Below are 113,704 nucleotides of genomic sequence, written 5' to 3'. Positions count from 1 at the left end.
ATCGGTCATAATAGTGAAATGCACCCTCTTCACATGCAGTGTCTGTGACGGCCTAGCCCCCGCCACGGTCCTTGAAAAGCACCGGCTCGCTTGCCAAGGCCTGTGCCATGACGTCCATACGCTTCGTCCTTCGCATCGTTCTCGCCATATCGCTGGCCCTGCAGGCAGGCCCGACGATTGCCGCTTCTGCCCTCTTTCCGAGTTCCGAAGCAACCAACGAAGAAGCTGTGGAGGCCGATCCGTTCGGCCGCGAAACGCCGCGTTCAACGGTCACGGGTTTACTGCGAGCGCTTGCCAGCGACGAACTGGCCGCCGCCGACCCGTATCTCGCACCTCCCGAAGGCTCCGACGTTCCAGCCGAAATGTTGGCCGCGCGGTTGCGCGGGGCGCTTGATAGCGGAGGTACGCTGCAGACTTTTCAGGAATTATCCAACGAGGCGGAAGGCGATCTCGATGACGGGCTTCCGCCGACAGTTGAACGGGTAGGTTTTCTGGCTGACGGGGAAACGCCGATCCTCCTGACGCGGAGCGAAGGCGAAGACGGACAGCCCATATGGCAGGTAGCCGGCGAGACGTTGGCGGCCCTGCCGGACGAGGTCGGCAACACGCCGGCCCGCAGCGACCTCGAGATTGCGGGCGCACCCCTATGGGACTGGGTGAAACTGTTCGCCCTCCTCCTTCTCGCCTTCGTGATCGCACGTGGGATCGCCGCGCTGATACTGCTCGGCCTGCGGCAGGTCCTATCGAGCAAGGGCGGCTTGTACCGGCTAATCGATGCGGCCCTGCCACCTCTCGCGCTGTTCGTCGCGATCGTTACCTTCCGCATCTGGTCCGACGGAACGGCCATATCCATCGTCGCCCGGCAGACCGTCCTGCGCTATCTGGGGATCGCGGGTTGGATTGCGGCGCTCTGGTTCACCTTGCGACTGGTCGATGCCTTCGCCCGCTGGCTGTCGGGCCGCATGGAGCGGCGCGAACGCCACCAAACGGCATCCGTCATTACCTTTGCCCGCCGCGTCGCCAAGGTCGCGCTGCTGGTGATCGCGACGCTCGGTATTCTCGATACGCTCGGCTTCGACGTGACGACGGGGGTCGCGGCGCTCGGCATCGGCGGTCTCGTGCTCGCGCTCGGCGCTCAAAAGACGGTCGAGAACCTCGTCGGAACGATCTCCGTCCTGGCAGACCGGCCGATCCAGGTCGGCGATGTCTGCAAGGTCGGTGACGTCATCGGTACGGTGGAGGATATCGGAATGCGCTCGACCCGCATTCGCACTTTGGAGCGGACGCTGGTCACTATTCCCAACGGCGATTTCTCGTCCCGCCAGATCGAGAATTACACCAAGCGAGAACGGTTCTTGTTCAACGAGACCATCGGTCTTGAATACGCGTTGAGTTCCGCGAAGCTGAGGCAGGCCATCGATCTGATTGAAGCCGCGTTGATAGAGAACCCGCGGATTGCGGACGATCCAAGGCGCGCGAAGCTGAGATATTTCGGAGCAGATTCACTATCGGTCGAAACTTTCGCCTACATAGAAACGAGCGACTTCAACGAGAGCCTTACGATCCGCAACGATCTTCTCCTCCATATTTACGAGCGACTGGAGGCCGCCGACATCGCGATCGCGTTCCCGACGCGAACCGTCTATCTCCGGCGAGAGGACGAGGAAACCGGGCCAAGCTGATAAGAAGCGTAATCGAACCGCTGCTGCGCGTCAGTTGCGCGTGAGGGCTTCGGCGTAATAGCGACGCAGGGTCCGGCCGAGCTCCTGCCGTTCGAATTCCGCTGCGACCTTCTTGCGTCCTGCCTTCGCCAGCCGTTCACGCAGCACAGGATCCCGGCACAGACTTTCGATATTTTCGGCAAGTCCTTCTGCGTCATGTTCCTCGCATAGCAGGCCCGAACGACCATGCTCGATCAGTTCCGGTATCCCCGTATGGCGCGTCGATACGACCGGGATGCCCTTGGCCATAGCTTCCATCAGAGCGACGGGAATGCCTTCCTGATCGCCATTGGTCGCCGTAACGGAGGGAAGCAGGAACAGGTCGGCGCGGTCGAGCGTGCGCAGGGCGATCTCGTGCTGGACCGAGCCCAACAGCGTTACCTTCTCTTCGAGGCCGCGCGCGCGTACTTCCTTTTTCACCGTTTCGAGCAACGGTCCGCCGCCGACGATCGTACAGTGAAAATCGACGGTATCCTCAATGCGCTCGAACGCGTCCAAGGCGAACAGATGCCCCTTTTTCTCGACCAAACGGCCCGTCATCACGATCTGCGCGGTTCCACCCCGCTTTGCGCCCTCGTCCTCCGACTTGGCCCGCGCCGACGGAAGGAGGACACCCATGTGGTGCACTTTCGTACGGGAAGGGTCTGCACCGGACGATACGAGCAGCTTTCGCCAATGGTCGCTGATCGGCAGCAGCGTCGCATCGCTTTCGAAAACCGGACGGTAGAACGAGGCAAGCGGCAGATACCACTGCTTGAGCAGATCATGTGCATGGAACGTGATGAACAGAGGGGGCCGCGACCCGGCTAGTTTGCGCAGTCCCAGACCGACCCGTCCGATATAGCCGTAGTGACAATGGATGATGTCGAACCGACTCTTTACAAGCCTTTCGACAAGCGCGGCCTGCGCCATTTCGCGGATCGACAGACCCGACCCGCGCAAGCGAAGGAATGCCTTCGGATTGGCCAGGAGCGCGCGTGCAATCAGCCTGAACTTGTCTGCCGCCGTTTCTGCATTGCCTTCGAGAAAGACCAAATCGGTTCTTCCGAACAACGGCGACTGCTCGAACGGATAGTCGCCATGCTCCTGCCCTTTCAGACTTGCGACAACGACGTCGAGTCCGGCTTCGACATGACCGGCAATTTCGTCGATTATGAAGGTTTCGGAAAAGACCGGAAACCGTTCGACGAGATAAAGTACTTTCACGTTTTAGCCTCGATTGTCTTGGCTTTTGGCAGCGTCCGACGAGACCTAGGTGCTCGTTCTGGCAAGGCGGACCGGAATGCCCTTGCTGGCCGGTGTCTTCGACAGTTCCTCGTGATACTGCAATGGCACCAGCGGATTGAGTTCGGGAAAATAGCCCGCCAGAGTTCCCTTGGGCAGGTCGTAAGGCACGACCCGGAAACCGGAAACGCGGCGCGTTTGACCGTCATTCGCGGCATGATCGTCGGGCAGGTCGGTCGTAACGTCGACGAGATCGTCTTCCGCAAATCCCTCCGCGACCATGTCCTCGGGTCGCATCATCACGATGCGGCGGTCCCCCGACAAGCCGCGTAACCTGTCGGAATGGCCGTATATCGTCGTATTGAACTGATCGTTCGAACGCAGGGTCGCCAGGTGATAACGCCCCTCCGCGTCTCCGATCCCGCAAGCGTTAAGCACGGTGGGATCGGTGAACTCGGCCTTGCCGCTCGCCGTCTTCCACACCCGCTCGCGCGCTGCATTGCCGCGATAAAACCCGCCGGGTTCGTTCATCCTCGCATTCATGTCGTGGAACTGATCGGGATAGGTAGCGGCGATGCAGTCGCGGATGCGCGCGTAATCTTCCGTCCAGGTGTCCCACGCCAGTTTGGGAAAGGCATCCCCCAGCGTAGCCTTGGCGAGGCCGCAGACGATTGCCGTTTCGCTTTTCAGGTGCTCGCTCGCCGGCTCGCGATCGGAACGGCTGCCGTAGATATGGCTAAAACTGTCTTCCATGCTGACCCATTGACTGCCGCTCGCCTGGTTGTCCCGCTCTGCACGAACGAGACAGGGCAGGATCCAGCTTTCACGGCCGGGAATGCAGTGAGTAGTGTTGAGCTTCGTCGCGACATGAACCGTCAGTTCCATTTCGCTCCAGGCACGGTGGACGCGTTCGTGGTCTGGCACCGCATTTGCAAGATTGCCGCCAAGACCGACATAACCCTTGTTCTCCCCCGAAAGAAGCGCTTCAAGGAATTCCACCGTGGTATGGCCGTCCTCCTGCGGGGTCTCGAGGTCGAATAGTTCGCGATATTTCTCGACCGGGGCGAGTTCGACCTTCTCGGTGATCCCGACGGTTCGTTGACCCTGAACGTTTGAATGGCCGCGAATGGGCGAGCATCCGGCGCCTTTCCGCCCGATATTGCCTCTTAACAGCAGCAGATTGACGAGCATGCCGATCGTCTGCGAGCCGTGGACATGCTGGGTGACACCCATGCCGTAAATGCCCATCACATTGCCGGCTTTCACATAGACTTCGCCAGCCCGTTCCATCTCCCCGCGTGTGAGCCCGCTCGCTTGTTCGAGTTCAGGCCAGTCTGTCTGTTCGACCTTCGCGACAAGCGCTTCGAGACCCGTTGTGTGCTGTTCGATGAAACCGGTATCGAGGATGCGCGAACACTCCGCTTCCTGCGCCAGCCGGTCCTGCTCGATCACGTATTTGCAGACGCCCATCAGCGCCGCGAGATCGCCCCCCGGTCGCACCTGACAATACATGTGATCGATCCTGGTCGGCTTGCCGATCGTCATCTGCACTGGATTTTGAGGATTGACGAATTCGCGCAGCCCCTTCTCCTTTAGCGGATTGAAGACGATGATCTTGCAACCGCGCTTTACCGCGTTCTGCAACGTGTGAAGGATACGCGGACTGTTGGTCCCGGGGTTCTGCCCGAGATAGAAGATTGCATCGACGTGCTCGAAATCGTCCATCTGGCAAGTGCCGACCGGGGACCCGATGACTTTCTTCAGTCCCACCGAAGTCGTCTCGTGACACATGTTGGAACTGTCGGGCAGGTTGTTGTGCCCGTAAGCGCGCGCGAAAAGGGCATAGAGGTAGGACGGTTCGAGCGCCGCCTTCCCGCTTGCATAGAAGGTGACCGACTTGGGCTCCATCGTCCTTAGTTTCGCGCCGATCGCCTGGAACGCTTCGGTCCAGCTGGCCCGTTCGTACTTGTCGGTTGCCCGGTTATAACGCAGCGGCTCGGTCAGCCGCCCTAACTTCTCGAGGCGATAATCGCCCCATTTGCGAAGTTCGCTCTCGGTATGCTGCTCGAAAAATTCCGGCGTGCAACGGTCCGAGGTCAAATCCCACAAGGTCGCCTTCGCCCCATTCTCGCAGAATTCGAAGGCGTGCGGATCTTCGGGCTTCGTCCAGGCGCATGACGAACACATATAGCCGCCCGGCTTGTTCTGGATCTTGAGCGTAAGGGCCGCGCTCGGCGATGCCTTTGCCGACAATTCGATGCGGCTGATCCCTTCGAGCGATCCCCAGCCGCCGGTTGCACCATCATATCGCTTGGGTTCGGGAAGATCGTCGGCCATGTCAGCTTCTCTCCGGTCGGTCAGTGTGTCTCTCGTTCGAACGCATGAGCGCGCTGCAAGTCATCGACAGTATTGATATTAAATATGGGACGGTCGAGCGAAACCGTCCTCGCCCCGCATGCCTCGGCAAAGGCTCGGACGGATTTGCTTCGATCGCTCAGCATCAATTCTTCGAGCGGCGCGAGCGTTTCGACGGGCCAGCATCCTGCGACCGGCAGTTCGCTCAAAAAGGATGGCCCCGGTTGCAGGGTTGATGAGAGGTCATCGGGAAGCATCGGTGCGTCCACCGGAATGGAGAGGACCGCATCAAACCTTCGGCTACACGCTTCGCGCAAGGCAGCGGCTATTCCGCCGAGGGGCCCAAAACCCGGTGCCGGCCAATCGGCCAGCGAGGCTACGGGCGCATCTTCGCGTCCCGCAACCCGGACTTCATCTACCTGAGGCGCCAGAAACGTCACGGCGTTGTCGAGCAAGCTTCCGCCGTGCCACGAAGCCTCGGCCTTGTCGCTGCCGAAGCGGCTCGAACGGCCCCCTGCCAGCACGACGCCTAGGATCTTCACGCGAAGACACGATGCGGGTCGTGCAGGATGACGGCATCATCTGTCCGCACGGAAGCCGCCATGGTCAAACCGGCTTCCACGCCGCGACAGACGGCCAGATCGCTCGGGGCGGATATGGTCGCCAGCATGGGACAGCCGAAGCGAACCATCTTCTCGACCAGTTCATAACTGCATCGCGACGAGAGAAGTACGAAGCCGGAGGTCGGTTCGATCTCCGTTCGGCTTGCGTGACCGATCAGCTTGTCGAGGGCATTGTGCCTGCCAATGTCCTCGCGCGCGGCCCTAATCCGCCCGTCAAATGCGCAAAACGCCGCGATGTGCATCGCCCCCGTCTGCCGACCGAGCGATTGCCACTCCGGCAGTTCGGCATAGGCGCGCGACAAGGCGTTCGGCTCGATGCGCGGAGCTTGTGCCAACCTCGTCAGCGGTCGCAGGATCTCGTCAAGCGTTTCGATGCCGCATAATCCGCAGCTTCCCTCGACAAGGCGCATTCGGACGCGCTCGCGCAATAATGCAGCGCTGCGTTGAGGTAGCGATGCTCTAACGATGACGCCGCGCTCGACTTCGCTGACCGTCAATTCGGCAAGCTCCTCGGTCGAGGCAATGAGACCCTCCGACAGGGCGAAACCAGTAGCGAAATCTTCGATGTCCTGCGGGGTTGCCATCATCACGGCATAAGCGAAGCCGTCGAACTCGAATGCGACCGGCCATTCCCCTGCGAGTGGGCGACGTTTTCTTTTTCGTTTCCCGAGTGCCGAGATGGTTTCATTCACTGTCGGGGTTACGGCTTCATCCATCTTCGCATTGCGATAGCGGATCGACCCCGCCGCGACAATTGCCGGATCAATCGTCTTGCGCTTCGAGAACTGCAGCCATCGGCGTCGTGCGCGGCAGGCTTTGGAACGTCTGCTGTTCCTCTGCCGGGACCGGAGGAGCCCAGGCCATGCGCCATAGCCCGAACAAGCCGCCCGCCAATGCCTGGACACCAATGACGATGAACAGGCCCGCCGGGCCCATTGCTGCCATTCCGGACGATGCGAGGATCGGCCCGATCATCGCGCCGACCGAATAGGTCAAGACGAGACCGCTGCTTGCGCCGACGCGCTGATCTTCGTCGAGATGATCGTTCGAATGGGCGATGCACATCGGATAGAGCGCGAAAGAAAAGCCGCCGAACAGCGCGGCCATGACGACGAGGCCACCCATCGTCAGATCGAGCATCACGAAGCCAGCACAGATCGCTGCGATCAGAAACAGGCAAGCGACGATAATCGAGCGCCGATCGAACCGATCGGACAGCATGCCCAGGGGATATTGCAGGGCGACGCCGCCCGCTATCACGCTCGAGGTGAACAGCGCGACTTCGCTGACGCCTAACCCGAGGCGCTGGATATAGACCGCCCCCAAGGCGTAGAAGCCGCCCAGCATCGCCCCGGTCGATAGCGTGCCGATGATGCCGAGGGGTGAGGCCGCGTAAAGCTTGCGGACCGAAAATGGTGCTACTTTCTCCAGCGTAGGCTGCTCCATGCGGGTCAGCAGAACGGGCAGCAACGCGATCGACAAAAGTATTGCCGATACCATGAAGGGCAGATCGGGCGACATGTGACTGAGGTTCAGCAGATATTGGCCCGCAGCCTGTCCAGAATAGAGCGCAACCATATATGCGGCGAGGATCGAACTGCGATTGACGGGCGTCGCCTGCCGATTGAGCCAGCTTTCCAGACAGATGAAGACCCCGGCCATGACAAAGCCATCGACGAACCGGAGGACCATCCAGACGGCAGCATTCTCGAAGATGGCATAGGTCAGGCTCGTGGCCGAATAGAGGCTGACGAAAACCGCGAAGGAACGGATGTGGCCGATCTCGGAAAGCAGCCGGGTCACCCGGATCGATCCGATCGTCAGGCCGGCGAAGTAGCTCGTTGCGACGAGACCGATCGTCACGGCGGTCACGCCCGCTGCTTCCAGTCGGATCGCGATCAAAGTCGACAGAAACCCGCTGCCCGCCATCAGAATGAAGATCGCGAGCAGCAAGGCGCGGGTATTCATGAGTGCGGACATCATTGCGCTGCCGCCTATACTCTTAGCGTAAGGAACAGGCTACCGGTGAAGGCGAACCCTCACCGGCACGCGCCTGCTCTCACCCCGAATATGCGTCGGATTGCCGATCAGGCAGGAAGTCCGCTGATCGCCTTCACTTCCATGAAATCCTTGATCCCGTGCAGCCCGCCTTCGCGGCCATTGCCCGACTGCTTGTAGCCGCCGAACGGGGCGCCTGGCGAAGGGCCCCAATTGTTGATCACGACCATCCCGGCACGCAGACGCGGTGCGACCTTGGCCGCTTCTGCCGGATCGCCGGAAATGACCGAGGAAAGGCCATAAGCCGTGTCGTTTGCGATCCGGATGCCTTCCTCGAGGTCATCGTATTTCGTGATCGTGACAACCGGGCCGAAAGTCTCTTCCTTCGAGATGCGCATGTCGGGCGTAACGCCGCTGAATACCGTCGGCTTGATATAGAAACCGCGATTGACGTTCGCCGGCAGGTCGGGACCGCCGGTTTCGAGTTTTGCGCCTTCGTCCATGGCGGATTGGATGAGATCGCGGATCTTGTCGTGCTGCGTCTTGTTGACCACGGGACCGATATGCATCCCTTCGCTCAACGGATCTCCAACTTCGACAGCTTCGAAGATTCCTCTGACCGCGGCAATCGCTTCGCTTTCCTGGTCCTTGTGAACCAGCACCCGCGTCGGCGCGATGCAGCTTTGGCCGGAATTCGCGATGACGCCCGTAATGGTCGGCGGCAGAACCTTGGAGAGGTCCGCCCCCGGCAATACGAGGTTGGGGGACTTGCCGCCCAGTTCCTGATGCACGCGCTTGACCGTATCGGCTGCGGCCTTCGCCACCATGATGCCTGCGCGGGTGGAACCGGTGAAGCTCACCATGTCGATATCGGGGTGCGAGGAAATCGCTTCGCCCACGGTCGGCCCGTCGCCCTGCACCAGATTGAAGACACCGGCCGGAACGCCGGCGGCATCCATCACTTCGGCGAGGATGGCGGCATTTCCCGGACATTCCTCGGACGGCTTTAGCACCATCGTATTTCCGCCGGCCAGCGCCGGTGCCACCTTCAGGGCGATCTGGTTAAGGGGCCAGTTCCACGGGGTAATCATGCCGACCACACCGATCGGTTCGTAAACGACTTTCGCGCCGCTATCGGTTGTCTCGAACTCGAAGTTCTTGAGCGCCTGCATGGTCTTGGCAAAACCGCCCAAACCGGCAGGCGCCTGCGCGGCGTTCGCGAAACTGATGGGCGCGCCCATTTCCTTCGCGATGGACTGCGCCATGTCGGGGATGCGCTTCTTGTATTCTTCGATGATGCGGCCGAGCAACTCGAGGCGCTCCTCGCGAGAGGTCTGACTGAAACTCTCGAAGGCGCGACGGGCAGCCTCGACCGCCTTATCGACGTCGGCCTTCGTACTCAGCACAACTTTGGTCGTCGGCTCTTCGGTTGCCGGGTTGATGACTTCGTGCGGCGTCCCGCCGATGGAATCCACCCATTTACCGTCGATATAATTTTGGGCGTAGTTGTCCATGAGCGAAATCCTCCGTTGAGATCGGGAAGGGCCAGTATGGATGACCCGGTTCGGAGGCAGCGTCTAACACACTCGATTGCGTTATTGCGAGCCGATTTTGTCAGTTCGCGCCCGGCTTCGGCTCACCTGTCTCACTGGCGGAAGAAGCCTCTTCGTTGGCGAGGGGCGCTTCGATCAGATTCAGCGGCTCGACCCGCAAGACCGTTCCCTCGACCGCAACGATACGGACGCGTTCGCCGACATCCATGTCGGGACCGCGCGCATTCCAATCGCTGTCCCCCTGCCGAACACGACCCTCGCCGCTCAGGAAAGGCGTGGAAACGATGGCGCTCTGCCCGATCAGCCTCCCGCCACGATTGTTGAGGAGCGGGTCCGAGCTGACGATCGGCGAATCCTTGAGGAAGCGCTTCACGCTGAAGACGAGGATGAGAGAGATGAAGCTGAAATTGATCACCTGCATCGGCAGGCTGAGATCGAAACCGTAGGTCAGCAGGCCCGTAATGATTGCCGCGATCGCCAGCCACAGCAAATAGACGCCCGGAACGAGCATCTCGGCAGTTGCGAGCACCAAGCCAATGGCGATCCAGATCCAGTGCGGATCGAACGTACCGAGATCATCCACGCGCTGGTCGCCTTACTGATTGCCGGTCCGCGGGACGCTGGCGCGAGCACGCGGTTCGCTCATCTGCGTTCCCCGATCAGGGCTTTTGACGACGCCCGCTTCATCGCCGAACGTACCCTTGACGAGTTCGCCGATCCCGCCAAGCGAACCGATGAGCTGCGTAGCCTCGACCGGGAACAGGATTGTCTTCGCATTGGGGCTGTCGGCGAACTTGCCGACGGCTTTCGTATATTCCTGCGCAATGAAGTAGTTGATAGCCTGATTGCCCGAACCGGCAATCGCGTCGGAGACGAGCTGGGTCGCCTTCGCCTCCGCTTCGGCTTCGCGTTCGCGCGCTTCGGCGTTGCGGAAAGCCGATTCCTTCTGTCCTTCGGCCGTAAGGATAGCGGACTGCTTTTCCCCTTCTGCACGCAGGATGCGGCTTTGCCGATCGCCCTCGGCCTCGAGGATTTCCGCACGCTTCAGCCGCTCGGCCTTCATCTGCCGCGCCATCGCCTCAGAAATGTCGAGCGGGGGCCGAATGTCCTTGATCTCGACCCGAGTGATCTTGATGCCCCACGGGGACGTCGCGTGATCGACCACGGACAGCAGGCGCGCATTGATCTCGTCGCGCTTCGACAAGGTCTCGTCGAGATCCATCGATCCCATCACGGTGCGCAGGTTGGTCGTCGTCAGCGCCATGATGGCGTTGTGCAGACCCGAGACTTCGTAGGCGGCCTTGCCCGCTTCGAGAACCTGGAAGAAGACGACGGCATCCACGCCGACCATCGCGTTGTCGGCGGTAATGATTTCCTGCCCGGGAATATCGAGCACCTGCTCCATCATGTTGATCTTGTGACCGACGCGATCGATGAACGGCACGATCAGATGGAACCCCGGCTCGGCGGCCAGCGTGAACTTGCCCAGTCGTTCGATCGTGTAGACGTAGCCTTGCCTGACGACCCGCACGCCCATCATGATGAAGACGAGCAGCAGGAACAAGATCAGTCCGAGCAGCACATATCCCATAGAATTCTTCCCCTCTTGGTCGCAGCGACACTACCTTACCTGCTGCACGAAGGGCAAGACCATCCCGCCGGGAAAGAAACCGGCGGCTATCGTCGGACCAGTGCATCCTCGCATTGTTCGACGAGCGTCGCGATAATCTGTGCTGCCGGTTCTTCCTCGCGCACCATGCCGACCGACTGGCCCGCCATCAGGCTGCCATTCTCGACGTCACCGTCGATGACCGCCCGGCGCAGCGCACCCGCCCAGTAATGTTCGATCTGCAACTGCGCTTCGGCCATCGCGATTTCCTCGCGATCGAGCGAACCTGCAACCTCCCTCTGCTTTCCGGTAAAGGCCTCGGTTCCCTTGTTCTTCAAGGCGCGTACGGGAATGACCGGAAGCCGGGCATCTACCTGCACGCTTGCTACGGCATCGCGAGCATTCGCGCGGAAGAACGCCTTCTTGAAGTTGGGATGCGCAATGCTTTCGGTAGCGCAGGCAAAGCGCGTGCCGAGCTGGACCCCCACCGCGCCCATTTCGAGGTATCCTGCGATCGCCTCTCCCCGCCCGATCCCGCCGGCCACGAACACGAGGTGATCCGCCGCGAGGTCGGGAAGAAATTCCTGCGCCAGCACGCTCGTCGAGACCGGCCCGATATGGCCGCCCGCTTCCATCCCTTCGATGACCAGCGCGTCTCCGCCAGAGCGCAGCAACTTCTTCGCCAGTGCGAGGGTCGGCGCAAATACGATGACCTTCGCGCCGAACGCCTTGATCGCTTCGACGCTTCCTTTCGGCGGAATGCCCCCGGCGAGGACGACGTGCGAGACACCATGCTTTTCGCAAATCCCGATGAGGTCGAAAAGATCGGGATGCATGGTGATTAGATTGACGCCGAAGGGCCGGTCCGTCAGCTTCATGGTCTCCGCGACTTCGGTGTCGAGCAGTTCGGGCGTCATCGCCCCGCAGGCTATCACGCCAAAGCCGCCGCCATTGGAGATTGCGGCGACAAGGTTGCGCTCGGAGACCCAGCTCATCGCGCCGCACAAAATGGCATATTCGCTGCCGAGGAATTCGATGCCGCGCCGCATCAGGGCGCGCGTCTTGCTGTTGTCGTTCATCGTGTAGCCCTTAGAAGCCGCAAATCCTTGCAGCAAGTCCGCTGCACGCCATGACGAACACGAAAAAGGGGCGATGGCTGATTGCCATCGCCCCCATTCTTCTTTGTTTGAAAAAGCGCGTAATTATTTCGACTTCGAGTTCGCGTCGTCGAACATTTCTTCCGTGTAATCTTCAGGAGCAGGCACTTTCTCGCCGGTCATGCCGCTGTCGATTTCGGCCTGCGTGAGGAAGCGCACGGCGAAGCCCAGCGCATTCGTCTTTCCCCAGCTAAATGCGGTCATGTGGCTGTCGCCATAGGTTGCATTGACGACCGCATCGGCGTCCAGCTTCTCGCCGCGCTCCCACAATTCCTTGTAGATCTTTTCCTGCGAGGGTTCCTTGCTGAAGATCGTCGCCTTGCGCACCCCGGCCTTGACCGGTCCGACGATGACGTAAGGGCGATCGGTAATGTCATAGGGGAAAACGGGCACTCCCATTTCCTCATTTACGACGACATACTCGTCCTTCTTTCCCGCCATAGCGCCCGATACGGGCAACAGAAGTGAGGCGGCAGCAAACGCGACCGCGAATTGTTTGAATTTCATGTGATCCCCCGTCGTAATTGACAGGGCGGCATATCGCCGTGCCAAGTAAACAGTCAATGAATATTGACTGGTATTTGTCGCTGGCGCTTACCCGCCGTTAATTCTAACGAGAATAGGGATTAAAACACGTACTGGGGGGAAGACTCGCTATGATTTTCGCATGGGGAATAGTTCTGGCAGCGCAGGCCGCTGGAGCGGACACGCCGATCGTCGTTCCCATTCCCTCCGATAGCGTCCCGCCAATCGAACATATTGCCCCCGAACAGGTCGTCGTTCCACGTGATACGCCCGTCCATCTGATGGTCCTGAACGAAGTTTCGACGAAAGATCACGCCGCCGGACACAAATTCCGATTGCGCGTGGACCGTCCGATTGTGGTCGATGGACGCGAAGTCGTCCCAGTCGGCGCGACCGCCTGGGGCGAGGTGACCGATGCCAGCCGCAGCGGCAACGTTGGCAAGTCGGGCGAGCTGGCAGCCGTTCTGACGCATATCGAGTTTGGCGGGACGCACATTCCGCTCGAAGGGCAGACCACGGCCGACGGCAAGAGCGGCAAGGGAGAAACCCTGCTCGGAGTGCTGGCAATGGGTCCGCTCGGGCTGTTCGCGAAGGGTAATAATGCGAAGATCAAGGCGGGTGAAAAGATGGTCGCCTTCGTCGCACAGGATACGTTGCTGTCCGATGCTTCGTAAGTCCGCCCCGCTCGCTGTCCTTCTCACTCTGCTTCCGGCAGGAATTTGGGCGCAGGAGGAAACAGCAGCAGCGCCCGCCTCCGACAGCCCACTCATCGCGCTGCCCGACCTTTCAGACAAGGCGGCAGAACATCACGCAATCCTGCCCGCTGGCTCGATCGTGCCGCTGCTTACGCGCGATGTCCTGTCGAGCAAGACTCATCGCAAGGGCGACATCGTAACGCTCGAAGTAGCGCAGGACGTTCTTGCCGAAAATCGCGTCGTCATCGCGCAGGGCTCGCCGGTCGTCGCGCAGATCAGCGAAGCGGAGGAAAAGGGGTTGATGGGCCGCCCCGGTAAACTCTCCGCCCGCGTCCTTTACCTCGACCTGCCCGATGGCCCGGTTCGCCTTTCGGGTGAACTCGCGACGCAGGGGAAGAGCAATACCGGAACAGCCACCGCCGCGACGGCGCTGGTCAGCGGCTTCGCCTTCATCATAAGCGGCAAGAGCGCAGTCATCCCCGCGGGAACGGAACTCGTGGCGGTGCTGGACCGCGACGTTCGCCTGAACCCCTAGGCAGTTCTGCCCGTCAGGCCGCTTCGTCCGCAGCATCGAGGCCGTAGGCCGTGTGCAACACTCGCACGGCAAGTTCGGTCTCGTCCTCGTCGATCATCACCGACACCTTGATCTCGCTGGTCGTGATGGCCTGAATATTGATCCCGCGGTCGGCCAGCGACTTGAACATGGTGCTGGCGACGCCTGCATGGCTCTTCATGCCCACCCCGACGACGGAGATCTTCGCGATCTTGCTGTCGGTGATGATGCGGTTGAAGCCGATCTCATCTCTTTTATCCTCGAGCAGAGCCTGCGCGCGCGCAAGATCGGTCTGCGGCACCGTGAAAGTGACATCGGTCTCCCCCTTGTCACGTCCGACGTTCTGGATGATCATGTCGACATTGATGCTCGCCTTGGCGAGCGGTTCGAAGATATGCGCGACCGAACCGGGCTCGTCCGGGACGCGCGTCAGGATGATCTTCGCCTCGTTCTTGTCATGCGCGATACCGGTTACGTGCTGGCGTTCCATGTCGCCCTCCTGATAAATTCGTTCCATTTCTTCATCCGATACGATAAGCGTACCGGGCAGATCGTCGGCAGGCGTCGCATTGTCGTCGATGAAGCTCGACAGGACCTGCACCCGCACACCTTCCTTCATCGCCAGACCGACGCTGCGCGTCTGGAGGACCTTCGCACCGACGGATGCTAGTTCAAGCATCTCCTCGTATGTCACCGCTTTCAATTTGCGCGCCTTGGCGACGATCCGCGGGTCGGTCGTATAGACGCCGTCGACATCGGTATAGATGTCGCAGCGGTCGGCATCGAGCGCAGCAGCGATGGCTACGGCAGAAGTGTCAGACCCACCGCGACCAAGAGTTGTGACGCGGCCATCTCCGGAAATGCCCTGGAAGCCCGGTATCACAGCGATCTCCCCGCGCTCGAGCGAAGCGATGAGGTCGGGCGCGTCGATAGTGTCGACGCGGGCCTTCGCATGCGCTTCGATCGTCTTGATCGGCAATTGCCAGCCGAGCCAGCTGCGCGCCTTCGCACCGAGACTTTGCAGGGTCAGGGCGAGAAGACCGCTCGTCACCTGCTCTCCGCTGGCGACGACGACGTCATATTCGGCCGGGTCGTAGAGCGCGTTGGCCTCGCGGCAGAAATTGACCAGACGATCGGTCTCCCCGGCCATTGCCGAAACGACCACGGCCACCTCGTCACCGCCCGCCTGTTGCTTGCGCACGATATTGGCGACCCGCCGGATGCGCTCGGTCCCGGCCATCGACGTGCCGCCGAATTTCATCACTATGCGTGCCAAGCCCGTTTGCCTCTCTGCTGGTGCGTGCGACGACGCGGTGTTAAGGGCGAGGCATGGCCGATGCAAGAAAAGCAAAACTTACCATTCGTGAAGACGAGGCCGCACATTTCGGCGCTCTGGCAGCGGAATGGTGGGACCCCGCCGGTTCCTCCGCCATGTTGCACCGCCTCAACCCCGTCCGCCTTGCCTTCCTGCGCGAGGCCATCGACCTTCATTGGGGAACGAGTATCGAGGGCCGCCGCCCGCTCGCCGGGAAACTTTCGCTCGATGTCGGCTGCGGAGCCGGCCTCCTGTGCGAGCCGCTGGCGCGCATGGGCGCCGAAGTCACCGGGATCGATGCAGCGCCGGAAAACACCGCCGCCGCCGCCGCCCATGCCGAAGGCGCGAAGCTCGACATCCGCTACATGGCGGGCGAACTTGCCGAACAGGACATCGGCACCTTCGACCTCGTCACTGCGATGGAAGTGATCGAGCACGTCGCCGACAAGCCGGCCTTCGTCGCGCAACTCGTCCGCCATCTTGCCGAGGACGGGCTGCTCGTCCTTTCCACCCCCAATCGCACCGCGCAATCCCGCCTGCTGCTGGTCGGAGCGGCAGAGGCCGTCGGCGCCATACCGCGGGGCACTCACCATTGGAGCGATTTCGTCACTCCTGAAGAACTTGCCGACCTGCTGGGTGCCGAAGGCCTCAAGATGAGCGAACCGAGAGGGATCGCTTTCTCTCCCTTCAAGGGGCTGCACCTGTCCGATGATACAAGCCTCAACTACATCGTGACTGCGCGGCGCACCGCGCCACCTTCCACCTAGTCGTTCGCCTGCTCCTCTTCCGGTACATCGTCCCACGGCCGGAAATAGAGGCCCGCGCATTCCTCTGCCAGCATGCCGCCCGCCAGTTCCAGATCGTCCTTATAGGCATCGGTGATGTAATCGAGCGTCGAGAGGTGACGATCTTCGAAATACATCTCGTGGACGTTATCGCGTCCCGCCCCGTAAACGATGCGGCTGACCCCGGCCCAGATGCTCGCGAAGGTGCACATTCCGCAGGGCTGCAAGGTCGAATAGAGGGTCGCGCCCTCGACCCGTATGGCCCCGGAAGCCGCTCCCGCCGCCCGCAAGGCGACGATTTCGGCATGAGCAGTCGCGTCGCAGTCTTCCGCGGTCCGGTTCACTCCGCGCGCCACTTCCTTGCCATCGAGCACGACGATCGCCGCGATCGGCGTATTCGCCGGATCGGTCCCCTTGCTTGCGATCGCGTGCTCCCGCGCAAGTCGCATCCAGTCCTCGTCGCTCGAAGGCATCAGCGAACCTCTGCTCAGTTGCCGCCGGCAGGTTGCGAGCCGCGCTGCACGGCCGCCGCGAGCCGGGGATCGTCGGTGAAGACGCCGTCCATGCCGGTGGCCGCCAAGGCGTTCCAGATCGCTTCGAAGTCGCCCGTCGCCGCTTCGCCGCCGCCGCTCTTGAAGGGTGGCGGGAGGAACACGTTCTCCTTGCGCAGCGTCCAGCCGTGAACCGCGAGGCCGGTCGCCTTCGCGTCCTCGATCACGGCGCCGTCGATCCCGTCCTCGCGCATGATGTAGCGCAGGTCGATCCCGATCGCATCGGCATAGTCCGCGATGGCAGCAAAGCCCGTCGGTGTCGCCATGTCGGCATAGGTCAGCGCAGGCTCGTCCGCCGGGCCGCCGATGAAGTGGACAAGTTGGACGAGCGGCACATCGGTCAGGCGGTCGAGCCGCTTAAGCGGTCCGATCTCGAAGCATTGCACGAAGATGGGATCGCTGGCCGACGTGTAGCCCGCCTCCTGAAGTGCCAGCACCAGCAGATCGACCGTGTCGATCCCCGCCTCCTGCAAGAGGAAGCCGGGATGCTTCAGTTCGGGGTAGATCCCGATCCGCCGTCCGGTTTCCGCTTCCTTGGCGCGCACCAGCGCAACGATCTCGGCAAAGGTGGGCACCTGATAGAGGCCGTCGAAGCGTGCATTGGCCGCGCGGATCAGCGGCAGGCGCTCCTTCGCGCGCAGGCTCCGCAGTTCAGCGAGCGTGAAGTCCTCCACGAACCATCCGGTGACGAGCTGACCGTCGATCTCCTTGGTTCGTCTGCGGTCCTCGAATTCGGGGCGCGTCGACACGTCCGTCGTATCGGAGATGTCGTTCTCGTGCCGGGCGACCAGAACGCCGTCGCTGGTCGCGACAAGGTCGGGCTCGACATAGTCGGCGCCCTGATCGATCGCCCGTTCGTACGAGGCTAGCGTATGTTCGGGTCGTTCTCCACTGGCCCCGCGATGCGCGATGATCAGCATTCGCTCTCCCTCTCCCTGCGCTGCGACCGGTGCGGAAGAGAACGCCGCGACGGCCGCGAGCGCCATTGCCGCAAGACCCTTACGCAAGCGCGTTCTCCCATTCGCTCTCGGTGAAGCCGACAAGAACCCGGTCGCCCTTCTGCTTTTCGACGACGGGCCGTTTGATGAGGCTCGGATGTTCCTGCATCAGGTCGATGGCCTTGTCCCGATCGACATCGCCTTTTTCCTCGTCGGAGAGCTTTCGCCAGGTCGTGCCGCGCCGGTTCAGCAGGATCTCCCAGCCGACCCGATCGGCCCAGCGTTCGAGCGAGGCCCGATCGATGCCCGCTTTCTTGAAGTCGTGAAACGTGTGCTCGACGTCGTTCTTATCGAGCCATTTGCGCGCTTTCCGAACCGTGTCGCAGTTCGGGATGCCGTAGATATCGATCACGAATACACTCCGTTCGTCTCAGGTGAAGCACGCTTGGAACACATGGAACACGGTCCTGACGATGAAAACTCCGCAATGCGCACAAGTCGGACAACGCCCGCTGAATGGCGGCTTATGCAGGGATCGGGCGACGGTTTCATGACGAGGCGAATAGCGTCTCGCAGGCAGGTAGGATAGCACGCTTCACGCTCCCGGCGGTGCCGTCAGGCCGATAGCCTGCATCGCGGCGGCCTGTGCCAGCATGACGATGAGCCAGTGCCCCACCACGGAGGAGATCGTGCGATAGGACGTTTGCGTCGCGCGCAAGGTGACGACGAAAGCCGGCAGCACGAAGCCGACCCAGACAATGAGAGCGCTGCCGAGCGCCATCTGCCAGGGTCCTGCCTGTGCCGGGGCGAGGATGAGCGCGCCCGCCAGAATGGCGGCGAGCCAGAACTCGGCGACTGCCGCGACCGCAATACCGCCGGCAGACGGCACCTTCCGTCCCGACAGCTTGAGCCATGCCAGCCCGATCGCCAGTCCGACGAGCATGGCGATACCGATGGGCACGATGTTCTGAACGATGTAGATCAATTCTCGCGCCTTTCGTCAGCGGCCCGTATGGGCATCTGCGATGGCGACCGCGAGTGCATCCGCTGCGTCTGCTCCGGCCAGCGTGACGCCCGGCAAAAACACTTTCACCATGGCCTGTATCTGGCTCTTCTCCGCTCCGCCTGAACCGACGACCGCCTTTTTCACCGCGCGGGCCGCGTGCTCGCGCACCTCCAGCGAAGCCATGCCGCACGTCGCGAGCACCGCTCCGCGCGCCTGTGCCAGTTTCAGGGTGGATTGCGGGTTCTTGTTGACGAAGACTTCTTCCGCCGCCGCCCGGTCGGGACGATGGGTCCGAATGACTTCGCGCAGCCCCGTCTGCAACGCGGCGAGACGCATGGGCATCGGCTCGTCGGATCGGGTCGCGATCTGGCCGTTCGCGATATGCGTCAGCCTGCTGCCGTCGCTCCGGATGACGCCCCAGCCGGTGCAGCTTAGTGACGGGTCGAGGCCGAGGATGATTGTCATGCGCCCCGCCCCCTAGAACCGGACGCCGAGGCGTGGTCCGAACTGGACCATCGCGAGGTAGAGACCGACCGTCACCGCGCAGCCGATTCCGAGAGACAGCCAGAAAGGCAGACCGGCGCGCAGCATGACGGGGATGAGGAGGAACATCGGCAGGCTGGGCAGGACGAACCAGAACGTCGCCTCGCTATGGCGCGCCATGTTTTCCGCATCGGGACGCGCTTGCCAGAGGAATATCATGCCGAGGATGGATACGAGCGGAAGGCTCGCGATAAGTGCCGCCATCGCCGGAAGACGCTTGCCGATCTCGGCAATGGCCGCGATCATCGCCCCGGCCAGCAACGCCTTGCCGAGAAGGCTCCACATCACCCCTCGACCTTCTCCATCACTTCGTCGGAAATGTCGTAATTGCCCCATACGGTCTGCACGTCGTCATCGTCGTCGAGCGCGTCGATCAGTTTCAGAAGCGTCGCGGCGTTTTTCTCGTCCATGTCGACGGTGAGGTTGGGCTTCCATGCGAGCTTCACCGTCTCCGCCTCGCCCAGCGCCTTTTCCAGATCGCTCGCGACCTGGTGCAGGTCTTCTGCTGCGGTCCAGATTTCGTGGCCGTCCTCGGTAGAGGTGATGTCCTCCGCGCCCGCTTCCATCGCAGCTTCGAGAACCTTGTTCTCGCTGCCCGCTTCGGCGGGATAGAGGATGAAGCCCAGTCGCTCGAACCCGTGGGCGACGCTGCCTTCGGTGCCGAGATTGCCGCCGTTCTTCGAGAATGCCGTGCGGACGGCGGTCGCGGTGCGATTGCGATTGTCGGTCAGCGCCTCGACGATGATCGCGCTGCCGCCGGGTCCGTAGCCTTCGTAGCGCACTTCCTCGTAATTCTCGTCATCGCCGCCGCTCGCCTTGTCGATCGCCCGCTGGATGTTGTCCTTGGGCATGGATTGCGCCTTGGCGTTGTTGACCGCCAGTCGCAGGCGCGGATTCATCTCGGGGTCGGGCGTGCCCATCTTGGCCGCGACGGTGATCTCGCGGGAAAGTTTGGAAAAGAGGTTCGATCGCTTCTTGTCCTGCGCACCCTTGCGGTGCATGATGTTCTTGAATTTGGAATGGCCTGCCATGGTCGTTTCGCTACCGGAAAATTAGGTTGGATTTAACTGGGGCCATCGCATAGCGCCTTGAATGCGGTTTCCTCAACCCTCAGCACTCATGAAAAGCGACGTTTCCAGCCTTCATCCCGATCCACGCCATGTCGTGGCCGACACGACGGTCGGGGAATGGCGGCATTTCGGCTCTTTCGTGAAACGTCCGCGCCTGCCTGCGGGGGCGGCGAGCATCGGCTGGCCCAGTCTCGTGGCGATCGGCCGGATGTGGGTGCTCGACGTCCTGCTGATGAGCGCGCTGATCGCGCTTGCGATGCTGGTCGTAGCCTTCGGGCTGGACCTTCCGGAAAGCGCCTTGGGCAAACTCGAATGGAACGCGCAGACGATCGCGCTGATCGTGGTGTTCGCGCCGGTTTCCGAGGAGTTGCTGTTTCGCAGTTGGCTGTCTGGGCGGATCGGACACTGGATCGCCCTTGGCGTACTGGGCCTCGGCCTCGTCGCCGTAACCTCCCTGTCCGAAGCCAGCATCTCGGGCGCCGCCCTATGGGGGTTCGCCTTGCTCGTGCTGACGATCGGAGCGGCCGGTTTCATCGGCTTTCGCGTCGGAAAGCGCGAACCCGTAGGCTGGTTCGCGAAGCTGTTCCCGGTCTTCTTCTGGCTGGCGACGCTTGCCTTTGCGCTCGTCCACCTCGTCAATTACGACGAGGGATCGCTCGCCTATCTGCTACCCTTCGTCATACCCCAGTTCATCGGCGGCGCGATCTTCGGCTATGTCCGGGTGCATTACGGATTGTGGGCGAGCATGCTCATCCACGCGCTGCACAACGCGACCGCGCTTTCTGTCGCAATGCTGGCCGGGGAACTGGCGGGCGGCTAAATTTCGCGGAGGTGTTGCCGCGTCAGGTGACGACGGCGGTGCCGGACACGCTTACCATCAGCATCGAGCCGTTCTGGCCCAGGACCTCGTAGTCGATATCGACGCCGATCACCGCATTGCCGCCGAGCGACAGCGCCTCCTGCTTCATTTCCGAGATTGCTTCCTGACGCGCCCGCGACAGGACTTCCTCGTATTTGCCCGATCGGCCGCCGACGAGGTCGGTGATCGATGCGAAGATGTCGCGGAAGAGGTTCGCCCCGACGATGACCTCTCCCGTCACGACGCCCAGATATTTCTTCACCGGGCGGCCTTCGAGCGTGGTCGTCGTCGAGACGATCATCCCGCCCTTCTCGTTGCTCCAGGGACTAGCCATTGACGATCATTCCTCCGTTGGGATGCAAGACCTGTCCCGACATATAGGATGAGTCTTCGCTGGCCAAGAACAGGAAGGCTGGCGCCACTTCGTTCGGCTGTCCCGGCCGGCCCATCGGCGTGCTTTCGCCGAAGCTGTCCATCTTCTCTTCCGGCTGCCCGCCAAAGGGGTTGAGCGGCGTCCAGATCGGTCCCGGCGCGACCGCATTCACCCGGATACCGTCATCGACGAGATTGCCGGACAGCGAGCGAGTGAAGGCGGTGATAGCGCCCTTGGTCGAACTGTAATCGAGCAGGATCGGCGCACCCTTGTACATCGTCACGCTGGTGCAATTCACGATGGTCGCACCCTTCTTCAGATGCGGACGCGCGGCCTGCACCATATAGAACATCGAGAAGATGTTCGACTGGAACGTGCGCTGCAACTGCTCGGCGGTGATGTCCTCGACTTCGTAATCGGGGTGCTGCTCTCCTGCGATCTGGATGAGCGCATCGAGCTTGCCAAAGTTCTCGATCGTTTGCGAGACGAGCTTGTCGGCCTCTTCCTTCTTGCCGAGATCGCCGGCGAGCGTGAAGGCTTCGGCGCCTTCCGCTTCGCACAGTTCCTTGGTCTTCGCGGCATCGTCATGTTCGCAGAGATAGGAGATCGCGATCTTCGCACCTTCGCGCGCGAACAGGACGGCGGTTGCGCGCCCGATGCCGCTGTCGGCGCCGGTGACGATCGCCACCTTGTCCTTCATTCGGCCGGAGCCGGGATAGCGCGGCTCCCAGTCGGGCTTGTTCTCCATCTCGCTTTCATGACCCGGCATCCGCGGTTCTTCGGAAATCGGTTCGATGAAATCGGCATTTTCGTGCTTGTCGAGCGTGTCGTTCTCGTGGCTCATGGGCTGGTTCCTTCGTGTTCGGGGTTCACCCGATCAACGAAAGCCGGACGCCACGCGTTCCGCGAACGGACGCGTCACGACGCCCGCTCGCCTCATTGCTTTCCGTGATACGAGGAAAGGTTCAGCCGAGGCCGAGCGCCGCCTTGTAGGTATCGAGGATGGTTTCCATCTCGCTGCGATCGTCGGGCTTCATCTTCCTGAGACGCACGACCTGCCGCATGATCTTGGGATCGTATCCGACCGCCTTCGCTTCGGCATAGACGTCGCGAATGTCGTCGGCGATGCCCTTCTTCTCTTCTTCGAGGCGCTCGATCCGCTCGATCAGAAGGCGCAGGCGGTCGTCGGTGGCTTCGGCCATGATGGGGTAACTCCGGTCAAATTTCGAGAATCGGTTGGCGCCTCGATAGCCAGCCCGACAGTTCGCGTGAACCGGACAGCACAATTATCCTCAAGCGTTTTTCGCGACGCTCGCTTCCATCCGGTCGAGCTGCTCCTGCGTGGCCGGTTTCTGCCGGGTCGCCTTCCATTCGTCCTGCCCCATCCCGTGGATGAGTTCCCGCGCCCCGGCCTTGTCGCCTTCATAGCCTGCATCCCTGATCCAGTCGGCCAGGCAATTGCGGCAGAAGCCCGACAATCCCATGAGGTCGATGTTCTGCGCATCGTGGCGATGCCGCAAATGTCGCACCAGGCGGCGGAAAGCGGCGGCGGCGACTGCATCGTCGAGTTCGTCGAGCGGATCGGTTGCAGCTTGCGTGTTCGGTTGCTCGGTCATGGGTTCATCCTGCTTAATTCTTGTGTTGCGAGGCGGCTGTGCCATAGGGTCGCGCCGATGGACAACAGCGAAACTTCTCTCGAATATGACGAGAACGCGGCCTACGGCCCGCGCAGCCGCAAGATCAAGATACTCGCAACGGTGGGTCCGGCAAGCCGTTCGCCGGCCATGCTGGAGCGGCTGTTCAAGGCGGGCGTCGACGCTTTCCGCGTGAATATGAGCCATGGCGACCACGCCACCCATGCCGAAACAATCGCGAATATCCGCGCGCTCGAGAAGAAGGTCGGCCACCCCATCGCGATCCTGTGCGACCTGCAAGGTCCGAAATTGCGCGTCGGTACGTTCAAGGACGGCAAGGCGGTCATTCGCCATTCGGGCCATTTCACGCTCGACCGGCGCGACGAACCGGGCGACGAGACGCGCGTGCAATTGCCGCATCCCGAACTGTTCGGCCTTCTCGAAAAGGGGCAGCGCCTTCTTATCAACGACGGCAAGATCCGCTTGAAGGTCATCAAGGCCGACGATGACGAGATCCTCTGTTCGGCGGAAGTCGGCGGCGTCATCTCCGATCGCAAGGGCGTGAACGTCCCCGACGCCGAAGTTCCCATTCCCGCGCTAACCGAGAAGGATCGCCGCGACCTCGCCTTCGCGGTGCAGAACGATGCCGACTGGATCGGCCTCAGTTTCGTCCAGCGCCCCGAAGACCTTGCCGAAGCGCGCAAGCTGATGGGCGGATATGGCGCTCTATGCGCGAAGATCGAGAAGCCGATGGCCGTGCGACGGCTCGACGAGATCATCGAACTGTCGGACGGTATTATGGTCGCCCGCGGGGACCTCGGCGTCGAACTCAATCCGGAAGAAGTGCCACCGCTGCAGAAGAAGATCGTCGGCGCGACCCGCAATGCCGGCAAGCCGGTCATCGTCGCCACACAGATGCTCGAAAGCATGATCGAAAGCCCTGCCCCGACGCGCGCCGAAGTCTCTGACGTCGCGAACGCAGTCTATGACGGAGCCGACTGCGTGATGCTGTCGGCGGAAACGGCGGCAGGCGAATGGCCCGAGGAGGCCGTGACGATCATGGACCGGATCGCGGCGCAGGTCGAACGCGACGATGCCTATCTGGAGCGGGTGCGCCTGCTCGATACGCCGCCCGACAAGACGACCGCCGACGCGCTCGCCCATTCCTGCATGACGATTTCCGATACGGTTGCCATCAGCGCGATCACGGTGTTCACCGGTTCCGGCTCGACTGCGCGGCGGGTGGCGCGCGAGCGGCCCTCGGTTCCGATGCTGGTGCTGACGCCCTCGAAACGCACGGCGCGGCGCGTCGCCTTGCTATGGGGCGCCCACCCCGTCGCCACGAAGGATATCGGCAGTTTCGAAGAGATGATCGCCAAGGGCAAGCGCATGGCGTTGCGTCACCGTTTCGGACATGGCGGATCGAAGCTGATCGCCTTGGCCGGCGTTCCGTTCGGCACGCCGGGCGCAACCAATCTCCTCCACGTGGTGACGCTGAGCGGCGACGAACTCGACCGCTACGAAGGCTGACGCGTCTTTTGAATTACGACGGCGAAATTTCGTCTTCGTCCGAGTTGCCGATCAACGAGACCGTGCAGCCGGGACCCTCCAGATCGATGCGGTATTCGGCGTCCGCCTGATTGGCGAATGCCTGGAACAGGCGGGTTCCGAGCCCTGATGACGGTAAGGCTTCGGACGCGGCGGCTGGTTTCCGTGTGCCGTTATCCGCGATCTGCAACAGCCATGAGTCGCCGCTTTCCTTCAGCGAAACGTGGATCGTGCCGCGCTCTCCTTCGGCGAATGCGTATTTGGCGCAGTTGGTCAGTGCCTCGTTTGTGAACAGACCGATCGCGACCGCGGTGGCGCGCGGCAGTTCATCGACATCGACATGCGTTTCGACGGCCACGTTTTCGTCAAGCGCTGCTTCGCGGAAGCGGTTCACCACGTCTTCGAGATAAGGACGCATCTCGACCGAAGCGCCCTCGCCCTGGTTCTCGTTAAGATTGGAATAGGCGCTGGCAAAGGAATGAAGCCGCCCGATTGCCTGGGTCAGGGCGTCGGACGCTTCCTCGCTCTCGACCCGGCGCCGCTGCGTTTCGAGGAGGCTGACCGACAGGGCGAAATTGTTCTTCGTGCGATGGTCGAGTTCTTCGAGAAGCAGCTGCCGCCGGGCAATTTCCGCGTCGCGCTCCTCCGCATATTCGGCGCCCGCATGGCGGAACGTCTCGGCAAACAGCAGGACGATGAGGGCGGCGAAGGCGTTGATCGCGACGCGCGCCGGATCGGTTGGCACCTCGAAATGGAACGAGCCGACCGCCGGCAGGACGTAGAACCATGCCCAGAAGAAGCAGATGAAATAGGCGACGATGCCCGCCAGCCACCTGCCGTAAAGCGTCGCGAGCAGGACCGTGGGATAGACGAGTGCGAACGGACCGGCGGTCGGGACGATGACGTCGAGCGCGCTGCGAATCGCGATCATCGCGATCGCGCACAACGAACCGAAGCCGATCTGAACGCCTACGCGCGCCGGCCCTTCCGCGAAATGGCCGGCCACATCGAAATGCGGCAACCGCTTCACAATCGCGGATGTCCTTCCCCTCTTCATCATCGCCGTAATTACGCCCAAATATTCGAAAAGACGAATGAATTAGTGCGTCTGCAGGATCATGCGACGTTCCGGCGAGACCGGTCGGTCGTTTGGTCGAGGTTACGCCTTGCTTGCCGCCTCGAGACGCGCGCGCGCCTCCTCCTCGCCGATGAGAAGCAGCAATTCGCCCATGTCCGGTCCATGATCGCGCCCCGTCAGCGCCTGGCGCAGCGGCAGGAACAAGGCGCGCCCCTTGCGCCCGGTCCTGTCCTTCAGCGCGCCCGTCAATTTTTGCCATGGGTTCTCGTCCCATTCCAGCAGGCTCGCAGCTTCCGCCAGATAGGACCTGTCCTCGGCGGAGAATTCCGGCTGCGTTATCGGGCCCGTCACGGTCTGCCACCACTCGACGACCTCGCTTTTCTTTTCGAGGTTCGGCCGGATGGCATGCCATGCTTCGGGCGTGAATCCCTCTGGCACGAAACCGCTGACTGCTTCGAAAGGAAGCTGGTGAACGATCTGGGCGTTGATGCGCGCCAGTTCCGCTTCGTCGAATTTGGCGGGGGCGCGGCCGAAACTCGAAAGGTCGAAGGTCTCGATCAACTCCGCCATGCTCGCGATCGGCTCGACCGGCTTCGACGTGCCGAGCCGCGCCAGCAGCGCGTTGATCGCCATCGGCTCATAGTCCTGTTCGCGAAACGCATCGCAGCCGAGCGAACCAAGCCGCTTCGACAGCTTGCCCTCCCGGCCGACCAGCAGCGCGGTGTGCGCGAAGGCCGGCGGGCTGGCGCCGAGTGCTTCGAACATCTGTATCTGGACCGCGGTATTGGACACGTGGTCCTCCCCGCGCAGGACCTGGGTGATTGCCATGTCGATGTCGTCGATCGCGCTCGGCAGCATGTAAAGCCAGGAGTTGTCGGCGCGGCGGATGACGGGGTCGGACATTTGCGCCGCGTCGAATTTTTGCGGACCGCGCACGGCGTCGTCCCAGATAATCGGGCTCTCGTGATCGAGCTTGAACCGCCAGTGCGGCACGATCCCTTGAGCTTCCTTCTCGCTTCGCTCTGCGTCCGTCAGTGCAAGCGCCGCCCGGTCGTAGATCGGCGGTTTGCCACGCCCCAGCAGAATTTTGCGCTTCAGTTCGAGTTCCTGCGCCGTTTCATAGGCGCGATAGACCCTGCCATCCTCGACCAGCCGTTCGAACGCCCTTTCGTAGAGTTCGAGCCGTTCGGACTGCCGCTCCTCGCCATCGGGGGTCATGCCCAGCCATGCCAGGTCTTCGCGAATGGCCTCGACATATTCCTCGCGGCTGCGTTCCGCATCCGTATCGTCGATCCGCAGGAGGAACCGCCCGCCGGCCTGCCGTGCGGCGAGGAAGTTGTGCAGGGCGGTGCGGATGTTGCCGACGTGAAGGCGACCGGTCGGTGAAGGCGCGAAACGCGTCGTCGGCGTGCTGGGGGCGGGATTTGCGGACATGGCCGCAGCCGGTAGCGAAGCGAAGCCGATTTGGCGAGGCGGAAACGCGGTCGCACGCTCGCTTGAGGATCGAGCCTAAAGCGGGGAAGCGCGCTCGCTCGTCGGGGCGGAGTGATTCGTGTGCCCGGATGCGTCGGGTCGGCTTTGCGCAGCAGCAAGCGGCTCGCTCGCAGGCTTGCCGATGAGGTAGCCCTGCGCCTCGCTGCACCCGATCCGCCGCAGCATTTCGAGCTGTTCGGCCTCTTCCACCCCTTCTGCGACGGTCGCCATTCCGAGCGCATCCGCCAAGCGGCAGATCGTCTTCACGATAGCCTGGCTCTCGCGGCTCGATACGATGCCCGTTACGAAATCGCGGTCGATCTTTATCCGGTCGAAGGGGAAGTTGCGCAGATAGTTGAGCGAGGAATAGCCCGTGCCGAAATCGTCGAGGGAAATCGAGGCACCAAGTTCGCGCAGCTTGTAGAGCGTCGAGCGATTGGCCTCGCTCCCTTCGAGGACGACATGCTCGGTAATCTCGAAATCCACGCGTCCGGGCGCAATCCCGCTGATTGCCAAAGATTCGGCGATCGTCTTGACGAGGCGGGGGCTGCCGACCTGTGTCGGGGAGAGGTTGATGCCGATCCGCAGATGCTCGGGCCAGCTTGCCGATTCGACGAGCGCCTGGTGAATGATCCATTCGCCAAGCGGAACGATGAGTCCGCTTGCTTCGGCAATGGCGACGAACTCACTGGGATAAAGCAGGCCGCGTTCGGGATGCTGCCAGCGGACAAGTGCTTCGTAACCGGTGATCGTGTCGGTGCCGAGCGCGAGGATGGGCTGGTAATGCAGCAGGAGCTGGCCGCGCTCCATCGCCTCGCGCAGCTGCAATTCGGTCTCGCGTCGCTGCCGCGCCGCCGTGTCGAGCGTCGGTTCGAACAGGGCGAAGCTGTCGCGCCCCTTGGCCTTCGCCGCGTAAAGCGCAAGGTCCGCGCGGCGCAGCAATTCGAGCGCCTCGTCGTCCGGACCGGTGCCCCGCGCGACGCCGATACTGGCGGATACGCGGAAAACGTGCTCGCCGATGACATAGGGTTCGCGCAAGACGGTGAGAAACCGGTGCGCACGTTCGATCAGGGCCGCCGTCCCTGCCCCTGCTTCCAAGAGGATGGCAAACTCGTCCCCGCCCAGCCTGGCGACGAGATCGCTGCCGCGTACCTCTGCCTCGAGGCGACGTCCGACCTCGCACAGCAACTGGTCCCCGATCAGGTGGCCCTGCGTGTCATTGACGCTCTTGAAGTCGTCGAGATCGACATAGAACAAGGCGACCTGACTGCGGGCCGCGGTCGGCAAGTCAAGTGCATTCCGCAACCGTTCGTTGAAGAGATAGCGATTGGCGAGGTTCGTCAGCCCGTCATAATGCGCCATGTTCCTGACGCGATCTTCCGCCAGCTTGGTATGCGTGACGTCGCAAGCAACCCCGCTGATCCGCCCATCCTCGCGCGGGCGCGCAGACAGTTTCCAGTAACGCCGTGCGCCATGCGCGTTCAACGCAACGACGTGATCGCGGATCGGCTCGCCATGGTCGATCGCATAGGCCAGCCGGTCGCGTTCGCTGCCTTCCTCGAACAAGGACACGATCGGCAATCCCTCGAGCTCGCCAAGGTCGCGTCCGGCCGCTTCACCAAAGCGCGCCGATACGTTGCGCAACAGGCCATCGCTCGACGTCGTCCATAGCCAGTCGGACGAATGGGCCTCGTAATCGTTGAGCAGCATCCGCACCGTCGACTCGCTTTCCCGACGTTCGACCGCGTGCACGATGCTGGAGACGAAATTCTTTTCCTGAAGGTTGAACGTCCTCAACAGGGTGAACCCGTAAACGAGGATCAGCAGGTTGAAGACGAGCGACGAGGGTCCGGCGAGAAACCATGCGGTCACGATGAACGAAGCGCAGAGCAGGACGATATGCAGCTTCGCCGCTCGCGGAATGGCGCGATACATCAGCAAGGCCGAGATGAAGACGCCGGTTCCGACCGCTGCGACGAGCGGCAGTTCGAGCCCTTCCGCCACGATCGCCGCATAGGGAAGGCTCAAGGCCCAGCCGACGCTGCTGGCATACATCGTGCGAACCGAGCGCCGCCATGTGCGAGAAAGATAAGTGAGTTCGGCGGTCTCCGGCTCGATAGCTGTAATTTGCCATGCCCGGTAAAGAACGAACAGCACTGCTCCCGTCGCCCACGACCAGAGGATTACGGGGCTGGTCGAATGGCGCAGCGTGATCGCCAGCACCAAGACCGATACCAGCGACACGAGGAGGCCGAACGGGGCGGATGCGATGAGCGAGCGGACCCGACGGCGCAGAAGCTCCGCCTCGATCGTCTCGGTCGTCGACATCGCCAAGCTCATCGTACCCCTGTTCGCCACGGCCCATCCCAGTCTTTCGCGGGTTGCCGATCCCTAAACTTCTATCGTTAATAATCTCTAACGGGGGCGCTGGCAAAGACCGAAGTCCGCTCCTTCTTCGCGCCTGAAACGGCCATGCAACAGTACAACATACGAAAAACCCCGCCGGGGCATCGTGCCTCGGCGGGGTCTGTTCGCTTGGACGATGAGCAGGCAGTTACCTGCCGTCCCGTTGTCGCCTTATTCGGCGTCGTCCGTCGTTTCGGCCGGAGCGTTGCCCGCCATTGCAGCGCGCATTGCATCCTCGTCCGGAACGGCATCCGCCGGCTCTTCGACGTCAGCAGCTGCTGCAGCCTCGGCCTTTTCTTCCTGTGCGGCAGCCAGCTTTTCCTGCTGCTTCTTCCACTGTGCGCGCAGGGCAGCGTCGCGGCTGGAGGCTGTGACCCGCATCCGGTTCATGCCCGCGCCCGTTCCGGCGGGGATGAGACGGCCCACGATCACGTTCTCCTTGAGACCAATCAGCGTGTCCTTCTTCCCTTCGACCGCGGCCTGCGTCAGCACGCGCGTGGTTTCCTGGAAGGAAGCGGCAGAGATGAAGCTGCGCGTCTGTAGCGAAGCCTTCGTGATGCCGAGCAGGATCGGCGTGCCTTCCGCCGGCTTCTTGCCCTTGCCGAGCTTTGCGTTGACGGTCTGCATCTCTTCCAGATCGACCTGCTCACCCGGCAGCAGCGTCGTATCGCCGCCATCGGTGATCTCGACCTTCTGCAGCATCTGGCGAACGATCACCTCGATGTGCTTGTCGTTGATCTTCACGCCCTGCAAGCGATAGACTTCCTGGATCTCGTTGACGAGATATTCGGCAAGCGGCTCGATGCCGAGCACTTCCAGAATGTCGTGCGGATCGGGCGAACCAGAAATCAGCGTGTCGCCCTTCTTGACGAAGTCGCCTTCCTGAACGTCGATGATCTTCGTCTTCGGGATCAGGTATTCGACGCGATCGCCCTCTTCCGGAACGATGGCGATCTTGCGCTTCGCCTTGTATTCGCGGACGAATTCGATCTTGCCCGAAATCTTGGCGATGATCGCGTTGTCCTTCGGCTTGCGCGCCTCGAACAGTTCGGCAACCCGCGGCAGACCACCGGTGATGTCGCGCGTCTTGGCAGCTTCGCGGCTGGCACGGGCGAGGATGTCGCCCGCTTCGACCGACTGGCCGTCATCGACCGACAGGGTCGTACCCGGAGCGAGCATGTAACGTTGCGCCTCGGTTTCGTCGCTGTCGCTCTGCCCTTCGCCGAGCAGGGTCATGCGCGGACGCAGATCGTCCTTCTTTGCCCGGCCCGTCGCACGGTTCTCGGTGACGACACGCTGGGCGATGCCGGTGGCTTCATCCACCCGCTCTTCCAGCGTCTTGCCCTCGACGAGGTCCTGATACTTCACGACACCCGCCGTCTCGGTGATGATGGGCAGGGAGAACGGGTCCCACTCGGCAAGGCGATCGCCTTCCTTCACCTTGGCACCATCCTTGTGCATCAGGACGGTTCCGTAAGGCACCTTGTGGATTTCGCGCTCCCGTCCCTCGGCATCGATCACGGCGAGTTCGCCGTTACGTGCGAGTGACAGGATCCGGCCCTTCTTGTCGGTGATGGTCGGCATGTCGCGATAGACGACCTTGCCGTCCGACACCGCTTCGAGATGGCTCGTTTCGTTGAGCTGCGCCGCACCGCCGATGTGGAAGGTCCGCATGGTCAGCTGCGTGCCCGGCTCGCCGATCGACTGCGCCGCGATGACGCCGACGGCTTCGCCGATATTTACCGGCGTACCGCGGGCAAGGTCACGGCCATAGCACTTGCCGCAGACGCCCTGATCGGCCTCGCAAACGAGCGGAGAGCGAATCTTGGCGACCTGCACCTCGGCTTCCTCGATTTCCTTGACCATCGGTTCGTCGACGAGCGTGCCCGCCTTCACGATGACTTCGTCGGTCGCCGCATTGACGATATCCTCAGCCAGCGTCCGGCCCAGGATACGCTCGCCCAGCGAAGCGATCACGCTGCCGCCCTGAACGATCGCACGCATTTCCAGCGCGTTGTCGGTCTTGCAGTCTTCCTCGACGATGACGCAGTCCTGCGAAACGTCGACGAGACGCCGGGTAAGATAGCCCGAGTTCGCCGTCTTCAACGCCGTGTCCGCGAGACCCTTGCGGGCGCCGTGGGTGGAGTTGAAGTATTCGAGGACGGTCAGACCTTCCTTGAAGTTCGAGATGATCGGCGTCTCGATGATCTCGCCAGACGGCTTGGCCATCAGGCCGCGCATACCGGCGAGCTGCTTCATCTGCGCGGGGCTACCACGCGCACCGGAGTGGCTCATCATGTAGATCGAGTTGATCTCGGCTTCCTTGCCGTCCTTGTCGACGGGCTGCGCCTTGATCCGGTCCATCATGGCATCGGCCACCTGGTCGCCGCAACGGCTCCAGGCGTCGATCACCTTGTTGTACTTTTCCTGCTGCGTGATGAGGCCGTCCTGATACTGCTGCTCGTAGTCGGCGACCAGCTTCTTCGTGTCCTCGACCATGCCGTCCTTGGAATCCGGAATGATCATGTCGTCCTTACCGAAGGAGATGCCGGCCTTGAACGCGTTACGGAAGCCGAGCACCATGATGGCATCGGCGAACAGCACCGTGTCCTTCTGACCCGTGTGGCGATAGACCTCGTCGATCACGTCGCCGATGTCCTTCTTCGTCAGCAGACGGTTGACGATGTTGAACGGCACCTTGTGGTTCTTGGGCAGGCACTCGCCAATCAGCATCCGGCCCGGCGTCGTGACGAACCGCTTCATGGTAATGTCGCCATTCTCGTCGGCCTGCGGGACGCGGGCGAGGATCTTGGAGTGCAGCGACACCGCCTTCGTTTCGAGGGCTTGGTGAACTTCGGCCATATCCGCGAAGATCGGCAGTTTCTCTACCTTCTCGCCCTTGTCGTTCTCGACGAATTCGGGGGTCTTTTCCTGCCGCTCCATCGAGAGGTAGTACAGGCCAAGGACCATGTCCTGCGACGGCACGATGATCGGCTTGCCGTTGGCGGGCGAGAGGATGTTGTTCGTGGACATCATCAGAACGCGCGCTTCCAGCTGCGCTTCGAGCGACAGCGGAACGTGCACGGCCATCTGGTCACCGTCGAAGTCGGCATTGAAGGCCGAGCAGACGAGCGGGTGCAGCTGAATAGCCTTGCCTTCGATGAGGACGGGTTCGAACGCCTGGATGCCGAGACGGTGAAGCGTCGGCGCACGGTTCAGGAGAACCGGGTGCTCGCGGATCACCTCGTCGAGGATGTCCCAGACTTCCTTGCGCTCCTTCTCGACCCACTTCTTCGCCTGCTTGAGGGTCATGGAAAGACCCTTCGCATCGAGCCGCGCGTAGATGAACGGCTTGAACAGCTCCAAAGCCATTTTCTTCGGCAAGCCGCACTGATGCAGCTTGAGTTCGGGTCCGGTCACGATGACCGAACGGCCCGAATAGTCGACGCGCTTGCCGAGCAGGTTCTGGCGGAAGCGGCCCTGCTTGCCCTTGAGCATGTCGGACAGCGACTTCAGCGGACGCTTGCTGGCGCCGGTGATGACGCGGCCACGACGGCCGTTGTCGAACAGTGCATCGACCGATTCCTGCAACATCCGCTTCTCGTTGCGGACGATGATGTCGGGCGCGCGCAGTTCGATGAGGCGCTTCAGACGGTTGTTCCGGTTGATGACCCGGCGATAGAGATCGTTAAGGTCCGACGTCGCGAACCGGCCACCATCCAGCGGGACGAGCGGGCGCAGTTCGGGCGGAATGACCGGCACGACTTCGAGGATCATCCATTCGGGACGGTTGCCCGATTCGATGAAGCTCTCGACGACCTTCAGACGCTTGATAATCTTCTTGGGCTTGAGCGCCGACTTGGTCGTCGCCAGTTCCTCGAGGAGGTCTTCCTTCTCCTGTTCGAGGTCCAGATCCATCAGCATGGTCTTGACCGCGGACGCACCGATATCGGCAGAGAAGGCGTCTTCGCCATACTCGTCCTGCGCTTCGAGAAGTTCGTCTTCCGTCAGCAGCTGGTTCTTTTCGAGCGCGGTCAGGCCGGGCTCGGTCACGATGTAGCTTTCGAAGTAGAGCACGCGCTCCAGCTGCTTTAGCTGCATGTCGAGCAGCAGGCCGATGCGGCTCGGCAGCGACTTCAGGAACCAGATATGCGCGACCGGTGCAGCCAGTTCGATGTGGCCCATGCGCTCGCGGCGGACCTTGGTCACGGTGACTTCGACGCCGCACTTTTCGCAGACGACGCCCTTGTACTTCATGCGCTTGTACTTGCCGCACAGGCACTCGTAGTCCTTCACCGGACCGAAGATGCGCGCACAGAACAGGCCGTCACGCTCGGGCTTGAACGTGCGGTAGTTGATCGTTTCCGGCTTCTTGATCTCGCCGAAGGACCAGGAACGGATGCGCTCGGGGGAAGCGATGCCGATCTGGATCTGGTCGAAGGTTTCCGGCTTTGCGAGCTGGTTGGTGAATTTGGTCAGTTCGTTCATTCGTCAATTCCCTTGAGATGGGAGAAAATCAATCAATCGGCGGTCTGGTGAGCGCGATAGGCCTTCGCAAAGAAGGTGGCAGAGCCAGCTAGAAGTAATGTTCCCATTACAATCCTATAAATGCCCGCGTCCGGCCAGCTTAGCGCCGAAGCACCCATGATCAGCATGGCTACGCCCATTACAGTGTTCGCTGCTACCGGCCTATCTCGCATCGATTACTCCGCCGCGATCTGCAGGCCGTCGTCGTCCTCATCCTCATCGGCGAGGTTCTTGAGTTCGACGTTGAGGCCTAGGCTGCGCATTTCCTTCACCAGCACGTTGAAGCTTTCCGGAATACCGGCCTCGAAGGTGTCGTCGCCCTTGACGATCGCTTCATAAACCTTGGTCCGGCCGACGACGTCGTCGGACTTCACGGTGAGGATTTCCTGCAACGTGTAGGCAGCACCGTAGGCCTGCAATGCCCAGACCTCCATCTCGCCGAAACGCTGGCCACCGAACTGCGCCTTACCGCCCAGCGGCTGCTGGGTGACGAGGCTGTAGGGGCCGATCGAGCGGGCGTGGATCTTGTCGTCCACGAGGTGATGCAGCTTGAGCATGTAGATATAGCCCACCGTCACCTTGCGGTCGAACGCATCGCCCGTACGTCCGTCATAGAGCGTTACCTGACCCGAGCCCGGCAAGCCGGCCTGTTCGAGCATCGTCGTAACGTCGCCCTCGCGCGCACCGTCGAACACCGGCGTACCCATCGGGACACCATGCGCGAGGTTGCCTGCAAGTTCGACGATCTCTTCGGCCGAGCGGCTCTCGATATCGTCGTGATAGTCCTCGCCATAGACGTCCTTCAACCGCTCCTTCACCGCGTCGGGCGGGCTTGCCGCTTCGGGATCGGGATTGGCGCTGCGCCATTCCTCGAGCGCCTGCGTGACCTGCTGGCCGAGACCGCGCGCGGCCATCCCAAGGTGGGTCTCGAAGATCTGTCCGACATTCATGCGGCTGGGAACGCCCAGCGGGTTGAGCACGATGTCGACCGGCGTTCCGTCCTCGAGGAACGGCATGTCCTCGGCCGGCAGGATGCGCGAAATGACACCCTTGTTGCCGTGCCGTCCGGCCATCTTGTCGCCCGGCTGCAGCTTGCGCTTCACCGCGACGAAGACCTTGACCATCTTCAGGACGCCCGGAGCCAGTTCGTCGCCGCGCTCCAGCTTTTCCTTCCGGTCCTCGAACTTCTCGTCGATCGCCTTGACGCTCTCGTCATATTGCGACTTCACCGCCTCGATCTGAGCCTGGCGATTGTCGTCGGCAACGGCGAACTTGAACCACTCGTGGCGGTCCACGCCTTCAAGCACGTCCTCGGTAATCTCCGTCCCCTTCTTCACGCCGGACGGAGCAGCCGAAGCCGTCTGGCCGACCAGCATGTCCTTGAGCCGGTTGTAAGTCGCCCGGTTGAGGATGGCGCGCTCGTCCTGGCTGTCCTTGCGGAGGCGTTCGATTTCCTCGTTCTGGATGGCACGAGTCCGGTCGTCGATCTCGATGCCGTGACGGTTGAAGACGCGGACCTCGACCACCGTTCCCGACACGCCGGGCGGCAGGCGAAGCGAGGTATCGCGCACGTCGGACGCCTTCTCGCCGAAGATCGCGCGCAGCAGCTTTTCTTCCGGCGTCATCGGGCTTTCGCCCTTCGGCGTGATCTTGCCGACGAGGATGTCGCCCGGATGCACTTCGGCACCGATATAGACGATGCCCGCCTCGTCGAGATTGCGAAGTGTTTCCTCGCCAACATTGGGGATGTCGCGCGTAATGTCTTCCGGACCCAGCTTCGTATCGCGGGCCATGACCTCGAATTCGTCGATATGGATCGAGGTGAAGACATCGTCCTTCACGATGCGTTCGGAAATGAGGATCGAGTCTTCGTAGTTGTATCCGTTCCACGGCATGAACGCGACGAGGCTGTTCTTGCCGAGCGCCAGTTCGCCGAGATCGGTCGAGGGACCATCGGCAATGACGTCTCCCTCTTCGACCACGTCACCGACCTTCACCAGCGGGCGCTGGTTGATGCAGGTGTTCTGGTTCGAGCGCTGGAACTTCTGCAGCGTATAAATATCGACGCCCGACTGACCGGCCTCGACATCGCCCTGTGCGCGGATGACGATCCGGGTGGCGTCAACCTGGTCGACGATCCCGCCGCGATTGGCGGTAATCGCTGCGCCTGAATCGCGGGCCACGGTCTCCTCCATGCCGGTGCCGACGAACGGCGCCTCGGCCTTGACGAGCGGCACGGCCTGACGTTGCATGTTCGAGCCCATGAGGGCGCGGTTAGCGTCATCGTTCTCCAGGAACGGGATGAGCGAGGCGGCGACCGATACGAGCTGCTTGGGCGATACGTCCATCAGCGTGATCTGCTCGCGCGGTGCCATGAAGTAGTCGCCGTTCTGACGCGCCGAGACGAGTTCCTCGACGAAGCTGCCATCGTCGTTGAGCGCGGCCGAAGCCTGCGCGACGGTGTGCTTTTGTTCCTCCATCGCGGACAGGTAAACGACTTCCTGGGATACCTTGCCATCCTTGATGAGGCGGTAGGGCGTCTCGATGAAGCCGTACTTGTTCACGCTGCTGAACGAGGCGAGCGAGTTGATGAGGCCGATGTTCGGGCCTTCCGGTGTCTCGATCGGGCAAATCCGGCCATAATGGGTCGGGTGAACGTCGCGCACTTCGAAGCCGGCGCGCTCACGGGTGAGACCGCCCGGGCCGAGTGCCGAGACACGCCGCTTGTGCGTGACTTCGGAAAGCGGGTTCGTCTGGTCCATGAACTGCGAAAGCTGGCTGGATCCGAAGAACTCGCGCACGGCGGCAACCGCGGGTTTCGCGTTGATGAGGTCGTTCGGCATGACGGTCGAGACGTCGACGCTCGACATGCGCTCCTTGACCGCGCGTTCCATGCGCAGAAGGCCGATGCGGTACTGGTTTTCCAGCAATTCGCCGACCGAACGGACCCGGCGGTTGCCGAGATTGTCGATGTCGTCGACTTCGCCCTTGCCGTCCTTCAGACGCACGAGTTCCTTGACGACCGCAAGGATGTCTTCCTTGCGCAACGTGGTGACCGTGTCCTCCGCATCGAGATCGAGGCGCATGTTCAGCTTGACGCGGCCAACGGCGGAAAGGTCGTAGCGCTCGCTGTCGAAGAACAGTCCTTCGAACAAGGCTTCGGCGGTTTCCTTGGTCGGCGGCTCGCCCGGACGCATCACCTTGTAGATCGCCTCGAGGCCTTCCTCCCGGTTCTCGGCCTTGTCGGCGGCGAGCGTGTTACGGATCCACGGACCGGTGTTGATCTCGTCGATATCGAGGAGTTCGAGCTTGTCGACGCCGGCATTGTCGAGCGCCTCGAGGTGGTCGGGCGTCACTTCCTCGCCCGCCTCGATGTAGATGCGGCCCGTCTTCTCGTCGATCATGTCGCGCGCGGCATAACGGGCGAACACTTCCTCGGTCGGGATGAGCAGCGTTTCGAGACCATCCTTCGCGGCCTTGTTGGCGGCGCGCGGCGAAATCTTCTGATTGGCGGGAAAGACCTCTTCGCCGGTCTTTGCATCGACCAGCGGGAAGGCAGGCTTCACGCCGCGCCATGCTTCGGAGTTGAACGGCAGCTTCCAGCCGCCGGCATCACCACCCTTGCCGCCGGCACGTTCCCACGTAACGGTGTCGTAGAAGTGGTGGAGGATCTCCTCGCTGTCGAGGCCGAGCGCATAGAGCAGGGAAGTGACCGGCTGCTTGCGCTTGCGGTCGATGCGGACATTGACGATGTCCTTCGCGTCGAACTCGAAGTCCAGCCACGAACCGCGATAGGGGATGACGCGCGCTGCGAACAGCAGCTTGCCCGAGGAATGGGTCTTGCCGCGGTCATGGTCGAACAGCACGCCAGGCGAACGGTGCATCTGCGAGACGATGACGCGCTCGGTTCCGTTGATAATGAAGGTGCCGTTATCCGTCATGAGCGGCATGTCGCCCATGTAAACGTCCTGCTCCTTGATATCGAGAACGGAACGGGTTTCGGTTTCCTGGTCGACCTCGAACACGATGAGGCGCAGCGTGACCTTCATCGGAGCGGCATAGGTGATACCGCGCTGGCGGCATTCGGTCGTGTCGTATTTCGGCGCTTCGAGTTCGTAATGGACAAAATCGAGTTCGGCGGTTCCGGCGAAATCGCGGATCGGGAAGACACTGCGCAGCGTCTTTTCGAGGCCCGAGACGTAATCGATGGACGGATCGGAGCGCAGGAACTGCTCGTAGCTTTCGCGCTGAACCTCGATGAGGTTCGGCATGCGGACGACTTCGTGAATGTCGCCGAAAATCTTGCGAATACGTCGCTTCGCCGTACCTGAAACGTTGCGTGCTGGAGCCTTAGCTTTGGTCGCCATGGAGGAAATTCGCCTCTTTGTCTGGCTGCCCCGACGCTCTCGGCGTCCGGGTCAGCATGAATTCTACTACCGATTCGCCGGGAGATACATTCGCTGCGACACACGAAAGGCTGCAATCCGGGCGAGCCGGTCGGCCCGCTGGTGCAGCTTGTTTGCGTCGCGATAGAGAATGCCGCTGCTTCCATCCATTGACCGATCCCCGCGCTTGGACCGGACCTGCTCGAAACATGCGGTTGGCGCTCATGTAGGAAACCCGCCCCGCCATGTCAAACAGCAGGTGAACGCAAAAAGCCCGAAAAACTCCCGCTTATCGATTATCACGCATCACATTATCGTTTTTCGATATTATCGATTGACAATAAAGGCGACTCGACATATTGATTATCGATATTGAACATCAAGGAGATCGATAATGTCCAATTTCGCAAACAAGCTCACTGCCGGTTTCGCCGCCGTCATCCTGACCCTCGTCACCATGAACGCCATCGTCGTGATCCCGGGCACCAGCAGCATGGTTGTAGCGGGCGCGCCGCTTCTCGCCTGATCATTAAGGCGTGACCATTTCAGATACAGGGAGAGAGACCATGTCCGTCACACCCAGAGATCCGCTTCTTGCCATCGCCAGGCTCGTCATCGTCATCGCGCAGGCATTCATAGGCATCGCAGGCGTCGCGCTGGTCATCGGCATGCCGATCCTGTTCTTCGGGCAGGACAAGATAACGGTCGAAGCGAGGTCGGAACTGGCAAACCCGGACTTCATCTTCCCGTTGGCACAAGTGCTGGGGTTGATGGCGGTCACGCTCACGATCATCGTCTGCGCGTTCTTCTTCCTTCGCTACATGCGAAGGATCGTGGACACGGTGGGCGACGGCGATCCGTTCGTCCCCGAAAATGCCGACCGGTTGACATCGATGGCGTGGATCATGCTCGCAATCCAAATTCTGACAATCCCGCTGGTCTGGCTCGTCTATTCGCTGCAGGTTGCCTTCGAGGAGACCGACGCGTCTTTCGAAGCGGGCCTCGACTTGAGCGGCATCGTCCTCGTCATCACCTTATTCATACTCGCCCGCGTGTTCCGCAAGGGAACTGAAATGCGCGAAGATCTCGAAGGAATGGTGTGATGGGCGCAGACAACGAAGGAACCAGAATCATGGTGCGGCTCGACGACCTTCTCTACGAACGACGCATGACGCTGACCGAACTGGCCGACCGGGTCGGGCTGACTTTAGCCAACCTGTCGATCCTCAAAACCGGGAAGGCCAAGGCGATCCGCTTCTCGACGCTGGAGGCGATCTGCCGGGAACTCGACTGTCAGCCGGGCGATCTGCTGAGCTATCGCTCCGACGGCTGAGGATCGAGACATCTGCCGGACAACGGGAAAAAAGGCGACGACACGCAAATATGTCTTTTCCTCGGCAAGAATGTGGCTATTTTAAGACCACGCCAATCATGGCGCTACAGGAATACAGATCATGAAAAAGATTGCTTTGGTTGCAGCTCTTCCCGTCTTCTTCGCCCTCGCAGCTTGCGGCGAAACGGCGACCGACGAAACCGCCGCGACCGATCCCGCGCTGACCGAACCGATGGAAGCTCCGGCAGTCGATCCGATGGCGACCGACGACACGATGGCAACCGATCCGGCGATGACCGACGAAACCATGACCGACGAAACGGCTGTCGACCCGGCAATGGAAGCCGACGCTACGACCGACGAAATGGCTCCGGCGGAATAATTTCCTGCCTGTTGCGCATTGATGCAGCAAGTGAAGGCCTGCCCCTCGGGGCGGGCCTATTTCTTTACCCCCGCCATCGCGCCTTAGATTGGTCGTTCGCTCACCGCTCAACACAGTTCCTGCTTGACTTCCCCTCCCACCGCTCTAGTGGCCTGCCGCGACCGGATGCCATGCACGGCGACCGGTCATCCGTCCGAGACAGTTGGCGAAGACATATCGGTCTTCTTAATTTCCAGCCTAGGCGGGGATCAGAGATTTACGGGTTGTCCGGCCTGACGGTCGCAACAATCCGGCGCCACTTCCGATGGAATGACGGCGCACCCTCCTTCCCTTGTCAACGGACTACTGCCCGGCGCCCCTGCGGCGGCGGGTAACTGTGAGCCGGTCTTTCCGAGGCTTCGCGCCGAAGGGGACCACAATGTAAGGAGTAAGGCATGGATCGTTCGCAAAAAGCCGATGCGGTCGCTGCCCTGAACGCAACTTTCGCAGAGAGCGGCGTGGTGGTTGTCACCCGCAATCTCGGCCTTTCGGTGGCTCAGTCCACCGAACTGCGCACGAAAATGCGTGAAGCGGGAGCATCGTACAAGGTTTCGAAAAACCGTCTTGCCAAGCTTGCCCTGAAAGACACGGACTACGAAGGCCTCGGCGAATTGCTGACCGGCCCGACTGCCCTTGCGACGTCGACCGATCCGGTCGCCGCTGCCAAGGCCGCCGTGGATTTCGCGAAAACCACCGACAAACTAGAAATCGTGGGTGGATCGATGGGCGGGCAGATGCTCGACGAAGCCGGGGTGAAGGCGCTTGCCTCCATGCCGAGCCTCGACGAGCTGCGCGGCACCCTTGTCGGCCTCGTCAACGCACCGGCGACGAAAATCGCCCGTGTCGTCAACGAGCCTGCAAGCAAGCTCGCTCGCGTCTTCGGTGCCTATGGCGCCAAGGAAGCAGCGTAAGACTGTTCGACGATTTAACGCATACAACCGGGATCGACGGGCACGACGCCCCGCCCGGCCACGTCTATCTATTGGAGTAAAACATCATGGCCGATATCGCCAAACTTGTTGAAGAACTGAGCAAGCTGACCGTTCTGGAAGCTGCCGAACTCGCCAAGGCGCTCGAGGAAGAGTGGGGCGTTTCCGCTGCCGCTGCAGTCGCAGTTGCCGGTGGCGGCGCCGCTGCTGGTGGCGATGCCCCCGCAGCCGAAGAAAAGGACGAATTCGACGTCATCCTGACCGGCGACGGCGGCAAGAAGATCCAGGTGATCAAGGAAGTCCGCGGCATCACGGGCCTCGGCCTCGGCGAAGCCAAGGCGCTTGTCGAAGGCGCTCCCAAGGCGCTGAAGGAAGGCGTGAACAAGGCGGAAGCCGAAGAAATCAAGAGCAAGATCGAAGCAGCCGGCGGTACCGTCGAACTGAAGTAAGAGGTGCTCGTCCTCGCGAAGTCGCGGGGAACAGCACTTGCTCGATTTCGAGACAAGGAAGGGCGGTGCCGTGCGGCGCCGCCCTTTCGTTTGGGCGGGTCGGGCGTTCTGCTAAAGTATGATATAAATCTGCGAGCGACCTTGGCAGCAGGACGAATTTCCACCAGCTAGACTGCGGACTATTCTTTCAAGGGACATTACCGCGATCATGCTGGCCAAGACCAATTTCCTTACCTCGGCAGGAATTGCCGCGCTTCTCGCTGCCTCGCCGGCATTCGCGCAGGACGCCCCCATCGTGCAGCCCGGCGCACCGGGAACCGAAACCCGGAGCCTCAGCGCACAGGAAGCGACCCGGCTCGCCGCGATGAGCTACACCCCCGCCGATACGGCCTTCATGCGCAACATGATTGTGCATCACCAGCAGGCCGTCGCGATGGCGGACCTCGTCAGCGAACGCACGAACAATCCGGATATCGTCGCACTCGCCGGCCGGATCGATGCCAGCCAGAAGGACGAGATGTCCTTCATGACCACTTGGCTCGAAGAGCGCAACGAAGAGGTCGCGATGGCCGGGATGGGCCACGCCCACCATGCGATGACCGGGATGGCCACTCCTGCACAAATGGCGGAGCTGGCCGCGGCACGCGGAACGGCTTTCGACCGGATGTTCCTCGAACTGATGATCCCGCATCATGCGGGCGCTGTCGAAATGGTCAACGTGCTCCACCGCCAGCCGGGCACGGCCTACGAACCGGTGACCTTCGAATTTACGAACGAGGTCGTCAGCGACCAGAACGCTGAAATCGAGCGGATGAACAAGCTGCTCGCGACTTTGTCCACCGACCCGCGAGCGAGCCTTGCCGCCGGTTTCCGCGATGCCGGCGAATCCATCAGCAACCTTCGCCTCGTCGCAGCGATGCCCAAGCCCGCCGGGTTTTTCGATCCGGCCAATCCGGCAGAGCTGCAACCGGAGATCAAGCCGGAAGGCAAGGGGACCGAGAACACAGCCTCCGCTGAAGCGGAAACGTCGGACCCGGCAGAACCCGACGCGGCAACGAAAACAGCCGATGCAGGCGAAGAAGAAGCCGAAGAACCGGCGCCCCAGTTCGGCAAGCGCGGCGCTCCGCTCGTCTTCGCCAATACCGACATGGCGTTTTCGGGCGACCTGCTCGTCGCCGGGAACTATCACGGCTTTAATGCCTATCGCCTCGGCGAGAACGGCGTTCCGGCTCTCGTCAGTTCGGTCGTTTGCCCGGGCGGGCAAGGCGACGTGTCGATCGTCGGCGACCTCCTCATCATGAGCGTGCAGGACAGCCGTGCGCGGGTCGATTGCGGTCTTCAGGGGGTTTCGGACCGCGTCAGCGAAGAGCGCTTTCGCGGTATTCGCATCTTCGACATTTCGGACATCACGCGTCCGCAGCAGGTCGGCCTCGTCCAGACCTGCCGGGGTAGCCATACCCATTCGATCGTTTCGGCCGACGACGCGCGTATTGTGATCTATAATTCGGGCACGTCCTATGTTCGCGACGGCGCGGAACTCGCTGGATGCAGCGATCTCGCAGGCGACGACACCGCCCTCTTCAGCATCGACGTGATCGAGATCCCGGTAGCCAATCCCGCAGCCGCTCGGATCGTCGATCGTCCCCGCGTGTTCGCCGCCGATGGCCAGATCGCAGGCCTGTGGCGGGGCGGCGACCATGGCGAGGGAACGCAGGAAACGAACCGGACGGACCAATGCCACGACATCACGGTCTTTCCTTCGAAGAACCTCGCTGCCGGAGCCTGTTCGGGCAATGGCATCATCCTCGACATCTCCAACCCGCTCAAGCCGAAGCGGATCGACGACGTCTCCGACGAAGGGTTTGCCTACTGGCACTCGGCCACCTTCAATAATGACGGTACGAAGGTCCTGTTCACCGACGAATGGGGCGGCGGTGCGCGGCCCCGTTGTCAGGCGGGCGATCCGATGAACTGGGGTGCGGATGCGATCTATGAAATCGTGGATGGCGAACTCGCCTTCCGCAGCCTGTTCAAGATGCCTGCGCCGCAAACCGACAAGGAGAATTGCGTCGCGCATAACGGTTCGATCATTCCGGTGCCCGGACGCGACATCTTCGTGCAGGCCTGGTATCAGGGCGGCATCTCGGTGATCGATTTCACGGACGCCGAAAATCCCTTCGAAATCGCGCATTTCGATCGCGGGCCGATTGACGAGGACCAGCTGGTCACCGGCGGCTACTGGTCGGCCTATTGGTACAATGGCCGGATCTACGCGACCGAGATAAGCCGCGGGCTGGACATCTTCGCGCTCGAACCCAGCGAGTTCCTGACTGCCGAAGAAATTGCCGCCGCCTCCGCTGCGCAATATGAAGGCAACGTCTTCAACCCGCAGACGCAGGCGCCCGTCACCTGGCCTGCCGACGTAGTTGCCCGCGCCGAAGCCAGCCGGAAGGGCGGCTGACTCACTGAGCTGTCCCGGCAGGCTCGCTTGAAGCGGGTCAGCCGGGCAGCATCACTGTCTTCAAATTCATGAACTCGTGCAGGCCGAATTGCGCGAGTTCCCGCCCGTGTCCCGATCGCTTGACCCCGCCGAAGGGCGCTTCGGGAGCGGAAGCGAGAACCTGGTTGATCGCGGTCATACCGGCCTCGATGTCGCGAATGAACCGCTCTTTCTCAGCCTCGTCTTCGGTCCATACCGAAGAACCGAGCCCGAACGGGATCGCATTGGCCAATTCGATCGCATGGTCGAGGTCGTCAGCCCGGAACAGCATTGCGACCGGCCCGAAAATCTCCTCTTCCATGAGATCGCTATCTGGATCGATGTCAGTGAGGATGCTGGCGGAGATGTAGGCGCCCTCCCCCTCCAGCGCCTCTCCGCCAAACAGCAGCGTCGCCCCTGACTTCTTCGCCATTTCGATCTGATCGAGCACGGTATCGCGCTGCTCGAAACTCGATAGCGGACCCATATCCGTGTCCTCGTCCATCGGATCGCCTGCCTTGACCTGTTTCATCGCGGTGGAGAATTTATCGGTAAAGCTGTCATAGATATCCGCGTGGACGATCATACGCTTGCCGCAGATGCATGACTGGCCGGTGTTCTGGATCCGCGCCTTGACGGCATTTTCGACCGCAGCGTCGAGATCGGCGCTCGGCATCACGATGAAGGGGTCGGATCCGCCGAGTTCGAGGACGACTTTCTTGATGAGCCGGCCCGCCTGTTCTGCGACCGCACTGCCCGCGCCTTCACTCCCGGTCACGGTCGCAGCGACGACGCGTTCGTCTGCCAGAACCGCTTCGATGGCATCGGACTTGATGCACAGGTTCTGGAAGAGTCCGTCGGGCGCATCGGCATCTTTCATCATTTCATCGATCAGCGCGGCACATCCCTGCACGTTGCTCGCATGTTTGAGGAGGCCGACATTCCCGGCCATGATCGTCGGTGCGAGAAAGCGCGCGACCTGCCAATAGGGAAAGTTCCAGGGCATCACCGCCAGCACCGCCCCTTGCGGCAGCCACACGCCTTTGGCGGTTCCGCCATCGTCGAGTTCCCATTCGAGCGGTTCGAGCATGGCAGGACCTGCCTTCGCCATATGCCGGAACAGCGTGGCGCATTTGCGAACCTCGGCCTTTGCGGACGCAAGCGTTTTGCCCATCTCGCGGGTGCACATCGTCGCCAGCCGGTCGACGTTCGCCTCGTACACATCGGCCAGCCGCGCCAGCAAGGCGGAGCGTTCCGCTACCTCGCTGCGCCGCCATTTCTCGAAGCCAGTAGCCGCAGCGGCGAGCTTTTCCTCGATTTCGTCCTTCGTCAGGGTTTCGTATTTTTCGAGTTCTTCCCCGGTGGCGGGGTTGACGGTCGTTATCATGCGTAGCGTTCCTGCATCGAATTTTTCGGTCTCGCCCGATCAATCGTTCAGCACCTCTTTCGTTGCATTTCCGCCGCGGGCCCGTTTGCCAAAGACGTCGTTCGAGGCGCACCGGCATGGCCGCCGAAGGAAGGACGCGAGGAAAAGAAGCAACACTCGAAGGCGGTCGGGAGCGGTGGCGGAGGACAGCGCTTTCGCAGGGCGTCGTGCTCATCTAACCGGGACGGCTTTATGCGACAGACGACCCTCCCTTCCGGCGCGACGCCGTGGCGCAGCGAATTCGCTGCCACGCTGCGGCTGTCCTGGCCGCTGGCGGCAGCAAACCTGTTGCAGATGCTCACCTATGCCATCGACGTCATCTTCATCGCGCGACTGGGCGACGAGGCGCTTGCCGCGTCCGCTCTGGCGATTGCGCTCTTCGGCCTCATCGCCTGGTCGCTGTCCGGCATTACGGGCGCTGTCGCTCCGGTCATAGCTGCCGAACTCGGGGCCGGGACGAAAGCGCTGCGCCCTATTCGTCGCGCGACGCGCATGGCGATGTGGCTGGCGGTCATGACAGGTGTGGTGGGAATGATTGCCTGCCTGTCGATTGGCCTCGTCTCGCACGCCACCGGGCAGGCACCGCAGATTGCGGGAATGGCGAGCGAATATATGGCCGTCCTCATCTGGTCGCTGATTCCGCTCATCGTTGCGAACGTCCTGCGAACCTATGTCTCGACGCTGGGCAGGCCGATCTTCGCAACGCTGATCACCGCCGGGGGCATCGGGGTGAACGCGGTGGCAAACTACGCTTTCATCTTCGGCAATCTGGGTGCGCCGGAACTCGGGCTGACGGGAGCGGGCGTGGCGACGATCATCACCGCACTGCTGACCGTCCTTGCCTATATCGTCGCCATCCGCCTCGACCCTGCGCTCCACCGCTATCGTATCTTCGTGCGTTTCTGGCGACCGGACTGGAAGAGATTGCGCGAGATCGTGCGCATAGGCACGCCGATCGGGCTCACCATCCTTGCCGAAGCCGGCATCTTCGGTGCGGCGGCGTTCATGATGGGCCGCTTCGGTCCGGCGGCCCTTGCCGGTCATACTGTGGCCTTGCAGATAGCCGCCCTCGCCTTCCAGGTTCCCTTCGGCATTGGCCAGGCGGCGACCATTCGCGTCGGCTATTTCTACGGAGCGCGCGATAGCGCAGGCATGGGCCGCGCCGGCTGGGTCGCGCTCGCGATCGGGACGAGTTTCATGGCCGCGACTGCGCTTGCCATGCTGCTGGTGCCCTATTGGCTGATAGCGATCTATGTCGATCCCCATGCCGAGCGAAATGCCGAACTCGTCGCGTTCGCCCTGCAATTCCTGCTCGTTGCTGCCGCCTTCCAGCTGGTCGATGGCATCCAGGCCGTTGCGGCAGGCGCCCTTCGCGGATTGCAGGACACTCGCATACCCATGTGGATTGCCGTCTTCGCCTATTGGGTACCCGGCATCGGAACAGCGCTCGCGCTGGCTTTCGGAACAGGGCTCGACGGATTGGGCGTCTGGATCGGGCTCGCCACCGGTCTTGCGGTCGCCGCGATGCTGCTTACGTGGCGTTGGACGAGGCGTGAAAAACTGAACCTCACACGCCGCGACGCGCTGGTTTCGGAAGCTATTCCAACAGAAGCGCCGCCGACGCAAAATTTTTTCTGAACGCCAGTTGACTCGTATCGGGCCTGTCCCCACTTCGCGCCTGCTGGCACTCTCCCCATGAGAGTGCCAACGAGAGATTCAATTCTAACGAAACGAGGCATACACATGGCATTTCGTCCTCTGCACGACCGCGTTCTGGTTCGTCGCATCGAAGCCGACCAGAAGACCGCGGGCGGCATCATCATTCCCGACAGCGCCCAGGAAAAGCCCAGCGAAGGTGAAATCGTCGCCGTGGGTTCGGGTTCGAAGGCCGAAGACGGAACGGTAACACCGCTCGACGTCAAGGCAGGCGACCGCGTCCTGTTCGGCAAGTGGTCCGGCACCGAGGTGAAGCTCGACGGCGAAGACCTGCTCATCATGAAGGAAAGCGACATCATGGGGATCATCGGCTGATCGCCGACCCGTCGCCTTCAACCTCTATCGAATAAAGCAAATTTCCAGGAGAAACCAACATGGCAGCCAAGGACGTAAAGTTCTCGCGTGAAGCACGCGAAGGCATTCTGAAGGGCGTCGATACGCTCGCAAACGCCGTCAAGGTGACGCTCGGCCCGAAAGGCCGCAACGTCGTCATCGACAAGAGCTTCGGCGCACCGCGCATCACCAAGGACGGCGTCACCGTCGCCAAGGAAATCGAACTGAAGGACAAGTTCGAGAACATGGGCGCGCAGATGCTCAAGGAAGTCGCATCGAAGACCAACGATCTTGCCGGTGACGGCACCACGACCGCAACGGTTCTGGGTCAGGCCATCGTTCGCGAAGGCATGAAGTCCGTCGCCGCCGGCATGAACCCGATGGACCTGAAGCGCGGCATCGATCTCGCCGTCTCGAAGGTCGTCGAAAACCTGCAGAGCCGTTCCAAGGACGTCTCCGGCTCCTCCGAAATCTCTCAGGTCGGCGTCATTTCCGCCAATGGCGACAAGGAAGTCGGCGAGAAGATCGCCGAAGCCATGGAAAAGGTCGGCAAGGAAGGCGTCATCACCGTCGAGGAAGCCAAGGGCCTCGAATTCGAACTCGACGTCGTCGAGGGGATGCAGTTCGACCGCGGCTACCTCTCGCCCTACTTCATCACCAATCCCGACAAGATGGTCGTGGAACTGGATAACCCGTACATCCTGATCCACGAAAAGAAGCTGTCGAGCCTCAAGGACATGCTGCCGGTTCTCGAAGCCGCGATGCAGTCGGGCCGCCCGCTTCTTATCATCGCGGAAGACATCGAAGGCGAAGCCCTCGCGACGCTCGTGGTCAACAAGCTGCGCGGTGGCCTGAAGGTCGCAGCTGTCAAGGCTCCGGGCTTCGGCGATCGGCGCAAGGCAATGCTGCAGGACATCGCGATCCTGACGCAGGGCGAGATGATTTCCGAAGACCTCGGCATCAAGCTCGAAAACGTGACGCTCAACATGCTTGGCGAAGCCAAGCGCGTGACCATCGACAAGGACAACACCACAATCGTCGACGGTGCAGGTCCGGCCGAGGACATCAAGGCGCGCGTCGGTGAAATCCGTACGCAGATCGACAATACGACCAGCGACTACGACCGCGAGAAGCTTCAGGAACGCCTGGCGAAGCTTGCCGGCGGCGTCGCAGTCATCAAGGTCGGCGGTGCTTCCGAAGTCGAAGTGAAGGAGCGCAAGGATCGCGTCGACGACGCTCTCCACGCAACCCGCGCTGCGGTCGAGGAAGGTATCGTCCCCGGCGGCGGTACGGCGCTGCTCTACGCCTCCAAGGTCCTCGACGGCCTGAAGGGCGAGAATGACGACCAGACCCGCGGTATCGACATCGTGCGCAAGGCCATCCTCGCACCGGTTCGTCAGATCGCCGAGAATGCCGGCCATGACGGCGCGGTCATCTCGGGCAATTTGCTTCGCGAAAACGACGAGACGATGGGCTTCAATGCTGCGACCGACACTTACGAGAACCTCGTAAATGCTGGCGTCATTGACCCGACCAAGGTCGTTCGCACCGCGCTGCAGGATGCTGCCTCGGTCGCCGGTCTGCTGATTACCACGGAAGCGGCAATCAGCGACAAGCCGGAAGACAAGGACTCCGGCGGCGGCATGCCCGACATGGGCGGCATGGGCGGAATGGGTGGAGGCATGGGCTTCTAAGCCCGCGCATTACCCGGACCTCCGGTTCCGAAACGAAGAAGCCCGGTGGGAGCGATCCTGCCGGGCTTTTTCTTTGCTTCGATCAGCGAGAGGCGGCGGCGTCCGCCGGCTCGACCGGCGTATCGAAACGCGGCGTGTTGTCGAATTCCGGTCCGGCGCAAACGGTGGCGGCCAGCGGCAGGTGATCGGAGCCCACGTCCTCGAGCAGGCTGAAGGATTCCACCTTCACGCCGTTCTTCACGAAGATCTGATCGAGCGGCCATCCGGCGAAGGCATAGGAAGCGGGGAATGTCGCGAAGGAGCCCCGCCCGGCGCGAGGGTCGCGGTACCCTCCTTCCGAGACGAATTGCGACGTCGTGCGCGACCACGGCACGTCGTTGAAGTCGCCGATCGCCAGGACATTATCGAGACGATCGGGCGTGCGCGCACCGGCGCGAGCGATATTGGCATCACGCATTTTCGTGCTTTCGCCCGGCAGTGGCGGCCGGGGGTGAAGACCGATGACCTCGAACCGGGCTCCGTCTTCGGTCGTGACGGTGGCATAGAGCGTCGGCGTATTCGAACTCGTATTGGCGATCATCTGGGCGCGCTCGACATTGAGCTTCGTCGCGAAGACCATTCCGTATTTGTTGTCGAGCGGTTCTGCCAGGATGAAGGGATAGGACGACAGCTGCGGCTCGAGCGCTTCCATCCATGTCTCGTTCGTCTCCATCAGCAGGAGAAGTCCGGGGTCTTCTCGCTCGATCAGCGCGGCCACCTCATCATATTGGTCGTTCGATTGCAGGACGTTGAGCGACAGGACGCGCACGCATGACATTCCGTCGACCTCGTCCGGCAGAGGAAGCTGCGCCGGTGCGATGAAGGTGTAGGGCCAGATGCGCCACAGATTGATGCCCGCGCTCACTGCCAGCACGAGCAGCGTCGGCCATGACCGCTTCTTGTTCACGATGAGAGCCAGCACACCGAGCAGGGCGGACAGATAGATCGACGGCTCGCGCACGAAATCGAGGATGCGAACAATTCCGCGATTGGTATCGAGCAACGATACGATCGTCGCCGCGCATTGCAGGACGGCGAGCAACAGGAGTATTTTTCCCGCGACTTTGCGAAACTTCATTATTGCCCCCTGTTGGTCGATCGAGCTTCATGCCCTGCACCTTGGATCGCCTTAGCGAAGAACGAACGAAAAGCGCAAACCCTTGGAAAGATTGCCTGCCCGGCGCGTTCGAAAGAGACAAAGGAGATCTTATGAAACTTCCCCACAATGCCCATGTCGCCGTCGTCGACGGAGAAAATTTCATCGTGTTGCGCAACCAGGGCAAGGGTTTCGACATCCAGCTAGCCAATGCCGAGCGCCCCGACCTCGACGCAACGAATTTTAGCGCCGGTATCAAGCATCAGGACGATGTCGGACAACGTACCGGAGCGACCGATCTCAACGAACTGGCACATGGCGCGGCGGCAGCAGAATGGTTGAACGCCAAGTCGATTTCGGGCGAGATCGAGAATCTGCTCGTCATTGCCGACCCGAAGACGCTCGGCGAGATGCGGCGCCATTTTCACAGCGAACTCGAAAAGCGGCTGGTCGGCGACATCGCGAAAACGATGACGAAGGAGCCGATCGAGCGGATAGAGAAGGCGGTCGAGGCCGCCTGACGGCCCACAGGCGCTCTTGCCGAAACGAACCTCGGAAATGTTAATTCGTATTGGCCACCGCATTTCTACCACATTCGGGCGCAATCATGTAACAACGGCCGGGTCGATCCGGTCATTAAGAGTGTGCTAACCATGTGTTTGATATTCAGGTGCCATGCGGACTAAACTGATCGGAGCCGTTCTAGCGGCAGCAAGCCTTCTCGTCACAACCCCTGCGAGCGCGCAGCCCGTCGATTTCGAAGCACGCTTCGATTCGGTGCTGGGGACCGAGGTGCGGTTGCCGCAAAGTTTCGAGGCGCGCTACGAGACCGCCTTCGAGAAGCGGATTGCCGAACTGGCCGACGGATCGCGGGGCCGGATCGGCATTTCCGCTGTCGACCTCAGCACGGGCTATCACCTCGATATTCTGGGCGATCAACGCTTCCCCATGGCGAGCACCAGCAAGATCGCGATAGCCGCGACATTCCTAGAAGGGGTTGAAAAAGGCCGCTGGTCTCTGACGAGCGAATTCCCGCTGCTCGTTCCGCAGCGCTCGGCAAAGTTTTCCAGCACGGTCGCACCGGTTTCCACCGGGAAGCACCTTCCCGCGATCCAGCTCATCGAACTGATGATCACTCGCTCGAGCAATCCGGCGACCGATGCTTTGCTGCGCGTGGTTGGCGGCCCGGTAGCGGTCAACAACTGGGCTGCGAGAAACGGTATTCGTGAGTTCAGTCTCGATCGCGATATTGCGACACTCGTTCGCGATGACGGCGAGTTCGATCCGGCGACCTATATCGATCGCCGCGACAGCGCGACGCCAACCGCGATGACCGATCTGCTGACCGCCCTTTATCGCGGTACGACATTGTCCGATTCGAGCCGAAGCGTCATTCTCGGCGCCATGAGCCGAACGGTGACGGGGAAACGGCGGATCAAGGCGCTGATCCCCTCTGAAGCCAGCGTCTCCAACAAGACCGGGTCGCTCAACAACACGTCGAGCGACATCGGCTATATCGAAACGCCGGACGGGCGCACGATCGCCCTTGCGATTTACGTGACCGGCCAGGGGTCGCGTGCTCAGCGCGAAGCGAAGATCGCGCAGCTTGCCCGCGCCCTTTACGATGGGTTCAATGCCCGTGACGAAGCGCGCGAATGGGCAAAGGCGAATTACGCCGGAGCACGGTCGGGCGGACTGTAAGGGCTGAGGCCCGCAACTCTCCGTTGCCGTGGCTTCAGCCAACGAAAAAGGGCGGCACCGAAGCACCGCCCTTTCCTTAACTCTATCGAGAAGAGCTAGCCTTAGTCGACAGCAGCTTCGTCAACCGGCTCGTTTTCGAGTTCGGCTTCAGCAGCAGTCGCAGCAGCGTCTGCATCTTCCATAGCGCCGTCGATTTCGGCACCAGCTTCGTCAACAGCGCCGTCAATTTCTTCGCCGGCTGCTTCGAGGTTGGCTTCGGTGTCGGCCATTGCGTCTTCAGCAGTTGCTTCAGCGCCTTCCTGCGTGCTCTCGGAGCAAGCAGCGAGCGAGAGAGCGGCACCAGCAGCGGCAGCGGCAAAAATGAATTTACGCATGTTAATCAAATCCTTGATCTACGTTCAAAAAGGCGCGCGGCGACCCGAAGAGCCACTTTTGCGCGAAACCCCGAAACCGGGCTTCCGCACTGTAAATAATGGCGAGAATGTGGCGGCGCAAGCGATATCGTCACAATTCGCCATTTTTTTGCCTCAATTTCGCCATGATTGCCGCAATCGAGCCAATTATGAGGCGTAATCAGCCAGCACCGGCAGGAGCATTTGACCTCGAATTTTGTCGAATCGCCGTATCTCTCGTCCGGCGGCGCTGCTAACAGCCGCAATCATGGCGGAAAACGAAAAAGCGAACGACACGAAGCAGCATCTCTACCTCGTCGATGGCTCGGCATATATCTTCAGGGCCTATCACCGCCTGCCGCCGCTCACCAATCCGGAAGGCACGCCGGTCGGTGCCGTCTACGGCTATACGACCATGTTGTGGAAACTGGCCGACGATCTCGATCAGGCGGACGGCCCCACTCACCTTGCCGTCATCTTCGACAAGTCGAGTCATTCGTTTCGGAACGACATCTATCCCGATTACAAGGCGCATCGCCCGCCACCGCCCGAAGATCTTGAACCGCAATTTCCGTTGATCCGCGATGCCACCCGGGCATTCTCGCTTCCGTGCATCGAGGAAGAGGGGCTGGAGGCCGACGATCTTATCGCTTCCTACGCCCGCGCGGCGCAAAACCAGGGGTGGGACGTCACCATCGTCTCGTCCGACAAGGATCTCATGCAGATCGTCGGAACCCATGACGAAAACGGCGCGAGCATCGACATGCTCGACACGATGAAATCCGCGCGGATCGGCCCCGCCGAAGTCGAGGAGAAGTTCGGCGTTCCGCCCCACCTCGTCGGAGATGTCCTCGCCCTGATGGGCGACAGCGTGGACAACATTCCGGGCATATACGGTATCGGTCCGAAAACCGCGAGCAAGCTGATCGCGGAGAACGGCTCGCTGACCGCAGCGCTCGATCAAGCGCCGGATATGAAGAAATCGAAGCTGAAGGAACGGCTGATAGAGGGTCGCGGTGACGCGGAGCTCAGCCGCGTCCTCGTAACGCTGAAGGAAGATTGCGACCTTCCCCAGCCGCTGGAGGAGTTCAAGCTTGATACGATCCCGGTCGAACCGCTGAAGGCGTTTCTCGAACAGCATGGCTTCACCAGCCTTTTGCGCCGGCTGAGCGATGGTCGCGGCAGTCCGGACCGTCCGACGCAGCTCGATCCGGCAAAGAAGCAGAACGCTTCTGCGAAGGCGAACGAAGGTGCGCCGTCCCTTCCCGATATGCCGAAGGTGGATCGAAAGACCTATGAATGCGTCCAGACGCTCGACCGCCTCGAACACTGGATTGCGAAATGCCGCAAGGCGCGAGAAATCGCCGTCGATACCGAAACGAGCGCATTGGATGCACTTCAATCGGACCTCGTCGGGATCAGCCTTGCAACCGGACCTAACGACGCGTGCTACATTCCCTTCGGTCATGGCGGCAACGACCTGCTGTCTGACAAGCCGGAGCAGATCGACCGGACCGAAGCGCTGCACCTGTTGAAACCGCTGCTCGAAGACGAGGCGGTCCTGAAGATCGGGCAGAACATCAAGTACGATCTCAACGTCCTCGCGCGATACGACATTCACGTCGCGCCGATCGACGATACGATGATCTTGAGCTTCGCGCTGGACGCTGGCCGCGGCGAGCAGGGCATCGGCGGCGGGCATGGCATGGACGAGCTCGCCCTCAAGCATTTCGATCACGCCTGCCTCACGTTCAAGGAAGTTTGCGGGGCCGGACGAAAAGCTATCGCGTTCGGCGAAGTCCCGCTCGACAAGGCGACCGAATACGCGGCTGAGGATGCCGACGTGACATGGCGCCTTCACCGCTATCTGAAGCCGCGCTTGCCGATCGAGGGCGGAACGCGCGTCTACGAAAGGGTGGACCGTCCGCTCATCCCGGTCGTCGCACAGATGGAAAGACACGGGATCAAGGTCGACCGGGAACAGCTGGCGAAACTCTCGGAAGAGTTCGCTGCCCAGACAGAACTGCTCGAGAAGGAAATCTTCGAACTCGCAGGTCAGGAATTCACCGTCGGCAGCCCCAAGCAGCTCGGCGAGATTCTGTTCGACAAGCTGGGTTACCAGGGCGGAAAGAAAGGAAAGAGCGGTCAGTACGCAACCGGCCTCGCGGTGTTGGAGCGCCTGTCGGACGAAGGCGCGCCGATTGCGAACAAGGTGCTGGAATGGCGGCAGCTGACGAAACTGAAATCGACCTATACCGACGCGCTTCAGGCAGCCATCAATCCCGAAACGGGGCGGGTGCATACGTCATACAGCCTTGTCGGAGCACAGACGGGACGCCTTTCCTCCACCGATCCCAATCTGCAGAACATCCCCATCCGCACGGCCATCGGACGGCAGATCAGAGAGGCCTTCGTCCCGGAAGAAGGCAATGTCTTGCTCGCGGCGGACTATAGCCAGATCGAACTGCGTCTCGCTGCGCATATGGCCGATGTCGACACCCTTAAGCAGGCCTTCGCCAACGGTGAGGACATCCATGCGCGCACCGCGCAGGAAATGTTCGGCGAGGTCAATCGCGATACGCGTGGACAGGCAAAAACGATAAACTTTGCAATACTTTACGGTATTTCTCGCTGGGGTCTCGCGGGGCGGCTGGGCACCGACGCGGACACCGCCCAGGACATGATCGAGACCTATTTCAAGCGGTTTCCCGGTATCCAGAAATACATCATGGATACGACCGAGTTCGTCCGGGAAAACGGCTATTCCGAGACGCTTTTCGGGCGCAAGACATGGTTTCCCAGGATCAAATCGAAGAACCCGAACGAGCGGCAGGGCAGCGAACGCGCTGCGATCAACGCGCCCATCCAGGGAACGAGCGCGGACATCATCAAGCGAGCGATGGTTCGCATGATGCCTGCTCTCGATGCGGCAGGCCTCAGCCATGTACGAATGCTGTTGCAGGTGCATGACGAACTGGTTTTCGAATTGCCCGAAGGCGACGTTGCGCAGGCGAGCGAAGTGATCGCGCAAACGATGTCGAACGCCGCCGCGCCCGCGGTCAGGATCGACGTGCCGCTTGCGGTCGATATCGGTTCCGGAAAGAGCTGGGGCGCTGCGCACTGATCGCGTCCTCGGCAGCTTCCTTGCAAAAGCCGCTGGTCGCTCTTAGGGCGCCGGTCATATGTTCGAGCGATACGATCCCGCCAATTACGAGATAGCCTGGGAGCGCCTGCTCCATATGACCATCGTGATCCTTGTCGCGATCGCCATTGCCTGGATCGTTCACAAGATCCTGTTCGCCTTGCTCCATCGGCTGTCACGGCTGTCGGATACGCATCTCGACGAAATGGTGTTCGACAAGCTCGAACGGCCCCTGCGCTGGTCGATGATCGCAATCGGCATCTCGCTTGCTTCTCAGTTCGATGCCCTGCTCGGCGAATTCTGGGAAGTTGCCGGGAAGTTCATCGTTCCCGCGCTGCTCGGCTGGGTAGCCTATGTGCTCGTCAAGGCGTTCACTTATGCGCTCGAATACAAGGCGGAGATTTCCGACGATCCGGTGGCAGCGCGCAGTCGCAAGACGCGAATTGCCATTCTCTCGCGGACAATTACCTTCGCCATCGTGTTCGTGACGGTCGGGTTGATGCTGGTCGGTATTCCGGTGGTTCGAGAGATTGGTGTCACGCTCGTCGCTTCTGCCGGGCTTGCCGCCCTTGCAGTCGGTGCAGCCGCTCAGCCCGCCTTGAAGTCGCTCATCGCCGGCCTGCAAATGGCAATTACGGAGCCGCTGCGACTGGGCGACCTCGTCGTGGTGGACGGCCATACCGGTCGCGTCGAGGAAATCCGGATGAGTTTCGTGGTGGTTCGCATCTGGGACGAACGCGCCGTCATCGTGCCGACGAGCCAGTTTCTCGATCAGAGCTTCGAGAACTGGTCGCGTCAGAACGAAAAGCTGACCGGACCGGTCTTCCTGCATCTCGACCCGGCGACGGACGTCGAACCCATTCGCGAGGAATTTCTGCGGTTCGTAGCAACGCAGGAGCTATGGGATCAGCGCACCGCCGCTGCCCTGATGACGGAGGCGCATCCCGAGAGCATCGAATTGCGCCTTGCCGTCAGTGCCCTCACGATCGGCGACCTGTTCACGCTGCGCTGTGTGGTGCGCGAGCACATGATCGGCTGGCTGCGCAAGAACATGCCCGACGCCCTCATCCGTCATCGGCTGGAGGTCGAAGCGGCCAACGCCCGCGTCGCGGGAAATTGACCGCCTGAACGAAGCCCGATTCAAGCGGGCGCCGCCCTATTCGTGCTTGTTCTCGCGGGTAGGTTGCACCATGCCCTCATGCAGAAAGCCGATCGGCTGAACCGCAGCAGCGCGCTTTTTCAGTTCGCCCTGCATCTTCTTGTATTCCTCTTCCATCTTGCGCGTGACGGTCGCACGCGAATCCTTCAACGCTTCCTTGAAATCGGCAGTCGTGACTTCCCGGACGTCGCTGCCTGCGCGGCGCAACGCGACGAGACCGGCCCGCCGCACCACGTCTTCGAGATCGGCCCCGGTGAAGCGCTCGGTTTCCTGCGCTACGTCCGCAAGCGAAACATCTTCAGCCAACGGCATCGAACGGGTGTGAATCTTGAGGATATGCTCGCGCCCCGCAACGTCTGGTGTGCCGACGAAAACCAGTTCGTCGAACCGTCCCGGCCTCAGCAGCGCAGGATCGACTAGCGTCGGACGATTGGTCGCACCGACGACGACGACGCTTTGCAGTTCTTCGAGGCCGTCCATTTCGGCAAGGATCGTATTGACCACGCGTCCAGTCACCTGCGGTTCGCCCGCACCGCTTCCGCGAGCGGGGACGAGGCTATCGATCTCGTCGATAAAGACGACGCACGGCGCCACGGCGCGGGCGCGCCGGAACAGCTTGGCGATTTGCTGCTCGCTTTCGCCGTACCATTTCGACAGCAGATCGCTGCTCTTGAGGGAAATGAAATTCGCTTCGGCTTCCTTGGCGACAGCCTTGGCAAGCAAGGTCTTGCCGGTACCGGGCGGGCCATAGAGCAGGAACCCCTTCGCAGGGCGTATACCCAGTCGTTCGAAGGCTTCGGGGTTCTTGAGCGGCAGTTCGATGCCTTCTTTGAGGCTGTCGATCGCATCCTTCACCCCGCCGAGGTCGTCCCACCCGACATTGGGGACCTGAACCATCACTTCGCGCATGGCCGAGGGCTGAACGCGCTTCAGCGCGGACAGGAAATCCTCCCGCGTCACGCAGAGATTTTCCAGAACCTCGGGGGGAACGGTCCGCTCGTCGAGATTGAGCTTCGGCATGATCCGCCGGACCGCCTCGATGGCGGCCTCGCGCGTGAGGGCGGCAATGTCCGCACCGACGAAGCCATGTGTGACCTTGGCGAGTTCGGCCATATCGACCTTGTCGCCCAGCGGCATGCCGCGCATGTGAATTCCGAGTATCTCGCGTCGCGCTCGCTCGTCGGGAACGCCGATGACGATCTCGCGATCGAACCGGCCCGGACGACGCAGCGCCTCGTCGATGGCATCGGGACGGTTCGTCGCGGCGATGACAACGAGATTTGCCCGCGCTTCGAGTCCGTCCATCAAGGTCAGCAGCTGGGCGACCAGCCGCTTTTCCGCTTCACCCGGCACGCGATCGCGCTTCGGCGCAATCGAATCGATCTCGTCGATGAAGACGATGGCCGGAGCCGCTTTCGCAGCCTGTTCGAAAACGTCGCGCAGAGCCTTTTCACTGTCGCCATAGCCCGATCCCATGATCTCGGGACCGTTGATCGTAAAAAATTCGGCATCCGCTTCGTTCGCAACGGCCTGCGCCAGCCGTGTCTTGCCGGTTCCGGGCGGGCCATGGAGAAGGACGCCCTTGGGCGGATCGACGCCAAGGCGCGTGAACAGTTCGGGATAGCGAAGCGGCAGTTCGACCATTTCGCGCAACTGCTGGATCGTATCGCCCATGCCGCCGACATCGTCGTAATTTACGACTGCACGACCGTCGCGCGGCTCGGCGAACTCGGCCCGCAGTTCGACTTCAGTGTTTTCGTCGATGTGAACGATGCCCTTGGGCGTCGTCGAAACGACGGTCAGACGTATCTGGGTGAGTGCGTAGGCAGGCGTATTGAACATGCGTTGCACTTGAGGCGGCACGTTGCTGACGGGCTGCTGGCCGGTGGTGGCAACGAGATCGCCCGCGACGATCGGTTTCTTGAAGAAGTTGCGCTTCAATGCCTGCGTCGGGCCCTGCAGCCGGATTTCACGCTGCGCCGGGGCAAATACGACTCGCGTCGCCGGTCGCGACTGCGCGGCTGCCAGGGTGACGTGTTCGCCCGAGCCGGTTTCGGCATTGCCGCGCTGTAGGCCGTCGAGCCGCACGACGTCGAGTGCCTGATCCTCGTCGTAAGCAGCCATTGCGATCGCAGCGGTACTGCGTTTGCCGGTCACCTCGACGACATCGCCCTCGGTAATGCCGAGGGCCTGGAACGCGCTGCGCGGCATACGCGCAATTCCCTGCCCGCTTTCTTCCTGTCGGGCAGCCGCCACCTGTAGGCGGACGGTCCTCTCGTCAATGTCGGTATTCGTCGCGCCTTCGGCCATGAAAGATCGTCTCCCGTAGTGCAATTGCGGTCTTCTGGAGGCGCCGGGCCGGCGATCCGCCAAACATTCGTCGAGCCTAGCTAGGAAGCACGGCTCTTCGTTTCAAACGCGAAACGATGCCGTTCGTTCACGCTTGTAGGGCGGGAAAGAAAAAAGCCCGGTCGAAACGACCGGGCTATATAAGTTTGGGAGAGGATGCCTAAAAGGCAGTTATGGATATGCTCCGATGCCGGGCATTTCGCAAGTGCGAAAAAATCATTCTCGATTGCAAAATACGCAACTATCCCGCAAACAACTGATAGAGCGTGCTTTTTTACTCGTTTTCTCAATCCGCATCCGCTCTTGCATACCTATGTAGCGCAAATTTGTGCGACGCAGCGAAGCGAGAGCCGCCATTCCATTCCCACCTTTTTGCTATCCATGCAAAAGGTGACAACGACCGCGCCTGCTTTTAAGGACATCGCCAAGATATTGGAGCGAAACGATGAAACTCTTCCCCGACGCCAAATCCGCGCTCGATGGAGTGCTGCGGGACGACATGCTGATCGCCAGTGGCGGCTTTGGCCTGTGCGGCATTCCCGAACGCCTGCTCGACGCGATCCGCGACAGCGGCGTCACAGGCCTTACCTTCGCCAGCAACAATGCAGGCATCGACAATGAAGGCATCGGAAAGCTTCTTCGCACCAAGCAGGTGAAGAAGATGATCTCGTCCTATGTCGGCGAGAACAAGGAATTCGAACGGCAGTTTCTTGCCGGTGAACTCGAAGTCGAGTTCTGCCCGCAGGGTACGCTGGCTGAACGCATGCGGGCGGGCGGCGCCGGTATCCCGGGCTTCTATACGAAGACCGGCGTCGGCACCCAGGTCGCCGAAGGAAAGGAAGTCAAAAACTTCGGCGGCGAAGATTACATCCTCGAACACGGCATCTTCGCCGATCTGGCCATCGTGAAGGCTTGGAAGGCGGACGAGACCGGCAATCTCGTGTTTCGCAAGACTGCGCGCAATTTCAACCAGCCCGCCGCCACGTGCGGCAAGGTCTGCATCGTCGAAGTCGAGGAAGTGGTGCCGACTGGTTCGCTCGATCCCGACTGCATCCATTTGCCGGGCGTATTCGTGCAGCGCATGATCGTCGGCGCACCCTATGACAAGAAGATCGAGTTCGAGACCACGCGCGAGCGGGAAGCGGCATGAAAGCGCCCGCAGCCATCGCTGGCTCGCTCCTGGCGCTGCAGCTAGCAGGCTGCGCGACCGTGCCGGACGATGAGGCTAGAATGCAGGCCGCGGCACGTGACGCGGCGGCAGCGATGCAAAGTGTCGGTGAAACCATGCAGGCAGTGAGCGCGGAACCGGCCGATCCGCTCGAGGCAGATGCTCCCGATACGATGCGCTGGCTTTACGGTTCGGGCGAAGCGGCGGGCGCGTCCATCCAGACCTATCGCGCGCTCATCGACTTCGCTGTTGCCAAGGCGCGTCAGCGAAGCATTCCGCAATCGGTCGTCATGGGACTGCCGGAAAGTGATAACGGCCTCTCACAGGCTTCCTGCATGGATGGCTCCCGCCTGAAGCCGCTGGCGGTTATATTCGACGTGGACGAGACCGTGCTCCTCAATCTCGGTGCGGAATACGATCAAGCCGTTCGCGGTGCCGGGTTCGATCCCGACCGCTGGGACGCATGGGAGCGCAGCGGCGGGGTCGCCATCGCACCGGTGCCGGGTGCCGTGACGGCACTGCGGGAACTGCGCGATGCCGGAATTACCCCGATATTCAACACAAACCGCAATGCTCGCAACGCTGTCGACACCGAGCAGGCTCTGAATGCTGCAGGTCTCGGACCAGCCAGGCATGGCGAAACCCTGTTCCTTAAAGGGGACGATGCGAGTGGAAGCGCGAAGGACTTGCGACGCGCGGCGATCGCGAAGAACTATTGCGTAATCGCCCTTGCCGGAGACAATCTGGGCGACTTCGCCGACCGCTTCAATGACCCCGAACTCAGCGTGCAGGACCGGCGCAGGCTGGCAGGACGCGGCGAATACGCCGCTCTTTGGGGCAATGGCTGGTTCCTCCTTCCCAACCCTGTTTACGGTGCATCCATCAAGGGCACTATCGGGGAAGTTTTCCCGCCCGATGCGCGCTGGCAACCCGACACGACAAGCGAAAGCGACTGACATGAGCGACATTGCACAAAAGACCGGCTGGGACCGTGACGACATGGCCGCGAGAGCCGCGAAGGAACTGGAAGACGGGTTTTACGTCAATCTGGGGATCGGCATCCCGACACTCGTCGCGAACCACATTCCCGAAGGGATGCACGTCACCTTGCAGAGCGAGAACGGCATGCTTGGCATCGGGCCGTTTCCCTATCCGGACGAGGTGGACGCCGACCTCATCAATGCGGGTAAGCAGACCATCAGCGAACTGCCGCATTCGGCTTACTTCGACAGCGCCACGAGTTTTGCGATGATCCGCGGCGGGCATATCGACCTGACCGTGCTGGGCGCGATGGAGGTTGCCGAGAATGGCGACATCGCCAACTGGATGATCCCCGGCAAGATGATCAAGGGCATGGGCGGCGCGATGGACCTCGTCGCAGGCGTGAAGAAGATCATCGTCGTCATGGATCACAATGCCAAGGATGGCAGCCCGAAATTCATTCCCGAATGCACCCTGCCGCTTACGGGCACGAACGTCGTGGACATGATCATCACCAATCTCGGGGTCTTCCATCGACCCGATCACGACAGCCCGTTCCGCCTCATCGAACTCGCGCCGGGCGTCACGGCAGACGAGATCGCAGAGAAGACAACCGCGAAATACGAGGTCGCACTGGGCTGATCTGTTCCATGGCCGACTGGCTGGACACACCGCGCAATCCGAACGCTCCGCTGGCGGGGGTGCGGGTACTCGAACTGGCGCGTGTCCTGGCCGGCCCGTTCTGCGGCCAGATCCTTGCCGATCTCGGGGCTGACGTCATCAAAGTGGAAAGCCCCGACGGGGACGGAACACGCCAATGGGGTCCGCCATTCATCGAGCATGAGGGCGAGCGCACGGCTGCTTACTACCATGCCTGCAACCGCGGAAAGCGAAGCATTGTCGCGGACTTCAATGACGATGCCATGCTCGCCTCAGTCAAACAGCTATCCCGCGGCGCCGACGTCGTTCTCGAGAACTTCAAACCGGGTGCTCTGAGCAAGTTCGGGCTCGACTACGCGAACCTGTCCGTCGCCGACCCCGCCATCGTCTACTGCTCCATCAGCGGCTTCGGCCAGACCGGCCCGAGACGCGACGAACCAGGCTACGATTTCGTCGTGCAGGCCATGAGCGGCATGATGTCGCTGACCGGCGAACCCGATGGGGAGCCGATGAAGCACGGCCTATCGATCAGCGACCTTTCCTGCGGCCTGTGGTCCGCCAATGCAATTCAGGCGGCTTTGCTCATGCGGGATCGCACCGGCAAGGGTCAGTGGATCGACATGAGCCTGTTCGACTGCTCGGTCGGAATGCTCGCCAATCAGGCGATGACCTATTTCGCGAGCGATGCGAACCCGCCACGAATGGGCAATGCCCATGCGCAGGTCAGCGCCTATGGCGTTTTCCCGACGAAGGACGGCCCGGTCGTTCTGGCACCGGCCAATGACGGCCTCTTCCGCAAATTGCTGAAAGTGCTTGAGCGCGCGGACCTGCTCGATGATGAGCGGTTCGGCACAAATGCCGGGCGGATCGCGCATCGCCAACTCATCGACAGCATTATCGCTGAGGAAACGGAAAAGTGGTCTCGTGAGGACTTGCTACGCAAATGCGCGACGGCGGGCATACCTGCCGGACCGATCAACGAGCTGGACGAAGTTTTCGCCGATCCTCAGACACGGGCCCGAAACATGGTGGTCGAACTTGATGGCGTGCGGGGCATAAGAAGCCCTTTTCGCTTTTCCGATGCAGAACTTGCGCTCGACCGACCCTCACCTGCCCTAGGCGCCGACGACGATCGAACCTGACCGCCGCCAGCGCAGAAGCCTTAGCCTATAGCGTTCTTCAATTCGTCGACCAGATCAGTCCGCTCCCATGGGAACGCGTCGCCCTCAGCCTTCCGTCCGAAGTGACCATAAGCGGCGCTCTGGCGATAGATCGGCTTGTTCAAACCAAGGTGCATCCGAATTCCGCGCGGGGTCAGGCCACCCAGCGACTTGATTGACCGGATCGCTTCCTCGATCGTCTCATCCGCAACCGTTCCCGTGCCATGCGTATCGACGTAGATCGACAGTGGTTCGCTGACGCCGATGGCGTAGGCAAGCTGGATTGTGCAGCGCGTCGCGTAACCTGCGGCGACGATGTTCTTGGCGAGATAGCGCGTAATGTAGGCCGCCGAGCGGTCGACCTTGGTCGGATCCTTGCCCGAAAACGCACCGCCACCATGCGGGCTGGCGCCGCCGTAAGTGTCGACGATGATCTTGCGGCCGGTAAGACCTGCATCGCCGTCCGGCCCGCCAATCTCGAAAGCCCCCGTGGGGTTGATATGCCATGCGGTGTCGTCTGAAAGGTAGCCGTCCGGCAGGACCTCTCCCACGACCTTGCGGACATAGTCCTTCAGTTCGGCTTCCTTGTCGCCCTTGTCGTATCCCTTGGCGTGCTGGGTCGAGACGACGACCGCCGTGCACGCCACCGGCTTTCCGTTTTCGTAGCGCAGCGTAACCTGGCTCTTCGCGTCAGGCTCGAGGAAGGGGGCGGTGCCGTCCTTCCGGTCGCTTGCGAGGCGTTCCAAGATCTTGTGACTGTAATCGAGCGTCGCGGGCATCAGGTCGGGCGTCTCGTCGCACGCAAAGCCGAACATTATACCCTGGTCGCCGGCGCCCTCGTCCTTGTTGCCACTGGCATCGACGCCTTGCGCGATCTCGGCGGATTGGCCGTGGAGATGGTTTTCGAAGGTCAGGGTGCGCCAGTGAAAGCCGTCCTGTTCATAGCCGATTTCGCGAACCGTATCGCGGACCACCCGCTCGATCTCGTCACGCGCGCCCGGCGCCCAAAAGCCGTTCAGTTCCCACTCGTCGCGGCTTTCGTCATAGACTTCGCGGCAGCGTATCTCGCCCGACAGCACAACCCGCTGCGTCGTCGTCATCGTTTCGCAGGCGACGCGCGATTCGGGGTCCTTCGACAGGAACAGATCGACGATGGCATCGGAAATCTGATCGGAAACCTTGTCGGGATGACCTTCCGAAACGCTTTCGGAAGTGAACAGAAAATTGTCGCGCATGAAACCTCGATATAAAGAATGCTTTATGTCTTTATCTGGTGCCTAGCTGCCGCGCCGACGCATGGCAACCGACGATATGACGAGCAGAACGGCGGCCCATCCCAGAGTGAGCCAGTGGCCCAGACGCGCAAAAAGGGTCGGCGGAGCAGCCGGAGGAACGACGGTGTCGATCCTGTCGGCCCGATGCATGGGAATATGTTCGCGCACGATGCCGCGAGCGTCGATAATTGCGCTGATGCCCGTCGTCGTCGCACGCAGGACGGGAAGCCCTTCCTCGATCGCGCGCATTCTCGCCTGTCCGAGATGCTGCGGCGGGCCAAAACTACCGAACCAGCCGTCATTCGAGGGATTGAAAATGTAATCGGGCCGGTTGCCATCCTCGACTACCTGACCTGAGAAGATGATCTCGTAGCAGATCTGCACCCCGGCCTTCCCGTAAGCGCCGAGGTCGAGCGTTTCCGGACCCGGACCCGGAATGAAATCGATCGTTCCGGCGACGAGGCGCGTTGCGCCCAGCGGCTCCAGCAGCCAGCGCAGTGCGAGATATTCGCCATAGGGCACTAGATGAGCCTTGGCGTAGCTCGCTTCGAGGTTCCCGTTCTCGTCGATCACGGTCACTGCATTGTATGCGCCGACCGCTTTCTCGAACCCTGCAGGTCCGCCGATTTCGAGGTCGACGGCACCGGTCATGAGAAGACTGTTCTCCCCGATCGCCTGCCCGATCCGCCATCGCGCGAAACGCGGGTCGCCCGCCGCCGTCATCTGGTCGTAATAGCGTTGCGGATAGCCGTCGCGCAGATAGTCGGGAACGCCCGATTCGGGCCACAGGACAAGACGTCTCTCGCTAGGACGCTGCGCAAGCGAAAGCGCCCTGATCTTCGCGAAATGGTTCTCGTAAAGAGAGGGGTTGTCGAGGTCGTCCTGCCTGATATCCGGCTGGACCAGCGTAACGGGCAAGCTGCCCTGTTCTGCGCCTCGCGCAGGCCAGTACATTCCGCCTGCGAGCAGGACCCCCGTCACTGCCGCCACGATCCAGCGCCGCTCGACGATGGAAGCGACCCAGAGCGTTGCCACCATGACGGCAATGCCGGAAAGCGCGTAAGTGCCCGTAAGCGGCAGCAGAGCGGCGAGACCCGACCGGTCAAAGGGACCGACCAGCGCCAGCGAGAACGGCCCCCAGGAGTAACCGGTGAAAACCCAGCTTCTCAACCATTCCGCCACGATCCAGCATCCGCCGAACAGGACGGCGAAAACGCTCGTTCCCGCTTTGACGGAAAGCCATCTTGCGGCGGCTGCGGCGAGTGCGGGATAGATGGCGAGGTAGATGCTTAGGAGGGGCACCGCCACCCAGCCGAGGATGGCCGGCATCTCCGCCTGATAGGTGAAGGCCGTCGCGATCCAGTTGTCGACCACGGTGAAATGCGAGAAGCCGAACAGCCAGCCGAGCAAGAAGGCTCGCTTGACTGTCTCGGCCTGCATCAGGCCGAGAACGAACGCTCCCATTGCGAGAAGTGCGAGGGGCCACAGCGAAAGCGGCTGAAAACCAAGCGCGGCAAAAGCGCCTAAAACAAGCGCCGACAACCGCGGATAGGCCAGCAGCGGCCCAATACCGAAATATCGGCGAATTGCGGGCGCCGAATGTGTTGCCTCTTCAGCGAAGGAGGCCGCCATGCGCGTACCTCTATTCCAGCGTCAGACTGCTGCGCTTGCGTCGCCGTCGTCGCTTACCGCCTTGCGGCGGCGAACGGGCGCCTTTCTCTGCGGGGCGGCACCGTCGTCGGCACTGATCGCAGGCGGAAGAACCGACGCATCGATCTCGCTGCCCTCGCCAGCCGTATCGGCCTTGCGTGGCCGACCACGGCCCCGTTTCGGCGTCTCCGAGCCATTGGCCCGCTCGTTCTGAGCGCCGTCCGGAGTATCGTTCTGAGCCCGCCGGGCGCGCGGCTTGCGAGCGGGCGCTTCGTTGCGCACCTCCTCGCTATCGTTATCGTCATCATCGTCGTGCGAATGACCGTTCGCCTGAGCCTTGCGCCCGCGACGGTTGCCCTGGAAATCTTCATCGCCATCGTTCTGGCGATTGTCGTTCCGTCCCCGACCGCGCCGATTGCCACGGCGGTTGTCCGTTTCGTCGTCGCCGTCATCGTCCGCATTGCGATTGTCGCGGTCGTCGTCACGCTTCGAACGCGCCTCGTCCTGCCGGGCCTTGTTGTCGGCGATGACGCGAAAATAGTGATCGGCAAATTGCAGGTAGTATTCGGTCTGCACCCGGTCGCCGTGATGCTGCGCGTCCTGCGCGAGTTTCTTATACTTGTCGAGCATCTGCGGCGCGTTACCCCGCGCCCGGCTGTCGATCCGGTTGGACTGATTGCCGCCTTGCTGCTGACGATTTCCGCGCCCGCGGCGACGGTTATTCCGATTGTTGTTCAAAGGAAACTCTTCCTCGTGTCGTGGCTGTCAAATGCTCTAGTCACGCATTGCCGCGACCAAGCCGGTCGCATCATCCCGCTCCTACGCCGCCCCGGTTCATCCGGTCGAGCGGCAGCATCCTTACCCTGCATGGTCCGGCAGCCGCGCTGCCTTCTAGGAACCTCGCAAAATATCGGAGCCGGTCGTCGAAATCGGCAGCCCCGTGCCGCAGATCGCGATAACCGTCCTTACGGTTAGCCCGACCTCGCTCTTTTGCCAAGCCCTTATCGCCCGACAAAGGTTAACGGTGCGCTTTCGCCCGATCCCCGCTTCTTTTCAGCAACACTGCTCGCGGTCGGCCTCCGAGATCGCGATGGATGCTCGCTTGAAAGCCGAACTGTCGCGCAAGGTCGCTCACTGCGTCGGATTGCGTACTCCCGATCTCGAAGATGGCGATGCCGTCGGGCAAAAGCAAGTCCGCGACCGCGGGTATCAGGATACGATAGTCGTCCAGACCATCCGCCCCTGCGAACAGGGCGCTGCTCGGTTCGTAATCCGCTACGCCGGGTTCGAGGTCTGCGTCCGCCTCGACATAGGGCGGGTTGCACAGGAGCAGATCGAACCTTCCGAGATCCCGCTGCCAACCCGTTTTCCGCCAGTCGCGGCGGTAGAGCGTGACCCGATCGGCAAAGTCAAACGCACAGGCATTGCGCTTCGCGATGCGAATAGCCCCATAGCTACGCTCGACGCCCACACCCGCAGCTTGTCGCCAGACGGACAGCGCGGCGAGAAGGAGCGCACCCGAACCGGTGCCCAGATCGCAGATGCGCACGGGCGGGTTACCGTCGGTGAAATGAGAACGCGCTGCTTCGATCAAGGTCTCGCTATCCCCGCGAGGGATCAGAACGTCCCGCGTCACCGACAATTCGAGGCCATAAAATTCCTGCTGGCCGGTCAGATAGGCGACGGGTTCGTGTGCCGCACGGCGCTCGACCAGCGCCGCGAAATCTTCCGGGGCTTCGGCAGTCATATGGCGAAGCAGCATATCGGAACGCGAGACGCCAAGCGCATGAGCCATCAGCAATTCGGCATCGAGACGAGCGGTATCGGACGTTTCGGCGAGCTTCTCTGCCGCGCTACGCAGCGCTTCTCCTACTGCGGTCACGTATCCATCGCGGCGAGCCGCTTCGCCTCGTCCTCCGCGATCAGGGCATCGACCATTTCGGCAAGACCCGTGCCCTCGAGAATTTCGGGCAGCTTGTGCAAGGTCAATCCGATGCGGTGATCGGTCACGCGTCCCTGCGGGAAATTATAGGTGCGAATACGTTCCGAACGATCGCCGCTTCCGACCATCGCCCTGCGCGCTTCGGCTTCCGCGCCCTGCGCCTCGGCACGTTTCAAGTCGTATAACCGGGTGCGGAGCACCTGCATTGCCTTGGCGCGGTTCTTATGCTGGCTGCGCTCGTCCTGCTGGATGACCACGAGCCCGGTCGGGATGTGGGTCAAGCGTACGGCGGAGTCGGTCGTGTTGACGTGCTGCCCCCCGGCACCGCTTGCGCGGTAGATGTCGATCTTGAGGTCGCCATCGTCGATCGCGACATCGACTTCCTCGGGCTCAGGCAACACCGCCACGGTCGCGGCGGAGGTGTGAATGCGTCCGCCGCTTTCGGTCACCGGCACACGTTGCACGCGATGAACGCCGCTTTCGAACTTCAGCTTTGCGAACACGCCTTGCCCGGTCACGTTGGCGACGATTTCCTTGAAGCCGCCCACTTCGGCGGCGTTCATAATGACCGGCTCGACCCGCCAGCCCTGCTCTGCAGCGAATTTCTCGTACATGCGGTAGAGATCGCCGGCGAACAGCGCAGCCTCGTCGCCGCCCGTTCCGGCCCGGATTTCCAGCATGGCGGGCCGCGCATCGGCACTGTCGCGCGGCAGCATTGCAAGGGCAAGAGCGCGTTCCTTCTTCGGCAGTTCGTCACGGATGCGCGAAAGGTCTTCCTCCGCCAGCGCCTTCATTTCGGGATCGGACAGCATCGCGCCCAGTTCTTCGCGTTCGGCGCGCATGGACCGCACTTCGCCCGCGAGTTTCGCCACCGGCTCGAGTTCGGCGTAATCGCGGCTGGCCTGCACGAATTCCTCGCCTTCGAGCGTGCCCGAAGCGAGCCGGGCTTCGATCTCGGCGAAGCGATTAGCAATCTGGTCGAGCCGTTCCGCGGGGATATTCACTCGAAATCCCTGTGCCGGTCTTCTGGGTTGGCGAAGAAGTCATCCGGCAAATCGTCAGGCCACGCATCCATGTCGGGAATGTCGATCCCCTGTTCGCGCCAGCTGCGCATGTAGTAAGCATTCTGTGCCTTCGCGACGATGTCGCCGACATCGGAGGGTGCCGTACGAACCTGCTCGCCTTCGTGCAAATCCTTGACCGTGACCTCGCCGGAGGAAAGTTCGTCCTCGCCGATCAGCACCGCGACCAGCGCGCCGGCCTCGTCGGCCCTTGCCATCCGCCTCTTAATCTTCCCCGTTCCAAAGATTTCGACCGTCTGCCATTGCCCGCGGAGATCGCGCGCAAGATCGAGAGCGGCCGCCAAGGCCGCATCGGTCATCGGGATGATGGCTGCATCGAGATGATTATCGCTGACTTTTCCCGATGCGGTTACCAGCATCGCCAGCCGTTCGATCCCCGCGGCCCAGCCGACCGACGGTGTATGCGCCCCGCCGAGCGTCTCCATCAACCCGTCATAGCGTCCGCCGCCTAGGACGGTGCTCTGGCTGCCGAGAGCGTCAGCCGCCGTGCTGCCCTCGTCAGGAATGAATTCGAAAGCAGTGTGCCGGTAATAGTCGAAGCCGCGGACGAGGCGCGGCGCTCGCCGCCAGGATACTCCTGCTGCATCGAGCCCGCTCGTCACGCTGTCGAAGAAGCTGCTCGCCTCATCCGTCAGATAGTCGTCGATCGTCGGTGCATCCTTGACCAGCGCCATGTCGCCGCGGTCCTTGCTGTCGAGGATGCGCAGGGGGTTTTGTTCGAGCCGCGTCACGCTGTCTTCGCTAAGGTCGCCGCGATGCGCTTCGAAATACTCGACCAACGCCGCGCGCCACGCTTCGCGGCTTTCGGGATCGCCCAGCGTATTGAGATTAAGCGTCACCCCCTCGATGCCGAGCTCTCGCAGGACCTGATCCGCCATGGCCAGCAACTCGACATCCGCTTGCGGGTCGGCGGCGCCCAGGATCTCGGCATTGATCTGGTGGAACTGGCGAAAGCGACCCTTTTGCGGGCGTTCGTAGCGGAACAGCGGGCCGTGGGTCGCTACCTTCAGAGGCGCATGCTGCTGCCACCCGTTGGTAAGATAGGCGCGGGCGATCCCGGCGGTAAATTCAGGGCGTAGTGTCAGCGATTCGCCGCCGCGATCCTCGAAGGAATACATCTCCTTCGACACGACGTCCGTCGTTTCGCCCAGCGGGCGCGAAAACACTTCTGTGCGTTCGAACACCGGCATTTCGATCCGGCGGAAGCGATAAAGCTTCCGGACCCGTTCGAACGTATCGACGACGAAGGAGAACGCTTCTGCCTCTTCGAAGATATCCTGGGTGCCGCGAATGGCCTGTGGTGTGTTCTTCGCCATGCCAGCGCGCTTAGTCGCAGGCGCGCTTCGCCGCAATGCTCGCGCCGCAACGGAACGCCGTTTTACCGCATCGCAACATTTTTGTGGTTGGCGCATTCGCAAGGGGCGGTTATCCGCTCCGCTCCAACAGACAACGCCGAATGGCAGGAAAGAAGAACACACCCATGCGCATCGACATGATCCCAACCGGAGAAAACGTGCCGGACGATCTCAACGTCATCGTCGAGGTGCCGACCGGCGGCGAACCGGTGAAATATGAATTCGACAAGGCTTCGGGTGCGCTGTTCGTCGACCGGATTTTGCATACCCCCATGCGCTATCCGGCCAATTACGGCTTCGTCCCACATACACTGTCCCCGGACGGCGACCCGCTCGATGCGCTGGTTATCGCACGCAGCCCGTTCATGGCCGGCTGCGTCGTGCGCGCCCGCCCGATTGGCGTCCTTAATCTCGAAGACGAGCATGGCGGCGACGAAAAGCTTATCTGCGTGCCGGTCGACACGACCTTCCCGTATTACTCGGATGTCGGGGAAACGAAGGACCTGCCCTCGATCATCTTCCAGCAGATCGAGCACTTCTTTACGCACTATAAGGATCTGGAAAACGAGAAGTGGGTGCGGATCGGCAAGTGGGGCGATCGCGCCGAAGCACGGCAGATCGTGCTGGAAGCTGTCGAACGCGCGAAGCAGGCTGCCGCAAAGGGCGCTGACTGAGCTATTCTATCGGGCGTCCCGAATCGAGAAGATCCTTCTCGTTCGGTGCGGCCGCGCGTTCCTCGTCCACCATGCGAGCGACTTCGTTCTCTGGCCGTACATCGTGGTCTTCTTCGCTTGGGCGAGGTTGACGCGGACGTGAGGCCGGGGCCTCTTCTGTGCCACCGATCTCTTTGCCCGCAGCCTTGTCTCGGCCCGACACAGCCTCGAACGTCTCGAGCGGAAGCTTGGCGGAGCGCGGGTCGAAGCGAAGGCGATAGATCGGCTCGGGCAATCCAAAACCGGCATCTTCGAGGACGGTCTTGACCGCCGGAATCATCCGGCTCTTCGCCTTGAACAGGTCCGTCTCGCGCTGGTCGATCCAGCCGAGGACGCGGATGACCACGTTCGAGTCGCCGACTTCGACGATGCGCGCTTCCGGCGGCGGATCATCGAGCACATAGGGCAGGTCGGCAATCGTGTCGCGGGCAAGTCGGCGGGCGGCGGTGATGTCATCATCTGCATCGACGCCCAGATCGAACTCGATCCTGCGTGCCGGGTTGCGGGTAAAGTTCGTGATTACCGCCTTGAAGACCTGCCCGTTCGGAATGCGGACGTGATTGCCGTCCAACGTCATCAGGATCGTCGCGCGGCTTGTCAGGCGAATGATCCGCCCCTCGAACCCCTCGATCAGCACGTGATCGTTTGCACGGAACGGCTGGCGCAGGGATAGCATCAGCGAGGCGATGTAATTCTCCACCGTCTCACGCAAGGCGAAGCCCAATGCAATACCGATGATGCCTGCCCCGCCCAAAATCGCACCAAGCAAAGCGCCCGCCCCGATCATGTCGAGCGCGACGACGATGCCGCCGATAACGAAGGCGAACCGGATGGCGCTGGCGATGAGTTCGGCGAGGAAGGCGTTGGGCGCTATCCTGTTCCACAGGCTGGACAAGCCTGCGAGGAGATAACCAACGAAGCCGATCGCGGCAGCCACTCCGATGGCAAGGGCGATCAGGGGAAGCAGCTTCACGAAATCGCGGAAAGCATCGTTCAATTGCTGGACGAACGAAATTCCCGACCCGAGCGAGACATCGCGTTCGATGGAGTTCTCTACGGTTGCCACCCCGCGGACCTGCGCGGCGAGCGCCTCGGCGCGCTCGATATCCTCTTCTTTGGGAACGGTCCCGGACAGTTGCACCACGCCTTCGCTGACCGATACGCCGACGTTTTCGAATGAGGGTATTTGGCGGAAAATCTGCCCGATACGGTTTTCGATCCGTTCGTCTTCCCCCGCATCCTGCTGCGCTTCGATCGGCAATGCAGGCGCCGCAGGCTGTTCCTCGGGAGCCGCTTGCTCTTCCGCTGGCGCGAGGATCGCCGTTGCTGCCGCATTGACAGTCGAGGGTAACGAAAGCGCGAGCAAAAGCAGCATCGCCGCGCGCAGAAATAACGAGATCATGTTTCGATTACGCGCGAATCGCGCGATAGTGCCGCCGGGCCGTTGGCGGTCAGGACGTCATGGCAATTTTCACGATACCGGTCATGGCAAGCGGCACGCCGATCGCCAGCAGCCAGATGGTCAGCCGGTCCCGTCTGAAACGTCCCGCGAGCGCAGGGTCGTGTGCCGCGTTCTCGGAAAGGCTCGTCCAGCGCTTCTCGAACTTGCGGCAGAACGGGATGACGATTCCCACCAGGACCACGAGAGCGAGATAGGGAAGGATGGAACCGCCGGTTCCTCCAGAACTGTTCATGGCGTGGATGGTCGCGAAAATCTGGAGACCGGTATAGATGACGAGTGCGTAGGCGATATGATCGCTGATCTTGGTCCGCCAATCGAGTGTCTCGTCGGCGTTATAGTCCGAACGAAAATCGGCGGTCGCCGCGCCATGCGAATCGGTTCTCTTCTCGCGCATTCAGTCAGTCCTCAACATTCTCTCCATCTGCGATTATCTCAAAATTTCCCGTCAGTTGCAACTTTGGTAACCAAGCTGCCGTTTCATTCCGGTTCTTGCAACAAAAGTCAGCCATTGCGGGCCGCATCTCGTCGGCTGTTTTATGCGCCGCGCCTCAAATTAACGGCGGTTCTGCCACCTGTGCCCTTTTTCAGTGCCTTCGCGGCTGCTACACCTCGCCGCCATGTCACTTGTCGATGATCTTGACCCGGCCGAAACGCTGGATAGCACCGCCGCCGCGCCGCCCATTCCGCAGGGCGGTCTCGAAGTCATTTCCATCGCCAAGAGTTACGACAAGCGATCGGTCCTCAGCGATATCTCCCTGACGGTCGGAAAGGGCGAAGTCCTTGGCCTGCTCGGTCCGAACGGAGCGGGCAAAACGACCTGCTTCTATTCCATCATGGGACTGGTGCGGCCCGATGCTGGTCGCATCCTGATGGACGGGGAGGATGTCACGAATTTACCCATGTATCGACGGGCCATACTGGGCCTTGGCTACCTGCCGCAGGAAACGAGCATCTTTCGCGGTATGACGGTCGAGCAGAACATCAACTCGGTGCTCGAAATGGTAGAGCCTGAGAGCGATACGCGGGCGCAGGAACTGGAACGACTGCTCGACGAATTCGGCCTGACGCGGCTGCGTGAAAGCCCGGCGATGGCTCTCTCAGGCGGTGAGCGACGGCGCTGCGAGATCGCGCGTGCGCTCGCTGCGAAACCCTCGATCATGTTGCTCGACGAACCCTTTGCTGGCATCGACCCCTTGTCGATCAGCGATATCCGCGATCTCGTGAAGGATCTTAAGGGCCGCGGCATCGGCGTTCTGATCACCGACCACAACGTTCGCGAGACGCTCGACATCGTCGATCGCGCCTGCATCATTTATGGCGGACAGGTGCTGTTTGCCGGAACCCCGCAGGATCTCGTCGCCGACGAGAATGTACGGCGGCTCTATCTCGGCGAAGGTTTCACCCTGTGATCGAAGCGGCGAACGGAGCCTGACCCATGGCGCTCGGTCCGAGGCTCGACCTCCGACAATCCCAGTCGCTGGTGATGACGCCGCAATTGCAGCAGGCGATCAAGCTGCTCAGCCTGTCGAACCTCGAACTGGAAGCCTATATCGGCGAGGCGCTCGAAGCCAACCCGCTGCTCGAAATCGGGGAAACGCAGCGCGAGGCGGCTGAACCCGGAGCGGTCGAGGAGACGGACGAGGGCGTCGAACCATCCGAGCACACCGCCGATGACGGATCGGATGGCGACGCGGCGCTCGATCTCGACCCGTCGGCTCTCGACCGGGACCGGGATACGGGCGATGGAGAGTGGAGCGAAGCAGCCGGGTCGGGTAATGCGGACACCGACCTGCCCGATCCGGGCGATCGTGCGCGGACCGACATCACGCTTGCGGAACATCTGAACGATCAGTTGCCCGCAGTCGCCCGCGATGCGCGCGAGGCTCTGATCGCAGCGCGAATAATCGGCGACCTCGACGAGGCGGGTTACCTTCTCTCTCCGCTATCGCAGCTGGCCGAGGAACTGAATGCACCGCTGGCCGAGGTCGAACGCGCCCTCGAACTCGTCCAGACGCTCGAGCCAACAGGTATTGGCGCCCGCAGCCTGTCGGAATGCCTCGCTTTGCAGGCACGCGAAGCGGACCGCTACGACCCCTGCATGGCGCGACTGATCGACAATCTCGATCTTGTCGCCAATGGCGAATTCGGTCGTCTGCGCAGGATGTGCGACGTGGATGACGAGGATTTCGCCGAGATGCTCGCTGAGTTGCGATCCTACGATCCGAAGCCCGGCTGCGCCTATGGCGGGGGAAGCGACAGCGCGGTCGTTCCCGACATCCTCATGACGCGCGCGACCGATGGTGGATGGAAGCTCGCCTTGAACGAAGCGAGCCTGCCGCGGCTGGTCGTCAACCGCTCCTATTTCGTCGAACTGAAGGATGGCTGCAGCGACAAGGCGTCGCGCGGCTGGCTCGATGAGCAACTGAGCGAGGCGAGCTGGCTCATCAAGGCGCTCGACCAAAGACAAAAGACCATCCTAAAGGCGGCGAGCGCGATCGTCGAACATCAGAAGGGCTTCTTCCGCGAAGGCGTCGCAGCCATGAAGGCGCTGACCTTGCGCGAAATCGCGGACGACATCGACATGCACGAAAGCACGGTCAGCAGGGTGACGACCAACAAGTACCTGCAATGTCCACGCGGCACGTTCGAACTGAAATACTTCTTTTCCAGCGGGGTCGCATCCGCTGCCATCGACGGCAATGCTTCGTCCGAAGCGGTCAAGGCGCGGATCAAGACCATGATAGCAGGCGAGGACCCGAAGAAGATCCTGTCCGACGACAAACTCGTGGAACTGCTGACCGGAGAAGGCATCGACATCGCACGCCGCACGGTCGCCAAATATCGCGAGGCGTTGGGTATCGGATCGAGCGTGCAGCGCCGCCGGCAGAAGAAACTTGCGGCGATGTAAATGCCAGCTTCACGATTTTCCTTGTCCGAGATCCACGCAAATCCGCGGTCCGGCAAAAAAGTTAACTCGGCCTACACACAAAATTAACCTTTTCTGTTCAGATGTTGTGTGGTTAATTCATCGCAACTTCTCTTGCGCGAAAGTTACGGGCAAGGTTGCGGACGACCAGGGGCCAAGGGGGAAACTGACCCATGCGTGTATTGCTGATCGAAGACGAACCGACGACCGCCAGAGCCATCGAGCTGATGCTGACGACCGAAGGGTTCAACGTCTATACGACCGATCTCGGCGAAGAGGGTTTGGACCTCGGCAAGCTGTACGATTACGATATCATCCTGCTGGATCTCAACCTGCCGGACATGCACGGCTACGACGTGCTGAAGAAACTGCGCGTCGCCAAGGTGCAGACGCCGGTCCTGATCCTTTCCGGCATCGCCGAAATGGACAGCAAGATCCGCAGCTTCGGTTTCGGCGCGGACGATTACGTGACCAAGCCCTTCCACCGGGAGGAACTCGTTGCCCGCATCCATGCCGTGGTGCGCCGCTCCAAAGGTCATAGCCAGTCGGTCATCCGCACGGGCAAACTGTCGGTCAATCTCGATGCCAAGACGGTCGAGGTCGACGGTGCACGTGTACACCTGACCGGCAAGGAATACGCGATGCTCGAGCTTCTCAGCCTGCGCAAGGGCACGACACTGACCAAGGAAATGTTCCTCAACCACCTATATGGCGGCATGGACGAGCCGGAACTCAAGATCATCGACGTCTTCATCTGCAAGCTGCGCAAGAAGCTGTCCCATGCTTGCGACGGAGAGAATTACATCGAAACTGTCTGGGGCCGCGGATACGTCTTGCGCGACACGAACGAGGAAGCCGAGGCCGCCTGACGGCGCATACCCTCGAACTTCAAGCGAACATTACGAGAAAGCGCCCGCTGCCTCACAGGCGACGGGCGCTTTATCTTGTGACATTCAGAAAAGGTGGCCCGCCTCCCTGCGAGGGGGGAAAGGGATGACGGGCCGAGCAGCGATGGCGGTTCGCACCATCACCACCAATATGGTCTTTTCTTTATCTGCAATCCGCCGGCTCTGCTTTCGAGGACACTGCCGGTGTTTCCGGCGGGGCTTGCATTAACCATACTTGCGGCCGCGCAAGCCGTTCCGCTGCACTAACAAACGATAGTCCTTTTTCGCGGTAAAGCGCGGCGATCCTCTCGGCAACCGGCTGGACAAAGTGTGCCGCCGCAACTAGCGCCGCTCGCCATGACCGCACACAAAGAAGGCGACCCGACGACGCTGAACCGCCTTTATGGCCGCAGCCAAGGGAAACCCCTTCGGCCTCAGCAGCAAAAACTGGTCGAACGCCTCCTTCCGCAAATTGCCGTTCCCGATGAGGGCGAAATTACGTCCGAGCGACTGTTCGGTGATGGCCGCCCCCTCCATTTCGAGATCGGCTTCGGCAGCGGCGAGCACATGACGATCCGCGCTGACATGCTGCCCGATCACGGTTTCATCGGGGCAGAACCCTATCTCAATGGCGTCGCGGCGGCGCTCGGTCATGTCGAGGACGGGCATCTTGCAAATGTGCGCATCCAGCATGGCGATGCGCTCGACGTACTGGCGCGGGTTCCGGATGGAGCGTTGAGCTTTGTCTATCTGCTTCATCCCGATCCCTGGCCCAAGGCGCGGCATGCCAAGCGTCGGATGATGAACGACGGTCCGGTAAGGATGATTGCCGACAAACTCAAACCCGGCGGTGAGTTTCGCTTTGGCACCGATCACCCGGTCTATCTGAGCCATGCGCTGATGGTGATGCGGCGATTTACTGATGCGTTTGAGTGGCTGGTGGAGGACCGCAGCAGTTTCGAAACGAGGCTGGGCGGCTGGCCCGAAACCCGGTACGAAGCAAAGGCCCGCGCCCAGGACCACGAAGTGTGGTACTTCCGCTATCGGCGGAAATAGCTTCGTCGATCGGAAATATCCTCGAGCGGCCTGACAGCGCAACTATCGCGAAGCGAAAGTTAATCTCGCTAGGGGAAACTGAGCGCCGGTCGTATTCGGCAGTCTACGACAACGACCGGGCGGTGACGCGATGGAACTGTTTGGCATCGATCTTCACGCCATACTGCCGTTCATCGCCGTCGGTTTCGCAGCACAGCTTGTCGACGGTGCACTGGGCATGGCGTTCGGCGTCATAACCAACACCTTGCTCATCGGCGTTCTCGGAGTACCTCCCGCGCAAGCCTCTCAGCGGGTGCACATCGTGGAGTGCTTCACCACGGCAGCCTCCGCCATCAGTCACCTCTTCCATCGCAACATCGACGGGCGGCTCTTTCTTCGCCTTCTGATTCCCGGCATCGTCGGCGGACTGGCGGGAGCCTATCTCCTGACCTCGATCGACGCGTCCGTCGTCAAGCCATTCGTGCTCGCTTATCTGGCCGGTATCGGCATCTATCTGCTCGTACGCGGACTGCTTTATCCCCCCAAGTTGCGGGAAGCAAAATACGTGGCCCCGCTCGGCCTTGTCGGGGGTTTTCTCGACGCGGCGGGTGGTGGCGGCTGGGGCCCGGTGGTGACGTCGAACCTGCTCGTTCAGGGCGGCGAGCCACGCAAGGTCATCGGCACCGTAAATTCGGTCGAGTTCTTCCTCACCCTCTCAATCTCGGCTGCCTTCATCTATCATCTCGGCCTTGCCGATTTCGTCGGTGCGACGCTCGGCCTCATCATCGGGGGTGTCGCCGCCGCCCCGTTCGGCGCGGTAGCGGCGCGTTATCTCAAGCCGAAACTCGTCCTCATCCTTGTCGGCATCGTGCTCGTGGCGACAAGCCTTTACGGTATCTGGACCGCCATCGCCTGAGGCAGACCGTAATCCGTTATCCATATCCCGCGTCCTGCGGAAAAGGGCGGAACGGCGGGCACGCAAATGCGCTTATCAGGCAATACGTTCATTCATTGCTTGGAGGTCTCATGCCCGACAAATCCATCTTCATCCTCGGTGCTTCGCGCGGCATCGGTCTTGGCCTCGCCCGCGAATTCCTGTCCCGTGGCTGGTCTGTCGTGGCGAGCGAGCGCAGCCGAAGCGAGGACCTGCACGATCTTGCTGATGAGAGCGAAGGACGCCTGCGGATCGTGACCGCCGACGTGACGGAGGCGAACAGCTATGCCGATCTCGGCTTCGAAGATGCCTCGCTCGATGTGATCGTGATCAATGCCGGCATCAGCGGTGCTCAGCACCAGCGCAGCGAGGAAGCGACGCGCGAGGAAGTGGCCGACGTCATGATGACCAATGCCTTCGGCCCTGCCGCGGCGTCGAAGGCGCTCCTGCCGCGATTGAAGGATGGCGGAACGCTATGCGTGATGTCGTCCCTCATGGGCTCGATCTCCGACAGCTCGGGCGGCTTCGAACTTTACCGGACGAGCAAGACCGCCCTGAACATGCTGGCGAAAGGCATCGCCGAACAGCAGGCAGGGCCACGCAAGATCGAGGTTCTCGCGCTGCATCCGGGTTGGGTACAGACGGACATGGGCGGCTCGTCCGCGCCATTGAGCGTCGACGAAAGCGTGTGCGGTCTCGCCGACGTCATCGAGGCGGCAGGCGGCGGTGGCTTCCGCTACGTCGATTACAGCGGAAAGGAACTCGCCTACTGAACGCGCGACGGCACAAGGAACGCCTTGCGGCGTTCGCTTTCGCATGAACAAGACAATCTGCATTACCGGCGCGGGGTCCGGCATCGGACGAGGCACCGCGCTTCACTTTCACGGGAAGGGCTGGCGCGTTTTCGCGCTCGACAAGGACGAGGAAGCGCTCGCCGAGCTTTCCGAACTTTTTTCGAGCGAACGCCTGTCGACCCATGTGTGCGACGTCGGAGAGGAACGGGTCGTCGGCGAAGCGTTCGACGCGATGACGGAAGAGTTGGGCGAAGCGCCGCTCGATGTGCTCGTCAACAACGCCGCCATTGCAGACCCGTATTGCGGGCCGCTGGAAGATCTGTCGCTCGATGACTGGAATGCTTGGCTCGATGCCAGCCTGACTGCCACCTTCCTGTGCAGCCGGGCCGCCATTCCCCTGCTGCGCCGTGCAGACGGGGCAAGTATCGTGAACATGTCGTCCACCCGCGCACTTCAGTCGGAAGCCAATACCTTCGCCTATGCCGCGTCGAAAGGCGGCGTAAGCGCCCTTACCCACGCCATGGCGATTTCGCTCGGTCCTGCCATCAGGGTCAATGCCGTCCTTCCCGGCTGGATCGAAACCGGGCCGTGGCAAAAGGCGGCGGAGCGCGAGGAGCCAGAGCAGCGCGAAGTCGACAAGGCGCAGCATCCGGCCGGCAGGGTCGGGACGGTCGAGGATATCGCGGAGACGATCGCGTGGCTGGTCTCTCCGGGCGCCGGCTTCGTGACCGGACAACAGATCGTCGTCGATGGCGGAATGACCCGCAAGATGATCTACGCCGATTAGCGATCAGTCACGAGCAGGCGGCATCGGCTCTCCTGCTCCCTTAGAACAGTTCTGGAACACAACTGGTTACGAGGTCATTTGTCAGTCGGAGAAGCAGTACCAGGAGATAGTCATGGGCGCGGATGCATTACCGCTTTTCATAGGTTTCGCGGTCATGTCGATCGCTTCACTCGTGATCTACGCCCATGGTTCCAAACATCCCGAGATAAGGCATCACACCCATTTCCACTCGGTCGTGCCGTTCATTGCGGCAACCGCATATCTCGCCATGGCCATCGGCACCGGAACGCTTACGATCAATGGCGACGAGACGCTCTACGTAGCGCGCTAGGCTGATTGGTCGGTGACGACCCCGATCCTGCTCGTCGGACTGGCGCTGACCGGTTTGCACGAACATCAGCGCCACTCAACGTTCGTTCTGCCGCTCATCGTCCTCGACGTAATCATGATCGCAACCGGCCTGTTGTCGGCATTGAGCGATGATCCGCTGCAGCGCATCGTCTGGTATCTGTGGTCCTGCGTCGCTTTTGCAGGCATTCTCTACATGCTGTGGGTTCCGATCCGCAGAATCGGCGACCGGCTCGGCGGGCAAATGGCGGTGGTCTATCGCAAGAATCTCGTCTTCCTGACGGTCGTCTGGCTGATCTACCCGATCGTATTTCTCATCGGACCGCAAGGCATCGGTGCAACTGACGCCCTGACCAATCTCTGGATCATTCTCGCGCTCGATATCGTCGCAAAGGCCGTTTACGGTTATGTTTCGACGGCGCGCTTCAAGAAAATTCCCGAGAGCGAATTGCAAGACCGGACCGAAAACCGCTTCGACCAAAGCTAATCGACGGGTCGAGGGGGCGCGAGTTCAATCGCTGTCGACAGGCACGGGCACGGTAAGCAGGTGCAATCGTCGTCGCTTCGTCTCGACCGCTCGGATCGTTCCGTCGCTGCCGAGATAGGCCGTCGCGGGAAGGACGAAGTCGGGATGGCTTTCAAACACGCTCACATCCCCCGGTTCGGCGCGAAAACGCCAGCGGCTCGTCCCGACCGTGAAGATTAATTCGGCATGGTCGTCATCGTATGACAGCGGCTTGCCCAGCGTCAGATTGCCCGGAAGGGCAGCCTTGTTCGACAGCGCGCGATTTCCCTCGCGATGCAGGTTCGCCCGGTTCCAGCCGCGCCAGATGAGAAACGCGCCGGCTACGATCAGGAACGGGTGCAGCAGGTTGAACGTGTCGTCGGCCAGCACCCACATGCTGATGCCCATTACGATCAGCAACAGGCCGAGGCCGAGTTCGAGCGTTCCCTTGTACATGGCCCGATAATAGCAAATCGCCATCGGCGCGCTCAATAGGCGCTGCACCTTGATATAGTTTGCCCTTATCCGCGGGTCAGGCGACGACCCCGGCGGCAGCCAAAACCGCAAGCGTCAGAACGTCGGGGGCGATGGCGGTCATCGGCGCAATCTGGACCGGTTTCTCCATCCCGACCATCATCGGCCCGATCGTCGCGTTCTCCGCCAGTTCGCGCAGCAGCTTGGCGGACAGGTTGGCCGATTGCAGGCCGGGCATGACGAGCACGTTCGCAGGGCCGGACAGGCGACTGAACTGATAGAGTTCCATGACCTTCGCATTAAGCGCCGCGTCGGGCGCCATCTCGCCTTCATATTCGAAATTGGGCTGCTGTCCGTCGAGGATGGCGACGGCATCGCGAATGTTCTCCAGCCATTTGCCGGCGGGATTGCCGAAGGTCGAATAGGAGAGGAAGGCGACCCGCGGATTGTGCCCCATGCGCCGGGCGACCGCAGCCGTCTCGGTCGCGATATGCGCAAGTTCGGCGGCGGTCGGACGCTCGTTGATCGTGGTATCCGCCAGGAACACGGTATAGTTCTTCCCGACCATCATGTGGATGCCGAAGGGCACTGCACCCGGCTTCGGATCGAGCACGAGGTTCACTTCCTTCGCCGTCTGCGCGAAGGGGCGGGTCAGACCGGTGATCATGGCATCGCCATGCCCCAGCGCGACGAGCAGCGAGGCGAAGACGTTGCGCTCCTGGTTGACCATGCGGCGCACGTCCCGCTCGGTATAGCCGCGCCGCTGAAGCCGCTTATAGAGATAGTCGTTCATCGGCTCGATCAAATCGGAATCGGCGGAATTCTGGATTTCGAAGCTGTCCGGGTCGGACACGGCGAGTTCGACCAGTTTCTCGCGCACCTTGTCGGTCCGGCCGACGAGGATGGGCGTGCCATAGCCGAAGTCGCGGAACTGGATCGCGGCGCGCAGCACCACGTCCTCTTCCGCCTCCGCGAAAACCACGCGCTTGGGGTTCTTCTTCGCTTCTTCGTAAACCTGCGTCAGAACCGAGGTCGTCGGATTGAGCCGCGCCTTCAGCGCCAGCGTGTATTGCTCGAAATCCTCGATCGGCTGAAGCGCAACGCCGCTATCCATCGCCGCCCGCGCGACCGCAGAGGAAACGCGTTCGATAAGGCGCGGGTCGAAGGGCGCGGGAATGATGTAGTCGCGGCCGAACTGGTGGTTCTTGCCGTAAGCTGCCGCCACTTCTTCCGGCACGCGTTCGCGAGCGAGTTCGGCGATGGCTTCGGCGGCGGCAATCTTCATCTCCTCGTTGATGGTCGTCGCCTGCACATCGAGCGCCCCGCGAAAGATGAACGGAAAGCCGAGGACGTTGTTCACCTGGTTGGGAAAGTCGGAGCGCCCCGTTGCGATGATCGCATCGGGCCGGACTTCCTGCGCGAGATCGGGCATGATCTCTGGCGTCGGATTGGCCATGGCGAAGATGATCGGCTGATCCGCCATCTTTCTTACCCATTCGGGCTTCAGGGCTCCTGCCGCCGACAGGCCGAGGAAAATATCCGCACCGACCAGCGCCTCTTCGAGACTGCGCGCCTCGGTATCGACCGCGTGGGCGGACTTCCACTGGTCCATGCCATCCTCGCGCCCGCGATAGATCGGGCCGGAGCGATCGCACATGATGACATTGTCGTGCGGCACGCCCATCGCCTTGATGAGCGCGGTGCAGGCGATTGCTGAGGCACCCGCCCCGTTCACCACCATCCGCACGTCCTTAAGATCGCGACCCGTCAGGTGAACCGCATTGATGAGGCCAGCCGCGGCGATAATCGCCGTGCCGTGCTGGTCGTCATGCATGACGGGAATGTTCATCCGTTCGCGCAGGGCCTGCTCGATGATGAAGCATTCCGGCGCCTTGATGTCCTCGAGATTGATGCCCCCGAAACTGGGTTCCATCAGTGCGACCGCGTCGATGAAAGCCTGCGGATCTTCGGTCGCCAGCTCGAGGTCGATGGAATCGACGTCCGCGAACCGCTTGAACAGCACCGCCTTGCCTTCCATCACCGGCTTCGATGCGAGCGCGCCCAGATTGCCGAGGCCGAGGATCGCCGTGCCGTTGGAGATGACGGCGACGAGGTTGGACCGGGCGGTATAGCGTGCGGCGTTCTTGGGATCGGCGGCAATCGCCTCGACAGGGGCGGCAACGCCGGGCGAATAGGCAAGGCTGAGGTCGCGCTGGGTGGTGACCGGCTTGGAGGCAATAATCTCGATCTTACCGGGCCGGATCGTCTCGTGATAGAACAGCGCCTCGCGTGTGGTAAAATCGTCGGTATTGTTGTCGGCCACGCTCGATCCTTGTCGTTTCGCGCCAACGCGCGGAGTGTATTTGCCCCGTCCCTACATGACGAACCCCGCCTGCGGTAGGGGAAAGGTCGCGGATGCGCCCTTTCCGAATCGCGCGGGGCCGCGCTACCGCTGACGTCATGGGTGCAACCGCGAAAAAGACCTCCGCGAAGGAGCCGAAGGGTGCCGGACCCACGCCCATGATGCAGCAATATCTCATGCTGAAGGCTCAGGCGGCGGGCAGCCTCCTCTTTTACCGCATGGGAGATTTCTTCGAACTGTTCTTCGAGGATGCGAAGCAGGCCGCGGCCATCCTCGACATCGCTTTGACAACCCGCGGCGAACATGGCGGGGAGCCCGTGCCGATGTGCGGCGTGCCGGTCCACTCGGCGGAAAGCTACCTCGCCCGGCTCATCCGGGCAGGCAAGCGCGTCGCGATCGCCGAACAGGTCGAAACGCCCGAGGAGGCGAAACGGCGCGGCGGCTCCAAGGCGCTGGTGAAGCGCGACATCGTGCGGTTCGTCACTGCCGGAACGCTGACGGAAGAGGCGCTGCTCAACCCCCGCGCGGCCAATCGCCTCGTCGCTATCTGCGAAGTGCGCGACCGTATCGGGATCGCGTCCTGCGACGTATCGACAGGAGCCATGCTGCTGGAGGAATGTGCGGTGGACGGCCTGGCGACCGCGCTCGCCCGGCTCGATGCGAGCGAGATCGTCTGCCCCGAAGGCTTCGCGGGCGAAGCGGCACGCGACGCGATCGAACGCCCCACCGCCGAGTTCGACAGCACCGAGGGCGAGCGGAGGCTGAAATCGCTTCACGGTCTTGCGACGCTCGACGGATTGGGCAATTTCACGCGCGCCATGCTTGGCGCGGCGGGCGGCCTCGTCGCCTATCTCGATCATGCGGGACGCGGCAAGCTGCCCCTCCTCCTTCCGCCCGAGATACGAACGAGCGACGGCGGGCTGGCGATGGATGCCGCGACCCGTGCGAGCCTCGAAATCCTCGTCGCGCAGGATGGCGGACGCGCCGGAAGCCTCGTTGCATGCATCGATCGCTGTGCCTCCGGGGCCGGGGCGCGACTGCTAGCCGAAGACCTTGCCGCCCCGCTGACGGAGCGGCGCGCAATCGAGGACCGCCTCGCCTGCGTTGCGCATTTTCAGCGCGACCCGCTCCTGCGTTCCGACCTGCGGGCGCTGCTGCGCGGATTGCCCGACATCGGGCGCGCCCTTGGCCGGATCGTTGCCGAGCGGGGAAGCCCCCGCGATCTCGGGCAGATAAGGGACGGGCTGCGCGAAGCCGCGCGCATTCGCGAATTGCTCGAGGGAAGCGCGGACCGCCCGGCCCTGCTCGATCGGGCGATGGAGAGATTGTCGGGGCAGGACGAACTTATCGACCTCCTCGCGCGAGCCCTTATTGCTAGTCCGCCGACCGAGCGCGGCAGCGGCGGCTATGTGGCGGACGGTTACGACGCCGACCTCGATGAGTTGCGGGGCATCGCCGGCAATGCGCGCAAGGCGATCGCCGCGATGGAAGCGCGCTATCGCGAGGAGACCGACACCGCCTCGCTGAAGATCAAGCACAACAACGTGCTCGGCTATTTCATCGAGGTTCCGGCAAAGCACGCCGACAAGCTGATGGCTGCCGATAGCGGCTTCACCCATCGCCAGACGATGGCGGGCGCGGTGCGCTTCAATTCCGTCAGATTGCACGAGGAAGCGACCCGCATTGCGGAAGCCGGGGCGCAGGCGCTCGCCTGCGAGGAACGGCATTTCGAAGAACTGGTCGCGGCCGTCGGGGATCGGCGGGAGGCGCTTGCTGCGCTGGCGGGCGCACTGGCACGGATCGACGTTGCGGCAGGACTGGCCGAACGAGCGGTCGAAGGAGACTGGTGCCGTCCGGAAATGACCGACGAGCCGGTCCTCGACATTACGGGCGGGCGTCATCCGGTCGTGGAGGAAGCGCTGGCGCGTTCGGGCGAGCGGTTCGTCGCGAACGACTGCTGCCTCGAAGCTGATGATCGTCTATGGCTGATCGGCGGGCCGAACATGGGCGGCAAGTCCACCTTCCTGCGGCAGAACGCGCTCATCGTGCTGCTGGCGCAGGCCGGCTGCTTCGTTCCCGCCACATCGGCGCGGATCGGCATTGCGGACCGGCTGTTCAGCCGCGTCGGGGCAGCGGACAACCTTGCCCGGGGGCGCTCGACCTTCATGGTCGAGATGGTCGAGACTGCCGCCATCCTCACGCAAGCGACGGAGCGCAGCTTCGTCATTCTCGACGAGGTCGGACGCGGCACCTCGACCTATGACGGCATGGCACTCGCCTGGGCAGTGGTGGAGGCGGTGCACGAGACCTTGAAGAGCCGCTGCCTCTTCGCGACGCATTACCACGAATTGTCGCGCCTCGCCGACACGTGCGACGCGCTCTCGCTGCATCATGTCCGGGCGCAGGAATGGAAAGGCGAACTGGTCCTTCTCCACGAACTCGCGGGCGGGGCGGCGGACAAGTCCTACGGTCTCGCGGTCGCACGGCTTGCGGGCGTGCCCCCGGCGGTCGTGAAGCGGGCAAAGGCAGTGCTCGCGAAGCTCGAAAAGGGGCGCGACGAGACGGGCGGACTGGCGGCGGGGCTGGGTGAATTGCCCCTGTTCGCGGCTGCAAGCGCGGCAATCGAGGACGCGCCTCCTGCGGACGGGCTGGCCGAGCGGCTAGCCGACCTCGAAATCGACGCATTGAGCCCGCGCGAGGCGCTCGATTTGCTCTACGAGTGGAAAAGGGAAGCCGCGCAAAGGGAAAGTTAACAAATTATCGCCATCATCAGCGTTCTCGGCCCATCGCAATACGGATCGGATATGAGTTCGGACCTGTCCAAGAAGCTGCTGGCGGCGTTCTTCTTCCTGTTTGCTGTCCTGCTGCTCATCGGCGAGGACGACAATCCCGGCCTGATCGCTGAAACCGCGGAGAATGGCGGCAGCGACAATGCCGATTATGCACGCGACTATCGCGGCACTTCGGCGGACGATTACCCGGAAGAGCAAACTGCCTATGACGAGGTGGACGAAGTCGAGGACATGGCGGACACCGAAATCTACGATGACGGCGACAGCGACGATACCGTCTATGGCGAAGCGGCCAGCGACGAGGAACTGATCGACGATACGCAGGGCTTCGAGCCCGAGCCGATGGACGATGCCCTTCCGATCGACGGATAAGTTTATTGGCGAAGCGCGAACGCCAACGCCGGGAACGCGCCGCTACATAAACTAAACGAACTTGCCGCCCTTACCGATTGCCTTATTGTTCGCAGCGGCATGAGCGACGACAATGATCAGAAGAGTTCCAACGATCTCGCGGAGGCACGGACCGAACTGGCCGAAGATCGCAACATCATGGCGATGGAGCGGACTTTTGCCGGCTGGATGCGAACGTCCTTTGCCGCGATCGGTATCGGCCTCGCCTTTCGGGCGGTCTTCGGTGAATTCGACCCGCCCTGGCTTGCCCGCGCCATTGCCACGGGATTTGTCCTTCTGGGGGCGCTCGTCGCCTTTACGGCTGAACGGCGCGCCCACAGGACATTTCAGCGATTGACCTGCCACGAGTTGCAGGCACCGAAGAACAGTGGCCTGCGCTGGATCGGCTGGTCGGTATGCGCTGCCGCGCTCATCCTGGCCGTGGCGCTGTGGCAGATGAACGGCGCGGTCACCACTTAAGAAAGCAAGGTTCAGTCGGTGCTGGGGTCGGGAATGTCGTCCGGCTTGCGCTGCTTGCCGTATTTGTCGACATCGTCGTCATGGTTCGGCTCGCCGCTATAGGCATCCATATCGATCCTGCCCGAACTTTCCATGTCGCGCATGTGATCGATCGTGTCCTGCGTGCTGTCGCCCATCAGACCTGAGTTGTTGTCGCCCTTGATGCTCTCGGTCGGACTATGCGTCTCGCGCGTGGTATTGCGCGCCTGCTCGGTTACTTCCTGCGCCTGGCTGCGATGGTCGTCCTGCTCGTCATTATGCGTCTCAGGCGCGAGGTTCGCCTGCCGTTCTTCCTGGCTTTCGACCTTCGTGTCGTTGTTCTTGTCGGTCATGCAAATTCTCCTTTGCAAGGCCAACGGGCGGCGCTTCCCCTCGGTTCCGCCGTGATTGCGTGCGCCTCAGCGGGTGGGGATCGGCGTATCGCCCTCGTAATCGTAGAAGCCGCGCCCGGTCTTGCGGCCAAGCCAGCCGGCCTCGACATATTTCACCAGCAGCGGTGCGGGCCGATACTTGCTGTCGCCCGTCGTGTTGTAGAGGACCATGACGATGTCGAGGCACGTGTCGAGCCCGACGAAATCCGCGAGTTCCAGCGGCCCCATCGGGTGGTTGAGGCCGATCCGGCACCCCTTGTCGATATCCTCGATGCTCGCCGTGCCCTGTCCAAGGACGAACACTGCCTCGTTGATCATGGGAATGAGGATGCGATTGACGACGAAGCCGGGTTCGTCTTGCACCTCGACGACCTGCTTGCCGAGCGTTTCGGCAAAACGGCGCGTGCGCGAGACCGTGTCATCACTCGTCGCGAGACCGGGGATGACTTCGATCAGCCCCATGACAGGCACGGGATTGAAGAAATGCAGCCCGATGAAGCGCTTGGGATCGGGCGAGAAATTCGCCATGCGCGTGATCGGGATGGAGCTGGTGTTGCTGGCGAGGATCGAGCCTTGCGACAGGACCGTGCCCGCCTTTTCGAAGATCGCCTGCTTGACGGGCTCCTTCTCCGTCGCGGCCTCGATAATCATGTCCGCCTCGGCCATCGGCGCGTAGTCCGCGACCGGCGTAATACGCCCGAGAAGGGCTTCGGCCTCGTGGGTTTCCAGCTTGCCGCGCCCGACCAGCTTGCCCAGCGCTGTATCGATCCCGCCAACCGCCTGTTCTGCCGTGGCGAGGTCGACATCGGCGAGCAACACCTTCATGCCATACTGTGCCACGGTCTGGGCAATGCCCGAACCCATTTGGCCCGCGCCGATAATGCCGATCGTCTGCATGAGAATTTCCTTCGCAACTGCAACACAAACCGCTCTGTTAGCGGGGGTGAAGCTGCTTGACTAGGCCCAGTGCGAGCGAACGCTGCCTGTTATTTTAGCGGTTCGCGCCGGGGACCCAGGCGACGTCGCCCGCTGCGCCATCCGCCTGATTTGCGCGGCGTGCGGCGACGAACAGGTGATCCGACAGCCGATTTACGTAAGCGAGAGCCGCGGGGTTAACCGCCTCCGCCTGGGCCAGCGCAACGGTCGCCCGCTCGGCTCGCCGCACTGCAGCACGCGCGACGTGCAGCCGCGCCGCCAGTTCGGTTCCGCCGGGCAGAACGAAGCTCGTCAAAGGTTCGAGATGCTCGTTCATGCGGTCGATCTCGCTTTCCAGCCAGTCGACTTGCGACGAGACGATGCGCAGGACCATCTCGGAGGGCGCAAAATCCTCGTTCCCGCCCGCCGGAGTCGCCAGGTCCGCACCGAGATCGAACAGGTCGTTCTGGATACGGAACAGGGCCTTCGCCAGCGCTTCTTCGCCTGATCCCCCGGCAGCAGCGGCCAGCCCGATCGCGCTGTTCGCTTCGTCGACCGCCCCAATCGCTTCCATGCGCGGCGCATGCTTGGCGAGGCGCGAGCCATCGACGAGTCCGGTCGAACCGTCGTCGCCGGTGCGGGTATAGATCTTGTTGAGCTTGACCATCCGCGCCGCCTTAGCGCAAAACGGTCTAGCGCGTCACCATCAGGATGATCGCGACCACGACGACGGCCAGCGCCTGGTACTTGATACGAGCGAACATCGCGCTGTTCTGCTTCATCTGCATCTCGGTCGCGCGCTGGTCGTCCGCGTCGTTCTCGAGGTCCATCTTCGTGCTCTGCAGGAAGGCCACGATCCCTCGGATCAGGGACACCACCACGAGAATGCAGAGGATGACGAGGATCGCGATGAGGACGTATTGCATAGGTATGATTTAGGGTCGACCGAGCGAAATGCCAGCGGGGAATGACCCGGCGCGCAGTTTCTTAACAAATTCATGCCCGTCGACGCCCGCCCCGCGCAAGTCGGACAAGGCCGCAGAGCCACGCCGTTTGGCGAGCTTCGTGCCATCCTCGTCGAACAGCAGGTCGTGGTGATGCCAGCGCGGCACTGGCAGGTCGAGCAGCGCCTGCAACAGCCGGTGAATATGCGTCGCATGGAACAGGTCGAGCCCGCGCGTGACCAGCGTGACGCCATCCGCCGCATCGTCCAGCGTCGCGGCCAGATGGTAGCTTGCCGGAAGCCCCTTGCGCACGAGCACCACATCGCCGTGTCGCTCGGGTTCAGCAATCTGCTGGCCGGCGCGCTCGTCTTCCCAGCTGAGCGGTCCGGTCTGCGCTAGCGCCTTCGCGACGTCGAGCCGCCATGCCACCGCCCCATCCGGTGCCGCCATGACGTCCTCCATGCCCTTGCCCTTGCAGGTTCCGGGATAGACCGGGCCGTCCGGCCCTTCGCGCGTTGCCGCCTCCAGCACTTCCTTGCGCGTGCAGGAGCATGGATAAAGCACGCCCATCCCTCGCAATCGTTCGGCTGCCGCACGGTAGCTGTCGAGCCGTGTCGATTGCGGCGGCGTCTCGACGAAAGGAAGCCCCAGCCAGGCAAGATCGGCGCGAAACGCCTCGGCCAGTTCGGGGCGGGAGCGCGGCCCGTCGATATCCTCGATCCTGAGGAGGAACCGCCCGTTCAGCTTCGCGGCAAGGTCGTGCGCTATCATCGCGCTATAGGCATGGCCGAGATGCAGCGACCCGTTGGGACTGGGCGCGAAGCGGGTGACGACCTGCGTTCCGGGAACGGTTTCTTCCATCGTTGAGAGACCGGATAGCGGGGCGGCGCGATCGGCACAAATGCTTGTGGATTGGCCCACTGTAACGGTCTTGACGCTTTCGTTGGTAAATGCTCGATTGCGTTCAATCAGATAAGGAACAAGACGTGTTCAAGTCCGAACTGATCGAAAGAGTGGCCCGCTTCCGCAGCGCGATGGAAGATGCGAGCAGCGATCCGGCTTCCTGCCCCGCCCTCGTCCTCAACGCGGATTACACTCCGCTATCCTATTACCCCTTGAGCCTGTGGCCATGGCAGACCGCGATCAAGGCCGTGTTCCTCGAACGTGTCGACATCGTCGAAAGCTACGACCGGCAGGTCCACTCGCCCTCGCTCGACATGAAGATCCCGAGCGTCATTGCGCTCAAGCAGTATGTGAAGCCGTCGGAATTCCCCGCCTTCACCCGCTTCAACCTGTTCCTGCGCGACCGCTTCACCTGCCAGTATTGCGGCAGCCAGGGGCATCTCACCTTCGATCACGTCATCCCGCGGCGGCTGGGTGGAAAGACAACGTGGCAGAACATCGCCACCGCCTGCGGCCCGTGCAACATGAAGAAGGGCGGGCGCACGCCGAAGCAGGCGAACATGCACCTCACGCAAATGCCGATCAAGCCGACCAGCTGGCAATTGCAGCAGCAGGGCAAGCGTTTTCCACCCAACTACCTGCACGAGACCTGGCGCGACTGGCTCTACTGGGACGTCGAACTCGAAGAGTAGGTGCTGAATCCGGTTTGCACCTCCTCGGAACGTCGCGCAGGGGGTGCCGTTCATCTGACATGAAAAATATTCTAATCGCACCAATCGCCGCGACAGCCCTCGTGCTCATTTCATGTGGGCAGGGATCGAACGCGGAGGATGACGACACGGCTACAGCCCAGGCCGATACCCGAAACGATCGCTCCTCCTTCGATGGTTCGGGAGGCGAAGACGATTTCGCCGCCAATTTTACCGATCGGGAAGGCTATGATGACGAGGGGGCGGCCAGCCAGTCGGAAGCCAGCCAACAAAATGGTCGGTTCTCTCTGACCCTGCCGGAGGGTGTCACCTCCTCCATGCTGGGCGATCGCTCGAAGAAGATGATCGCGGTACAGGTCATGCTCGACAAAAGCTTCCACTCGCCGGGCGTCATCGACGGCAGGATGGGCGGCAACACCGAGCGCGCAATCGAATACTATCGCGAGGCGAATGGTCTGCCAGCTGGGACCGGCGTAGACGGAGAATTGCTAGATTCGCTGATACGCAATTTCGGCGGCGACGTCTTCCGAACCTACACGATTACGGAAAAGGACGTCTCGCGACAGTTTTACAAAATCCCGGAAGAATTCCCCGAAATGGCGGACATGGAAAAACTGGGATACCGCGACGCCAAGGAAATGCTGGCCGAGCGTTTCCACATGGATCAGGATTTTCTGACCGCGCTCAATCCCGATGCCGATTTCTCCGAAGCGGGGACCAAGCTCGTCATTGTTAGCCACGGCGATAACATGCTCGATGCGAAGATCGCGAAGATCGAAATCCGCAAGGGCGAGAACAGCGTCGTCGGTCTCGATGAGGCAGGCAATGTCGTGGTCAGCTATCCCGCGACCATCGGCAGCTCGGACTTTCCAAGTCCCAGCGGGACAATGGAAGTTGCGGCCATCGCGCCTGCTCCGAATTATACCTTCGATCCGGAAGACCAGCAATGGGGTCCGGACAAGACGTTCATCATCCCCCCCGGGCCCAACAATCCCGTTGGCGGAACGTGGATCGATCTGGGCAAGGAAGGATACGGAATTCACGGATCGCCCGATCCGCAAATGGTCGCCAAGCGCGCCAGCCATGGCTGCGTGCGGCTCACAAATTGGGATGCCGCTGCCTTCGCCAAGGCGGTGAGCCCCGGCATACCGGTGGTGTTCGTCTGACCAGACGCTGTCGGGGCGGTTGCTCACGAAAGCCTATCGCGGGCGATGCCCCCGTTGCATCTTTAGCGCCAAGGATCGAAAGTTCGGTCCCTTCGCCGGGCTGCGGAGAAGAAGGATTGGATCGACTGGTTCTTTAGTCGCCGCTTCTTAAGCGGAGAACCTGTCTCCATAGTAACAACGAGCGAGGAGAATCTTGAACATAAGAGAATTCATCACCCGCTGGCACGAACGATTCGAGACATGGACGCTTGTTGCCATGGCGGGCTTCGCCTTGACAATCTGGGGCTTCATCGAAGTCGCCGACGAGGTGGTGGAAGGCGAAAGCCACGCAATAGATTCCCGGATCCTTCTGGCGTTGAGAAACGCGCGCGACCTTTCCGATCCCATAGGGCCGCTCTGGGTCGAAGAGCTGGGACGCGACTTCACCGCGCTTGGCGGAGTTGGGGTACTGACACTGCTCACCTTCTCCGTGGCAGGCTATCTTTGGCTGATCGGAAAGGTTCGCGCGATGTTGCTGGTGCTCGGCGCAATCGGCAGTGGTCTTCTCGTCAGTACTTTGCTCAAGCAAGGGTTCGACCGGACGAGACCGGACCTCGTACCTCACGACTCCCTCGTCTACACCGCCAGCTTTCCCAGCGGCCATTCGATGATGGCGGCCATAACCTACCTCACCCTTGCTGCGCTGCTCGCCCGCGTCCTGCCGAACCGCGCAACAAAGGTGTATTTTCTCGCCCTCGCTGTGATTGTGACCGTCGGCGTTGGCGTGAGCAGGGTTTATCTGGGCGTGCACTGGCCGTCCGACGTACTGGCCGGGTGGGCCGTAGGTGCATCCTGGGCGCTGCTCTTCTGGTTGATCGCCCGTCAGCTACAGCACCGAGGTCAGGTGGAACCGGAATAAGGCACGTCCCTGCCCGCGACCGAATGACTTCCATTCGGAATGGCCATTCTGCTCGTAAAAATTAGTCATTCGCTGCCGGACAGCGGTCCTGAAGCAGAACGGCTGGTAACGCGGTTTGCGTTCCGAAAGGGAAATGATGGGTAACGACCCGATTGCGGACCGGGACCCTGATGCTAACCTGCGGCAAACGCTCACACGAGCATTTGATTTCGAAAGGCAGCAACAGTGCATCAAGCTATAATATTGATATTAGCTTTGGCTCAGCTGATAGCATTTGGGGCGGTCATCTTCTGCGCCATGTATCTGCGTCGAATTTCGAAGACGTTGGAATCTTTGGAGGGAAGATTGGACGTTCGAAACACAACGCAAAAAAACCCATAAGAACGTCCGCTTCCCACCCCAATCTCAGACATAGAAGCCTCGTCAGACAGCGCCCGAAATCGGGCGACCCGTTGCCCTCAAACCTCGTCAAGCAACATCTACTGCAAAGCGTCGGCGGGAATGGCGATCTTGACGCGCGTTCCGTCCTCGCTGCTGTCGACGCTGAGATCGGCATCGAGGCGATATGCCAGATCACGCACGATCCGCGCGCCTAGGTTGCCTTCCTCGGGCCAGTTGCAATCCTCCGGCAAACCGGCTCCGTCGTCGATCACCTGCAGGCAGATGCAGTCGTCCTCGTTCTGCCATAGCCGCACCACGACCGTGCCCCGCTCGCCATCCGGAAAAGCGTGTTGCAAGGCGTTGGTGAGCAATTCGGACACCAGCAGGCCGATCTGCGATGCCGCCTCGACTTTCGCCTCGATCGCCTCGGCATCGATGTTGACGATGACGTCCCGCTGTCCGTCGAGCATGTTGAGGGTTGAACAGACGCGCGACACATAGGCGCCCAGCTTCACGCAGGTGACCCCGTCCTGCTCGCCCGACGAAAGATCGTGATAAAGCAGGCTCAGGGTCTCGACCCTGTTGGCAAGCACCTCGAACGAGGAGTGCGCGCTTTCGCTGCGACGCGCCTCGAGCCGGATGAAGGATAACAACATGGCAAGATGGTTCTTCACGCGGTGCTGCATCTCGCGGAGGGCCGCATCGAGTTGCGACGCGCGTGCAGCGTAGGTGGCCTGTTCGTAATGTTCCGACTGGATGCCGAGGAAATGGGTCACTTTGCCGTCATCGTCACGTAGCGGCGCGATCATCAGAAGATTGAGGAATTTTTCCCCGTTCGCCCGGTAATTCACGATGTCGAGCGTGATTTCCTTCTCCGCATCGATCGCCTCGCGAATTCGCTTCCGAGCCGCCTCGTCCGTCTCCTCGCCCTGCAGGAAACGGCAATTGCGGCCCAGTGCCATTTCTGCCGTGTAGCCGGTAATCCTCTCGAACGACCGGTTGACGAAAATGATCGGATGATCTTCGAGATTGGGATCGGTGATGACCAGCGCGAACGGCAAATCGCGCATGGAGGATCTGGAAATGCCGTCGGGCACCTCCGGTGGATTATCCGGATCGTAATGCGGGCGCATTCGCCACTTCCCCTCTGTTCGACCAGGCCCCGGTATCGTCCGGCGCGACTATGCTGACAAGCAGTCGCGTTCGCAATAAATGATAAAGGGGTCGCCGCGTCCTAAGTCACGGCCCGCCGCTGCCGAAATTCGAGCCGGTCGAAGGCTCGGGTAGAGAGGATGTCGGACAGTTCCTCCGCGGTGCGGGCGATGTCGGCGAAGGTGAGATAGGCAGGCGCAAATCCGAGGCGCAGGATGTCCGGCGCGCGAAAGTCTCCGATGATGCCGCGCGCGATGAGCGCCTGGCAGATCGCGAAGGCTTCCTCGTGCTGGAAGGACAGCTGGCTGCCTCGCAGCGACGGATCGGCCGGGCTGACGAGTTCCAGATCACAGCCGAGTTGGGCGAGGCAGGAGCGCAGGAACTCCGACATCCGATGTGATTTCTGCCACAGGCGCTCGACGCCGATGTCGGCGATCAGATCGACGCCGGCTTCCAGTGCCGACAGCCCGAGAATGGGCGGCGTCCCGGCGAGCAATCGATCGATGCCGGGGGCGGGTTCGTAGCTGTCGTCGAAGGCAAAGGGAGCGGCATGTCCGAACCAGCCGGACAGGGGCTGGCTGAAGGCGCCTTGCTGACCGTTGACCCCATCTCGAAATCCTTGTGGTGCATCTAGGTGCCGTTGTGCGACATAAGCAAAAGCGGGCGCGCCTGGCCCTCCGCACAGATATTTGTAGCCGCAACCCACTGCAAAATCGACGTTTTTTGCATCCAATTCTAGGGGGACCGCGCCGACGCTGTGCGACAGGTCCCAGAGGACGAGCGCGCCTTTCTCATGCGCCGCTTTCGTCAGCCGCGCCATGTCGTGCATCCGCCCGGTCTTGTAGTGGATGTGAGTGAGCAGAAGGAGGGCGGTGTCGTCATCGATGGCCGCTTCAAGCTCTTGATAAGACACGAGTTTCTGTCTCGCGAGACCCTGCGCTTCGAGCCCCTGGATCATGTAGAGATCGGTCGGGAAGTTGCCCGGTTCGGACAGGATGGTGCGCCGTCCGGGCCGCATGGCGAGCGCGGCAGCTATCAGCTTGAAAAGATTGACAGAAGTGCTGTCGCACGCAATCACTTCTTCGGGTTTTGCGCCGATGAGAGGGGCAATCTTGGCCCCAACCCGCTGTGGCAGGTCGATCCAGTCCGCCTCGTTCCAGCTGCGGATAAGACCCTCGCCCCATTCCTCGCAAATAACTGAATTGAGACGTTTTTTCGTTTGTTTCGGCAGCGCTCCGAGGGAATTGCCGTCGAGATAAACGATGCCTTCGGGCAGGTGGAACCGCTCGCGGAACGGTGCCAGTTCGTCAGCCGCGTCGAGCGCCTTCGCCTCGTCGCGCAAGTTCACGCCAGTTCCCGCAGGATCGCGCGGACCGGCGCAGCATCGGCCCCCTCGATGGCGAGCGGCAGGGCGATCAGCTCGTATCGGCCCGGCGCTATGTCGTCGAGCACCAGCCCCTCGAGGATGCGCATGTCCTCGTCGCGTACCGCGTGATGGGCGTCCATCGTCTTGCTGTCATGCGGGTCGATCGACGGTGCGTCTGTCCCCACCAGCTTTACGCCCTGCACGGCCAGCCAGCGAATCGTATCGGCTGCGATCGCAGTGAAATCCGTAACCCATTCCTCCCGCGGAAAGCGCTCGAACGTGCGGAACAGCACGCGGTCGACGGAATCGAGATGGGGCAGGTCGCCGACTTCGATTTCCCCGATGCTTTCCCGCGCATCCACGACGAGGCATTCGCCAATATAGGCGTCGAGTTCGACCTGAGAGATGTCCACGCCAGCGCCGTCATAATGCAGCGGCGCGTCGGCATGAGCGCCCGAATGGGTCGACAGCTTCAGCGCCGAGACGTTTACCGGAACCTCTTCGCCCAGTTCCCAGGTCCGCTCGATCGCAAAGCTCGTATCGCCGGGCCAGACCGGCAATGCCGAGCGCAAAACCTGCGAGATGTCCCAAATGCGCCGCGCGGATCGCCAACTGCTCATAACGCCGTCCTCACAGAGAGAAGTTCCGGGAAGAATGCCTGTTTTAACACCCCCGCCAGATAAGGAACCCCGGGGGTTCCGCCCGTGCCCTTCTTGAAACCGATGATGCGTTCGACGGTCTTCAAGTGACCGAACCGCCAGCGCTGGAAGTGGTATTCCAGATCGACCAGCTTTTCTGCAAGCTCGTAAAGATCCCACAACTTGTTCGGATGTCGGTAGACTTCGGCCCAGGCAGCTTCGACCGCGCCTGAATGTTCCCATGCGGCCTGCGGGTCGCGGTCCAGCACTTCCGCCGGGATGTCGAGCCCGCGCTCGGCCAAAAGGCGGATCGACTCCGCATAGATGCTCGCCCGCCCAGTTTCCCGCCTCAGTCTCTCGGCAACCTCCGGCACGGCCTCATGCATCGTGATCATGTCCGGGTTGCGACCGCCGAGCATGAATTCCATCAGGCGATACTGGGCGGACTGGAAACCCGACGAGCCACCCAAATGCGGTCTTATCAGCGAGTAGTCGTGGGGCGTCATCGTCGAGAGTACATCCCAGCTTGCGATCAGCTGCCCCTGCGCCCGCGCGACCCGCGCAAGCATCTTGAATGCCGGTCGCAGATCGTCCTTCGCAATGAGGCTTCGTGCCGCTTCAAGCTCGTGCAGGCACAGTTTTAGCCACAATTCGCTCGCCTGATGCACGATGATGAAAAGCATTTCGTCATGCGCATCGGAACCGGGATGCTGGGCTGACAATATCCGGTCGAGGTCGAGATAACCGGAATATGTCACGTCCTTGGTGTTTTGGCTGGTCATAGGCGATGTCCATAGCGCGTGACGGCGCTGCGTCGAACCTATCCTTCCAGAATGCGGCTTTCCGGATGATGTTTGTCGAGATGTTTCCGGATGATGCGCAGGTTCTTCGTGTTCGACTTGTAGACGAGATCGAACGCGTCACCGATCAAGGGCACGGCGCCAATCGCGGTATCGACCGCAATATGCCCGCCCATGCGCCACAGTTTCCATTTCGGAAGACCGAGATTGCGCGCTTCCCATACGATATAGGCGCCCAGCCCGGCGGTTATGAAATCGCCGACCACCGGAACGAGGCCGACGATGGAATCGAGACCGACCGGGTAATTGATGCCGGGTATGCGAAAACTGCGCTCGAGCAGCATTTCCAGTGTTTCGATGCGTTTGCGGATCGAGACGGGATCGTTGCCGGTCGGCAATTCGAAGCCCATCGGACGCGCCTTGCCCTGAGTGCTTCCCGAGACATGTCTTCGTTCGATTTCGCCATTCGATCTGTCCATTCTTCGACCTTTCAGATTGGAGCGCCCGACAGGGGAAACAACGGATGGATCGCCCATTCGTTCTCGGAAAAGCCCGTCATGTTTCCACGCAGGAGCGACCAGCGGATTGGCGTGGCGAGAGGAATATAACCGCCCAGTTCCGTCAGGATGGTGCGCGCTTCGGCCAGCAGGAGCGCCCTTTGCGCGGGATCGGCTTCGAGCGTTGCCTCTGCGACGAGACGATCCGCGACCGGATCGCACAAGGACTGGGAAACGCTGCAATTGAACTGATTGAGATACCATCGCTCGCTGTCATAGCGAGCGACCCGGTCGCGCAGGACGAGGTCGGCTTCGACATTGCCCGTCAGCCGTACGAGCTCGACCCCAATGTTGCGCAGATCGCGCCCCAGACTGCGCAGCAGCAGCTCCGAACCCGGACCTTCGGGCAGCGAAATCGTCACCTGTGCCGGCCTTTCGGGATTGGCCGCCCGCCATCTTTCGACCCGCGACCGGGCGAGTGCGACCCGCTGTTCGTAGGGCAGGTCGAACCAGCGTTCTTCGGTCTGTTCTTCGGGGAGCGCTTCTTGCGTATTGGCAAACAGTCGTTCGGCACCTTGCCATCCGGCGATGTTGAATGGCGCAAGCAATGTCTCGCGGTTGATTGCCATGCTGATAGCCTGCCGGTTTTCGGCCGAGGCAAGGAAACCGCGGGCCGCCTGTACGTCGAGGCCAAACAGCCCTCGTGCAAGATCGAGCCGGATCGTCCCGCTGGCCAGCGGTCCGGTATCGACGAGCGGCAGGGTCGCAATCTGCCCGTTGAACACGGCATCGAGGCGTCCTTCGGAAAATTCGAGGATGGCCTTTTCCGCCGGGAGCGCAGTGACGGCAATCGGCCTGGTGGCGGCATCCCAGTCATCCTGTTGCGGAAGCCCACGTTCTTCGGGGCGCATGGGCATGAGGACGCGGGCGGCATTCTCGGTGTCGACGAGGCGCATCGGCCCGAGCCCGTTGCCCTCTGGCCTCAGACCCAGTTCGGGCTGGGCCAATAATTGAAGAAATTGCGGCATCGGACGCCGCAACCTGATTTCGACGACGCGCCCCGCCATCGCCCTGACGTCGCGGACGATATCGAGATCGAGGCCGAGCGAGGTTCCCTCCAAATCGCCCAGGGTGCGCGCCAGTTCGTCGCGAACGGACTGCGCCGTCATCGGCGTACCGTCGGTCCAGTCGCGCTCCTTCAGCCGGAAGATATAACTCGAACCGTCATCCGTGACGATCCAGCGTTCGGCCAGGCCCGGGACGACCTGCCCGCTGGCATCGAACTGCACGAGGCCTTGCGCAGTCGCCGCACGCACGCGCTGTGCGGGAAAGGACAGGCGAAGGCCCGTTGCTACCAGATCCTCCTGCGATCCGACGAAGGCCACGCGTACGACTTCGTCTGGCTCTTCGGCGCAGCCGGCAAGAGCCATCATCGTCAGCAAAAGAGCAAGGATTCGCATCATGCGCGAATGCCTTAGCAAGCACGCGCGAGGGCGTCAGCGCACAACTTTATAAATGGAGCCGGCAGGCCGGCGGTCGACTATACCTTGCGCAGATTTCCCTGCGCCTTGCGCCGCGGAGAGAGGTGCCGGGGCACCTCGTGCTTCGCCTTGGCGGCGCTCCGACGGAAATCGGCCATGTCGACGGTGCCGTCGAACGCAATGCCGAACCGCGTACCCTCGATCCACGCCACGGTGCCTTCGACAGTGGTGCCGTTCTCCAAATTGATCGACAGGCGAGATCCGCGAGCGACGGGAACGCTGCCTTCGGCCATCATGCCCTTGGGCGAAAGGTTGCGGACCTTGACCTGGTACTGCCGCGAATTGTTCTCGAGCGTGATGCGAGTGAGCATGAACAAGCTCGAGCGGGCAACATCCCTCGTATCAACGCCGACCATATCGCACTCCATCCGACCCCGAATATGAAAAATAGAGCCCCCAAAACCCCGTAAGGCCTAAACTCTGCCTTACCGGCGGCTAGGTCAAGAAGGATAACGAAAAGTAAACTGCATTTTCCGCGGCGGAAGCTGTGTCGTTCCGGGACGAAATGCAGCTATTCGATTAACGCCGCCGTGCCCCGGAAGCCGTAGCGGTCAGTCGTCGCGCGAAATCTTCTCGCGGCGCTCATGCGCTTCCTGCGCTTCGAGAGACATCGTCGCCACGGGCCGAGCGATGAGGCGGCGGACCCCGATCGGATCGCCGGTCACTTCGCAATAGCCATATTCGTCGCGGTCGATCCTGCGCAACGCGGCGTCGATCTTCGAAATGAGCTTTCTCTGCCGATCGCGAGTGCGCAGTTCGATCCCCCAGTCCGTTTCGCTCGAAGCACGGTCGTTGAGGTCGGATTCGCGGATCGGCCCTTCCTGCAGGGATTGCAGCGTCTCGCTGGCCGAATTGTAGATCGATCGTTTCCAATCCAGCAGCAGCATCCGGAAATAATCCTGCTGCCGCCGGGTCATGTATTCCTCATCGTCGCTGGGGACGTAATCGTCGGGAAGACTATCCCTTATTCGATCCGACAATTCCCTTTCTTCCGGCGATGGTGTCGACATTCTACCTCTGACCAACTGGTGTGCGATTGCCGCACGCTAAATCTGGATACCGGGCTTGTTGCTTGTCTCGTGTATCGACGATGGCGCGCCTATAGGCTCCGCTCCAACCGCATACAAGTCCGCAGTTCCGTAAGGTCGCGCCGCGGCCCGAACCTCTATCTGCGAATTATTAGCCAGCAATGTTAACCCTTTATTGACCACGTTGCCTCCACCCATTGGTCGACGGCCCCGTCAAAGGGCCATCTGAAAACGGGGGATATGGGGCTATGGAACTACTGAAGATCGAGGGGGCGAGATCTCACGGCGTGGTCGGCGAGGAAGCGAAGCAACTGCTGCGCGATTGCCTTGGACAATATGGCAGGGGCAATCTCGATGCTCTTTACGATCTCGGCGTCGCCTATTCGACCGGCAGTCACGGTGTGGGCTGTGACCTTGTCGAAGCACACAAGTGGTTCAACATCGCGGCCGCCAAGGGTCACGAGGAAGCTGCGATGTGCCGGGCCGACATATCCGAGGAAATGACTGCGCGCGAAATCGCCACCGCACAGAAGGAAGCGCGGCGCTGGCTCGCCGAAGACAAGCGCTTCGCTGCCTGAACTGCGCCGCGTCAGCCCTTCTTGAAGGGCGTGCGCTCACCCAGATGGAGCTGGTCGATGGCCACTCCGCTCCGCTCTTGCTCAAGATAATCGGCGATCGCGGCCCGAAATCCCGGATCGACGATGTAATGAGCCGAGGTCGTGCGAACAGGTTCGTAACCGCGCGCAAGCTTGTGGCCGCCCTGCGCCCCTGCCTCGACCCGGTCGAGACCCAGCGCGATGGCCGCGTCGATCGCCTGGAAATAGCACAATTCGAAATGCAGGAAGCGGCGGTCCTCGATACAGCCCCAATATCTGCCATATAACGTGTCCGCGCCGATGAAGTTGAGCGCGCCCGCGATCGGCTGCTCGTTCCGAAATGCGAGAATCATGAGAATGGCGTCTCCCATCGCTTCGGCCAACAGGTCGAAAGCGCTGCGCGTCAGATAGGGACGCCCCCATTTGCGCGCTCCGGTATCCTGATAGAAGATCCAGAACGCGTCCCAGTGCTCGGGCGCAATCTCGCTCCCTCGCAACTGTCGGATAGTGACCCCTTCCTGCGCGGCGGCGCGTTCCTTGCGCACGCCTTTGCGCTTTCGCGAAGCCAGCTCGCCGAGAAAATCATCGAAGTTCGAATAGCCGCGATTGGTCCAGTGGAACTGGATATCGTGCCGCAGCAGCCACCCGGCATTCTCGAACAGGAGCGCCTGCTCGTCGGACAGGAACGTTGCATGGGCGGACGATATGCCGTTGTCGCTGCATAGCTGCTCTGCCGCTCTGATAAGCGGGGTTGCAAGTTTCGCATCGCGAAAGAGGACGCGCGGCCCGGTTGCGGGGGTAAAGGGCGCGGCGATCTGCAGTTTGGGATAGTAGCTTCCGCCGGCCCGCTCATAGGCATCGGCCCAAGCGTGATCGAAGACGTATTCGCCTTGGCTATGCGTCTTTGCATAAGTCGGCAGCGCGGCCTTCAGCGAACCGTTCTCGTCTTCGATGACGAGCGGCAAAGGTGTCCAGCCGGTTCCGGGACCGACGCTCCCCGATTCCTCCATCGCCGAAAGAAAGGCATGGCGCATGAACGGATTGCCGGTCTCATCCAGCGCATCCCATTCGTCCGGGTCGAAGGCGCTGACGCCTTTGCCCAGCCGGACGGTAAGCTGCGATTCGCTCATCAGCCTTTTGGCCTACTCCGCGCGCAACGCGATGACGGCATCGACCTCGACTGCGGCGTGAAGCGGCAAGGCCGGAACCCCGACCGCCGCCCGCGCATGGCGACCCTTTTCACCAAAGACGTCGAACATGAGCTCGGATGCGCCGTTGGCGACCTTGGGCTGGTCGGCAAAATCCTTCGTGCAATTGACGAAGACGTTCAGTTTGACGATCCGTTCGACGTCGTCGAGATCGATATCCGCTGCCTTCAGCTGCGCGAGGATCATCAGGCCGCAGGCACGGGCGAGCTGCATACCGCGGTCGACCGAAATGTCGTCCCCCAGCCGTCCGGTGCCGAGCTGTTCGTTAATGAAGGGCAGCTGCCCCGAGACGTAAGCGGTGCTGCCGTGGACCACGACCGGGACGTAGCTTGCCACGGGAGCCGCTGCCCGCGGCAATTCGATGTCGAGTTCCTGTAAGCGCTCTTCGATTTTCATGATGCGACTGGTTCCTTTTCGAGACGGCTTTGCAACCACGGCAAGGCTTCCGCCCAATTGTCGATCCGCGCATCGGCGTGCCCCGCCTCAAATGCGCAGTCGATATGCGGGGCGAGCAGCGGCTCGCCGCACAGATGCAGCGTCGATATCCGCGGGTCGGTTTCCCGCGCGGAGCGAATGTGCTGTGACAGATCGTCGATAAAGATGGCGTGGCTGGGATCGAATTCCGCGACGATCTTCGCCAGGGCAGGTCCCTTGGGACCCTGGTTCGTGTAGACCTTTGCATCGAGACCGTGTTCGATCAGCTGGCGCGTGCGATCGTCGCGTCGCTTGTCGACGAGGTTCGTCAGGATGACGACATCGGCATCCTGCGATAAAGCGTTGAGACTTTCGATTGCGCCTTCGATCGGGTTCTGCCGCCCCATCTCCGTATCGAAGAACCCGCCGAGCAGCCGCCAGATGTCCTTTTCGCCGACCAGTTCTCCGCTCTCCTGCCACCGCATGGCCTCGGCGAAATTATTGCCTTGCAGATTGAAATCGACGCCTTCGCTTTCTTCCAGCCACGCCTTGAAATGCGCAACCATGTGTAACAGCACCTCATCGCAATCCGAAACGATCAGCGGCTTTCGAGCGCCGCTCATCGTGTCAGCTCCGCATGGGCGGCGACAAGTTCTGCGGGTTCGACGCCTAGCGCCTCCGCGCACCGGACAAGGTCGGGTTCGTAATTGGTCAGATATTCCAGAATGGCGCCCTGAACCGCCGGTTCTTCGACGGCGTTGCGCAGACGTTCCGGCGTCAGACCGGTGAGGGAAAGAAGCCGGGTTGCGCGATCCTCGTCCTGCAAGATCCAGCCCAATGCAGTCAGGGAAAGGACGCCGGGGTCGTGCGAAACTTGATTCTCGGCGCGTTTCAACGGTTTATAAATTGTAAACATCCTCTTGGCGGTATAGGACGGTAATCGTGGAGACTGCCCTGGTGGAAAAACGTATCCTGGTTGTGGAGGATAACGACCTCAACCGGAAATTGTTCTGCGATATCCTGACTGCCAACGGGTTCTCCGTCGAGCCGGCATCCGACGGTAATATGGTGATAGAGAAGGCGCGCGGTTTCAAGCCCGATCTCGTCATAATGGATATCAATCTGCCCAATATCTCCGGGCTCGATCTGATCAGCGCATTGAAGAAGGATCGTACGCTTTCCGCGACCCCCGTGCTGGCTGTCACCGCCTATGCCGGAACCGGCGATGAAGAGCGCATCAGGGAAGCGGGCGCGGAAGGCTATCTGTCGAAACCCGTCTCCATCAGTCCCTTCTTGAGCGCGGTTCGCAAGTTCTTCGCCTAGGGGAAACGGCAGGCGAAAAGCGGCGAAAGCTTGACAAACGGGGGTTCGGACCGCTTTTCCCGTCAATCGCTTTGGAAAGATACCGCCCGTCGCCCTGCGGCATTCGGGCAGCAAGCATTGGATTACCCGAATTATGGACCGAGCAGCCGTCGATGCCCGCATTCGCGAATTGATCGAACCCTTCAACAAGAAGGGCATCACGATCACCGAAGATACGAGCTTTGCCAACGACCTCGAATTCGACAGCCTCACCGTGATGGACTTCGTCGCCGAGATCGAGGACGCTTTCGACATCATCATCTCGATGAACCAGCAGGCCGAGATCGAGCGCTACGGACAGCTTGTCGATGCCGTTCACAAGATGCAGGCCGCATCGTGAGCGAGGCGATCATGCAGGACAACGCCCCGGTTTCCCGGGAGAGCGACGGCAAGGACCTCTTCAGCAAGTTCGATCCGATCATCAAGATGCGCGAGGACCTGCTGTCTTCGGGCGTCGAGGACCCGTTCAACCTCGTCATGGAGCAGGTGCTCTCGCCGACGCGGGCGATCTGCAACGGGCGCGAGACGATCCTGCTGGGCACCTATAACTACATGGGCATGACCTTCGATCCGGACGTCGTGGATGCCGGAAAACAGGCGCTTTCGGACTTCGGCACGGGCACGACGGGCAGCCGCGTCCTCAATGGCACCTACCAGGGGCACAAGGATGTCGAGGATGCCTTGAAGGAGTTCTACGCCATGGATCATGCCATGGTGTTCTCGACCGGCTACCAGGCCAACCTCGGAATCATTTCGACCATCGCCGGAAAGGGCGATTACATTGTCCTCGACATCGATTCGCACGCCTCGATCTATGATGGATGCAAGATGGGCGATGCCGAGATCGTTCCGTTCAAGCACAACGACATCGAAGCGATGGAAAAGCGGTTGAAGCGCATTCCCGAAGGCGCCGGCATCCTCGTCGTGCTGGAAGGCGTCTATTCGATGCTCGGCGATGTCGCTCCGCTGAAGGAGATGGTCGCCATCGCAAAACGGCACGGCGCGATGGTGCTGGTCGACGAAGCGCATTCGATGGGCTTCATCGGAGAGAACGGCCGTGGCGTCGTCGAGGCGCAGGGCGTCATCGACGAGGTCGACTTCATCATCGGCACCTTCTCCAAGAGCGTCGGCACGGTGGGCGGCTTCTGCGTTTCCAACCATCCGAAGTTCGAGATCATGCGGCTCGTCTGCCGCCCCTACACCTTCACCGCTTCTCTTCCGCCGAGCGTCGTCGCCACTGCCGCGACCAGCATCCGGAAATTGATGCACGGTTCCGACAAGCGCGCGCATCTGTGGGAGAACTCCAAGCGGCTCCACGCAGGGCTGAAGGCTCTGGGCTTCAAGCTCGGCACGGAGACGGCGGAAAGCGCCATCATCGCCGTCATCATGCCCGACCTCGGGCAGGGCGCGGCCATGTGGGAAGCGCTGCTGAAGGAAGGCCTCTACGTCAATCTCGCTCGCCCGCCGGCGACACCTGGCAACATGACGCTGCTGCGCTGTTCGCTCTGCGCCGAACACACGACCGAGGAGGTAAAGACGATCCTCGACATTTTCGAAGCAGCCGGAAAGAAGGTCGGCATCATCTGACCATCGGTTGCCGAAATGCGCCGGACACGCGCCGTTCGGCGGAACGGCTGGCCCTGATGCGTCGTTGATCCTGTCGAAACCACAGGAGATACGAACATCATGGCAATCACGAAAACCGGCAGTGCGAAATACGAAGGTCTGGGCAAGAGCGGTAAGGGCCACGTGTCCACCGAATCGGGCGCCCTGAAGGACCAGCCCTACGGCTTCAACACGAGGTTCGAGGACGGCTCGGGCACGAACCCCGAGGAACTCATTGCTGCCGCCCACGCCAGCTGCTTCACCATGGCGCTGGCGTTCCAGCTGGGCGATGCCGGTTACGAGAACGGCACGCTGGAGACGACCGCGAAGGTCAGCCTGGAGAAAGACGGCGACGGGTTCACCGTCACGCGTTCCGACCTGACGCTGACCGGAAACGTGCCGGACGCGGAGCAGGCCAAATTCGAGGAGCTGGCGAACAAGGCGAAGGAGAACTGCCCCATCTCCAAGCTGCTCGACGCGGAAATTACCCTGACGACGAATTTCTCCGGCTGATCCCATCGCCGAAGTTGATGACCCGACGGACCGGCCGCCCGCCCGCAAGCTGGGAACGGGCGGCTGGCTGTCGCTGGTCGCCGTCTGCATCCTCGCCTTCGCCGTCGGAGGCTGGCTGAAGCAGAACGGCGCGAATGGCGTCGACGTGTCCGACCGGATCGCGCTGCGCCCGTTTCTCGAAGACGAGGTTTCGCCTTCTTCCGGCCCGGCCGACGCGCAAACGAGCATCGTCGTCTTCACCGATTTCCAGTGTCCGGCCTGCCGCGCCGCGCATCCCGAAATGCTGAACGCCGTCACCCGCGACGGAAATACGCGGATTATCTACCGCGACCTGCCCGTCTTCGGAGACATCTCGGACCGGGCGGCGCGGGTCGCCTTGGCAGCGCGCAACCAGGGGTTGTACCCGCAGGTGCATGACGCTTTCATGCGCGAGCGCGAGACGCTGACCGACCCGGTGATGCGGCGCATCGTGCGCGGCCTCGGCGGCGACTGGCAGCAGATCGAGCGGGACCTGGCAAGTGACAGCGAGATCGAAGCGACGATCGAGCGCAACCGCACGGATGCGCTCAGGCTCGGCGTGTCTGGCACGCCCACCTATCTGATCGGCAATTATCGCATCGTGGGTGCGATGGACGAGGGCGAGTTCGCCCGTGCTATCGAGCGAGCGCGCGAAACGGCGGATAGCGGCGGCTAGGACAGGCTCTCGACCGTGGTCGAGGCGCAGGGGTCGTCCTCTTCCCCGCCCCCGCCAAGCTGCGTCAGGATGAGCACTCCGCCCACCACTAGCGCGACAAAGGCAATGGTGACGAGGCCCAGATACTTCTCGATGAAGCTCTTGATGGGACGCCCGAAGACACGGAACAGGATGCCGACCGTCAGGAAGATGAGCGCCCTGCCCGCGACGCTCGCCAGGATGAACGGGACCAGCGCCATGCCGAGGAAGCCGGCGGTAATCGTCAGCAGCTTGAAGGGAACGGGCGTCGCCGCCGCGATGATGACGGCGAGAACGCCGTATTCGTCGAAGGTGCAGCGCGCAGCGGGCAGGCTGTCGATGAGGCCGATCGCCGTCAATAGCGGCACTCCGACGAGGTCGAAGAGCGCATAGCCGATGAGATAGCCGAACAATCCGCCCAGAACGCTTGCCGCGGTGGCGATGAGGCCGAAGCGGACCGCCTTTTTCGGTTCCGCGAGGCACATCAGGCCGAGCAGGGGATGCGGCGGGATCGGAAAGAAGCTCGCCTCGATGAAGCAGAAAAAGGCCAGCCACCACTCCGCATGGGGATGCGCCGCCTTTTCCATGACCCATTCGTACAGGCCGCGCAGCAGTCTGCTCATTTGCGTCGTTCCCTCCGTGCTGCGCCGCAAGCGCGTGGGTTTAGGGCCGCGCGCCAACCGACGCAACGGCTGTTTTCGCAGTTTGATTATCCTATTTGGTTATTTGTTATTGACATCGTCACGCTGTTTGGGTACATAACAGGAACATCGCGATAGACCGAGTCGGAAACGCCCCGCCGGTCCACGCGCCGGATCACGACATTGACGGGAGGAGCCGATGGCCGACGAAGGCAGGAGACGCAGTGCGCGCTCCAAGACGCGGATGACGAAAGCCATTCTTGCCGAAGAAGGCGGCGCGGAACTTTCGAAGCATTGGAGGAAGGACTTCCTGACCGCGCTCGCCGAAACGTCCAACGTCACTCGTAGCGCGAAGATCGCGGGCGTGGCGCCGGGCCGGGCCTACAAGGTCCGCCGCGAGGAACCGGAATTCCGCCGCCAGTGGTTCGATGCCCTGTGCGAAGGCTACGACCATCTCGAGATGGAAGTGCTGCGGCGCTTGCGCGACGGCGATTTCGCCACCGCGGAAGGGGGCAAGTTCGATTTCGCCTCCGCCTTGCGCGTCCTCGGTGCGCACCGGGAAAGCGTGGGGCAAGAGAAGGCCTCGCGCGCCAATCTCGACGAGGAAGCCGTGCTCGGCTCGATCACCGCGAAAATCGAGGCTTTGCGCCTCGCACATCGCAAGAAGGAATCGGGCATCCTGATCGAAGGCATGGTCCGGCCTGCCGCCGCTTCGCCGAAGGATAAGCGCAAGTGAGCGAGAACGGCCAGTATCGCTGGCTTCTCGAAACGGGCGAGCGCGACTTTGCCGAACTCGTTGCCTCGCTGTCCGACGAGGAGCGCGAGGCCTTCGCCTATCACTGGGGGCTGTTCGCCCGCGCCGAGCAATTGCCGCCACGCTCGCCCTGGCGAATCTGGCTCATCTGCGCGGGCCGCGGCTTCGGCAAGACCCGCGCCGGGGCCGAGTGGGTGAGACAGGTGGCACGCACGACGCCCGGCGCGCGGATCGCCCTCGTCGGAGCGTCTCTATCGGAAGTACGCAGCATCATGGTCGAAGGCGAAAGCGGCGTCCTCGCCGTCACGCCGCCCGACCGGACCCCGCAATTCGAACCGTCCAACCGGCGGCTCGTCTGGGACAACGGCGCGCAGGCGCTGTTCTATTCCGCCGGCGAGCCTGAAGCGCTGAGGGGACCGCAGCACAGCCATGCCTGGTGCGACGAGATCGCGAAGTGGGACAGTGCGGGCGAGCGGGCTACCAAGGCTTGGGACAATTTGCTGATGGGCCTGCGCCTCGGTCCGGTGCAGCAGGTCGTGGCGACCACTACGCCGCGCGCCGTTCCGCTACTGCGGAGGCTGATCGACGATCGCAGCAAGGACGTCGCGGTGACCCGCGGCTCGACCTACGACAATGCGGACAATCTGCCGCCCGCCTTCCTGCGTCACATGGAACGCAGTTTCGGGGGAAGCGCATTGGGCCGGCAGGAGCTCGACGGCGTCCTGCTGCGCGATGTCGAGGGCGCTTTGTGGAACCGCAGCCTGATCGAGAAATGCCGCCGCGCATCCTTCCCTGCAAACCGGGAAGAGGGGGCGTGGCGCCGCATCGTCATCGGCGTCGATCCTCCGGCGAGTGCGCATGGCGATGCCTGCGGCATCGTCGTCTGCGCGCTGGCGCAGGACGGGACCGCCGAAGTGCTGGCCGATCGCTCGGTCGAACGGGCGAGCCCCGAACGCTGGGCTCGTGCCGTGGCCGATGCGTCCGACGAATGGAGTGCCGACCGGGTCATCGCGGAGGCGAACCAGGGCGGCGCGATGGTCGAAAGCGTGCTGCGCGCGGCCAGCGTTTCCCTGCCGGTCAAGCTCGTCCATGCCTCGCGCGGAAAGGTTGCCCGCGCCGAACCCATTGCCGCCCTCTACGAGGCGGGTCGGGTCTTTCACGCAGGCGTCTTCGCCCGGCTGGAGGACGAGATGTGCGGCCTCATGGTCGGCGGCGGCTACGAGGGTCCGGGCCGCAGTCCGGACCGCGCCGATGCGCTCGTCTATGCGCTGCACGAACTGATGCTCGTCAATCTGTCGGTGCCGCATATTCGCCGCCTCTGAGGCGGGCCGACCGCCCGTTTCGCCAAATTTTTTTCACTGAGAACAGGGGAGTTTCCCGATGTCGTTCCTCAACGCGCTCGCCGCCGCCTTCAAGGGCGGAGGCGGGACGGCCCTGCCGCTCGCCCCGCGTCATGCCGCCCCCTATGCCGCCAGTTTCGCCAGCGGGCAGGAGGCGTTCGCCTATGATTACGAAGGGGCGGTCAAGGCCGCCTATATCGAGAACCCGGTTGCTCAGAGGGCCGTGCGGATCGTCGCGGAGGCAGCGGGCGATGCCCCGCTGAAGCTCGAGGAGCCGCGCGTCGCCAGCCTCCTGAAGAACCAGACGAGCGGGCAGTCGCTCCTCGAAACGCTGGCGGCGCATCTCCTTCTCAACGGCAACGCCTTCATCCAGATCGTGAAGGATGCGAGCGGCGCGCCGGTCGATCTGTTCGCGCTGCGCCCCGAACGCGTCACCGTCCTGCCTGCCGCCGATGGCTGGCCGCGTGCCTATCGCTACCGGATCGGCGCAGCGGATAGCGAAATCCCGGTCGAGGACGCCGATGGCTGGCCCAATCTCATCCATTTGCGCGGGCTTCATCCGACCGATGACCATTACGGCGCGGGCTGTCTGACGGCAGCGGCGCAGTCGGTCGCGCTCCACAACACGGCGAGCGCATGGAACAGGGCGCTGCTGGCGAATGCCGCGCGGCCTTCCGGGGCGCTGGTTTACGATACCGGCGAAGCGGCAGGCCTGTCAGCGGAGCAGTTCGACCGGCTGAAGGCCGAACTGACCGAGGCGTTCGCCGGGCAGGCCAATGCCGGTCGCCCAATGCTGCTCGAAGGAGGGCTGACCTGGCAATCCATGTCGATGTCCCCGGCGGACATGGATTTCGCCGCGCTGAAGGCCGCCGCCGCGCGCGACATCGCGCTCGCTTTCGGAGTACCGCCGATGCTGCTCGGCCTGCCGGGCGACAACACCTATTCCAACTATCGCGAGGCCAACCGCGCGCTCTGGCGGCTCACCCTGCTGCCGCTCATCGGGAAGATCACCGAGGGGCTGGTGAGCGGCCTGTCGCCCTGGTTCCCGGATCTGTCGATCGGCGTCGATCTCGACCGCATCCCGGCGCTGTCCGAGGATCGCGAACGCCTCTGGTCGCAGGTGAGCGAGGCGGACTTCCTCGATCCCGACGAAAAGCGCGCGATGCTCGGCCTACCGCCCCGCGCCGAAAGCAACAAGGAGACGAGCCGATGAACCGCGAAGACATGCTGGCCGCGCTGATCGCGCAGGCCGCCACCGAAGGCAGCGACATGATCACCCTGCGCGCCATCGTCGAGGAAGCGAGCGAAGTTGGCGCCGACCGCGTCCTCGATCGCATCGGCCTGTCCGATGTGAAGGCGCAGGGCGATATCGACGAGCTTCGCGAATTGCTGGGTGCATGGCGCGACGCCAAGGCAAGCGCCTGGCGCGCGGTCATCGACTGGGCCGTCCGCGGCGTGCTCGCCCTGCTCCTCATCGGCATAGCGGTGCGTATCGGCGTGCCGGAGTTGCTGCGATGAGCGCGGCGTCCAATGCAGCGCCCTTGCGCTTTGCCGGCTACGCCGCCTTGTTCGGCAAGCCCGACGCGGCGCGCGACGTCATCCTGCCCGGCGCCTTTCGCCGCACGCTTACCGAACGACGCTTCAAATTGCCCGTCTTCTGGCAGCATCGACCCGAAATGCGGATCGGCTGGGTGGAGACGATCGGCGAGGACGAGCGCGGCCTGCGCGTCGTCGCCCGTCTCGACCGGTCCGAAAGCCGCGCCGCGAAGATGCTGACGGCGGGTTCGCTGACCGGCCTCAGCTTCGGCTATCGTGCGCGCCAGTTCAGGAACGAGGCGCGTCACAGGATCCTCGCCGACGTCGAACTCTTCGAGATCAGTCTCGTATCGCATCCCCTTCAGCACGGGGCGCGCGTGCATCTCGTCGCTCCGCCTCGCAGCGACCGCGACACTGCTGCTGTCTTACCCGCACATTCCTGACCCCCACCCCAAGAAAGGCGAATACTTCCTATGGATATCGAAAACCCCCTGATGACCCAGCAACTCGATGCGAGTTTCGACCTCGTCGCCCGGCAGGACCAGGCCGAGGCCGACATCGCTGCACTGCGCGGCGACGTCGATGACGTGAAGTCGCGGCTCGATAAGGTCGCGCGCGCCGCCACCCGCCCCGCCATCGCGGCGAACCCGGCAGCGGAAACCGCCGAAGCCGCCGAAGTCAAAGGCTTCGTCAACGGCTATCTGCGGCAAGGCCGCGAAACCGAAATCAAGTCGATGAGCGGGGTCAATCCCTCGGATGGCGGCTATGCCGTGCCGAAGCAGATCGACGCCATGATCGCTCGCGAACTCACGGAGATCAGCCCGATCCGCGACCTTGCGCAGGTCGTCCAGACCGGCACTGCGGGTTATCGCAAGCTCGTAACGACCGGTGGCACCGCATCGGGCTGGGTCAGCGAGACGGCAAGCCGTCCGAACACCGATACGCCGAGCTTTGCGGAAATCGCTCCGCCCTCGGGAGAGCTCTACGCCAATCCTGCGGCAAGCCAGTCAATGCTCGACGATGCCGGCTTCGACCTCGAAAGCTGGCTGGCGAGCGAGATCGCGATGGAATTCGCCCGCGCCGAAGGAGCCGCCTTCGTCAACGGAACCGGCATCGACCAGCCTGCCGGGTTCCTTGCCGCCCCGACCTCCACGGCGGCGGACGGCGTGCGCTCCTTCGGAACGCTTCAATATATCGGTTCGGGCGACGCCGAAGGGTTCGACAGCGCGCCCGATGCGCGGCTCATCGACCTCGTTCACACGATGAAGGCAGGCCACCGGCAGGGCGCGAGCTTCGTCATGAACTCCGCGACGCTTGCCGAGGTCCGGAAGCTCAAGACGGCGGACGGTGCGTTCCTGTGGCAGCCGGGTCTCGTCGAGGGTCAGCCCGATCGCCTGCTCGGCTATCCCGTGGTCGAAGCCGAAGACATGCCCGACATTGCCAGCGGCGCGTTCCCGATCGCATTCGGCAATTTCCGGCACGGCTATCTCATCGCGGAACGCAGCGCCACGCAGATCCTGCGCGATCCGTTCACCAACAAGCCGTTCGTCCACTTCTACGCGACGAAGCGGATCGGCGGTCAGGTGCTCGACAGTGCGGCGGTCAAGCTTTTGAAGATCGAGGCGTAGTCCCGGTCTGAAGCCCCCTCGCATCCGTGCCGCCCCGCTTCGCCCCTTTGGCGGGTGCGGCGCGGATGCCCCTTTTTCTCCGCGCATAACAGGGAGACGCCCATGAATCGGGCTTTCGTGGTGCCGGCCGATTTCGGCGGCGACCCCCTCGACGAACTCAAACAATGGCTGGTGATCGCCAACAGCGCGCAGGACGCGCTGCTCGATACGCTGCTGCGCTCTGCCGCGAGCCTATGCGAAACCTTCACCGGCTCCCTTCCTCTTGCAGCGGTCTGCGAAGAACGACTGCCGGTCTCGCTCGACTGGCAAAGGCTGGGAACCCGCCCTGTCACGCAAATTACCGAAATCGCTGCCCTCGGCAGCACCGGCAATCGCAAGATCCTGTCTCCTGCAAGCTGGGAAGCGCGGATCGAGGCCGATGGCACTGGGTTCGTGAAGCTCATCGATCGGCCCGATGCGCTCCGCGTGTCGGCGCGCTTTTCCGCCGGGCTGGCCGAGGACTGGAGCAGGCTCGATCCGGCATTGCGGCAGGGGATCGTGCGGCTCGCTGCACATTCCTACCGCGAGCGTGACGAAGGATCGGCGGCAGGTCCGCCAGCCGCCGTCGCCGCTTTATGGCGCCCACACCGGCGGGTGCGCCTCCTGTGATCGCGGCGAAATTGACGAATGGAGGGCGCCTGTCCGCCGCACTCGTGACGAAGGCCGGGGCGCTGGCGCGGGCGC

113 protein-coding genes and 1 pseudogene (2 of these 114 cut by a window edge) are annotated in these 113,704 nt (G+C 61.9%); 54 read left to right on the top strand and 60 right to left on the bottom strand.

The features are described 5' to 3' along the window. On the bottom strand, positions 1-9 hold the 5' portion of the coding sequence (locus tag GRI38_RS09590; protein ID WP_202389938.1) for an HpcH/HpaI aldolase/citrate lyase family protein. 879 nt of this gene lie to the left of the window's left edge; only the first 9 of its 888 coding nucleotides appear in the window; its start codon is at positions 7-9; its stop codon lies off the left edge, out of view. Between the two features lie 98 nt (positions 10-107). Between GRI38_RS09590 and GRI38_RS09585 the strand changes: the two genes are divergently transcribed. Continuing rightward, positions 108-1,682: a mechanosensitive ion channel family protein gene (locus GRI38_RS09585; RefSeq protein ID WP_160682981.1), complete on the top strand. Its 1,575-nt coding sequence runs from the start codon at positions 108-110 to the stop codon at positions 1,680-1,682. A gap of 30 nt (positions 1,683-1,712) precedes the next feature. On the opposite strand, the gene GRI38_RS14280 is transcribed toward GRI38_RS09585, so the two are convergent. The 10 genes from GRI38_RS14280 to GRI38_RS09535 all read right to left on the bottom strand — a co-directional run bounded on the left by GRI38_RS14280 (position 1,713) and on the right by GRI38_RS09535 (position 12,747). After that, positions 1,713-2,927, bottom strand: coding sequence for a glycosyltransferase (locus GRI38_RS14280; RefSeq protein WP_160682979.1), 1,215 nt, complete (start codon positions 2,925-2,927; stop codon positions 1,713-1,715). Positions 2,928-2,972: 45 nt separating this feature from the next. Next, on the bottom strand, positions 2,973-5,282 hold the full coding sequence (locus tag GRI38_RS09575) for an FdhF/YdeP family oxidoreductase (RefSeq protein WP_160682977.1): 2,310 nt from the start codon (positions 5,280-5,282) through the stop codon (positions 2,973-2,975). A 20-nt stretch (positions 5,283-5,302) separates the two neighbouring features. After that, positions 5,303-5,842, bottom strand: a complete 540-nt coding sequence (mobA, locus tag GRI38_RS09570) for an NTP transferase domain-containing protein (RefSeq protein WP_160682975.1) — start codon at positions 5,840-5,842, stop codon at positions 5,303-5,305. Then, complete coding sequence (gene fdhD, locus GRI38_RS09565) at positions 5,839-6,639, bottom strand: formate dehydrogenase accessory sulfurtransferase FdhD (RefSeq protein ID WP_160682973.1); 801 nt, start codon at positions 6,637-6,639, stop codon at positions 5,839-5,841. The genes mobA and fdhD overlap by 4 nt, the downstream gene beginning before the upstream one ends. 46 nt (positions 6,640-6,685) lie before the next feature. Continuing rightward, on the bottom strand, positions 6,686-7,906 hold the full coding sequence (locus GRI38_RS09560) for an MFS transporter (RefSeq protein WP_160682971.1): 1,221 nt from the start codon (positions 7,904-7,906) through the stop codon (positions 6,686-6,688). Between the two features lie 104 nt (positions 7,907-8,010). Next, the gene (locus GRI38_RS09555) at positions 8,011-9,435 is read right to left on the bottom strand and encodes an aldehyde dehydrogenase family protein (protein ID WP_160682969.1); all 1,425 of its coding nucleotides are present in this window, start codon (positions 9,433-9,435) and stop codon (positions 8,011-8,013) included. A gap of 100 nt (positions 9,436-9,535) precedes the next feature. Continuing rightward, positions 9,536-10,057 carry an NfeD family protein gene (locus tag GRI38_RS09550; RefSeq protein WP_337191274.1) on the bottom strand — a complete coding sequence of 174 codons (522 nt, stop codon included), beginning with the start codon at positions 10,055-10,057 and terminating at the stop codon, positions 9,536-9,538. Positions 10,058-10,069: 12 nt separating this feature from the next. Beyond that, positions 10,070-11,065: an SPFH domain-containing protein gene (locus GRI38_RS09545; protein WP_160682967.1), complete on the bottom strand. Its 996-nt coding sequence runs from the start codon at positions 11,063-11,065 to the stop codon at positions 10,070-10,072. Positions 11,066-11,151: 86 nt separating this feature from the next. Beyond that, a complete protein-coding gene (locus tag GRI38_RS09540; RefSeq protein WP_160682965.1) occupies positions 11,152-12,162 on the bottom strand; it encodes an NAD(P)H-dependent flavin oxidoreductase in 1,011 nt (336 codons plus the stop codon). Between the two features lie 123 nt (positions 12,163-12,285). Continuing rightward, positions 12,286-12,747: a hypothetical protein gene (locus GRI38_RS09535; protein WP_237487476.1), complete on the bottom strand. Its 462-nt coding sequence runs from the start codon at positions 12,745-12,747 to the stop codon at positions 12,286-12,288. 149 nt (positions 12,748-12,896) lie between these two features. Between GRI38_RS09535 and GRI38_RS09530 the strand changes: the two genes are divergently transcribed. Together GRI38_RS09530 and GRI38_RS09525 are read left to right on the top strand one after the other, a co-directional pair. Next, positions 12,897-13,439 (top strand): hypothetical protein, encoded by a 543-nt coding sequence (locus GRI38_RS09530; RefSeq protein WP_160682963.1) that lies wholly within the window; start codon positions 12,897-12,899, stop codon positions 13,437-13,439. Beyond that, positions 13,429-13,995 carry a hypothetical protein gene (locus GRI38_RS09525; protein ID WP_160682961.1) on the top strand — a complete coding sequence of 189 codons (567 nt, stop codon included), beginning with the start codon at positions 13,429-13,431 and terminating at the stop codon, positions 13,993-13,995. The genes GRI38_RS09530 and GRI38_RS09525 overlap by 11 nt, the downstream gene beginning before the upstream one ends. Positions 13,996-14,008: 13 nt before the next feature. On the opposite strand, the gene GRI38_RS09520 is transcribed toward GRI38_RS09525, so the two are convergent. Next, positions 14,009-15,289 carry an aspartate kinase gene (locus GRI38_RS09520; RefSeq protein ID WP_160682959.1) on the bottom strand — a complete coding sequence of 427 codons (1,281 nt, stop codon included), beginning with the start codon at positions 15,287-15,289 and terminating at the stop codon, positions 14,009-14,011. Between the two features lie 53 nt (positions 15,290-15,342). Here GRI38_RS09520 and ubiG point away from each other — a divergent pair, with 53 nt between their 5' ends. Continuing rightward, positions 15,343-16,095 carry a bifunctional 2-polyprenyl-6-hydroxyphenol methylase/3-demethylubiquinol 3-O-methyltransferase UbiG gene (gene ubiG, locus GRI38_RS09515; RefSeq protein ID WP_160682957.1) on the top strand — a complete coding sequence of 251 codons (753 nt, stop codon included), beginning with the start codon at positions 15,343-15,345 and terminating at the stop codon, positions 16,093-16,095. Here ubiG and GRI38_RS09510 read toward each other — a convergent pair. The 7 genes from GRI38_RS09510 to GRI38_RS09480 all read right to left on the bottom strand — a co-directional run bounded on the left by GRI38_RS09510 (position 16,092) and on the right by GRI38_RS09480 (position 20,182). Continuing rightward, the gene (locus GRI38_RS09510) at positions 16,092-16,586 is read right to left on the bottom strand and encodes a nucleoside deaminase (protein ID WP_160682955.1); all 495 of its coding nucleotides are present in this window, start codon (positions 16,584-16,586) and stop codon (positions 16,092-16,094) included. The two genes, ubiG and GRI38_RS09510, sit on opposite strands and share 4 nt — an antisense overlap. Positions 16,587-16,600: 14 nt before the next feature. After that, positions 16,601-17,650 (bottom strand): glycerophosphodiester phosphodiesterase family protein, encoded by a 1,050-nt coding sequence (locus GRI38_RS09505; RefSeq protein ID WP_160683379.1) that lies wholly within the window; start codon positions 17,648-17,650, stop codon positions 16,601-16,603. Positions 17,651-17,663: 13 nt separating this feature from the next. After that, complete coding sequence (locus tag GRI38_RS09500; protein ID WP_337191273.1) at positions 17,664-18,014, bottom strand: ArsC family reductase; 351 nt, start codon at positions 18,012-18,014, stop codon at positions 17,664-17,666. Positions 18,015-18,197: 183 nt separating this feature from the next. Next, positions 18,198-18,587: a hypothetical protein gene (locus tag GRI38_RS09495; RefSeq protein WP_160682953.1), complete on the bottom strand. Its 390-nt coding sequence runs from the start codon at positions 18,585-18,587 to the stop codon at positions 18,198-18,200. A 15-nt stretch (positions 18,588-18,602) separates the two neighbouring features. Continuing rightward, positions 18,603-19,073: a crossover junction endodeoxyribonuclease RuvC gene (ruvC, locus tag GRI38_RS09490; RefSeq protein WP_160682951.1), complete on the bottom strand. Its 471-nt coding sequence runs from the start codon at positions 19,071-19,073 to the stop codon at positions 18,603-18,605. A 12-nt stretch (positions 19,074-19,085) separates the two neighbouring features. Beyond that, positions 19,086-19,436, bottom strand: a complete 351-nt coding sequence (locus tag GRI38_RS09485) for a DUF3147 family protein (RefSeq protein ID WP_160683373.1) — start codon at positions 19,434-19,436, stop codon at positions 19,086-19,088. Further along, positions 19,436-20,182 (bottom strand): YebC/PmpR family DNA-binding transcriptional regulator, encoded by a 747-nt coding sequence (locus tag GRI38_RS09480; RefSeq protein ID WP_160682949.1) that lies wholly within the window; start codon positions 20,180-20,182, stop codon positions 19,436-19,438. Before GRI38_RS09480 ends, GRI38_RS09485 begins: the two co-directional genes overlap by 1 nt. Before the next feature lie 88 nt (positions 20,183-20,270). Here GRI38_RS09480 and GRI38_RS09475 point away from each other — a divergent pair, with 88 nt between their 5' ends. Further along, positions 20,271-21,041 carry a CPBP family glutamic-type intramembrane protease gene (locus tag GRI38_RS09475; protein ID WP_160682947.1) on the top strand — a complete coding sequence of 257 codons (771 nt, stop codon included), beginning with the start codon at positions 20,271-20,273 and terminating at the stop codon, positions 21,039-21,041. Between the two features lie 22 nt (positions 21,042-21,063). Here GRI38_RS09475 and GRI38_RS09470 read toward each other — a convergent pair whose 3' ends face one another. The 4 genes from GRI38_RS09470 to GRI38_RS09455 all read right to left on the bottom strand — a co-directional run bounded on the left by GRI38_RS09470 (position 21,064) and on the right by GRI38_RS09455 (position 23,069). Further along, entirely contained in the window at positions 21,064-21,381 is a 318-nt protein-coding gene (locus tag GRI38_RS09470; protein ID WP_160683370.1) for a heavy metal-binding domain-containing protein, read from the bottom strand. Between the two features lie 25 nt (positions 21,382-21,406). After that, positions 21,407-22,222: an SDR family oxidoreductase gene (locus tag GRI38_RS09465; protein ID WP_160683367.1), complete on the bottom strand. Its 816-nt coding sequence runs from the start codon at positions 22,220-22,222 to the stop codon at positions 21,407-21,409. 196 nt (positions 22,223-22,418) lie between these two features. Continuing rightward, positions 22,419-22,655, bottom strand: a complete 237-nt coding sequence (locus GRI38_RS09460) for a DUF2312 domain-containing protein (RefSeq protein ID WP_160682945.1) — start codon at positions 22,653-22,655, stop codon at positions 22,419-22,421. A gap of 90 nt (positions 22,656-22,745) precedes the next feature. Next, a complete protein-coding gene (locus tag GRI38_RS09455; protein WP_160682943.1) occupies positions 22,746-23,069 on the bottom strand; it encodes a DUF1244 domain-containing protein in 324 nt (107 codons plus the stop codon). Between the two features lie 57 nt (positions 23,070-23,126). Here GRI38_RS09455 and pyk point away from each other — a divergent pair, with 57 nt between their 5' ends. Then, positions 23,127-24,617, top strand: a complete 1,491-nt coding sequence (pyk, locus tag GRI38_RS09450; RefSeq protein ID WP_160682941.1) for a pyruvate kinase — start codon at positions 23,127-23,129, stop codon at positions 24,615-24,617. Between the two features lie 13 nt (positions 24,618-24,630). On the opposite strand, the gene GRI38_RS09445 is transcribed toward pyk, so the two are convergent. The 5 genes from GRI38_RS09445 to rpoB all read right to left on the bottom strand — a co-directional run bounded on the left by GRI38_RS09445 (position 24,631) and on the right by rpoB (position 38,486). Beyond that, a complete protein-coding gene (locus tag GRI38_RS09445) occupies positions 24,631-25,665 on the bottom strand; it encodes a sensor histidine kinase (protein ID WP_337191272.1) in 1,035 nt (344 codons plus the stop codon). Between the two features lie 129 nt (positions 25,666-25,794). Beyond that, a complete protein-coding gene (gltX, locus tag GRI38_RS09440; protein ID WP_160682939.1) occupies positions 25,795-27,147 on the bottom strand; it encodes a glutamate--tRNA ligase in 1,353 nt (450 codons plus the stop codon). Positions 27,148-27,222: 75 nt separating this feature from the next. Next, entirely contained in the window at positions 27,223-29,526 is a 2,304-nt protein-coding gene (locus GRI38_RS09435; RefSeq protein ID WP_160682937.1) for a putative bifunctional diguanylate cyclase/phosphodiesterase, read from the bottom strand. A 237-nt stretch (positions 29,527-29,763) separates the two neighbouring features. Next, the gene (rpoC, locus tag GRI38_RS09430) at positions 29,764-34,080 is read right to left on the bottom strand and encodes a DNA-directed RNA polymerase subunit beta' (RefSeq protein WP_160682935.1); all 4,317 of its coding nucleotides are present in this window, start codon (positions 34,078-34,080) and stop codon (positions 29,764-29,766) included. Positions 34,081-34,295: 215 nt separating this feature from the next. Then, on the bottom strand, positions 34,296-38,486 hold the full coding sequence (gene rpoB / locus GRI38_RS09425; RefSeq protein WP_160682933.1) for a DNA-directed RNA polymerase subunit beta: 4,191 nt from the start codon (positions 38,484-38,486) through the stop codon (positions 34,296-34,298). A 412-nt stretch (positions 38,487-38,898) separates the two neighbouring features. Between rpoB and GRI38_RS14230 the strand changes: the two genes are divergently transcribed. From GRI38_RS14230 to GRI38_RS09395, 7 genes are all read left to right on the top strand, one after another. Further along, entirely contained in the window at positions 38,899-39,030 is a 132-nt protein-coding gene (locus GRI38_RS14230; protein ID WP_272916440.1) for a hypothetical protein, read from the top strand. Between the two features lie 40 nt (positions 39,031-39,070). Next, the gene (locus tag GRI38_RS09420; protein ID WP_160682931.1) at positions 39,071-39,607 is read left to right on the top strand and encodes a DUF2975 domain-containing protein; all 537 of its coding nucleotides are present in this window, start codon (positions 39,071-39,073) and stop codon (positions 39,605-39,607) included. Continuing rightward, positions 39,607-39,837, top strand: coding sequence for a helix-turn-helix domain-containing protein (locus GRI38_RS09415; RefSeq protein ID WP_160682929.1), 231 nt, complete (start codon positions 39,607-39,609; stop codon positions 39,835-39,837). Before GRI38_RS09420 ends, GRI38_RS09415 begins: the two co-directional genes overlap by 1 nt. A 121-nt stretch (positions 39,838-39,958) precedes the next feature. Further along, entirely contained in the window at positions 39,959-40,219 is a 261-nt protein-coding gene (locus tag GRI38_RS09410; protein ID WP_160682927.1) for a hypothetical protein, read from the top strand. A gap of 434 nt (positions 40,220-40,653) precedes the next feature. Further along, the gene (gene rplJ / locus GRI38_RS09405) at positions 40,654-41,169 is read left to right on the top strand and encodes a 50S ribosomal protein L10 (RefSeq protein WP_160682925.1); all 516 of its coding nucleotides are present in this window, start codon (positions 40,654-40,656) and stop codon (positions 41,167-41,169) included. 86 nt (positions 41,170-41,255) lie between these two features. Then, positions 41,256-41,636, top strand: a complete 381-nt coding sequence (gene rplL / locus GRI38_RS09400) for a 50S ribosomal protein L7/L12 (protein ID WP_160682923.1) — start codon at positions 41,256-41,258, stop codon at positions 41,634-41,636. 208 nt (positions 41,637-41,844) lie between these two features. Continuing rightward, a complete protein-coding gene (locus tag GRI38_RS09395) occupies positions 41,845-44,097 on the top strand; it encodes a DUF305 domain-containing protein (RefSeq protein ID WP_160682921.1) in 2,253 nt (750 codons plus the stop codon). A gap of 37 nt (positions 44,098-44,134) precedes the next feature. Here the strand turns inward: GRI38_RS09395 and GRI38_RS09390 are convergent, their stop codons facing one another. Then, positions 44,135-45,502, bottom strand: coding sequence for an NAD-dependent succinate-semialdehyde dehydrogenase (locus GRI38_RS09390; RefSeq protein WP_160682919.1), 1,368 nt, complete (start codon positions 45,500-45,502; stop codon positions 44,135-44,137). Positions 45,503-45,733: 231 nt separating this feature from the next. Here GRI38_RS09390 and GRI38_RS09385 point away from each other — a divergent pair, with 231 nt between their 5' ends. From GRI38_RS09385 to groL, 3 genes are all read left to right on the top strand, one after another. After that, on the top strand, positions 45,734-47,179 hold the full coding sequence (locus GRI38_RS09385) for an MATE family efflux transporter (protein WP_160682917.1): 1,446 nt from the start codon (positions 45,734-45,736) through the stop codon (positions 47,177-47,179). A gap of 105 nt (positions 47,180-47,284) precedes the next feature. After that, a complete protein-coding gene (gene groES / locus GRI38_RS09380; RefSeq protein ID WP_160682915.1) occupies positions 47,285-47,572 on the top strand; it encodes a co-chaperone GroES in 288 nt (95 codons plus the stop codon). Positions 47,573-47,631: 59 nt separating this feature from the next. Then, positions 47,632-49,284 carry a chaperonin GroEL gene (gene groL / locus GRI38_RS09375; RefSeq protein WP_160682913.1) on the top strand — a complete coding sequence of 551 codons (1,653 nt, stop codon included), beginning with the start codon at positions 47,632-47,634 and terminating at the stop codon, positions 49,282-49,284. Between the two features lie 82 nt (positions 49,285-49,366). Here groL and GRI38_RS09370 read toward each other — a convergent pair whose 3' ends face one another. Next, positions 49,367-50,401 carry an endonuclease/exonuclease/phosphatase family protein gene (locus tag GRI38_RS09370; RefSeq protein WP_160682911.1) on the bottom strand — a complete coding sequence of 345 codons (1,035 nt, stop codon included), beginning with the start codon at positions 50,399-50,401 and terminating at the stop codon, positions 49,367-49,369. A gap of 131 nt (positions 50,402-50,532) precedes the next feature. On the opposite strand from GRI38_RS09370, the gene GRI38_RS09365 reads away from it, so the two are divergent. Together GRI38_RS09365 and GRI38_RS09360 are read left to right on the top strand one after the other, a co-directional pair. After that, positions 50,533-50,940, top strand: a complete 408-nt coding sequence (locus GRI38_RS09365) for a baeRF12 domain-containing protein (protein WP_160682909.1) — start codon at positions 50,533-50,535, stop codon at positions 50,938-50,940. Between the two features lie 154 nt (positions 50,941-51,094). Beyond that, positions 51,095-52,120, top strand: coding sequence for a serine hydrolase (locus tag GRI38_RS09360; RefSeq protein ID WP_160682907.1), 1,026 nt, complete (start codon positions 51,095-51,097; stop codon positions 52,118-52,120). 101 nt (positions 52,121-52,221) lie between these two features. On the opposite strand, the gene GRI38_RS09355 is transcribed toward GRI38_RS09360, so the two are convergent. Beyond that, positions 52,222-52,494 (bottom strand): hypothetical protein, encoded by a 273-nt coding sequence (locus tag GRI38_RS09355; protein WP_160683361.1) that lies wholly within the window; start codon positions 52,492-52,494, stop codon positions 52,222-52,224. On the opposite strand from GRI38_RS09355, the gene GRI38_RS09350 reads away from it, so the two are divergent. The 3 genes from GRI38_RS09350 (at position 52,493) to GRI38_RS09340 (ending at position 56,774) form a co-directional block, all read left to right on the top strand. Continuing rightward, positions 52,493-52,693, top strand: coding sequence for a hypothetical protein (locus GRI38_RS09350; RefSeq protein ID WP_160682905.1), 201 nt, complete (start codon positions 52,493-52,495; stop codon positions 52,691-52,693). The genes GRI38_RS09355 and GRI38_RS09350 overlap by 2 nt on opposite strands. A gap of 87 nt (positions 52,694-52,780) precedes the next feature. Further along, positions 52,781-55,636: a DNA polymerase I gene (gene polA, locus GRI38_RS09345; RefSeq protein ID WP_160682903.1), complete on the top strand. Its 2,856-nt coding sequence runs from the start codon at positions 52,781-52,783 to the stop codon at positions 55,634-55,636. Positions 55,637-55,694: 58 nt separating this feature from the next. Continuing rightward, positions 55,695-56,774 carry a mechanosensitive ion channel family protein gene (locus tag GRI38_RS09340; protein ID WP_160682901.1) on the top strand — a complete coding sequence of 360 codons (1,080 nt, stop codon included), beginning with the start codon at positions 55,695-55,697 and terminating at the stop codon, positions 56,772-56,774. Between the two features lie 36 nt (positions 56,775-56,810). Here the strand turns inward: GRI38_RS09340 and GRI38_RS09335 are convergent, their stop codons facing one another. Then, positions 56,811-59,123, bottom strand: coding sequence for a CDC48 family AAA ATPase (locus tag GRI38_RS09335; RefSeq protein ID WP_160682899.1), 2,313 nt, complete (start codon positions 59,121-59,123; stop codon positions 56,811-56,813). 484 nt (positions 59,124-59,607) lie between these two features. On the opposite strand from GRI38_RS09335, the gene GRI38_RS09330 reads away from it, so the two are divergent. Genes GRI38_RS09330 through GRI38_RS09315 form a run of 4 tightly spaced genes read left to right on the top strand, consistent with a single transcriptional unit; the run spans position 59,608 to position 63,113 of the window. Next, complete coding sequence (locus GRI38_RS09330) at positions 59,608-60,312, top strand: CoA transferase subunit A (protein WP_160682897.1); 705 nt, start codon at positions 59,608-59,610, stop codon at positions 60,310-60,312. Then, positions 60,309-61,286, top strand: a complete 978-nt coding sequence (locus tag GRI38_RS09325) for a 5'-nucleotidase, lipoprotein e(P4) family (protein WP_160682895.1) — start codon at positions 60,309-60,311, stop codon at positions 61,284-61,286. Before GRI38_RS09330 ends, GRI38_RS09325 begins: the two co-directional genes overlap by 4 nt. A gap of 1 nt (position 61,287) precedes the next feature. Further along, positions 61,288-61,953 carry a CoA transferase subunit B gene (locus GRI38_RS09320; protein ID WP_160682893.1) on the top strand — a complete coding sequence of 222 codons (666 nt, stop codon included), beginning with the start codon at positions 61,288-61,290 and terminating at the stop codon, positions 61,951-61,953. Between the two features lie 8 nt (positions 61,954-61,961). After that, positions 61,962-63,113 (top strand): CaiB/BaiF CoA transferase family protein, encoded by a 1,152-nt coding sequence (locus tag GRI38_RS09315; protein WP_160682891.1) that lies wholly within the window; start codon positions 61,962-61,964, stop codon positions 63,111-63,113. A gap of 20 nt (positions 63,114-63,133) precedes the next feature. Here the strand turns inward: GRI38_RS09315 and metK are convergent, their stop codons facing one another. From metK to hisS, 6 genes are all read right to left on the bottom strand, one after another. Beyond that, positions 63,134-64,366, bottom strand: coding sequence for a methionine adenosyltransferase (metK, locus tag GRI38_RS09310; RefSeq protein WP_160682889.1), 1,233 nt, complete (start codon positions 64,364-64,366; stop codon positions 63,134-63,136). 42 nt (positions 64,367-64,408) lie between these two features. Continuing rightward, positions 64,409-66,037: an apolipoprotein N-acyltransferase gene (lnt, locus tag GRI38_RS09305; RefSeq protein WP_160682887.1), complete on the bottom strand. Its 1,629-nt coding sequence runs from the start codon at positions 66,035-66,037 to the stop codon at positions 64,409-64,411. Positions 66,038-66,058: 21 nt separating this feature from the next. Beyond that, positions 66,059-66,793 carry a DUF4167 domain-containing protein gene (locus GRI38_RS09300; RefSeq protein ID WP_160682885.1) on the bottom strand — a complete coding sequence of 245 codons (735 nt, stop codon included), beginning with the start codon at positions 66,791-66,793 and terminating at the stop codon, positions 66,059-66,061. A 280-nt stretch (positions 66,794-67,073) separates the two neighbouring features. Next, complete coding sequence (prmC, locus tag GRI38_RS09295; RefSeq protein ID WP_160682883.1) at positions 67,074-67,937, bottom strand: peptide chain release factor N(5)-glutamine methyltransferase; 864 nt, start codon at positions 67,935-67,937, stop codon at positions 67,074-67,076. Further along, on the bottom strand, positions 67,934-69,001 hold the full coding sequence (gene prfA, locus GRI38_RS09290) for a peptide chain release factor 1 (protein WP_160682881.1): 1,068 nt from the start codon (positions 68,999-69,001) through the stop codon (positions 67,934-67,936). Before prfA ends, prmC begins: the two co-directional genes overlap by 4 nt. After that, positions 68,998-70,395, bottom strand: coding sequence for a histidine--tRNA ligase (hisS, locus tag GRI38_RS09285; protein ID WP_160682879.1), 1,398 nt, complete (start codon positions 70,393-70,395; stop codon positions 68,998-69,000). The genes prfA and hisS overlap by 4 nt, the downstream gene beginning before the upstream one ends. 164 nt (positions 70,396-70,559) lie before the next feature. Between hisS and ppa the strand changes: the two genes are divergently transcribed. Further along, the gene (gene ppa / locus GRI38_RS09280; RefSeq protein ID WP_160682877.1) at positions 70,560-71,108 is read left to right on the top strand and encodes an inorganic diphosphatase; all 549 of its coding nucleotides are present in this window, start codon (positions 70,560-70,562) and stop codon (positions 71,106-71,108) included. 1 nt (position 71,109) lies between these two features. Here ppa and GRI38_RS09275 read toward each other — a convergent pair whose 3' ends face one another. Then, on the bottom strand, positions 71,110-72,549 hold the full coding sequence (locus GRI38_RS09275; protein WP_237487474.1) for a mechanosensitive ion channel family protein: 1,440 nt from the start codon (positions 72,547-72,549) through the stop codon (positions 71,110-71,112). A gap of 49 nt (positions 72,550-72,598) precedes the next feature. Continuing rightward, positions 72,599-73,003: a hypothetical protein gene (locus tag GRI38_RS09270; RefSeq protein WP_202389936.1), complete on the bottom strand. Its 405-nt coding sequence runs from the start codon at positions 73,001-73,003 to the stop codon at positions 72,599-72,601. 223 nt (positions 73,004-73,226) lie between these two features. On the opposite strand from GRI38_RS09270, the gene lptB reads away from it, so the two are divergent. From lptB to GRI38_RS14095, 8 genes and pseudogenes are all read left to right on the top strand, one after another. After that, a complete protein-coding gene (gene lptB / locus GRI38_RS09265) occupies positions 73,227-74,018 on the top strand; it encodes an LPS export ABC transporter ATP-binding protein (protein WP_160682875.1) in 792 nt (263 codons plus the stop codon). A 26-nt stretch (positions 74,019-74,044) separates the two neighbouring features. Next, a complete protein-coding gene (gene rpoN, locus GRI38_RS09260) occupies positions 74,045-75,517 on the top strand; it encodes an RNA polymerase factor sigma-54 (protein WP_160682872.1) in 1,473 nt (490 codons plus the stop codon). Between the two features lie 191 nt (positions 75,518-75,708). After that, positions 75,709-76,404, top strand: coding sequence for a response regulator transcription factor CtrA (ctrA, locus tag GRI38_RS09255; RefSeq protein ID WP_160682871.1), 696 nt, complete (start codon positions 75,709-75,711; stop codon positions 76,402-76,404). Between the two features lie 375 nt (positions 76,405-76,779). After that, complete coding sequence (trmB, locus tag GRI38_RS09250; protein ID WP_160682869.1) at positions 76,780-77,478, top strand: tRNA (guanine(46)-N(7))-methyltransferase TrmB; 699 nt, start codon at positions 76,780-76,782, stop codon at positions 77,476-77,478. A 130-nt stretch (positions 77,479-77,608) separates the two neighbouring features. Continuing rightward, complete coding sequence (locus tag GRI38_RS09245) at positions 77,609-78,373, top strand: sulfite exporter TauE/SafE family protein (RefSeq protein WP_160682867.1); 765 nt, start codon at positions 77,609-77,611, stop codon at positions 78,371-78,373. Positions 78,374-78,483: 110 nt separating this feature from the next. Further along, positions 78,484-79,164 carry an SDR family NAD(P)-dependent oxidoreductase gene (locus GRI38_RS09240; RefSeq protein WP_160682865.1) on the top strand — a complete coding sequence of 227 codons (681 nt, stop codon included), beginning with the start codon at positions 78,484-78,486 and terminating at the stop codon, positions 79,162-79,164. A gap of 43 nt (positions 79,165-79,207) precedes the next feature. Then, a complete protein-coding gene (locus GRI38_RS09235) occupies positions 79,208-79,972 on the top strand; it encodes an SDR family NAD(P)-dependent oxidoreductase (RefSeq protein WP_160682863.1) in 765 nt (254 codons plus the stop codon). Between the two features lie 112 nt (positions 79,973-80,084). Continuing rightward, a pseudogene (locus GRI38_RS14095) lies at positions 80,085-80,807 on the top strand (bacteriorhodopsin). Positions 80,808-80,831: 24 nt separating this feature from the next. On the opposite strand, the gene GRI38_RS09225 reads toward GRI38_RS14095, so the two are convergent. Both GRI38_RS09225 and GRI38_RS09220 read right to left on the bottom strand, forming a co-directional pair. Next, positions 80,832-81,305 carry a hypothetical protein gene (locus GRI38_RS09225; RefSeq protein WP_160682861.1) on the bottom strand — a complete coding sequence of 158 codons (474 nt, stop codon included), beginning with the start codon at positions 81,303-81,305 and terminating at the stop codon, positions 80,832-80,834. 52 nt (positions 81,306-81,357) lie between these two features. Beyond that, positions 81,358-83,622, bottom strand: a complete 2,265-nt coding sequence (locus tag GRI38_RS09220) for a phosphate acyltransferase (RefSeq protein WP_160682859.1) — start codon at positions 83,620-83,622, stop codon at positions 81,358-81,360. Between the two features lie 197 nt (positions 83,623-83,819). Between GRI38_RS09220 and mutS the strand changes: the two genes are divergently transcribed. The 3 genes from mutS to GRI38_RS09205 all read left to right on the top strand — a co-directional run bounded on the left by mutS (position 83,820) and on the right by GRI38_RS09205 (position 87,323). After that, positions 83,820-86,414 (top strand): DNA mismatch repair protein MutS, encoded by a 2,595-nt coding sequence (mutS, locus tag GRI38_RS09215; RefSeq protein WP_160683352.1) that lies wholly within the window; start codon positions 83,820-83,822, stop codon positions 86,412-86,414. A 51-nt stretch (positions 86,415-86,465) separates the two neighbouring features. Continuing rightward, a complete protein-coding gene (locus GRI38_RS09210; RefSeq protein WP_160682857.1) occupies positions 86,466-86,825 on the top strand; it encodes a hypothetical protein in 360 nt (119 codons plus the stop codon). A gap of 99 nt (positions 86,826-86,924) precedes the next feature. Beyond that, on the top strand, positions 86,925-87,323 hold the full coding sequence (locus GRI38_RS09205) for a YidH family protein (protein ID WP_160682855.1): 399 nt from the start codon (positions 86,925-86,927) through the stop codon (positions 87,321-87,323). An 11-nt stretch (positions 87,324-87,334) separates the two neighbouring features. Here the strand turns inward: GRI38_RS09205 and GRI38_RS09200 are convergent, their stop codons facing one another. The 5 genes from GRI38_RS09200 to gluQRS all read right to left on the bottom strand — a co-directional run bounded on the left by GRI38_RS09200 (position 87,335) and on the right by gluQRS (position 90,453). After that, positions 87,335-87,694: a hypothetical protein gene (locus tag GRI38_RS09200; protein WP_160682853.1), complete on the bottom strand. Its 360-nt coding sequence runs from the start codon at positions 87,692-87,694 to the stop codon at positions 87,335-87,337. Between the two features lie 66 nt (positions 87,695-87,760). After that, positions 87,761-88,630 (bottom strand): 3-hydroxyacyl-CoA dehydrogenase family protein, encoded by an 870-nt coding sequence (locus GRI38_RS09195; protein ID WP_160682851.1) that lies wholly within the window; start codon positions 88,628-88,630, stop codon positions 87,761-87,763. A 94-nt stretch (positions 88,631-88,724) separates the two neighbouring features. Next, positions 88,725-89,315, bottom strand: coding sequence for a cob(I)yrinic acid a,c-diamide adenosyltransferase (locus tag GRI38_RS09190; RefSeq protein ID WP_160682849.1), 591 nt, complete (start codon positions 89,313-89,315; stop codon positions 88,725-88,727). Positions 89,316-89,340: 25 nt separating this feature from the next. Continuing rightward, entirely contained in the window at positions 89,341-89,574 is a 234-nt protein-coding gene (locus GRI38_RS09185) for an HIG1 domain-containing protein (RefSeq protein WP_160682847.1), read from the bottom strand. 9 nt (positions 89,575-89,583) lie between these two features. Beyond that, on the bottom strand, positions 89,584-90,453 hold the full coding sequence (gene gluQRS / locus GRI38_RS09180; RefSeq protein WP_160682845.1) for a tRNA glutamyl-Q(34) synthetase GluQRS: 870 nt from the start codon (positions 90,451-90,453) through the stop codon (positions 89,584-89,586). Between the two features lie 173 nt (positions 90,454-90,626). Between gluQRS and GRI38_RS09175 the strand changes: the two genes are divergently transcribed. The 3 genes from GRI38_RS09175 to GRI38_RS09165 all read left to right on the top strand — a co-directional run bounded on the left by GRI38_RS09175 (position 90,627) and on the right by GRI38_RS09165 (position 93,269). Further along, positions 90,627-91,187, top strand: coding sequence for an HNH endonuclease (locus GRI38_RS09175; RefSeq protein ID WP_160683349.1), 561 nt, complete (start codon positions 90,627-90,629; stop codon positions 91,185-91,187). Positions 91,188-91,246: 59 nt separating this feature from the next. Beyond that, positions 91,247-92,371 carry a L,D-transpeptidase family protein gene (locus GRI38_RS09170; RefSeq protein WP_160682843.1) on the top strand — a complete coding sequence of 375 codons (1,125 nt, stop codon included), beginning with the start codon at positions 91,247-91,249 and terminating at the stop codon, positions 92,369-92,371. Between the two features lie 193 nt (positions 92,372-92,564). After that, complete coding sequence (locus tag GRI38_RS09165) at positions 92,565-93,269, top strand: phosphatase PAP2 family protein (protein WP_202389935.1); 705 nt, start codon at positions 92,565-92,567, stop codon at positions 93,267-93,269. A gap of 479 nt (positions 93,270-93,748) precedes the next feature. Here GRI38_RS09165 and GRI38_RS09160 read toward each other — a convergent pair whose 3' ends face one another. From GRI38_RS09160 to dksA, 8 genes are all read right to left on the bottom strand, one after another. Further along, a complete protein-coding gene (locus GRI38_RS09160) occupies positions 93,749-94,783 on the bottom strand; it encodes a PAS domain-containing protein (RefSeq protein WP_160682841.1) in 1,035 nt (344 codons plus the stop codon). A 101-nt stretch (positions 94,784-94,884) separates the two neighbouring features. Further along, positions 94,885-96,144, bottom strand: a complete 1,260-nt coding sequence (gene kynU / locus GRI38_RS09155; protein ID WP_160683343.1) for a kynureninase — start codon at positions 96,142-96,144, stop codon at positions 94,885-94,887. 2 nt (positions 96,145-96,146) lie between these two features. After that, positions 96,147-96,788: an arylformamidase gene (gene kynB / locus GRI38_RS09150; protein WP_160682839.1), complete on the bottom strand. Its 642-nt coding sequence runs from the start codon at positions 96,786-96,788 to the stop codon at positions 96,147-96,149. Further along, entirely contained in the window at positions 96,785-97,588 is an 804-nt protein-coding gene (locus tag GRI38_RS09145; protein WP_160682837.1) for a tryptophan 2,3-dioxygenase, read from the bottom strand. The genes kynB and GRI38_RS09145 overlap by 4 nt, the downstream gene beginning before the upstream one ends. A 38-nt stretch (positions 97,589-97,626) precedes the next feature. Beyond that, positions 97,627-98,085, bottom strand: coding sequence for a DUF4112 domain-containing protein (locus GRI38_RS09140; protein ID WP_160682835.1), 459 nt, complete (start codon positions 98,083-98,085; stop codon positions 97,627-97,629). Between the two features lie 11 nt (positions 98,086-98,096). Continuing rightward, positions 98,097-99,566, bottom strand: coding sequence for an ABC transporter substrate-binding protein (locus GRI38_RS09135; RefSeq protein ID WP_237487472.1), 1,470 nt, complete (start codon positions 99,564-99,566; stop codon positions 98,097-98,099). 77 nt (positions 99,567-99,643) lie between these two features. After that, positions 99,644-100,000, bottom strand: coding sequence for a PilZ domain-containing protein (locus tag GRI38_RS09130; protein WP_160682833.1), 357 nt, complete (start codon positions 99,998-100,000; stop codon positions 99,644-99,646). 195 nt (positions 100,001-100,195) lie between these two features. Then, entirely contained in the window at positions 100,196-100,654 is a 459-nt protein-coding gene (dksA, locus tag GRI38_RS09125; RefSeq protein ID WP_160682831.1) for an RNA polymerase-binding protein DksA, read from the bottom strand. Positions 100,655-100,920: 266 nt separating this feature from the next. Between dksA and GRI38_RS09120 the strand changes: the two genes are divergently transcribed. Next, complete coding sequence (locus GRI38_RS09120) at positions 100,921-101,250, top strand: sel1 repeat family protein (protein ID WP_160682829.1); 330 nt, start codon at positions 100,921-100,923, stop codon at positions 101,248-101,250. An 11-nt stretch (positions 101,251-101,261) separates the two neighbouring features. Here the strand turns inward: GRI38_RS09120 and GRI38_RS09115 are convergent, their stop codons facing one another. From GRI38_RS09115 to GRI38_RS09100, 4 genes are read right to left on the bottom strand one after another with little or no spacing between them, the layout of a single operon-like run. After that, a complete protein-coding gene (locus GRI38_RS09115; protein ID WP_160682827.1) occupies positions 101,262-102,398 on the bottom strand; it encodes a GNAT family N-acetyltransferase in 1,137 nt (378 codons plus the stop codon). A 12-nt stretch (positions 102,399-102,410) separates the two neighbouring features. Further along, positions 102,411-102,872 carry a RidA family protein gene (locus GRI38_RS09110; RefSeq protein ID WP_202389934.1) on the bottom strand — a complete coding sequence of 154 codons (462 nt, stop codon included), beginning with the start codon at positions 102,870-102,872 and terminating at the stop codon, positions 102,411-102,413. Next, complete coding sequence (locus GRI38_RS09105; protein ID WP_160682825.1) at positions 102,869-103,513, bottom strand: HAD family hydrolase; 645 nt, start codon at positions 103,511-103,513, stop codon at positions 102,869-102,871. Before GRI38_RS09105 ends, GRI38_RS09110 begins: the two co-directional genes overlap by 4 nt. Beyond that, positions 103,510-103,806, bottom strand: coding sequence for a DUF3572 domain-containing protein (locus GRI38_RS09100; protein ID WP_160682823.1), 297 nt, complete (start codon positions 103,804-103,806; stop codon positions 103,510-103,512). Before GRI38_RS09100 ends, GRI38_RS09105 begins: the two co-directional genes overlap by 4 nt. Positions 103,807-103,847: 41 nt before the next feature. On the opposite strand from GRI38_RS09100, the gene GRI38_RS09095 reads away from it, so the two are divergent. The 5 genes from GRI38_RS09095 to GRI38_RS09075 all read left to right on the top strand — a co-directional run bounded on the left by GRI38_RS09095 (position 103,848) and on the right by GRI38_RS09075 (position 107,064). After that, positions 103,848-104,213 carry a response regulator gene (locus GRI38_RS09095; protein WP_160682821.1) on the top strand — a complete coding sequence of 122 codons (366 nt, stop codon included), beginning with the start codon at positions 103,848-103,850 and terminating at the stop codon, positions 104,211-104,213. A 133-nt stretch (positions 104,214-104,346) separates the two neighbouring features. Further along, the gene (locus GRI38_RS09090; protein ID WP_160682819.1) at positions 104,347-104,592 is read left to right on the top strand and encodes an acyl carrier protein; all 246 of its coding nucleotides are present in this window, start codon (positions 104,347-104,349) and stop codon (positions 104,590-104,592) included. An 11-nt stretch (positions 104,593-104,603) separates the two neighbouring features. Continuing rightward, on the top strand, positions 104,604-105,839 hold the full coding sequence (gene spt, locus GRI38_RS09085) for a serine palmitoyltransferase (RefSeq protein ID WP_160683333.1): 1,236 nt from the start codon (positions 104,604-104,606) through the stop codon (positions 105,837-105,839). Positions 105,840-105,938: 99 nt separating this feature from the next. After that, a complete protein-coding gene (locus GRI38_RS09080; RefSeq protein ID WP_160682817.1) occupies positions 105,939-106,370 on the top strand; it encodes an OsmC family protein in 432 nt (143 codons plus the stop codon). Between the two features lie 145 nt (positions 106,371-106,515). Further along, on the top strand, positions 106,516-107,064 hold the full coding sequence (locus GRI38_RS09075; protein ID WP_160682815.1) for a DsbA family protein: 549 nt from the start codon (positions 106,516-106,518) through the stop codon (positions 107,062-107,064). Here the strand turns inward: GRI38_RS09075 and GRI38_RS09070 are convergent. After that, on the bottom strand, positions 107,061-107,705 hold the full coding sequence (locus tag GRI38_RS09070) for a YqaA family protein (RefSeq protein WP_237487471.1): 645 nt from the start codon (positions 107,703-107,705) through the stop codon (positions 107,061-107,063). The genes GRI38_RS09075 and GRI38_RS09070 overlap by 4 nt on opposite strands. Positions 107,706-107,922: 217 nt before the next feature. Between GRI38_RS09070 and GRI38_RS09065 the strand changes: the two genes are divergently transcribed. The 8 genes from GRI38_RS09065 to GRI38_RS09030 form a co-directional block, all read left to right on the top strand. Beyond that, positions 107,923-108,459, top strand: coding sequence for a hypothetical protein (locus GRI38_RS09065; RefSeq protein ID WP_202389933.1), 537 nt, complete (start codon positions 107,923-107,925; stop codon positions 108,457-108,459). Continuing rightward, complete coding sequence (locus GRI38_RS09060; RefSeq protein ID WP_337191271.1) at positions 108,456-109,799, top strand: DNA-packaging protein; 1,344 nt, start codon at positions 108,456-108,458, stop codon at positions 109,797-109,799. Before GRI38_RS09065 ends, GRI38_RS09060 begins: the two co-directional genes overlap by 4 nt. 58 nt (positions 109,800-109,857) lie before the next feature. Continuing rightward, the gene (locus tag GRI38_RS09055; protein WP_160682813.1) at positions 109,858-111,030 is read left to right on the top strand and encodes a phage portal protein; all 1,173 of its coding nucleotides are present in this window, start codon (positions 109,858-109,860) and stop codon (positions 111,028-111,030) included. Further along, a complete protein-coding gene (locus GRI38_RS09050; RefSeq protein WP_160682811.1) occupies positions 111,027-111,335 on the top strand; it encodes a DUF6127 family protein in 309 nt (102 codons plus the stop codon). The genes GRI38_RS09055 and GRI38_RS09050 overlap by 4 nt, the downstream gene beginning before the upstream one ends. Next, complete coding sequence (locus GRI38_RS09045; RefSeq protein ID WP_160682809.1) at positions 111,332-111,796, top strand: HK97 family phage prohead protease; 465 nt, start codon at positions 111,332-111,334, stop codon at positions 111,794-111,796. Before GRI38_RS09050 ends, GRI38_RS09045 begins: the two co-directional genes overlap by 4 nt. Positions 111,797-111,826: 30 nt before the next feature. Beyond that, on the top strand, positions 111,827-112,981 hold the full coding sequence (locus GRI38_RS09040) for a phage major capsid protein (RefSeq protein WP_160682807.1): 1,155 nt from the start codon (positions 111,827-111,829) through the stop codon (positions 112,979-112,981). Between the two features lie 102 nt (positions 112,982-113,083). Further along, a complete protein-coding gene (locus tag GRI38_RS09035) occupies positions 113,084-113,629 on the top strand; it encodes a head-tail connector protein (protein ID WP_160682805.1) in 546 nt (181 codons plus the stop codon). Next, positions 113,626-113,704, top strand: the beginning of a protein-coding gene (locus GRI38_RS09030) for a hypothetical protein (RefSeq protein WP_160682803.1). It continues 92 nt past the right edge of the window; 79 of the gene's 171 nt are visible here — the first part of the coding sequence; it begins with the start codon at positions 113,626-113,628; its stop codon lies off the right edge, out of view. Before GRI38_RS09035 ends, GRI38_RS09030 begins: the two co-directional genes overlap by 4 nt.

Origin of the sequence: Parapontixanthobacter aurantiacus (assembly GCF_009827635.1) — a bacterium.
Taxonomy (GTDB): Bacteria; Pseudomonadota; Alphaproteobacteria; order Sphingomonadales; family Sphingomonadaceae; genus Parapontixanthobacter; species Parapontixanthobacter aurantiacus.
Note: the sequence above shows the minus strand (reverse complement) of the source record. Positions and strands in the feature narration are given on the sequence as shown.

Coding starts and splice junctions, on each gene's coding strand:
- GRI38_RS09585 (WP_160682981.1), top strand. CDS start 108: ATGACGTCCATACGCTTCGTCCTTCGCATCGTTCTCGCCATATCGCTG.
- GRI38_RS09575 (WP_160682977.1), bottom strand. CDS start 5,282: ATGGCCGACGATCTTCCCGAACCCAAGCGATATGATGGTGCAACCGGC.
- fdhD (WP_160682973.1), bottom strand. CDS start 6,639: ATGGATGAAGCCGTAACCCCGACAGTGAATGAAACCATCTCGGCACTC.
- GRI38_RS09560 (WP_160682971.1), bottom strand. CDS start 7,906: ATGATGTCCGCACTCATGAATACCCGCGCCTTGCTGCTCGCGATCTTC.
- GRI38_RS09555 (WP_160682969.1), bottom strand. CDS start 9,435: ATGGACAACTACGCCCAAAATTATATCGACGGTAAATGGGTGGATTCC.
- GRI38_RS09545 (WP_160682967.1), bottom strand. CDS start 11,065: ATGGGATATGTGCTGCTCGGACTGATCTTGTTCCTGCTGCTCGTCTTC.
- GRI38_RS09540 (WP_160682965.1), bottom strand. CDS start 12,162: ATGAACGACAACAGCAAGACGCGCGCCCTGATGCGGCGCGGCATCGAA.
- GRI38_RS09535 (WP_237487476.1), bottom strand. CDS start 12,747: ATGAAATTCAAACAATTCGCGGTCGCGTTTGCTGCCGCCTCACTTCTG.
- GRI38_RS09530 (WP_160682963.1), top strand. CDS start 12,897: ATGATTTTCGCATGGGGAATAGTTCTGGCAGCGCAGGCCGCTGGAGCG.
- GRI38_RS09525 (WP_160682961.1), top strand. CDS start 13,429: ATGCTTCGTAAGTCCGCCCCGCTCGCTGTCCTTCTCACTCTGCTTCCG.
- ubiG (WP_160682957.1), top strand. CDS start 15,343: ATGGCCGATGCAAGAAAAGCAAAACTTACCATTCGTGAAGACGAGGCC.
- GRI38_RS09510 (WP_160682955.1), bottom strand. CDS start 16,586: ATGCCTTCGAGCGACGAGGACTGGATGCGACTTGCGCGGGAGCACGCG.
- GRI38_RS09505 (WP_160683379.1), bottom strand. CDS start 17,650: ATGGCGCTCGCGGCCGTCGCGGCGTTCTCTTCCGCACCGGTCGCAGCG.
- ruvC (WP_160682951.1), bottom strand. CDS start 19,073: ATGACAATCATCCTCGGCCTCGACCCGTCACTAAGCTGCACCGGCTGG.
- GRI38_RS09485 (WP_160683373.1), bottom strand. CDS start 19,436: ATGTGGAGCCTTCTCGGCAAGGCGTTGCTGGCCGGGGCGATGATCGCG.
- GRI38_RS09480 (WP_160682949.1), bottom strand. CDS start 20,182: ATGGCAGGCCATTCCAAATTCAAGAACATCATGCACCGCAAGGGTGCG.
- GRI38_RS09475 (WP_160682947.1), top strand. CDS start 20,271: ATGAAAAGCGACGTTTCCAGCCTTCATCCCGATCCACGCCATGTCGTG.
- GRI38_RS09470 (WP_160683370.1), bottom strand. CDS start 21,381: ATGATCGTCTCGACGACGACCACGCTCGAAGGCCGCCCGGTGAAGAAA.
- GRI38_RS09465 (WP_160683367.1), bottom strand. CDS start 22,222: ATGCCGGGTCATGAAAGCGAGATGGAGAACAAGCCCGACTGGGAGCCG.
- GRI38_RS09460 (WP_160682945.1), bottom strand. CDS start 22,655: ATGGCCGAAGCCACCGACGACCGCCTGCGCCTTCTGATCGAGCGGATC.
- GRI38_RS09455 (WP_160682943.1), bottom strand. CDS start 23,069: ATGACCGAGCAACCGAACACGCAAGCTGCAACCGATCCGCTCGACGAA.
- pyk (WP_160682941.1), top strand. CDS start 23,127: ATGGACAACAGCGAAACTTCTCTCGAATATGACGAGAACGCGGCCTAC.
- gltX (WP_160682939.1), bottom strand. CDS start 27,147: ATGTCCGCAAATCCCGCCCCCAGCACGCCGACGACGCGTTTCGCGCCT.
- GRI38_RS09435 (WP_160682937.1), bottom strand. CDS start 29,526: ATGAGCTTGGCGATGTCGACGACCGAGACGATCGAGGCGGAGCTTCTG.
- rpoC (WP_160682935.1), bottom strand. CDS start 34,080: ATGAACGAACTGACCAAATTCACCAACCAGCTCGCAAAGCCGGAAACC.
- rpoB (WP_160682933.1), bottom strand. CDS start 38,486: ATGGCGACCAAAGCTAAGGCTCCAGCACGCAACGTTTCAGGTACGGCG.
- GRI38_RS14230 (WP_272916440.1), top strand. CDS start 38,899: ATGTCCAATTTCGCAAACAAGCTCACTGCCGGTTTCGCCGCCGTCATC.
- GRI38_RS09420 (WP_160682931.1), top strand. CDS start 39,071: ATGTCCGTCACACCCAGAGATCCGCTTCTTGCCATCGCCAGGCTCGTC.
- GRI38_RS09415 (WP_160682929.1), top strand. CDS start 39,607: ATGGGCGCAGACAACGAAGGAACCAGAATCATGGTGCGGCTCGACGAC.
- GRI38_RS09410 (WP_160682927.1), top strand. CDS start 39,959: ATGAAAAAGATTGCTTTGGTTGCAGCTCTTCCCGTCTTCTTCGCCCTC.
- rplJ (WP_160682925.1), top strand. CDS start 40,654: ATGGATCGTTCGCAAAAAGCCGATGCGGTCGCTGCCCTGAACGCAACT.
- rplL (WP_160682923.1), top strand. CDS start 41,256: ATGGCCGATATCGCCAAACTTGTTGAAGAACTGAGCAAGCTGACCGTT.
- GRI38_RS09395 (WP_160682921.1), top strand. CDS start 41,845: ATGCTGGCCAAGACCAATTTCCTTACCTCGGCAGGAATTGCCGCGCTT.
- GRI38_RS09390 (WP_160682919.1), bottom strand. CDS start 45,502: ATGATAACGACCGTCAACCCCGCCACCGGGGAAGAACTCGAAAAATAC.
- GRI38_RS09385 (WP_160682917.1), top strand. CDS start 45,734: ATGCGACAGACGACCCTCCCTTCCGGCGCGACGCCGTGGCGCAGCGAA.
- groES (WP_160682915.1), top strand. CDS start 47,285: ATGGCATTTCGTCCTCTGCACGACCGCGTTCTGGTTCGTCGCATCGAA.
- groL (WP_160682913.1), top strand. CDS start 47,632: ATGGCAGCCAAGGACGTAAAGTTCTCGCGTGAAGCACGCGAAGGCATT.
- GRI38_RS09370 (WP_160682911.1), bottom strand. CDS start 50,401: ATGAAGTTTCGCAAAGTCGCGGGAAAAATACTCCTGTTGCTCGCCGTC.
- GRI38_RS09365 (WP_160682909.1), top strand. CDS start 50,533: ATGAAACTTCCCCACAATGCCCATGTCGCCGTCGTCGACGGAGAAAAT.
- GRI38_RS09360 (WP_160682907.1), top strand. CDS start 51,095: ATGCGGACTAAACTGATCGGAGCCGTTCTAGCGGCAGCAAGCCTTCTC.
- GRI38_RS09350 (WP_160682905.1), top strand. CDS start 52,493: ATGTTAATCAAATCCTTGATCTACGTTCAAAAAGGCGCGCGGCGACCC.
- GRI38_RS09355 (WP_160683361.1), bottom strand. CDS start 52,494: ATGCGTAAATTCATTTTTGCCGCTGCCGCTGCTGGTGCCGCTCTCTCG.
- polA (WP_160682903.1), top strand. CDS start 52,781: ATGGCGGAAAACGAAAAAGCGAACGACACGAAGCAGCATCTCTACCTC.
- GRI38_RS09340 (WP_160682901.1), top strand. CDS start 55,695: ATGTTCGAGCGATACGATCCCGCCAATTACGAGATAGCCTGGGAGCGC.
- GRI38_RS09335 (WP_160682899.1), bottom strand. CDS start 59,123: ATGGCCGAAGGCGCGACGAATACCGACATTGACGAGAGGACCGTCCGC.
- GRI38_RS09330 (WP_160682897.1), top strand. CDS start 59,608: ATGAAACTCTTCCCCGACGCCAAATCCGCGCTCGATGGAGTGCTGCGG.
- GRI38_RS09325 (WP_160682895.1), top strand. CDS start 60,309: ATGAAAGCGCCCGCAGCCATCGCTGGCTCGCTCCTGGCGCTGCAGCTA.
- GRI38_RS09320 (WP_160682893.1), top strand. CDS start 61,288: ATGAGCGACATTGCACAAAAGACCGGCTGGGACCGTGACGACATGGCC.
- GRI38_RS09315 (WP_160682891.1), top strand. CDS start 61,962: ATGGCCGACTGGCTGGACACACCGCGCAATCCGAACGCTCCGCTGGCG.
- metK (WP_160682889.1), bottom strand. CDS start 64,366: ATGCGCGACAATTTTCTGTTCACTTCCGAAAGCGTTTCGGAAGGTCAT.
- lnt (WP_160682887.1), bottom strand. CDS start 66,037: ATGGCGGCCTCCTTCGCTGAAGAGGCAACACATTCGGCGCCCGCAATT.
- hisS (WP_160682879.1), bottom strand. CDS start 70,395: ATGGCGAAGAACACACCACAGGCCATTCGCGGCACCCAGGATATCTTC.
- ppa (WP_160682877.1), top strand. CDS start 70,560: ATGCGCATCGACATGATCCCAACCGGAGAAAACGTGCCGGACGATCTC.
- GRI38_RS09275 (WP_237487474.1), bottom strand. CDS start 72,549: ATGATCTCGTTATTTCTGCGCGCGGCGATGCTGCTTTTGCTCGCGCTT.
- GRI38_RS09270 (WP_202389936.1), bottom strand. CDS start 73,003: ATGCGCGAGAAGAGAACCGATTCGCATGGCGCGGCGACCGCCGATTTT.
- lptB (WP_160682875.1), top strand. CDS start 73,227: ATGTCACTTGTCGATGATCTTGACCCGGCCGAAACGCTGGATAGCACC.
- rpoN (WP_160682872.1), top strand. CDS start 74,045: ATGGCGCTCGGTCCGAGGCTCGACCTCCGACAATCCCAGTCGCTGGTG.
- ctrA (WP_160682871.1), top strand. CDS start 75,709: ATGCGTGTATTGCTGATCGAAGACGAACCGACGACCGCCAGAGCCATC.
- trmB (WP_160682869.1), top strand. CDS start 76,780: ATGACCGCACACAAAGAAGGCGACCCGACGACGCTGAACCGCCTTTAT.
- GRI38_RS09245 (WP_160682867.1), top strand. CDS start 77,609: ATGGAACTGTTTGGCATCGATCTTCACGCCATACTGCCGTTCATCGCC.
- GRI38_RS09240 (WP_160682865.1), top strand. CDS start 78,484: ATGCCCGACAAATCCATCTTCATCCTCGGTGCTTCGCGCGGCATCGGT.
- GRI38_RS09235 (WP_160682863.1), top strand. CDS start 79,208: ATGAACAAGACAATCTGCATTACCGGCGCGGGGTCCGGCATCGGACGA.
- GRI38_RS09225 (WP_160682861.1), bottom strand. CDS start 81,305: ATGGCGATTTGCTATTATCGGGCCATGTACAAGGGAACGCTCGAACTC.
- mutS (WP_160683352.1), top strand. CDS start 83,820: ATGATGCAGCAATATCTCATGCTGAAGGCTCAGGCGGCGGGCAGCCTC.
- GRI38_RS09210 (WP_160682857.1), top strand. CDS start 86,466: ATGAGTTCGGACCTGTCCAAGAAGCTGCTGGCGGCGTTCTTCTTCCTG.
- GRI38_RS09205 (WP_160682855.1), top strand. CDS start 86,925: ATGAGCGACGACAATGATCAGAAGAGTTCCAACGATCTCGCGGAGGCA.
- GRI38_RS09200 (WP_160682853.1), bottom strand. CDS start 87,694: ATGACCGACAAGAACAACGACACGAAGGTCGAAAGCCAGGAAGAACGG.
- GRI38_RS09195 (WP_160682851.1), bottom strand. CDS start 88,630: ATGCAGACGATCGGCATTATCGGCGCGGGCCAAATGGGTTCGGGCATT.
- GRI38_RS09190 (WP_160682849.1), bottom strand. CDS start 89,315: ATGGTCAAGCTCAACAAGATCTATACCCGCACCGGCGACGACGGTTCG.
- GRI38_RS09185 (WP_160682847.1), bottom strand. CDS start 89,574: ATGCAATACGTCCTCATCGCGATCCTCGTCATCCTCTGCATTCTCGTG.
- gluQRS (WP_160682845.1), bottom strand. CDS start 90,453: ATGGAAGAAACCGTTCCCGGAACGCAGGTCGTCACCCGCTTCGCGCCC.
- GRI38_RS09175 (WP_160683349.1), top strand. CDS start 90,627: ATGGAAGATGCGAGCAGCGATCCGGCTTCCTGCCCCGCCCTCGTCCTC.
- GRI38_RS09170 (WP_160682843.1), top strand. CDS start 91,247: ATGAAAAATATTCTAATCGCACCAATCGCCGCGACAGCCCTCGTGCTC.
- GRI38_RS09160 (WP_160682841.1), bottom strand. CDS start 94,783: ATGCGCCCGCATTACGATCCGGATAATCCACCGGAGGTGCCCGACGGC.
- kynB (WP_160682839.1), bottom strand. CDS start 96,788: ATGAGCAGTTGGCGATCCGCGCGGCGCATTTGGGACATCTCGCAGGTT.
- GRI38_RS09145 (WP_160682837.1), bottom strand. CDS start 97,588: ATGACCAGCCAAAACACCAAGGACGTGACATATTCCGGTTATCTCGAC.
- GRI38_RS09140 (WP_160682835.1), bottom strand. CDS start 98,085: ATGGACAGATCGAATGGCGAAATCGAACGAAGACATGTCTCGGGAAGC.
- GRI38_RS09135 (WP_237487472.1), bottom strand. CDS start 99,566: ATGATGCGAATCCTTGCTCTTTTGCTGACGATGATGGCTCTTGCCGGC.
- GRI38_RS09130 (WP_160682833.1), bottom strand. CDS start 100,000: ATGGTCGGCGTTGATACGAGGGATGTTGCCCGCTCGAGCTTGTTCATG.
- dksA (WP_160682831.1), bottom strand. CDS start 100,654: ATGTCGACACCATCGCCGGAAGAAAGGGAATTGTCGGATCGAATAAGG.
- GRI38_RS09120 (WP_160682829.1), top strand. CDS start 100,921: ATGGAACTACTGAAGATCGAGGGGGCGAGATCTCACGGCGTGGTCGGC.
- GRI38_RS09115 (WP_160682827.1), bottom strand. CDS start 102,398: ATGAGCGAATCGCAGCTTACCGTCCGGCTGGGCAAAGGCGTCAGCGCC.
- GRI38_RS09110 (WP_202389934.1), bottom strand. CDS start 102,872: ATGAAAATCGAAGAGCGCTTACAGGAACTCGACATCGAATTGCCGCGG.
- GRI38_RS09105 (WP_160682825.1), bottom strand. CDS start 103,513: ATGAGCGGCGCTCGAAAGCCGCTGATCGTTTCGGATTGCGATGAGGTG.
- GRI38_RS09100 (WP_160682823.1), bottom strand. CDS start 103,806: ATGTTTACAATTTATAAACCGTTGAAACGCGCCGAGAATCAAGTTTCG.
- GRI38_RS09090 (WP_160682819.1), top strand. CDS start 104,347: ATGGACCGAGCAGCCGTCGATGCCCGCATTCGCGAATTGATCGAACCC.
- spt (WP_160683333.1), top strand. CDS start 104,604: ATGCAGGACAACGCCCCGGTTTCCCGGGAGAGCGACGGCAAGGACCTC.
- GRI38_RS09080 (WP_160682817.1), top strand. CDS start 105,939: ATGGCAATCACGAAAACCGGCAGTGCGAAATACGAAGGTCTGGGCAAG.
- GRI38_RS09070 (WP_237487471.1), bottom strand. CDS start 107,705: ATGAGCAGACTGCTGCGCGGCCTGTACGAATGGGTCATGGAAAAGGCG.
- GRI38_RS09065 (WP_202389933.1), top strand. CDS start 107,923: ATGGCCGACGAAGGCAGGAGACGCAGTGCGCGCTCCAAGACGCGGATG.
- GRI38_RS09055 (WP_160682813.1), top strand. CDS start 109,858: ATGTCGTTCCTCAACGCGCTCGCCGCCGCCTTCAAGGGCGGAGGCGGG.
- GRI38_RS09050 (WP_160682811.1), top strand. CDS start 111,027: ATGAACCGCGAAGACATGCTGGCCGCGCTGATCGCGCAGGCCGCCACC.
- GRI38_RS09045 (WP_160682809.1), top strand. CDS start 111,332: ATGAGCGCGGCGTCCAATGCAGCGCCCTTGCGCTTTGCCGGCTACGCC.
- GRI38_RS09040 (WP_160682807.1), top strand. CDS start 111,827: ATGGATATCGAAAACCCCCTGATGACCCAGCAACTCGATGCGAGTTTC.
- GRI38_RS09035 (WP_160682805.1), top strand. CDS start 113,084: ATGAATCGGGCTTTCGTGGTGCCGGCCGATTTCGGCGGCGACCCCCTC.